Raw genomic sequence first — 115,343 nt, 5'->3', positions numbered from 1 at the left:
GAGCCGGCTCACGCTCGGCTGGGTGATGAGCACGTTGCGGTTCAGGTCGCGAAGTCGAAGCTGTCGGCCGGGCGCACGGGTGATGTTGAACAGCACGTCGTACTCGTTCAGCGAGATGCGGTCGGAGGGGAACTCCGCCGCCAGCGCACGCATCACGGTGACCTGTGCGCGGAAGAGCGACTCCCACGCGGTGACGGTGCGAGCGCGTTCGGACACGTGACCCCCTCGAAGACCTGCGGGCGGACGCCCGATCGGATGTCTCCCCAGAATAGGGCCGGACACGGTCGAGGGCCGGTCGTAGAGGCTGACGACCGGCCCTCTCCCTTGCACCAAGAGTGTCCTGCAATCACATTCCACATCGGCCGCCACAGCAAACAGCCGATGCACTACCGAATATATAACAGATCGGTAACAGGCGCTAGTGGATCGTGAGAGCGATTTCCGAGGAGTTCAGAAGACGTCGGGGCTGGGCGTCGAAGCCTGGCGGATCGAGACATCCGCGTGCCGGTCGAAACGGTACCCGACGCCGCGCACCGTGCGCACGATGTCCTGGTAGTGGGCGAGCTTCGACCGCAGCCGACGCACGTGCACGTCGATCGTACGCTCGCTCGGCGCCTCCTCGTCGTCGGCCCACAGACTCTCGATGAGCTCGTGGCGATCGATCGTGCGGCCCTCGCGAAGCACGAGGTACTGCAGCAGCTCGAACTCCTTGTAGGTGAGGCCGGCCGGCTCGCCGTCGAGCAGCACGCGCTTGCGCGAGATGTCGATGATCACGCCGTTGGGGTGGCGGTCGGTGTCGTCGCTGCCCGCCTGCTCGCGCTGCTTGGCGAGGGCAGCCGGATCCTGCAGGGCGAGCCGCACGACATCGACATCGCGACCGCCCGCGCCCTCGGGGGCGAGGGCGACCGCGGCGTACGTCTCAGCAGACGGGGCGACCTCGGCGGTGAGCTTGCGCAGCGCCTCGACGATGCGGTGCAGCGTGGTGCCGTCGGCGACGGCCTTGGCCTCGTCGATGCCGACGTAGAGCACGAAGCCGCGGGCCTCGGTGCCGTCGGGCACTGCGCGAACGCGCGGCGCCGCGGGCTGGGCGGGTGCGGCCGCAGCGGGCGCGGCCTGGGCGGTCGGAACGCCGGCGATGCGGCGCAGTGCGCCCGGCGCGACGGGGGCCGGGGTCGAGACGATCGGAGCGGTGCGGATCGGAGCGAGCGCGAGAGACATGACGGAAGTCCTAACGGAAGGTGCGTTGACCGACCTCGGTCAGCGAGGTCGAGAACGAATGGCCGACGTCGGCCTGGCGAACCTGTGTGGGTTCAGAACCGGAATGGTTCGACGGAGCCCGGCGACCGGGATGTGGTCGGCAGCGGGACTCGGCGGGAGGGGTCGCGGGTCAGCGGCACATTCGACAACACATCGACGCGCGCGCCGGCATCATCATGCCGGTCGTCCTGAGAGCCTCGCGGGCGATCAGGCTGCGTGCGTTGTCAGTCATGGGCGTCAGTAAAACCGAGTCGCGTGGGTGTGTCAATTCATGACACCCGGATGACGCCCGGTGACGTCGCACGCGGTGCGCGATCGGTTGCGGCATCCGGAAGGATCCGGTGGAAGGATGCCGCGCTTCGCAGCATCTTCGCTCATCCGCGAATTTGAAGAATCTTCTGGCTTCGTTTCGCGGCTCGGCGTGTCGTCGACTGAAGGATCTTCGCCAGCCGCGGCACGCGTCGAGTCTTATACCGTGCCGTAGAGCCGGTCGCCCGCGTCGCCGAGGCCCGGCACGATGTACCCGTGCTCGTTGAGCCGCTCATCGACGGCACCGACGACGATCGACACATCGAGCCCGTGCAGTGCCTGTTCGACCGCCGCGAGCCCCTCGGGCGCGGCGAGGATGCAGATGGCCGTGACATCCGTCGCCCCGCGGTCGAGGAGGAACTTGATCGCCGCGCTGAGCGACCCGCCCGTGGCCAGCATCGGGTCGAGCACGAAGCACTGCCGATCGCTCAGGTCGTCGGGCAGCCGCTCGGCGTACGTGGTCGGCTGCAGGGTCTCTTCGTTGCGCGCCATGCCGAGGAATCCCACCTCGGCGCTCGGCAGCAGCTTGACCATGCCCTCGAGCATGCCGAGGCCCGCGCGCAGGATCGGCACGATGAGCGGCTTCGGCTCGGCGATGCGCACCCCCGTGGTCGGCGCGACCGGGGTGACGATGTCGACCGGCTCGACCCGCACGTTGCGCGTGCCCTCGTAGGCGAGCAGCGTCATCAGCTCTTCGACGAGCGAGCGGAACACCGGCGACGGGGTCTTCACGTCGCGGAGCACCGTCAGCTTGTGGGTGATGAGCGGGTGGTCGGCAACGTGGACTCGCATAGGCTCGAGTCTAGTTCGCGGGGCTGTCGGAATGAGGGGGGCGGATGCATCGGAGCGAGCATCTCGAATGGATGCGCCTCGCCCTCGCCGAGGCCGCCGCCACGGTCGACTCGGCCGACGTGCCGGTCGGGGCGATCGTGCTCGACGTCGACGGCACCGTCATCGGCCGAGGGCACAACGAGCGCGAGCAGCGCCACGACCCGACCGCGCACGCCGAGGTGATCGCCATCCGCGAAGCGGCGGCGACGAAGCACGACTGGCAGCTTCCCGGCTGCACGCTGGTCGTCACGCTCGAGCCGTGCGTGATGTGCGCCGGCGCGATCCTCGCCGCGCGAATCCCGACCGTCGTGTTCGGCGCGTGGGACGAGAAGGCCGGCGCCGCCGGCAGCGTCTACGACGTGCTGCGCGACCGTCGCCTCAACCACCGCGCCGAGGTCTTCGGGGGAGTGGAGGCCGAGGCATCCGCCGCCCTGCTGCTCGACTTCTTCCAGGCCCGCCGCACCTGACCGAAGCAACCCCGCCGCCACCCGCACGGTACGCAATTCAGGTTCCGCCTCCCTGAATCGGGTTCTCGCCGGGGAGGGTGGAGGGGGTTGGGGAGGCGGCGGCGCTACTCGACCGGCGAGGACGCGCGGCGCGGCGCGATGCCGTCGAGGTACTCGCCCAGCAGCGCCGCCGACGCGGCGGCCGCACGCGGGCCCTCGGTCGCCTGGATCTCGAGCATGCGCTCGCGGGACCAGCCGTAGCCGGGCAATTCGTCGCCCCACGCGGCGAGCCAGTCGGCATGAATGCGCTCGTCGACCTCGGGATGGAACTGCACCGCGAGCAGCCAGTCGCCCCGGCGATACGCCTGGTTCGGGTACTGGGCGCTCGACGCCAGCAGTTCCACACCCTCGGGCAGGTCGTAGTGGTCGCCGTGCCACTGCACGGTCGGCACGCCCGCGAAGTGGCGCACCGGCGAGTCGGCGCCGGCGTCGGTCGGCGTGACCTCGAGCCATCCGACCTCTTTGCGCTCGCCGCGGTAGACCCGAGCGCCGAGCGTCGCCGCGATGAGCTGCGCACCGAGGCAGACCCCGAACACGGGCGCCTCGGCCGCGACGCGCGAACGCAGCAACTCGATCTCGTCGGCGAGGTAGGGGTGGCGGTCGGTGTCGTACGCGGCCTCCTCGCCGCCGAGCACGACGACCAGGTCGGGGGCGAGGGCGTCGAGCTGCGAGACATCCGTCTGCGGGGTGTCGACCACCCGCACGTCGAAGCCCCGCCCGCGCAGCACGGGCTCGAGGTTGCCGAGCCCGATCGCAGGGTCGTGTCGCAGCACGAGCGCGACCGGCGCACCCGCGCTAGCGCTCACTCGAGGCCCTTGATGACGATCGCGTCGGTCGGCGGCGCGACGTGGTTCGGGTCGACGTACACGTCGGGCTCGATGTAGATAACCCGCGCCGACGGCACCACCGCTCGGATGCGCTGCTCGATCACGTTGGTCGCGGCGGCGACTTCGAGCAGCGGCTGATCGGCGGCGAAGCCGAGCTTCGCGGCCACGAGCAGTTCGTCGGGCCCGAGGTACAGGGTCTTCATGTGGATGATGCGCTCGATCTCGTCGCCGTCCATGATCGCGCCTTCGATCGCGGCGACGTCGGCATCGTTCGCGCCCTCGCCCACGAGCAGGCTCTTGGTCTCGACGCCGAGGACGATCGCGACGAGCACGAGCAGCGTGCCGATCATGAGCGTGCCGATCGCGTCGAACACCGAGTTTCCGGTGATGACGGTGAGGCCGACGCCGAGCAGGGCGAACACGAGGCCGGTGAGGGCTGCGACGTCTTCGAGCAGCACGACGGGAAGCTCGGGGGCCTTCGCGCGGCGCACGAACTGCACCCAGTTCTGCTTGCCGCGCACGTGGTTCGACTCTTTCACGGCGGTGCGCAGCGAGAACGACTCGAGCACGATCGCGATGGCGAGCACCAGCAGCGGCAGCCACGCGTTCTCGAGCTCGTGCGGGTGGGTGAGCTTGTCGACGCCCTCGTAGATCGAGAACACGCCGCCGACCGAGAACAGGATGATCGCGACCACGAACGCGTACACGTACCGCTCGCGGCCGTAGCCGAACGGGTGCTCCTTGTCGGCGGCGCGACGCGCCTTGCGACCGCCGAGCATGAGCAGCAGCTGGTTGCCCGAGTCGGCGACCGAGTGGATGGCCTCGGCCAGCATCGATGCCGACCCCGAGAAGAACCACGCGATGAACTTCGTGATCGCGATGCCGAGGTTCGCGAGGAAGGCCGCGACGATCGCCTTGGTGCCGCCGGATGCGCTCATGAGCCCAATCCTAGGATGGCTGCATGAGTGCCGATGACCCTGTGACGCTGCCCCCGATCGCCTTCCTCGGAGCCGGGTCGATGGCCCGAGCCATCCTGTCGGGGCTGCTGCGTCCCGAGGTCGACGCGACCGACATCCGCGCCACGAATCGGTCGGCCGAGAAGGCCGCCTCGCTCGCCTCCGAGGGGGTGGTCGCGTACGCGACCGAGACGGATGCCGCGGCGAACCGCCGTGCGGTCGCCGGCGCGAAGCTCGTCGTCGTGGCGGTGAAGCCGCATATGGTGCCCGACCTGCTGCGCGAGATCGCCGACGCGCTCGAACCCGGCGCGATCGTGGTGTCCGTCGCCGCCGGCGTCACCGTCGCCACCTTCGAACAGCTGCTGCCCGAGCGCGTCTCGGTGGTGCGCACCATGCCGAACACGCCCGCGGTCGTCGGGCGGGCGGTCACGGGCGTCTCGGCGGGCACCCGGTCGACCGATGCCGACCTCGCCCTCGTGGTCAGCCTGTTCGAGACCGTGGGCGATGTGCTGGTCGTACCCGAGTCGCAGCTCGACGCGCTGTCGACGATCTCGGGATCGGGGCCCGCGTACGTCTTCTTCCTGATCGAGCAGCTCACGGCGACCGCGATCGACCTGGGGTTCACGCCCGAGCAGGCGGCGCTCATGGTGCAGGGCACCTTCCGCGGAGCATCCGAGCTGCTCGCCGACTCGGGCGACGAGCCGGCCGAGCTGCGTCGCCGGGTGACCAGCCCGAAGGGCACCACCGAGCGGGCGATCGCGGTACTCGACGCCGCCTCCCTCAAGCAGACCTTCGATCGGGCGACGCAGGCCGCACTCGCGCGGGCGCGCGAGTTGGCGGCCGGGTGATGACCCACCTCGCCGCCGCCCTGCGCTTCGACGGTGAGCCGGCGTACGCCTGGCGCGGCGTTCTGCTCGATGTGGCGCGCAGGTTCCGCCCGCTGCCCGAGCTGCGCCGGTTGGTCGACCTGCTCGCCGCGCACGGGCTGAACGTGCTGCAACTGCACCTCACCGACGACCAGGGGTGGCGCATCGAGGTGCGCGCGTTCCCGCGGCTCGCCGAGGTCGGCGGGCGGCGCTCGCAGACCCAGCTCGGGCACGGCCCCGACGCGACGCTCGACGGGGTGCCGCACACCGGGTGGTACACGCAGGGCGAGCTGCGCGAGCTCGTCGCCTACGCGGCGGCCCGGGGCATCCGGATCGTTCCCGAGGTCGACCTGCCCGGGCACGCGACCGCGATCCTGGCGGCGTATCCCGAGTTCGGCGTCGGCGGCGCCGAGGCGGTGCGGGCCCGCGTGGCCGAGCCGTGGACGCGGTTCGGCGTCTCCGACGAGGTGCTGAACGTCGAGGAGTCGACCGTGGCGTTCGCGTGCGCGGTGCTCGACGAGGTGTGCGACGTGTTCGATTCCGACGTGATCGGCATCGGCGGCGACGAGGTGCGCAAAGAGCGGTGGCACGACGACGCGCGCACGCAGCAGCTGATGCACGAGCGCGGCCTCGTCGACGAACGCGAGCTGCAGGCGTGGTTCCTCGGGCGGGTGGCCGCGCATCTCGCCGCGCGCGGACGCCGGGTGCTCGGATGGGACGAGATGCTCGAGGGCGCGGATGCCTCGCGCCTGCCCGGTGACGCGATCGTCGCCTCGTGGCGCGGGCCGGTGGGCGCCGAGCTCGGCGCCCGCCTCGGGCACGACGTCCTGCTCTGCCCCGACCTGTGGACCTACCTCGACTATCGGCAGTCGGATGATCCGTGCGAGCCGATCCCGGTCGGCACCGTGCTGGCGCTCGAGGACGTGGCGTCGTTCGACCCGCTCGCCGGGGCGTCGGCGGTGCTTCGTTCGCACGTCGTCGGGGTGCAGGCGAACGTGTGGTGCGAGCATCTCGACTCGCGCGAACGGTTCGACTACGCAGTGTTCCCCCGGCTCGGGGCGTTCGCCGAGGTCGCGTGGAACGGCGGCCCGCTCGACTGGGACTCGTTCACCGAGCGGCTGCCCGGCTACCTCGCGTGGCTCGAGTCGCGCGGGGTCGACTTCCGCCCGCTCGACGGCCCGCGCCCCGACCAGCAGCGCCCGGGAGTGCCCGGCATGCCGCGCGACCGTGCGTCGCGCCTCGCCGAACTCGCCCGCCTCACCGCCGACCTGCGCTGAACCATCGCACGCGGATGTCCCGCCGGTATCGATTTTCGGTCGGCGACTTCGTCACCATGGTGTGACGAACCTCGTCACGGCCCCGAGGGGTGCTGACCAAGGAGTTGCCATGACCGACACGTACGCCTTCCTCATCCACGAGCCCGACTGGGACTCGGACGCGTTCCTCGGCGGTGGCGGGGTTCCCGGCGGGAACCCCGAGATGAATTTCCCCGAGCACAAGGCGTTCCAGCAGGCGGTCGCGAAGCTCGGCGCCCGCATCGTCGGCGCCGCCGCACTGCAGAACGCGCGCTACGGCGGCCGCGTGACGCCGGGTTCGGGCGACCGCGCCGTCGACGACGCGGTCTACTCCGACGGGCCCTACCCCGACACGAGCGAGGTCGTCTCGGGGTTCTACCTCGTCGAGGTCGCCGACGAAGCCCAGGCTCGGCACATCGCCGCGCTCGTGCCGACCGGAGGCCACATCGAGTGGCGCAAGGTGTTCCCCACCCAGTGACCGACCCGATCGCCGACCTGGGCGAGGACTTCGTCGACGCCTGGCCGCGGATCGTGCGCTCGCTGGCCGCCTACACCGGCAGCCTCGACGACGCGCAGGAGTACGCGGCCGAGGCGATCGCGCGCGCCGTCGCCCGGGTCGGCCACGATGAACGGCCCCTCGGGTCGCTCGCGGCCTGGTGCACGGCCGTGGGCAAGCGGGCGTGGATCGACGACCGGCGGCGCACGGCCGTCGAGCAGCGCCACGCGGAACGTCTCGCGGGCGAGTTGCGCGACGAGGCCGGTCGAGCGGATGTTTCGCACGAGACATCCGCGCTGGATGCCCCGCTCGGCGACGCGCTCGACGACCGCGTGGCCCTGCTGTTCGTGGCCTGCGACCCCGCACTGACCGAGCAGGCCCGGCTCGTGCTCGCCCTGCGGGTGGTGTGCGGCCTCGACGTGGCGCGCATCGCCGCACATCTCGGCGTCCAGCCGTCGACCGCGGCGGCGCGCCTCACCCGGGCCAAGCGGGCGCTCGCCGAGGCGCGCGGTCGCTTCCGCGTGCCCGAGGCGCCCGAACGCCGGGTTCGGCTGCCGGTCGTGCTGGCGAGCGTGGCCGGCATGTTCACCGTCGCGCATCGCGACGTGCTCGATCCGCAGAGCGCGCTCGACGACCTGGGGCGGCAGGCGCTGTCGATCGCCGATGCGCTCGTCGCCGAGTTCCCCGACGACGCCGAGGTGCGCGGGCTCCGCGCCGTCATCCGGCTCGGGCTCGCGCGGCGGCCCGGCCGGCTCGACGAGCGGGGTGCGGCGATGCCCCTCGACGAGGTCGATCGGCGCCGGTGGGATCGCCGCCTCATCGAGGCCGGGCTCGACGATGCCGCGGCCGCGGCCGATCGCGGCGACGGACGGTTCGTGCTCGAGGCCGCGATCGCCGGGTTGCACACGTCGGCGCCGAGCTTCGCCGAGACCGACTGGGATCGGGTGGTCGCGTTCTACCTGGCGCTCGAACGGGTGTGGGGCTCGCCGTCGGTCACCGCGGGCCGGCTCGCCGCGGAACTGCACCGGAGCCTGCTCGCACCCGAGTCGGGCGAGCGCACGGCGTCGCTGCGCATGATCGAGCTCGAGCTGCATCGACTCGCCGATGGCTCCGCGCCCTACGCGGCACTCGACGCGAGCCTGGCCCTCGCCGACCTCGCGTGGCGTACCGGCCGCCGCGAGCAGGCCGCGACGGAGTACGCGCGCCTCGCGGCCCTCGTGCCGACCGAGCCGGTCCGTCGGTTCTGCCTGGCCCGCGCCGGCGCGGTCCCTCCGCCCGCCGGCTGACCCCCGTCGCGTTCTTCAGCCGCAACCCTGCCTTTTTCAGGCGTAATGGGTCGGCTTCGCGCTCCGCACGGCGTGTCCTCCTGAAAAGAGTGCGTTTCGGGGGTGCGGCTCCTGAAAAAAGTTCGGCGGGGGGGCGGGGCGGAGGTCAGGTGCGGGCGAGGAGGGTCATGACCTCGAAGTGGGTGGTCTGCGGGAACATGTCGAAGACGCGCGCCCGCACCGGCCGCAGCGACGGCATCGCGGCCAGGTCGCGGGCGAGCGAGGCCGCGTTGCAGCTCGAGTAGAGCACGTGCGACACGTCGGATGCCTCGAGCCAGTGCGCGAGCTCGGGGCCGATGCCGCGGCGGGGCGGGTTCACCACCACGAGGGCGGGCGCCTCGTGCGGCGCCGCCCCGAGCGCGAACGCGGTGGCGTCGCCGGCTTCGAACCGCACGCGCTCGAGCGCGGCATCCGATCGGCTCAGCTCGGCGCTCGCGACCGCTTCGACGCTCGTCTCGATGCCCGTCACCCGCGCGCCGCCCGCGGTCGCGAGGTGCAGCGCGAAGCCGCCGACCCCCGAGTACAGGTCCCAGGCGGAGTCGGGGGCGAGGTCGCGGATCCAGTCGCGCGCCTCGGCGTAGAGCGCCGCCGCGATCGCCGTGTTCGTCTGGAAGAAGCTCTGCGGGCGCAGGTGCATCGTCACGTCGTTGAGGCGCATCGGCAGCGTCTGCTGCTCGGTGAGCAGGATCTCGTGCTCGCCCTCGAGCACCGCCTTGTGCTCGGGCAGGATGTTCGCCGACACCACGCGGGCCTGCGGCAGCTCGGCCAGCAGCGCCGGCAGGTGTTTGCGGATGCGGGCGACCGGCTCCGTCGAACGCAGCACGAACCGGATCATCAGCTCGCCGTCGGGCGACTCGGTGACGATGAGGTGCTTCAGCTCGCCGCGACGCGACGCGACCTCGTACGGCGCGATGCGGGCGAGCGCGATGAACCGCGCCAGCACCGGGAACGCCGACCGATGCCCGGGCGAGCAGATGCCGCACGCCTGCAGGTCGATGCCGTGCCCGTCGGCGTCGAGGATGCCGATCGTCGGGGCGTCCACGGTGCCGCCGACGACCATCTTCGCCTTGTTGCGGTAGTCGCGCTCGCCGGATGCCACGGGCGGATGCCACGTGCCGACGCCGAACGGCGCGAGCAGCTGCTCGGCGTGCCGCTGCTTGCCCGCCAGCTGCGCGTCGTACGGGTCGCCCATGAGCGAGCACGACCGGCATACGCCGGCGTCGAAGTACGCGCAGTCCACCGTTCCAGGGTAGGCGCCGCCACGTTCTCGGAGATCTGCGCGACCTCGGATCCGACGAGGAGACCGGCCCCGATCCGACGCGGATCTCCGAAAGCACGGCGGGCGCGGGACCGGGCGTAGGCTCGGCGCATGCGTCCGAACGACCTGCACGCCGGCACTCCGGTGCGCGTGCGCGTCACGAAGTGGGACGACTCGCCGCACTGGGCGTTCGACGGCATCTGGCTCGGCGCCGACCGGCACGGCGACTGGCTCGGATTCCCGCCGGGCACGAGCTATGCCCGCCCCGGCAAGTCGTTCGTCGCCGACTGGCCGGCGGTGGGGATGTTCCCGCGTGCCGGCTGGGCCCCCGCGTTCAACGACGGCCACCCGCGCGGGCTCGGCATCTACGTCGATCTCGCGAGCGTGCCCGAATGGCGGTTCGACGGGCACGGCACCTGGACGATCTCGTACGTCGACCTCGACCTCGACGTGGTCGAGCGCGACGGCGCGCCCGCATACATCGACGACGAAGACGAGTTCGCCGAGCACGCGATCACGTTCGGGTACCCTGCCGATGTCGTTGCCCGCGTACGCGCCGACGCCGACGCGGTGCTCGAGGCCGTGCGCCGACACGAGCCGCCGTTCGACGGCGCCACCGCGGCACGCTGGCTCGCCCGGATGCGCGGGCTCGCCGCCACGCGGCTGCCCGAGTAGCCGCGCGCCGCCCGGTACGCTCGGCTCGTGCCCGCTCTCGACGTCATCGGCCTGCTGCTCGAGGTGCTGAGCTGGGTCGGGCTCGGCGCGGGTGCCGTGCTGGCGATCGCGTGGATCGCGGCGCGCAGCGCCGACGGCGGATGGCGCGAGGTCGAGGTGGTGGTCGTGCCCGGAGTCGACCAGGCCGCCCCGGTCGCCCGCTGGTTCGCGGGCGACGAACTGCACGAGCGACCCCTCGACGCCGACGAGCAGGCCAAGCTCGAGGGCGGCGTCGAGGACGCGATCGGTTGGGCGACCGCCGGCGGACGACTGCGGTTCGAGCGGCGCAGCCATGCGGCGCGGGTGCTCGGCCTGCTCGCGCTGATCCTGCTGGTGGTCGGCGTGGTGGCACTCGCCGCGGGCCTGATCCTGTCGCTCACCGCAGGCTGAGCCGCAACGCAGGCGCGCCGCGAGGCATCCGAACCATCCGAACCATCCGAACCATCCGAACCATCCGAACCATCCGATCACCCGCCCGTCGCGAGCTCGCGCCGCCGCATCGACCAGACCGCGAGCGCACTCGCGACCAAGCCGATGCCGAGAAGCCACCACCCGCCCGACCAGTCGGTGTCGTCGCCCGCGGGCACGGGTGAGTGCGCGAACGGCGAGAGGTCGACGAGCCATTCGGGCAACCCGAGGATCGGGCCGAACAATCCGAGGATCGCGCCGAGTCCGACGAACGCCCACCCGATCGGGACGGTCGCCTGCGGCAGGTAGGCGAAGACGAGCAGCGTGACGCCGAGGAACACCAGGCAGGCGGGCAACTGAGCGGTGGCGGCCTCGAGAACGTTCGGTACGAGGGCGGCGGCGTCGCTCGCGCCCACCGCGCCCACGAGGCCGGCGAGGGCCGACGCGGTCAGCACGACGACGATCACGATCACCCCGACGACCCAGTACTCGAGCAGCCACCGCACCCGCGGTACGGGTGCCGCCAGGACCAGCTCGGCGGTGCCGCGGACTTCCTCCTGCCGGGCGCGGACGCCGACCTGTACTGCGCAGCACGCGGCGAGGATGCCGACCAGCCCGTAGAACGTCGCGACGAACGCCTGCTCGAGGGTCGCGTCGTCGCCGATCATCGCTTTCAGCGTCTCGGCGACCTGGGGGGTGTCGCCCGCGACCTCGCCGATGATCGACGACAGCGATGTGGCGAGCAGGCCGGTCGCGATGCCGCCGACGGTCCACGCGGCGAGAATCGAGATGTTCAGCCGCCACGCCAGCCCGGACGAGCTCGACAGGCCGGCCCGCGCATCGGACCGGCCGACCCGGCCGGGCAGCAGGCTCGCCCCCTGGTCGCGCACCGACTGCAGCCGGAAGACGCCCGCGGTGACGAGCACGGCGAACCCGATCGGCACGAGCAGCGGCACGAGGTCGTTCTCGACGAACGCGCCGGTGAACTGCCCGTACCCGATCGGCGACAGCCAACTCGGCCATGCGGGCGTGACGTGCAGCAGGTCGTCGGCGGGCGTGCCGGCGGCGTCGCCGATGCCGCGCAGCAGGTAGGCGGCGAGCACGAACGCGACCGAGAGGCTGTTCGCCCCGCGCGAGGTGCGGAACAGCTGCGCGGCGAACAGCCCGAAGGCGAGGAATGCCAGCCCCGGCGCGGTCATGGCGGCTCCGGTCACGAGCGAGCCCGTGACATCCAACCCGTTCGAGATGAACGCGAGCGCGACCGCGGCGCCGAGCAGCACGTTGGCGAGTACGCCGTGCACGACGGTCGCCACGGTCGGCAGCACGCGCCCGGCGGGCGTGGCCGAGACCAGCTCGGTGCGGCCCTGCTCCTCCTCCATGCGGGTGTGGCGCACGGCGAGGAACGTGCTCATGAGCCCGCCCATGAGCGCCAGCCACGCGTAGATCAGGAAGAAGGCGAACGCACCGTCATCGACGCCGTTGGGCGTGCCGCGGAAGATCAGGATGGTGCGGGTCGCGATCGCGACGCTGAGGATGTCGCGGCGATCGTCCTCCGAGCCGTAGGTGTCGAAGACCGCGCCGACCGACGCATAGGCGAGCAGCGCCGTGCCGACGATCCAGAGCGCGAGCTGCAGGCGGTCGCGGCGGGCGCGCTGCCGAAGCAGCGGGAGCAAGGTGCTCACGCCTGCGCCCCGGGGCGGCCGGCCGCGATCTCGTCACCGTACTGCCGCAGGAACAGCTCCTCGAGTGAAGGCGGCGCGACGGTGAGCCCCGTGACCCCGAGCCGGCCGAGTTCGGGCAGCACGCCCGCGACCGCTGCGGAGTCGACGGTGAAGCTCACCCGCCCGTGGTCGACGCGCAGGTCGTGCGCCCCGGCGAGGCCCGCGGCCGCATCGGGCACGAGCCCGTCGGCGGCGAACGAGATCTCGGTGCGGGTCAGGCGGCGCAGGTCGGCCAGCGTGCCCGATTCGACCACACGGCCCGCGCGGATGATGCTCACCCGGTCGCAGAGCTCCTCGACCTCGCTCAGGATGTGGCTCGACAGCAGCACGGTCGCCCCGGCCTCGGCGACCCGGTCGACCTCGCGCGCGAACACCTGCGCCATGAGCGGGTCGAGTCCGCTGGTCGGCTCGTCGAGGATGTACAGGTCGGCGGGCGTCGCGAACGCGGCGACGAGCGCGACCTTCTGCCGGTTGCCCTTCGAGTAGGCGCGGCCCTTCTTGCGCGGATCGAACTCGAACGCCTCGGCGAGCGCCTGCTTGCGTTTCGCGTACGCGGCGCGATCGGCGGTGCCGCCGCGCAGTCGCGACAGCAGGTCGATGGCCTCGCCGCCCGTGAGGTTCGGCCACAGGGCGACGTCGCCGGGCACGTAGGCGATGCGGCGGTGCAGGGCGGCCGCATGGGTCCACGGCTCCCGGTCGAAGACGGATGCCTCGCCCGAGGTCGCCCGGGCGAGGCCGAGCAGGATCCGGATCGTGGTCGACTTGCCCGCGCCGTTGGGGCCGAGGAATCCGTGCACCGATCCCTGCGCGACTTCGAGGTCGAGGCCGTCGAGCGCGGTGGTGCGGCCGAAGCGCTTCACGAGCGCCGACGTGCGGATCACGGTGGTCATGCGCGTGACGGTACGCCGGTTTCGCGATGTTGGGAATGCTGCGAACGGAGGTCTCGCCACGGCGCGGATGTCTCGCCACGGCGCGGTGACGCGGCATCCGGTCGAGCCCTACTCGAGCGCCGCGAATTTCTCGATGTCGCCCTCGGTGCCCGAGACGATGATCAGGTCGTGGTTCGACACGACCGTCTGCTCGGTCGCGTACGTGAACGGCTTGCCCGGGCTCTTCACCCCGACCACCGTGACCCGGTGGCGCGAACGCACCCCCGACTCGGTGAGGTTCTTGCCCCGGATCGGCTTCGGCGGGTACATCTTCACGAGCGCGAAGTCGTCATCGAACTCGATGAAATCGAGCATCCGGCCGCTCACCAGGTGCGCGGTGCGCTCACCGGCCTCGCGCTCGGGGTAGATGACGTGGTTCGCGCCGATGCGCTCGAGGATCTTGCCGTGCGACGCCGAGATCGCCTTGGCCCAGATCTGCGGGATCTTCAGGTCGACGAGGTTCGCGGTGATGAGCACGGATGCCTCGACCGATGAGCCGACCGCGCACACCGCGATCGAGAAGTCCTGCGCGCCGATCTGCTTCAGCGCGTCGATCGACTTCGCGTCGGCGACCACCGCGTGCGTCACGCGGTCGGCCCACTTCCCCACGAGGTTCTCGTCGGTGTCGACGGCGAGTACCTCGCGGCCGAGGCGGTCGAGCTGACCGGCTGTGGCCGCGCCGAACCGCCCGAGTCCGATGACGAGCACCGGGGCGTCATGTCTGATGCGATCAACCAACGATGGGCCTCTCTTCCGGTCGTTTGTACAGCTGTCGACGGGTCGTCGCGGCGAGGGCGGCCGCGAGGGTCACCGTGCCGACGCGCCCGAAGAACATGGTGAAGGCCATGACGTACACGCCGGCGGGCGGCAGGTCGGCGGTGAGTCCCGTCGTCAGGCCGCAGGTGGCGAACGCCGAGATCACGTCGAACAGCACATAGTCGAAGGGCTGCTTCGAGATCTGCAGGATCGCGATCGACGCGGCGGCCACGATCGTCGACCCCCACAGCACGACCGCGACCGAGAGGCGCAGCATGTCGCGCGGGATGCGTCGCCCGAACGCCTCCATCGACGGCGTGCCGCGCGCCTCCGCGAATGCGGCGAGGAACAGCACCGCGAGGGTCGTGACCTTGATGCCGCCCGCGGTCGACGCCGAGCCGCCGCCGACGAACATGAGCATGTCGGTGACGAGCTGGCTCGAGCCGTACAGGTCGTGCATGTTCACGGTCGCGAATCCGCCCGAGCGCGCCATCACCGACATGAACATCGACTGGAAGATCGTCGGCCCGGCGTCGAGCCTGCCGTACGTGGCCGGGTTGCCGTGCTCGAGCAGGATGTACATGACGGCGCCGGCGATGAACAGGATGATCGTCGTGGTCAGCGTGAGCTTCACGTGCAGGCTCCACCGGCGCGGCTGCCGCCACCCGCGCGCGAGCGCGAAGATCACCGGGAAGCCGAGGCTGCCGAGGAACACCCCGACCATGAGCCACGACTGCATCCAGTAGTCGTGCATGAACGGTTCGAGGCCACCCGGGTTCGGGGTGAAGCCCGTGTTCGTGAACGCCATCGCCGAGTAGTAGAACGCGTACCAGATCGAGTGGAACGCGTCGTAGCCGGCCGCGAACATGCTCGGGATCATCGCCACGGCGACCGTCGTCTCGATGACCAGGGCGCTGACCGCGACCGTGACCAGCAGCCCGCCCACCTCGCCGAGTCGTACCGCCTGCCGCTCGGCCACCGGGCCCACGTGCAGCCGCGACGGGTTCGAGTCGCTCGCGGCGAGCAGCTTGGCCCGCAGACCGAGCCGGCGCGAGATGACCAGGCCGAGGGTGGTCGCGAGCGTGAGCACGCCGACACCGCCGATGTTCACGCCGACGAACACGAGCAGGTTGCCGAACGGCGACCAGTAGGTGGCCATGTCGACCGTCGACAGGCCGGTGACGCAGATCACCGAGACGGCGGTGAAGAACGCGTCGTGCAGCGGCACGGCCGTGCCGGGCCCCGAGCGGGCGACGGGCAGCGAGAACAGCAGTGTGAACAGCAGGATGAGCCCAGTGAACACGGTGATCGCGAAGCGCGACGGCGACGTGCGCACGAAGGCGTCGACGGCGTCGCGGGTCCGGCCGAGCCAGCTCCGTTGGGGAGCGCGAAGCGCCGCAGGTCCCCTCCGCCTCACGCGCTCCTCCAACCCGACGTCCGCTGAACGCGTGTGTCATGGTACTCCCCGGTGCGAATGACTACCCTTGACCCATGGCGGACATCTTCGACGTGGTGGCGGACTCGACCCGGCGCGACATCCTCGCCGTACTCCTCGATCGCGAGACCGACGCGCCGCAGTCGGGTGGCGAGATCAGCGTGTCCGAGATCGTCGCCGTGCTGGGTGCCAGCCAGCCGACCGTGTCGAAGCACCTCAAGGTGCTGCGCGAGACGGGCCTCGTCGCCGTGCGCGAGGAGGGCCAGCACCGCTACTACCGGCTCGATCGCGCCCCGCTCGAAGAGCTGGAAGACTGGCTCATCCCGTTCCTCGCGCAGGACGCCGCGGCGGATGCGGCCAAGCTCGCCTCGGCCGATGAGCACGACAGCGCCCTGAACGACGAGCAGCTCGCGTTCGCTGCGAAGCTCGGCAAGGCGTTCGCCGAGACCGCCCATTCGGTCAGCTCGGTCGTCGGGCCGCTGCGCAAGGGCTGACGCGGCCCGCCGTCAGGCGAGGCGCTTGATCATCTCGAGTTCGAGGCCGCCCGGCTCGAGCTCGTAGTCGCGGCTGCGGCCGGTGAACGAGAAGCCGAGCTTCTCGTAGAAGCGGATGGCCCGCGGGTTGTGCTCGTGCACCTCGAGGCGCAGCGTGTCGCCGTATCCGCGCGCCCACGTCTCGATCGCGTCCAACAGGGCGCGCGCGACCCCGGATGCCTCGCCGCGGCGGTCGGGCGCCACGTACACGCCGACCAGCAGCGGCACGGATTCGCCCTGAGGGAGCCATCCGCCCATCTGCCCGACCCAGCGCTCGCCCTCGATCGCGACCACCGAGGTCTGCCCGGGCGTCTCGCCGCGGCGCGCGCGCTGGCGCCACTCGGGTTCCTCGACCTGCAGCGCGTGGTCGAGGGTCTCGGCGTAGGCGAGCGGCGTGTCGCGCAGCATCTCGAGCCGCAGCGCGCGCACCGCCTGCCAGTCGTCTTCTCGGGTCGTACGGATGACGAGTTCATCGCGGAGCATCCTTCGAACCTAACCTGCCTGCGGATGCTTTTCTCAGGCGGAATGGGTCGGATTCGCTGCGGAATCGGCGTGTTCTCCTGAGAACGGTGCGGATTGCGACGGTTCTTCCTGAAAAGAGTTGGGGCGCCGGGAGGGGTGGGAGGAGTGGGAGCGGGGGTCCGGGAATGGGTGGGGAACGGGGCCGGTCGGGGGATCCGGTAGACTACCCTGAGGCTTTCCCGCCCACGGCAGCGGCACGCGCCGCCGGCTCGACTTTTTCAGTGAGGTTCTGATGGGTTCCGTCATCAAGAAGCGTCGCAAGCGCATGGCGAAGAAGAAGCACCGCAAGCTTCTTCGCAAGACGCGCCACCAGCGTCGCAACAAGAAGTAGGCTCGCGCCTGCTCCGCACTGAGCGCCGGATCCGTCCGGCGCTTTTTGCATGCCCGTTCTTCGGCGTCAGGATGCCTCGGGCCTGCGCCGTGCGCGGCCGCGTACGCTGAGACGGTGACCGCACGCACCATCCGCCTCACGCTCATCGGCAAGCCCGGCTGCCACCTCTGCGACGATGCGCGCGAGGTCGTCGGCGCCGTGCGCGACGAGGTGGCGGCGACGCCCGACGCGCCGACGATCGACTACGACGAACTGTCGATCCTCGACGACGCGGCGCTCGCCGACCGGTTCGCCGAGGAGATCCCCGTCGTGCTCATCGACGGCGAGATGCACACATACTGGCACGTCGACCCGGTGCGCCTGAAGTCGGCACTCCTCGGCTGACGCACGCGGGCACCGCACCGCACGCGGGCACCGTCACGCCCGTCGGCGTCAGCGCGCGCAGCGGAAGCCGATGTGGGTCGTCGCCGTGTCTTCGGACTGCGGCGAGCGGGCGGCCGGGCGGTAGCGCAGGCAGTACTCGGGCGAGCAGAGGTGCGACCCGCCCTTGAGCACCCGGCGCACCTCGGATGCCTCGCCGGATGTCTCGCCCGACGCCGAGCCGAGCAGGTTGCGTCGACCGCCGGCGTCGACGGCGGTATCGGCGAGCCCGGGCACCACGTGCCGCGGCGCGTACGCGTCGGTCGTCCACTCCCAGACGTTGCCCGTCATGTCGACCAAGCCGTAGCCGTTCGGGGGGAACGTGCCGACGGGTGAGGGCCCGACCCAGCCCGCCGCGCCGGTGTTCTCATACGGGAACCGCCCCTGCCACCGGTTCACCATCAGCCGGCCGCCCGGGAACTCCTCGTCGCCCCAGGCGAATCGGGCGCCCTCGAGCCCGCCGCGCGCGGCGTACTCGAACTCCGCCTCGGTCGGCAGGCGGCGGCCGGCCCACGCGGCATAGGTCGCGGCATCCTCGTAGGCGACCATGACGACCGGATGTCGCGGCCGCTCGTCGGCCGTCGGCCCGGGCCAGCCGGGCTCGCGCCACGTGGCACCCGCTCGCCAGCGCCACCACTGCGACCAGTCACCCAGGTCGACCGGCCCAGCGGTGGGAGTGAAGACGAGGCCGCCGGGCACGAGGACGGCGGGGTCGACGCCCGGGAAGTCGGCCGGGTCGAGGTCGCGCTCGGCGACCGTCACGTAGCCGGTATCGGCCACGAATGCGGCGAACTGCTCGTTCGTCACGGGGTGCTGCTCGAGTTCGAACGTCGCGACCTCGCGTACGTGCACGGGCGTCTCGTCGGCCGAGAACTCGGCCGAGCCCATGAGGAACCGCCCGGCGGGGATCGGCACCAACGGGGTCAGGTCGACCATGCTCCGAGCCTACGTCGGCGGGTGCGGATCGGCGCCGGTCGCGGCATCCGCCTCACCCCACCCGACCCGAGCGCGGGACGCGCTTACGGTGCGAGGCGCGTCGGCCCGCGGAACAGGAACGTCACCTCCCGGATCGACGCCTCACCGAGCATGAGCATGAGCACGCGTGCCAGGCCCATGCCGAAACCGCCGTGCGGCGGGATGCCGTAGCGGAAGAAGTCGAGGTAGTGCTCGAGGCCCTCGGGGTCGAGGCCCTTCGCCCTGGCCTGCTCCTCGAGCACCTCGACGCGGTGCTCGCGCTGCGCGCCGGTCGTGATCTCGGTGCCGTTGTAGATCAGGTCGTAGCTCTTGGTGAGCCCGGTCTCGGGATCGACCATGTGATAGAACGGCCGGATGCCGGTGGGGTAGTCGGTCACGAACACGAAGTCGTGGCCGTACGTCTCTTTCACGTGCGCGGCGATCTGGCGCTCGCCCTCGGGGTCGAGGTCGCCGTCGGTGCGAGGGATCTCGTACCCGCGGGCCTTCACGATGTCGCGTGCCTCGTGCAGCGGGATGCGCGGGAACGGCAGCGCGGGCACCGCGAGCTCGATGCCGAACTGCTCGCGGATCTCGTCGCCATGCTTCTCGACCACGGCCTCGAAACCGGCGGCGAGCAGTTGCTCCTGCATCGCCATGACGTCTTCGTGGGAGTCGATCCAGCTGATCTCGGCGTCGACCGAGATGAACTCGGTCGCGTGCCGCGAGGTGAACGACGGGTCGGCGCGGAACACCGGGCTGATCTCGAAGATCTTGCCGAAGCCGGCGGCCTGGGCCATCTGCTTGAAGTGCTGCGGGCTCTGCGCGAGGTACGCGGTGCCGAGCTCGAAGTAGTCGAGCTGGAAGAGTTCGGCGCGCGACTCGGAGGGGCTCGACATGAGCTTCGGGGTGTGGATCTCGATGAAGCCGTTGTCGACCCACCAGGTGCGCCACGCGTGCTCGAGCGTGGTCTGGATGCGGAAGATCAGGTTGTGCTTCGGCTGGCGCAGGTCGAGATAGCGCCAGTCGAGGCGCTTGTCGAGCGACGAGTCGGCGGCGATGGGCGGCTCGGCGGGTGCTGCCGAGACGACCTCGAGGGTCGCGATCTTGATCTCGATGCCGCCGAGCTTCACGCGCTCGTCGTGCTTCAGCTCACCGGTGACCGTGAGGAACGAGCCGTGCGAGAGGCCCGAGATGGCCTCGGTGAGGGCGAGGGCTGCGGATGCCTTGGGCCCGGCGTCGTCGGCGAGCTCGCGCGTGGCGGGGTTCACCAGCTGCACCGCACCCGACTCATCGCGCAGGATGACGAACTGCACCTTCTTCTGGTCGCGGACGGTCTCGACCCATCCCGAGACGGTGACGGCGCCGTCGGCGCGGGCGGCGAGGTGCTTGACGAGGGTGCGTGCGGTCACGGGCATCCATCCTACCCGGCCGGATTCGCCCCCTGACCGGGTCACCCACCCCCACCCGCGCCCCCCTGCTTTTCTCAGGCGTAATGGGTCGGTTCGGCGCATCCGTCGGCGTGTCTTCCTGAAAACGGTGCGAATCGGGCGGGTGTTCCTGAAAACGGTGGTCGGTGGGGCGGCGGGGCGGGCGGGGGCGGGCCGGGCGGGCGGGCGGGCGGGCGGGGCGGGTCCGGGCGGTCAGGGTGCGAGGGGCGGCGCGGCGTTCCAGCGCAGGCCAGGCGCGGAGGTCTCGAACTCCTCGAGCACCGCGGCCGGGTCGGATGCCACGGGGAAGGTCGTGACGATCCGGATGCCGCGCCCATCGTCGAGGCCGTAGGCGAGTGCCGCGGGCCGTCCCGGAACGTCGGTTGCGGGCGACACGGCGATCACGGTGTCCACGCCGTCGACGCGCCGCGTGCGGCGACGCGCGTCGGGGCGGGACAGCAGCTCCGAGGCATCCGCCGTGACCCGCTCGAGCAGCGTGCCCGGCCCCGCCCACGGATGGAACCGCTCGGGCGGCCCGCCGTAGGCGTTGGCGAGCTCGCCGCCGAGCCATCGCTCGCGCTTCAGACCCCAGGGCGTCGGCACCGTCGACAGCAGGTAGCCGTAGACGTGCAGCAGGCCGGCGTTGCCGATCGGCCAGGCGGCGTCCTCGCCGAGCCCCGCGATCGCGTGCAGGCCCTCGAACGTGCTGCGACGCAGTACCTCGCCGGCGTGCTCGTCGATCACGGTCGACCGACCCCACGCGTCGAACCCGCCCGAGGCCCGGTCGAGCGCGATCGACGACACGAGCCACGGCAGCAGTGCGAGCGCGCCGGGCAGATCATCGGCGACCGCGAGCTCGGCGGCGCGATCGAGGGCGATGAGGCGGTCGGCGGACATGCGGGGACGATACCGGATGCCCCGCCGCCGCTCGGCGAATTCGAAGGAATCGCCTCCGTAGACTGGAGCCCGTGCCGGCCGACCAGATCCATCTCGTGCGCCATGGCGAGGTGTTCAACCCGCAGGGCGTGCTGTACGGGCGACTCGAGGGGTACGGGCTGAGCGAGCTCGGGCACCGCATGGCGCAGTCCGCCGCCGACGACCTCGTCGCGCGCTCGCGGACGGTCGCGGCGCTGGTGAGCTCACCGCTGCAGCGCACGCGCCAGTCGGCGGAGCCGATCGCCGCGGCATTCGGGCTCGAGGCATCCATCGATGAGCGCCTCATCGAACCCGAGAATCGATTCGAGGGCAAGCGCATGACCGGCCGCGACTCCGCCCTTCGCGACGTGCGCAACTGGGCGTACCTCGTCAACCCGTGGGAGCCGAGCTGGGGCGAGCCGTTCCGCTCGATCGCGACGCGGATGCTGCACGCCGTCGAGGACGCGTGGTCGAGCGTCGACGGCGGCGACGCCGTGCTCGTCAGCCACCAGCTTCCGATCTGGATGGTCCACCGTCGCCTCGCGGGCAAGGGGCTCCCGCACGACCCCCGCCGCCGCCGCTGCGCGCTGTCGAGCATCACGACGCTCGAGCGACGCGGCGACCGCTTCGTCGAGGTCGGCTACACGGATCCTGCCGCCGGGCTGGGCGCGCAGGCCACCGATGTGGGGGCGGTGTGATGGGCCGGATGCCTCGGAGCGGGCCTCGATACGCTCGCTTCGCTCGCTACTCGGCCGGCGGCGTAGTGCTCGCGCTGCTGCTCACCGGCTGCACCTCCGACCCGCTCGCCGACCAGTACCGCGAGGGCAGTGGCAAGAACTACATCGCCGGCGACGGCACGATCGCCGAGTTCGCACCCGACTCGCGCGAGGATCCGGTCGTCTTCTCGGGTGAGACGGTCGACGGCGGCGCGTTCGACTCGGCCGACGCGGCCGGCGAGGTCATGGTCGTGAACTTCTGGTACGCGGGCTGCGCGCCCTGCCGGGTCGAGGCGCCGATCCTGCAGCAGGTGCACGACGACTACGGCGACGAGGTCGCCTTCGTCGGTGTCAACGTGCGCGACCAGGCCGGCACCGCGCGCCCCTTCGAGGACGACTTCGCCATCACCTACCCGTCGATTCTCGACGCCGACGAGGGCCGGGTGCAGCTCGCGTTCGCGGGCAAGGTGCCGCCGGCGGCGGTGCCGACCACGCTCGTGCTCGATCGCGAGGGTCGGGTCGCGGCGCGCATTCTCGGCCAGGTGAAGGATGCCTCGATCCTCACGACCATCGTCGACGGCGTGCTCGACGAGGGCGCCTGATGGGGCCGGGCGAGCTCGTCTTCAGCGGGCAGTTGCTGGTCGCGATCCCGATCGCGCTGGCCGCGGGACTGATCTCGTTCCTCTCGCCGTGCGTGCTGCCGCTGGTGCCGGGCTACCTCGGGTACCTGGGCGGTTTCACGGATGCCTCGGCCGACGCCGCGGTCGAACGGCGCAACCGCCGACGGCTGCTCGCCGGGGTGGCGCTGTTCGTCGCGGGGTTCACCGTGATCTTCTTGACGTACACGGTGCTCGCCGGCGTCGCCGGGGCGTGGCTGCGCACCTGGCAGGACCCGATCACGCGCGTGCTCGGCGTGGTGCTCATCGTGATGGGGCTCGTGTTCGTCGGACAGTTCACGTTCCTGCAGCGCCAGTTCAAGCCGTCGTGGCGGCCCGCGACGGGCCTGGCCGGTGCGCCGCTGCTCGGCGTGGTGTTCGGCCTCGGCTGGACGCCGTGCATCGGCCCGGCGCTGGCCGCCGTGCTGAGCCTCAGCCTCAACAGCGAGTCGGCGTGGCGTGGCGCGGTGCTCGGGCTCGCGTACTGCATCGGGCTCGGCATCCCGTTCCTGTTGGTCGCCCTGGGCTTCGGCTGGGTGACCGGCTCGATGGCATTCCTGCGGCGGCATATCCGAACCATCAACCTCATCGGCGGCGGGCTGCTGATCGTGATCGGACTGGTCATGGTCAGCGGTCTCTGGACGGCCTGGATGAGCGAACTCCAGGGGGTGATGCGTGGCATCGACCTCGTCCTCTGATCCCGCAGAGCAGACCGCCGAGCAGACTGCCGAGCAGGCCGCCCGGCAGGCCGCCGAGCGCGCCGTCGACGACGGCTCGCGCACGCACGACCCGCTGCGCCCCGCCGACCACGTCGACTCCGCGCCCGAACCCGACGCCGAGGCATCCGGTATCTCGCAACCGAAACTCGGCATCGTGGGTTGGTTGCGCTTCGCCTGGCGGCAGCTCACCAGCATGCGCACCGCGCTGCTGCTGCTGTTGCTGCTCGCGATCGCCGCGGTGCCGGGATCGCTCGTGCCGCAGCGTTCGAGCGACCCGAACGGCGTCACCCAGTACTTCCAGGACAATCCCGACCTGGCGCCGGTGCTCGACTCGTTCCAGATGTTCGACGTGTACACGTCGGCCTGGTTCTCGGCGGTCTACCTGCTGCTGTTCGTGTCCCTCATCGGCTGCATCATCCCGCGCACCAAGCACCACCTCGAGGCGCTGCGCGCACGACCGCCGCGCACGCCCGTGCGACTCTCGCGACTGGCGGGGTACACCGAGCGCGAGCTGCGCGCAGACGCCTCGAATGGGTCGGTCGAGTCGGGCGCGGCGGGCGCGGCGGATGTCGCGTCCGCGACGGTGTCGGACGCCGCCGTCGAGGCGTCGATCGCCGACGCCGCGGCGCGCCTCAAGCGTGCGGGCTACCGGGTCGAGCGGTACGACCTGCGCGGCGAGGCATCCGTGTCCGCCGAACGCGGCTACCTGCGCGAGACCGGCAACCTCGTCTTCCACACCGCGCTGCTCGGCGTGCTGGCGACGGTCGCGATCGGCGGCGGGTTCGGCTTCGCAGGGCAGCGCGTCGTGGTCGAGGGGCAGGCGTTCGTGAACACGCTCGGCGCCTTCGACTCGTTCAACCCCGGCCGGTTCTTCGACGACACCCAACTCGCTCCCTACCGGCTCGCGCTCGAGGGGCTCGACGCGGTGTACGAGACGCAGAACGCCGACGCGATCGGCCAGCCCATCGACTTCACCGCGCACGTCGTCGTCGAAGACCAGGGCGGCGAGTCGACCGATGCGACCGTGAAGGTCAACGAGCCGCTGCGCACGCACGCCACCGACGTCTACCTGCTCGGCAACGGCTACGCGCCGACCATCACCGTGCGCGACCCCGACGGCGAGGTCGTGTTCACCGACTCGGTGCCGTTCCTGCCGCAGGACGCGAACCTGACCTCGATCGGCGTCATCAAGGTTCCCGACGGGCTCGACGAGCAGCTGGGCATGGTGGGCTTCTTCTATCCCACGCAGGATGTGCTCTCGACGGGCGCGTACGCCTCGACCTACCCCGACCTCGTGTACCCGGTGCTGACGCTGAACGTCTACGAGGGCGACCTGGGCATCGACGACGGCACGCCCACGTCGGTGTACGCGCTCGACCCGAGCGGCATGACCCAGCTCACCGGCGGCACGACGGGCGTCGATTCGATCGAGCTGAAGCCCGGCGAGACGGCGGAGCTGCCCGGCGGCCGAGGCACGGTCACCCTCGAGGATGCATCGCCGGCGGGCACGGCGGACGGCGACCTGTCGCACAGCGTCAAGCGGTTCGCCTCGTTCGACATCCACCACGACCCGACCCAGGGCTGGGTGCTCGTGTTCGCGATCCTCATCATCGGCGGCCTGCTGGTGTCGCTGTTCGTGCCGCGTCGACGCATGTGGGTGAAGGCGGTGCGCCGGCGCGACGGCCGAGTGGTGCTCGAGTACGCGGGGCTCGCCCGCGGCGACGATCCCGGGCTCGACGACGCGGTGCGCGCGCTGGCCGACGCGCACGGCGGGGCGGCCCAGGCCGCCGAGGCATCCGGCGCTGACGATCCCTCGACTCCCGGAAGTAAGGTGGACGCGTGAGCTTCAGTCCCGACCAGATCTCGATCCTCTGCGTGTACTCGGCGCTCGCGGTCTACGCCATCGCGTTCATCGCGTACTCGATCGACCTCGCCAAGCGCGGGGTCGCGGCGGGCGCGGCGGCGAACGCGGCGGACGAGGTCGATGCGGATGCCACGGCGGCACCGGTCGCGGTGGGCATGCTGCAGGCCGCCGCATCCGCTCAGGTCGCGGCCGCTCGCGCCGGTGCGGCGTCGGCGAGCCCGTACGGGCCGACCGGCGAGGCATCCGATGCTGCCGCCCCGCGCCGTTCGCGCTGGCGCAGCGCGCTCGAGGCCGGCGCTTCGGTCGAATACGGCCGTTCGCCGGCGCTGCGCGTCGCCGTCGCGATGACCGTGCTCGCGTGGGCGCTGCACCTGACCGCCGACGTGCTGCGCGGCGTGGCCGCCGGCCGGGTGCCGTGGGCGAACATGTACGAGTTCGCCTTGACCGGCACTCTCGTGGTCACCACCGTCTACCTGGTCGTGCTGCTGTTCGCGAAGCAGGACCTGCGGTTCCTCGGCACCTTCGTGACCGGGCTCGTGCTCGTGCTGCTCGGCGTGGCCGCCGTGAACTTCTACGTCGAGGTCGCACCGCTTCCGCCCGCCTTGCAGTCGGTGTGGCTCGTCATCCACGTGTTCGTCGCGACCTCGTCGGTCGGGTTCTTCGCGCTCGGCTTCGCACTGTCGGCCGTGCAGCTCATGCAGGCCAGGCGCGAGTCGCTCGTCGCGAGCGCCGAGGCGATCACGAAGTCGTTCCTCGCGACGCTGCCGAACTCGGTGTCGCTCGAGAACCTCGCCTACCGGGTCAACATCATCGGCTTCATCCTCTGGACCTTCACGCTCATGGCGGGCGCGATCTGGGCCGAGAAGGCCTGGGGCCGCTACTGGGGCTGGGACACGAAGGAAGTCTGGACCTTCATCATCTGGGTGATCTACGCCGGGTACATCCACGCGCGGGCGACGCGCGGCTGGCGCGGCTCGCGGTCGGCGTGGCTGGCGATCATCGGGTTCAGCGCGGTGCTGTTCAACTTCACGATCGTCAACCTCTTCTTCAAGGGACTGCACGCCTACAGCGGCCTGTAGACCTCCTGCCCGGGCGCCGGCGCGCGCCGCGCGCGCGCGCTCGCGCGCGCTGGCTTCGCCGTTTGGACGCGTTTCGGCGGCGGTGCGGCGGATGGCCCGCCGAAACGCGTCCAAACGGTGCCGCGGGGGTCGCGGAAGTGGGGCTGTGCCTGGCTCGCTGGTCGCGGCCGTCTCTCCCCCCCCCCCCCGGCCCCCCGGCGCCCCGGCCCCGCGCCGTCGAGTGTTTCCGCTCGCGCCGAGCGTTTCCGTACGAGCGGAAACGGAGTGCGCGAGCGGAAACATTCGAGGGTGAGGGGTGAGGGGTGAGGGGTGAGGGGTGAGGGGTGAGGGGTGAGGGGTGAGGGGGTGGGGACACGCCTGCGCGAATACGGGGCTCACCCGGGGCCGAAAAGGGCGACGACCGCATCGACGCGATCGACGTCGAGTGCGGGGTCGAGACGCTGAGACGCCTCGAGCCGGCTGAGGCCGTGCAGCGTGCCCCAGAGCACCTCGGCCCGCACGGAACGCGCGCGGTCGTCGCGGCCAGAGACCGCGCCGTGCAGCAGGGCGAACGCCGCTCGCAGTTCGGCGGGCGTGTCGTCGGAGGCGAACGCGACGGTCGACGACATCGACGACATCGCCTCGGAGACGGCGGGATTCCGTCGGGCGAACTCGAGGTATGCCTCGACGAGCGAACGCAGCCGACCATCGGCCGGCGCGCGTTCGGCGGCCGCGGCGATCGCGGCGGTCAGCCGGCGCGACCCGTCGATGATCACGGCGCCGACGATCTCGTCGCGACCGCCGGGGAAGTCTGAGTAGAGCACTGGCTGGCTGTAGCCGATGGCCTCGGCGAGCCGCCGGATGGTGACCGCCGGCCACCCCTCCTCCTCGGCGATCGATCGCGCAGCCTCGACGACGCGGCGTGAGCGTTCGGAACGCAATTCCTGCATGCGGGGTGTGGAGGCCATGGCCTCATGCTAGCATTGCGAAAAATACTAGCAACGCTAGACATTCCGAGGAGTCATAGATGTTCTGGATCGACACCATCACCGCCACCATCGCGATCGTCGCGACCGCGGTGATCTTCGGCACCGATACGCTCACCGCCCTGGTGTCGCGAGCGGCGTTCGCCGAGATCGACGACCGTGCGCTCGTGCAGTTCACCGGGCGATCGCACCGCTATGGCGACCGACGGCTGTCGGTGGTCGGTGTGCTGAGCGTGGTGTTCAGCGTCGCGACGGTCGGGCTCGCGGTGCTCGCGCAATCGGTGCCCGCCGCCGTGGTCGCCTCGATCGTGGTCGTCTCGCTGGCGGTGTGGCTGATGCTCTTCGCGCGCATCTCGGCCCCGATCAACAAGCGGCTCACTGCGGCCGCGCTCGCCGACGAGGTGCCCGCCGACGCCCGTGCACTGCAGGAGCGCTGGGAGTCGATCATCGTCCTGCGCAGCGTGTTGCAGGGGGTCGCGGTCGTGGGGCTGTGCGTGGCGCTCGCGCTGATCGCGGCCGCCTGAGCGCTGCCCGCCCACTCCCACCCGCCCACTCCCACCCGCCCACTCCCACCCCGGCCCGGCCCGCCTGGCCCCCGCGCTCCGTACCCCGCGCATCCATCGAGTGTTTCCGTTCGCGCACTTTGTTTCCCCGAGAGTGGAAACAGAGTGCGCGAACGGAAACACTCGACGGTGGGGTGTGGGGTGTGGGGTGTGGGGTGTGGGGTGTGGGGTGTGGGGTGTGGGGTGTGGGGTGTGGGGTGTGGGGTGTGGGGTGTGGGGTGTGGGGTGTGGGGTGTGGGGTGTGGGGTGTGGGGTGTGGGGTGTGGGGTGTGGGGTGTGGGGTGTGGGGTGTGGGGTGTGGGGTGTGGGACGTGCGGCGTAGAGGTGCGGGTGCGGGCCGCGCGAGGGTGTAGGGCGTGAGGGGTGAGCGGGCAGGAGAACGTGAGAGCGTTTGCATGAGGGTGCGACGCGCGCCGTGGCATCCGTGTCGGTGAGCGGCAGCACCTATGTAAGCGCTTGCAATCGGGCGGCCTCGGCTGCTACCGTCGCCCCAGTCGGATGGCGCACGGGCGCGCCGTCGTCAGGGGCAGGAGTCGAGGATGACGCGAAGCACGAGGGTGCGCAGATGGTTGGCGACGATCGTGGCGGGTGCCCTCGGGGCATCCCTCATCGGCGCCGCGGTGATCGCGGGGCCCGGCGCGGCCGCAGCCGATGAGCCGCGCACCTTCGCCCTCGTCGGCAGCCTGCAGACCGAGCTCGGATGCCCCGGCGACTGGCAGCCTGAGTGCGCGGCGACCGAGCTCGCCCCGACGGCGACGCCGGGTGTCTACGCCGCCGACTTCACGATTCCGGCCGGCGACTGGGAGTACAAGGTCGCGGTGAACGACGCCTGGGATGAGGCGTACGGCCTGAACGGCGGCGGCGACAACATCCCGCTGACCGTGGCGGGCGACACCGAGATCCGCGTGGTCTTCGACGACACGCTGAAGAAGGTCGGTCTCGAGGCGACCGACGCGACGCTGCGCGGTGCGTACGACGAGGCATCCGACGCATCCTTGGTCGACGCCCCGGTGCGCCAGGCCGGCAGCGACGAGGTCTTCTACTTCGTGATGACCGACCGGTTCGAGAACGGCGACTCGTCGAACGACGAGGGCGGGCTCACCGGTGACGCGCTCACGACCGGGTACGACCCGACGCACAAGGGCTTCTACCAGGGCGGCGACCTGGCCGGCCTGCGCTCGCAGCTCGACTACATCGAGGGTCTCGGCACCACCGCGATCTGGCTCACCCCGAGCTTCAAGAACCAGCCCGTGCAGGGCGAGGGTGCGAACGCGAGCGCCGGCTACCACGGCTACTGGGTCACCGACTTCACGCAGATCGACCCGCACCTCGGCACGAACGACGAGCTGGGCGACCTGATCGCCGACGCGCACGACCGCGGCATCAAGGTCTACTTCGACATCATCACGAACCACACGGCCGACGTCATCGACTACGCCGAGGGCGAGTACTCGTACATCGAGCAGGCCACCGAGCCGTACCGCGACGCCGAGGGCAACCCGATCGACCTCGCCGACTACGCCGGAGCCGGCGCCCCGCCCTTCCCGGCGCTCGACGCGGCGACCAGCTTTCCGTACACGCCGGTGCTCGACCCGGGTGAGGAGACGCTGAAGGTCCCGGCCTGGCTGAACGACCCGACGCTGTATCACAACCGCGGTGACTCGACGTGGGAGGGGGAGTCGGTCACGTACGGCGACTTCGTCGGCCTCGACGACCTGATGACCGAGCACCCCACCGTGGTGAACGGGTTCGTCGACGTGTACGAAGAATGGATCGACCTCGGCATCGACGGGTTCCGCATCGACACCGCCAAGCACGTGAACTTCGAGTTCTGGCAGCAGTGGTCGGCCCAGGTGCTCGACTATGCGCGCACGGTCGCCGGCAAGCCCGATTTCTTCATGTTCGGCGAGGTCTACGACGCCGACCCGGTGAAGCTCAGCCCGTACGTTCGCGACACCGACATGAACTCGGTGCTCGACTTCACCTTCCAGTCGCAGGCGGTGAGCTTCGCGGCCGGCAACTCGGCGAAGAACCTGCAGTCGCTGTTCGCGGGCGACGACTACTACACGACCCCGCACTCGTCGGCGACGGCGCTGCCGACCTTCCTCGGCAACCACGACATGGGCCGCGTGGGGTACTTCCTGCAGAACACGGATGCCCCGCTCGCGCGCGACGAACTGGCGCACGACCTGCTGTTCCTCACGCGCGGCCAGCCGGTCGTCTACTACGGCGACGAGCAGGGCTTCGCGGGCACGGGCGGCGACCAGAGCGCCCGGCAGACGATGTTCGCCTCGCAGGTGGACGAGTACACGGGGCAGTCGCTCGTCACCGGTGAGCCGTTCGGCACCGGCGCGCACCAGTCGACGGATGCTCCGCTCTACGAGCACATCGCCGAACTCTCGGCGCTACGCCAGGCGCATCCGGCGCTCGCGACGGGCGCGCAGGTCGAGCGGTACGTCGACAGCGGCGCGGGCGTGTATGCGTTCAGCCGCGTCGACCGCGCCGACAGGGTCGAGTACCTGGTCGCGGTGAACAACGCGACCGAGACCCGCACGGTCGAGGTGCCGACGCTGACCGACGCGGGCGTGTTCTCGCCGCTGTACGTCGACGGCGACGGCGCGGCCGACGGGGCGATCACGGCCGACGCCGAGGGCGTGGCATCCGTCACCGTTCCCGCCCTGGGGGCAGTGGTCTACACGGCCGACCGCCCGGTGACCGCGCCCGACGCGGGGCTCGCGATCTCGGTCGCGACGCCGGCCGCCGGCGCCGGTGTGCGGGGCGTCACTCCGGTCGCGGCCGACGTCGACCTCGGCACCTGGCAGGAGACCAGCTTCGCCTGGCGCATCGCGGGCGACGAGTCGGATGCCGCGTGGCATGCCCTCGGCACCGCCGAGGACACCTCGCCCCGCGTCTTCCACGACACCGCGGGCCTCACGACGGGCACGCTGCTCGAGTACCGCGCGATCTCGACGGATGCCGCGGGCCACCGCTCGGCCGCGTCCACCTACGCGTCGGTCGGCAACGCGGTGAACCTCGTCGAGGTCGACGAGCCCGAACAGCCGATCGAACTGGTCACCGTGCCGGGCAACCACAACGCCGCGATGGGCTGCGCGGGCGACTGGGCACCCGGCTGCGAGGCGGCGAAACTGACGCTGCGCGCCGACGGCGTCTACGCCGGCACGTTCGACCTGCCCGCGGGCGATTACGAGTACAAGGTCGCGGTCAACGGCTCGTGGGACGTGAACTACGGCCAGGGCGGCGTGCCCGGCGGTGCGAACGTCGCCTACCACCACGACGGCGGGCCGATCACGTTCTATTGGAACCCGGTGACGCACCTGGCGACCTCCAGCGCGCAGGGGCCGATCCTCACCGTGCCCGGCTCGTTCCAGAGCGAAATCGGATGCCCCGGCGACTGGGCGCCCGACTGCCTGGCGTCGATGCTCTTCGACTCCGACGGCGACGGGGTGTACGAGTTCACGACCACGTCGATCCCGGCGGGCGCGTACGAGGCGAAGGTCGCGCACGGCATGAGCTGGGGCGAGAACTACGGCGTCGACGGGGTGCGCGACGGCGCGAATTACACGTTCACGACGAAGGACGGCGAGCAGGTGACGTTCCGGTACACGCTCGCCACGCATGTGCTCGAGATCGAGGTGGCGAACCCGCCGCTGCCCGGCGCCGGCGAGGCGCGCGCGCAGTGGATCGACGCCGACACCGTCGCCTGGCCGGCCGCGCTGCTCGGCGGCGCCTCGGCCGACGGGCTCTCGTGGACGCTCGAGCACTCGGCCGACGCAGGGCTCGCGATCGGCGACGAGGGTGCGGTGACCGGGGCGACCGGCGACGCCGTGCGGCTGACGCTCGACGCGGCCGGGCTCACCGATGCGCAGCTCGCGCGGTTCCCGCAGCTGGGCGGCGGAGCGTACCTGTCGCTGAAGGTCGACGGCGTCGATCGCGCCGCGGTGCAGCGGCTGCTCACCGAGCAGCTCGCGGTCGCGCAGCGCTCGGGCGAGGCGGATGCCACGGATGCTCCGCTGACCGCGTTCACCGGCGTGCAGGTGCCCGGCGTGCTCGACGACCTCTATGCGGAGGCCGTGGCATCCGTCGACCTCGGGGTCAGCGGGCGCGGCGACGACACGGTCGCGACCGTATGGGCGCCGACCGCGCAGTCGGTGGTGCTCGAGCGGTGGGACGTCGGCGCGACGGGCGACCCGGCGCTCGTCGAGGCATCCTTCGACCCGTCGACCGGCACCTGGGCGACCGCGCCGGGTGCGCTCGACGCAGGCGACGAGTACCGCTGGCGGCTCGAGGTCTACCAGCCTTCGACTGAGGCGATCGAGACCAACTCGGTCACCGACCCGTACTCGACCGCGCTCACCGTGAACTCGACGCGCACCGTCGTCGTCGACCTCGACGACCCGTCGATCTCGCCCGAGCTGTGGACCGACACGCCCACGCCGGTCGTCGAGCACGCGGTCGATCGCGCGATCTACGAACTGCACGTGCGCGACTTCTCGATCACCGACGAGACCGTGCCCGAGGCCGAACGCGGCACCTACCGCGCGTTCACGCGCGACTCGGCCGGCACCGCGCAGTTGCGCGAGCTCGCCGCCGCGGGCATCAACACGGTGCACCTGCTGCCGACGTTCGACATCGCCACGATCGAGGAGCGGCGCGACGCGCAGGCGACCGCCGACTGCGACCTCGCGTCGTTCGGGCCGGCGTCGACCGAGCAGCAGGCGTGCCTCGCGTCCATCCGCGACCTCGACGGCTTCAACTGGGGCTACGACCCGTACCACTACCAGGCGCCCGAGGGCTCGTATGCGGTCGACCCCGACGGCGGCGCGCGCGTCGGCGAGTTCCGCGAGATGGTCGGAGCGCTGCACAGCATGGGCCTGCAGGTCGTGCTCGACGAGGTGTACAACCACACCTCGGCGTCGGGGCAGGCCGAGACCAGCGTGCTCGACCGGGTCGTGCCGGGGTACTACCAGCGGCTGAACGCGGCCGGCGCCGTCGAGACCTCGACGTGCTGCCAGAACGTCGCGACCGAGCACTCGGTGGCGCAGAAGCTGATGGTCGACTCGGTGGTGCTCTGGGCGAAGGAGTACAAGGTCGACGGGTTCCGCTTCGACCTCATGGGTCACCACTCGAAGGAGAACCTGCTCGCGGTGCGGGCGGCGCTCGACGAGCTGACCCTCGAGCGCGACGGCGTCGACGGTTCGGCGATCTACCTCTACGGCGAAGGCTGGAACTTCGGCGAGGTGGCCGACAACGCGCTGTTCGAGCAGGCCACGCAGGGCCAGCTCGGCGGCACCGGCATCGGCACCTTCAACGACCGGCTGCGCGACGGCGTGCACGGCGGCAGCCCGGTCGACGGGTCGTCGACCTACGATCAGGGCTTCGGCACCGGGCTCGCTGGCGACCCGAACGGGCACCCCGCCCGCGAGGGCACGCGCACGCTCGGCCAGCAGACCGACCTGGTGAAGCTCGGCCTGGCCGGCAACCTGCGGGCGTTCGAGTTCGAGGCGTCCGACGGCACTCTCAAGCGCGGCGACGAGGTCGACTACAACGGGCAGGCCGCCGGCTACGCCGACCAGCCCGACGAGGTCATCACCTACGTCGATGCGCACGACAACGAGACGCTGTTCGACCACGGCATCTGGAAGCTGCCGACCGATACGTCGATGGCCGACCGCGTGCGCATGAACACGCTGTCGCTCGCGACCGTCGCGTTCGCGCAGACCCCGTCGTTCTGGCACGCCGGCACCGAGCTGCTGCGCTCGAAGTCGCTCGATCGCAACAGCTACAACTCGGGCGACTGGTTCAACCGAATCGACTGGACGGGCCAGGAGTCGACCTTCGGGTCGGGTCTGCCGCCCGAGGCCGACAACGGGGCGAAGTGGGCCGACATGGCGGCGCTGCTCGCCGACCCCGCGCTGAAGCCGAACGCGGCGGACATCGCGGCCGCCGAGGCATCCGCCCTCGACCTGCTGCGGGTGCGATCCAGCGTCGACCTGCTGCAGCTCGGCTCGGCCGAGCTCATCGAGCAGAAGGTGACGTTCCCGAACAGCGGGCCGGATGCCACGGCCGGTCTCATCACGATGCTCATCGACGATCGCATCGGCGGGGACGCCGACGCCGACCTCGACGGCGCCCTCGTCGTGTTCAACTCGTCGCCCGAGCCGATCACCGAGGCGATCGACGGGCTCGCCGGCCGCGAGTTCGCGCTCAACGCGGTGCAGGCCGAGGGCGCAGACGCGGTGACCGCATCGACGTCGTGGGATGCGGCGACCGGCACGGTGACCATCCCGGCGCGGACCGCGGCGGTGCTGGTCGAGGCGCAGGGCGGTGAGCCGGGTGAGCCGGGGGAGCCGGGCGAGCCTGGGGAGCCGGGGCAGCCGGGCGAGCCTGGGGAGCCGGGGCAGCCCGGGGAGCCGGGTGAGCCGGGTGCGGTGCCGACGCTGCAGCTCTCGACGGGCACGGTGCGCCCGGGCGACGTGATCGGCATCACCGGCGCCGGCTTCGAGCCGGGTGAGGCGGTGCAGGTGTGGCTGCACTCGACGCCGCGACTGCTCGTCGGTGCGACGGCCGATGCGCAGGGCGCGATCTCGGTGCAGGCGACGATTCCGCTCGACACCGAGCCCGGCGACCACGAGATCCGGGTGCTCGGAGTCGGCTCGGGCCTCGAGGCATCCGCCGCCCTCGTGGTGCTCGGGCCGCTCGGCCTCACGGGCACCGAGGCATGGCTCGCGCTGCTGCTCGCGCTCGCGTTGCTCGCGGCGGGCGCGATCGTGCTCGGACCGCGGCTGGTGCGGCGCGTTCGCTGATCACCCCTGGTCGGGGAGCGCCCAGACGCGTCGCCGCTTCGCGTCGGCGCTCCTCGACCGGTGGAGGGCGAGTCAGGCGCGCTCCGCAAGCAGCGCGTGGCAGCGCTCGAGACGCGCGAGCCACCACGCGGTGCGGTCGGCGTCGGCGGCCCACCGGTCGAGCAGCGCGGATGACACGTCGACCCGCCGCACGGGCACGGCTCCGTCGACCGGCGAGAGCGGAGCATCCGTGACATCCGCTGCCAGCAGCGACGCGGTGCCGAGCCCGCAGTCGAACTCGAGATCGGCGATCGCGGCCGCCAGGTGCGCGCCCATCGCGAGGCCGACGCTCGTGTCGAGCGCGCTCGACACGTTCACCGGCAGCCCCGCCTCGGCGACGATCGCGAGCGCGCGACGGATGCCGCCGAGCGGCTGCGCCTTGATCACGAGCAGATCGGCGGCGCCGGCCTCGGCGACCGCGAGCGGGTCGGCGGCGCGCCGCACGCTCTCATCGGCCGCGATCGGGATGCCCATGTAGCGGGTACGCTCACGGATCTCGGCAAGCTCGGGCACCGTCGCGCACGGCTGCTCGATGTATTCGAGGTCGAAGGCCGCCAGCGCGTGGATCGCGTGCTCGGCCTCGTCGACGTTCCATCCGCCGTTCGCGTCGAGCCGCACTCGGCCCTCGGGCCCGAGCGTCTCGCGCACCGCCCGCACCCGCGCGACGTCCTGTGCGAGCGTCTGGTCGGAACCCGCCACCTTGACCTTCGCGGTGCGACAACCGGGGAATCGGGCGAGCACGGCGGCGACGCTGTCGGGATCGACCGAGGGCACCGTCGCGTTCACGCGGATCGCGTCGCGCAGCGTGGGCGGCGGCGCGTTCCAGCCGAAGTCGATGGATGCCTCGAGCCACGTCGCGGCCTCGCCGTCGCCGTACTCGGCGAACGGGCTGAACTCGGTCCACCCCTCTGGCCCCTCGAACACGACCGCCTCGCGCACCTCGATGCCGCGGAACCGCGTGACGAGCGGAAGGGCCACGACGCGGGCCGACGCGAGCACGTCGGCGAGCGGGGGCGGCGGGGCGGGCGACGGTGCATTGGCGGGGCTCACCCCGTCATCGTGGCATGCGCCGCCCGCGCCGTCACGGCCCGGTCACGGCCCGGTCACGGCCCGGAGCTGTCGACGGGCGCGAAGATGCGGGTCACGCCCTGGGCCGGCGCGTCGATGTAGACGGCGACGGTGAGGGTGCGCGGCGGATTCTGCGCCTCGCCGACGACCACGTCGGGCCCGTGCGCGACGAGGAAGTCGTCGAACTCGGCGATGGTCGCCGGATACGTGGTGCGAACCGCGTTCGTCGACGACCCGATCGCGATGCCTTCGGCGGTGCGCACCTCGACGCCGCCGGTCGCCGGGCCCGACGCGAGCACGTCGAACGCGAGATCGGAGGTCTCGTGCGCCGTGCCGAGCCGGAACCCGCCCCAGCCGTACGTCGTGTACGGCGGGCGCTCGGCGTGGCCCGGATCATCGCCGACGACGGGCGCCTCGCCGAGCACGGCGGTGAGTCGTTCCACCACCGCGTCGAGCGAATCGTCGTACGCCGCTTCGAGCAGCGTGGTGTCGTCGTCGGCGATGACCGTGAAGCCGTCGGCGGCGACGATGATCGTCGCCGCGTCGGACTCGGGTGGCCGCACACTCGACTGCGTGTCCGGCGCTTGCGACGGCAGGGACACGGCGAAGGGTGCCGCGCAGCCCGCCAGGGCACTGGTGATGCCGGCGGCGACCAGAAGGGTGGTCGCCCGGCGGATGTGTCGGATCATGCGTGGGACGTAACCAGCCCCCCGGACGAGCCTGCTCAGGGTCAGCCCTGATCCAGGATCCCCCGACCGGTGGAAACTCACCCTCCCCCTCCTCCCCCGCGGGGACGCTTGTGGTCGCTTCGGGACGCGCGGGGCGACCACGAGCGTCCCCGCGGGAGGCGGAGGGTGACCACGAGCGTCCCCGGCGGGGTGCGGGCGCGGAAACTAGGCTGGAGGGCATGGCAGACCAGGTCTCCGAGCTGTTCGATCCGGCCGAGTGGGTGGATGCCCCGGCCGGCGCCGGGTTCACCGACATCACCTACCACCACTCGACCGACGGGCGCATCGCCCGGGTCGCGTTCGACCGCCCCGAGGTGCGCAACGCGTTCCGGCCGCACACGGTCGACGAGCTGTACCGTGCGCTCGAGGACGCGCGCACGAACCCGCGCATCGGTGTGGTGCTGCTCACCGGCAACGGGCCGAGCCCGAAGGACGACGGTTGGGCGTTCTGCTCGGGCGGCGACCAGCGCATCCGCGGCCGCGACGGGTACAAGTACTCCGACGCCGAGACGGCGATCGTCGACGGCGTCGGCGGTACGGCCGATCCGCACGGGCACGCCGCGGTCGGCCGCCTGCACATCCTCGAGGTGCAGCGGCTCATCCGCTTCATGCCGAAGGTCGTCATCGCCGTCGTGCCCGGCTGGGCCGCCGGTGGCGGCCATTCGCTGCACGTGGTCTGCGATCTCACGATCGCCAGCCGCGAGCACGGCCGCTTCAAGCAGACCGACGCCGACGTCGGCTCGTTCGACGCGGGCTACGGCAGCGCCTACTTCGCCCGGCAGATCGGACAGAAGTTCGCGCGCGAGGTGTTCTTCCTCGCCGAGGAGTACTCGGCCGACCGCGCGTACGAGATGGGCGCCGTGAACCGGGTGGTGCCGCACGCCGACCTCGAGCGCGAGGCCATCGCGATGGCGCGTGCCATCCTCACCAAATCGCCCACGGCGATCCGCATGCTGAAGTTCGCGTTCAACGCCGTCGACGACGGAATGGTCGGCCAGCAGGTGTTCGCCGGCGAGGCGACCCGTCTCGCGTACGGCACCGACGAGGCGGTCGAGGGGCGCGACGCGTTCCTCGAGAAGCGCGACCCCGACTGGGGCCCCTACCCGTGGCACTACTGATGTGGGTGACGGCTGACCGCCTGAGCCGGTTACGGGGTCGAGCGTGAAACCGCTCCTGCCGGTTTCGGCGTCGGAGGTCCCCGCGCTGACGCGCGCACTCGCCACGGCGCTCGAGGGCGGTGCAGCCGTGTTCCCCGTCGCCGGGGGTGACCTCGTCGCCCCGGCGGCCGAGGTCGACGACGGCATCGCGCTGGTCATCGAGACGAGCGGGTCGACGGATGCCCCGAAGCGCGTGCTGCTCACCGCCGACGCGCTGACCGCGAGCGCGGACGCCACGCACGACGTGCTCGGCGGCATCGGGCACTGGCTGCTCGCGCTTCCCGGTCACTACATCGCAGGTGCGCAGGTGATCGTGCGCAGCCTGCTCGCGGGGTCGGAGCCGGTGTTCCTCAGCGGCGGTGGGTTCGAGGTGCGAGCATTCGCCGAGGCATCCGCCGAATTCGACCCGACGATTCCGCACTACACCTCGCTGGTGCCCGTGCAGCTGGCCCGCCTCGTCGAGGCTGCCGAGCACGACCGGTTCATCGCCGCAGCCCTCGGGTCGTTCGACGCCGTACTGCTCGGCGGTCAGGCGGCGCCCGCCGGACTCGTCGCCCGCGCCGACGCACTCGGGGCGCGGGTCGTGCGCACCTACGGCTCGAGCGAGACGGCAGGCGGGTGCGTGTACGACGGCCTGCCGCTCCCGGGCGTGCGCGTCCGCATCGTCGACGACGAAGTGCAGCTCGCCGGCCCCACGCTCGCGTCGGGCTACCTCGACGACCCCGAGCGCACCGCGCGCGCATTCGAGACGGATGCCTCGGGCACCCGCTGGTACCGCACCGGCGACCTCGGCGCGTTCGACGCCGAGGGGCGCCTGCGCATCCGCGGTCGCGCCGACGACGTCATCATCTCGGGCGGCATCAAGGTGGCGCTCGGCGAGGTCGAGCGTGCGGTGCGCGGCCTGCCCGGGCTCGCGGGGGCGGTCGTGGTGCCGGTGGCCGATCCCGAATGGGGCGAGCGGGCGGCCGTCGTCAGCGGCGAAGCATCCGTCTCGCTCGATGCGCTCGCCGAGGCGACGGATGCCGCCGGGCTGCACCCGGCCGCTCGCCCCGTGCGCCTCGTGGTGCTCGACCCGCTGCCGATGCTCGCCTCGGGCAAGCCCGATCGCCGCGCGATCGCGGCCCACCTCTCATCGAGTGGGCGGAGAACGCGCGAGTAGAAGTTGGTCGGGGCGTTCTTCGCCCATTCGATCGGGGGTGGCTGGGGAGTGATCAGGGCATCCGAAGCCTCGCATCGTTAGCATGTGCGGGTGGCACGCCCGAAGACCCAGCGCAAGCAACCGCATCCCTCGTCTCGCTCGACGTCGCGAACCCACGGCCGTTCCGGCAATCCGGCCCGCGCCGCCGCGACCGGTCCGGTCGCCGCGGCGGGCCCCGTGACCTGGCGCGACTGGGTCGCCGGCGCGCGGCTGCGCACCCTGCCGCTCGCGATCTCGCCGGTCGCACTCGGCACGGGCGCCGGCGTCGTGGCGATCAGCGACGGCCCGTGGCATCCGACCCGCTTCGCCCTCGCGCTCGTGGTCGCCCTCGCGCTGCAGATCGGCGTGAACTACGCGAACGATTACTCCGACGGTATCCGCGGCACCGACGCGCACCGCGTCGGGCCCGCGCGCCTGACCGGATCGGGCCGGGTGAAGCCGCGGCACGTGCTCGTCGTCGCCCTCGTCTTCTTCGCCCTGGCCGCGGCCGCGGGCCTCGCGCTCACGATCACCACCCAGCAGTGGTGGCTGCTCGCGGTCGGCGCGGTCGCGATCGTCGCCGCGTGGTTCTACACGGGCGGCAAGCGGCCCTACGGGTATTACGGCCTCGGCGAGTTGTTCGTGTTCGTGTTCTTCGGGCTCGTCGCCACGGCGGGGTCGGCGTTCGTGCAGGCGCTCTGGGTGAATCTCGAGGCGTGGCTCGGCGGCGTCGGCGTCGGGCTCATCGCGTGCGCGGTGCTGATGGCCAACAACCTGCGGGATGTCACGCAGGATCGCGCTGCCCGCAAGCGCACGCTCGCCGTGCTGGTGGGGCCGGTCGCGGGGCGGGTGCTGTTCTGCCTGTTCCTGTTGCTGCCGTTCGGGCTCGTCGTGTTCTGGTCGCTGCTCTACCCGACCGCGGTGCTCGTGCTGTTCGCGCTGCTCGCGGCGATCCCGGCGTGTCTCATCGTGGCGATGGGCCGAACCCCCCGCGACCTGATCATCGCGCTGCAGCTCGCGAGCCTCACCTCGCTCGTCTACGGCATCGGGCTCGGGCTGGCGTTCGCGCTGTAACGCCGGGGTCCCCGATGGGCGGCCCTGACGCAGCTCGGGGCTACTCGGCTTCGGGCTCGCGCGGCGCGGGTCGGGGGGCAGGGTCGGATGACTCGGCCTGGGCCATGCCGTCGATCACAGCGTCCTCGATGTCGTCGTCGACGCGCTTGACCGGCTGCTCGCGGTGGCGCGCGGCGTACAGGTCGCTCGACATCGCGTCGCGCGCCCGGCGGAGGAACACGAGCGACGCCGCGAGGCCGAAGAGCGTCGCCACGGCCACTGAGATCCACGGGTCGACGCCGGCGATCATGAGCACGACGAGCGGCACGGCGAACAGGGCGACGCGCAGCACGGTGTACCAGATCCAGACGGGCACGGATTTCACTCGGACAGTCTAGGCAGGCCGTGCCTGAGCATCCGCCGGAGGCGCAGTACCGCGCAGCACAGCCGGGCCCGCTCGTCAACTCCCAGCCGACTGTGACCGCGGCGTGCCTATACTCAGGGCATGCTCCGAGTCTGGTTCGGACTTGCCGTCGCCGCAGCCGTGTTCATGATCTATTCGGTCGTCGACTGCGCGCTGTTCGACCGCACCCGGATCCGCGGCGTCGCCCGCGGTTGGTGGATCGTCATCATCCTGTTCGTGCCCGTGATCGGCGGCGTCCTCTGGTTCTGGATCGGCCGTGGCCCGTCCGCTCGGGTGGGTGGCCGTCGTGGCGGCCCGGTCGCGCCCGACGACGACCCCGATTTCCTGCGTCGCCTCGAGCGCGACGCGGCGCAGGAGGAGCGCATCCGCCGGCTCGAGCAGGAGCTCGCCGAACTCGACGACGACGCGCCCGATTCGCAGGGTGAGCCCGGCGGACGACCCGAGCCACGGCCGCATCGCGACCCCGGCCCCGACGGCGCGGCGGGCGAGGCCGGCCCGAGCGGTCGGCCGAATGCCTGAGGCGGGCGCCCCCGAGGGGCGACCCGCGCCCTACAGTCCCGCGAGCAGGTACGCGGCGGCGCTGCTCGCGGAGTTCGTGCGCGCCGGAGTGACCGACATCGTCGTCGCCCCGGGGTCGCGCTCGCAGGCCCTCGCACTCGCCGCGGCCGATCTCGAGGCCGAGGGCCGGGTGCGCCTGCACGTGCGGATCGACGAGCGGGGTGCGGGGTTCCTCGCGCTCGGGCTGGCGCTCGAGTCGGGTCGCCCCGCGCTCGTCGTCACCACGAGCGGCACCGCGGCGGCGAACCTGCACCCCGCCGTGCTCGAGGCCCACCACGCGGGCGTTCCGCTCATCGCGCTCACCGCCGACCGCCCCGACGAGGTGCGCCGCACCCGCTCGAACCAGACCACCGTGCAGCCGGGCATCTTCGGCGAGGCGGTGCGTCTCGACCGCGACGTCGGCGCGCCGACCGGCGGGGCCGACGAGCCCGAGGCCGCCGCGGCGCTGGCCCGCCGAGTGCTCGCCGCCGCGCACGGCACCGACGATCGCGGCGTTCCCATCGCGCACCCGGGGCCTGGCCCCGTGCACCTGAACCTGCAGCTGCGCGAGCCGCTGTCGGGTGCGGCGCACGATGCGGGGGATGTCTCGGCGCAGGCCGACCCCGACGCGCAGGCCGCGGCATCCGGTCGCACCGCCGCATCGCCCGGCGATCCGTATGCCGGCCCGAACGCTCGCTCGCATTCGGGGCCGAACGGCGGCCCGAACGCCGGCGCGCATTCCGGCGGAGCATCCGACGGTGCCGAACCGATCGGCAACCCCATCGAACCCGGCCCGCTCACGCTCGTGGTCGCCGGGGCCGGCGCCGGCGAGGGCGCCGAGGCGTTCGCGCGCGAAGGGGGCTGGCCGCTGCTGGCCGAGGTGTCGAGCGGTGCGCGATTCGGGCCGAACCTCGTCATCGCCGCCCGCGAACTGCTGCACGAGCCGGGCTTCGGCGATCGCGTCGAGCGGGTCGTCGTATTCGGCCACCCGACCCTGACCCGCGAGGTGCCCGCGCTGATCGGCCGCGACGGGGTCGAGGCCATCGTGGTCGCGCCGAGCGGCATCGAGTGGTTCAATCCGGGCCACCGGGTGCGGCGGTTCGAGCGGGCCGTGCACGCGGCATCCCACGAACCGACCGCCGAAGACCGCAGCTGGCTGCGCCGCTGGGTGCACGCGAGCCGGGCGCTGATCGACGCCCTCGACGAACCCGAGCCCGCCGACTCCCTCGAGAGCGGCGTCGACGAGACGGGGCACGTCACCGACTTCGCCGCGCAGCGCGCGTACCTGAAGGCGCAGCTCGATCGCATGCACGCGCCCGTGACGCGGCGCATGCTCGTCGAGGCGGTCTGGTCGGCGACCTGGCCGCACGACCGGCTGCTGTTCGGAGCATCCCGGCTGATCCGCGACGCCGACCGCACCGTGCCCGGCCGGCGCATCCGGGTCTACGCGAACCGCGGGCTCAGCGGCATCGACGGCACGGTCGCGACCGCGTTCGGCATCGCGGTCGCGAGTCAGCAGCCGGCGCCGGGCGAAGAACCGGATGCTCCGCCGCCCGCCGCGGCGGGCGTGACGCGCGCCGTGATCGGCGATCTCACCCTGCTGCACGACGTCGGCTCGCTGCTGCTCGCGCCGGGCGAGGCGCGACCGCGCCTGCAGCTCATCGTGGGCAACGACGGCGGCGGCACGATCTTCGACGCGCTCGAGGTCGCCGCGAGCGCCGCCCCCGATCGGTTCGACCGCGTGCAGTACACGCCGCAGTCGGTCGATCTGGCCGTACTCGCCGCCGCGTACGGCTGGGAGTACCGTCGCGCGGCGACCCGCAGCGAGCTCGCGGAGGCCCTCGGCACCGCGGTCACCGGCCCGAGCGTGCTCGAAGTTCCCCTCGAGCGCTGACCGGGCGCGCAGCCGCTGCGCTCGCGCTCCGCGCCGCTGCCGCGCCCGCGCTCCGGCCGCCCGCGGATCAGGAAGAATCGCGCGACACGCCGACGATCGGGTGTCGGCACTCGGCGTGCCGCGCGCTGCTTCCTGATCCGCGCAATCGCGCATCGCGCATTCCCCAATCGCGCGGCAGGCGACAGGATGGGAGGACGCGACGAGGGAGGGGCCGTGCGATGACGCGGGAGACCTACTGGAGAGAAGACCCCGCTGAACTGCTGCGGGCACGGCCGGGGATCCGACTGACCGAGGTCGACCCCGACTCGCATCCCGGCATCCGGGGCTCGAAGTCCGACGGCGAGGAGGAGCTCGTCGAAGGCGCGGGGATCCTCGCCGACCTGCAGGAGCTGCTGTTCGCGAACAGCCGGCTCGGCGATCGCCGGCGCATCCTGCTCGTGCTGCAGGCGATGGACAGCGCCGGCAAGGGCGGCATCGTCAAGCACGTCATGAGTGCCGTCGACCCGTCGGGCGTGCAGCTCACCTCGTTCAAGAAGCCCACCGAGGAGGAGCTCGGCCACGACTTCCTGTGGCGCATCAGCAAGGCTTCGCCGGGCCCCGGCATGATCGGCGTGTTCGACCGCTCGCACTACGAGGACGTGCTGATCGGGCGGGTGCGCGAGCTCGCCCCGCCCGAGGAGATCCAGCGGCGCTACGAGGCGATCAACGAATTCGAGCGCGGGCTCGTCGCGGGCGGCGCCACCATCATCAAGGTCATGCTGCACATCTCGCGCGATGAGCAGCGCAAGCGACTCGGCGCCCGGCTCGACCGACCCGACAAGCACTGGAAGTTCAACCCGGGCGACATCGACGAGCGCGAGCTGTGGGATGACTATCAGCGCGCGTACGAGGCCGTCTTCGAGCGCACCTCGACGCTCGAGGCGCCGTGGTACGTCGTGCCCGCCAATCGCAAGTGGTATGCGCGGCTGGCCGTACAGCACCTGCTCATCGAGGCGCTCGAAGGCATGGCGCTCGAGTGGCCGAAGGCCGACTACGACGTCGTCGAGCAGCAGGCGCGACTCGCGGTGAGCTGAATCCGGTGAGCTGGATCCGGTGAGCTGGATCAGCCGCCGAACGCCTCGACGATCGGCCGGAACTTCATCACGGTCTCGGCGAGTTCGTCGGCGGGCACCGAGTCGTGCACGATGCCGCAGCCCGCGTACGCGGTGACGGTGCCGTCGGGGTCGACCTGCGCGCACCGCAGCGCGATCGCCCACTCGCCGTCGCCGTCGCCGTCGACCCAGCCGACCGGGCCGGCGTACCGGCCGCGGTCGAACCCCTCGAGCTCGTCGATCACACGCAGCGCGATCTTGCGCGGCGTGCCCGCGACGGCCGCGGTCGGATGCATCGCCCGCACCAGGTCGAGCGAGCTCGACCCGTCGCCGAGCGTGCCCTTCAGGTCGGTTGCGAGGTGCCACAGGTTCGGCAGCTGCAGCGTGAACGGCTCGGGGCTCGCGTCGAGGCGCGCGGTGTGCGGTTCGAGGCGGTTCACCGCGCTGGCGACCGCGAGGGCGTGCTCGTCGAGGTCTTTCGCCGACGCGAGCAGCGTGGTTGCGCGTTCACGATCGGATGCCTCGCCGGCGCCCCGCGCGATCGTGCCCGCCAGCACCCGCGACGACACCTGCCCGTGATCGACCCGCACGAGCGTCTCGGGGCTCGCGCCGATCAGCCCGTCGACCGCGAACACCCACGTGTCGGGGTAGTCCTCTCCGAGCCGGTTGATCGTGGCGCGCAGGCCGTCGTCCTCGTGCAGTTCGCCGACGAGCTGGCGCGCCAGCACGACCTTCTGCAGGTCGCCGGCGTCGATGCGCCGCACGGCCTCGGCGACCGAGCGCTCGTATCGGGTCGGCGTCACGGAGCCCGGCGAGAACGCGACCCGCGGCACGCGTCGGCGGGGCGCGGGCTCGGGCAGCACCAGCGTCGCGGATGCCTCGTCGCCCGAGACATCCGCCTCGTCGATGTCGCCCGTGGCGAGCGAGATGCGCGTGACCCAGGCGCGCCCGTCGCGTCGGCCGAGCACGAGCTCGGGCACGATGAGCGCGCTCGGCGCGGCCGAGTCGTCGGCGAAGGCGAAGGCGCCGAACGCGACGAGGCCCGTGCCGGGCAGCCCCACCCGATCGTCGACGTCGGCCTCCTCGGCGAGCGCGCGCCACGCGGCGGCCGCGTCGTCGATGCGCTCGGCGCCCGACGACTCGATGCGCAGCACCTCGCCGAGCCCCACGATGCCCTCGCCCCGTCGCAACCAGACCAGGGGGTTGCGCGGGTCGGCGCGCGGAATCAGGGGTTCGGTCTCGTCGACCGCGATCGTGCGAACGGACAGCCGGGGGTGATGCACGGCGTCCAGCCTACGCCGGGCGATCCGAGTGGCCGGAGCCCGGGGCGGGGCGGGGCGGGGCGGAGTGACCCCCAACACGGGGGATGGCGGAGCGCGAGTCGAATGCGTAGGTTCAGTCAGAGTCGGCAGCACCCCCACCTACCCGAATCGCCGGCTCCCGGAGGACGTTGTGTACTCGAGAGTTCTCGCTGCCCTCATCGTCGTCGCCGCGGGCGTGCTCGCCGTTCCGGCGCCCGCGAGCGCGGAGGACTATGTTCCCGACCCGCCCGGGCGACTGACCCTGGCCGGTTCCACGGTGTCGCCGAGCTGCGAGGCCGACGTCCCGTGGATCGACTATCGGGTCGTGCTCACCGATCCCGACTCGCAGGCCACATCGCACGAAGCGACGCTCGTGCTGAGCGGCGGGGGCAACACGCACTCGATCCCGCTCGGCACCATCGGGTCCGATGGCGTGCTCACGGGTCGAGTGCTCTGGCCGGGCGCCTCGATCGGAGCCGACGGGCGTGGCGACGGCTGGCCCGGCTGGGCGTTCGTCGATGGGGAATGGGTCGAGACCGACGGCAACTTCGCGTGGACCCGACAGGAGATCCAGGCCGAGATCACGGTGAACCCCGAGATCCCGGTGGCCCTCAGCTACCCGCCCGCGACGCCGCTGTGCCTCGTCGCTCCTCCGGCCGAGGCGTCGCCGGCGGGCGGCGATGCCGCGTCGGCGACCGACCCCGGACTCGCCTCGACCGGTTTCGACGGTGCGGCGTGGATCGGCATCGGTGCCGGCGCACTCGGATTGATCGCGGTCGGCGGCATCGCGCTCGCGATCGCCCGTCGGCGACGCACCAGCGAGTAGTCCGGGGCGCATGACCCGGGCACCGCGCGCAGAGGCGCCTGCACCGCGCCGCCGCAGGCTGCGCGTGGTACTCGGCGTACTCGTGCTCGCCGCGGTCGCGGTCACGGCCGCAGCGGCGTGGATCGGCGTGCGCGCACTCACGGCGAAGCAGGAGCTCGAGGCCGCGGTTCCCGTCGTCGAACGGATCGTCGACGTCGCACAGGCGGATCCGACCGAGCTCGGGGACTCGATCGACGAGCTCACCGCGCACACGGCGCGCGCCGTCGAACTCACCGACGATCCCGTGTGGCGCACCGCCGAACACCTGCCCTGGATCGGCGACGACCTCGCCGCCGTTCGCACGCTCGCCGCGGTGGGCGACCGGCTCGCCCAGCACGTTGCGAAACCGCTGGTCGGCGTGGCGGGGCAGCTCTCCGGCGACGGCTTGCGCATCCGCGACGGCCGGTTCGATCCGGCGCCGCTCGCCGCGCTCGGCTCGGCGGCTTCCGGCGTGGGCGCCGAACTCGCCGACGCCGCGAACGCGGTGGCCGCGATCGATCGCGAGGGACTCGTCTCCCCGGTCGCGCACGCCAGGGATCGACTGTCGGACCTGCTCGAGCAGGCGCGCCCGTACGCCGAGGCGATCTCGACCGCGGGGCCGCTCATCGCGCCGATGCTCGGGCTCGACGGGCCACGCGACTACCTCGTGCTCATCCTCAACAACGCCGAGGTGCGCGCGACCGGAGGGATTCCGGGCGCACTCGCGGTCGTCCACGTCGAAGACGGCACGATGGATCTCGAACCGATCCGCTCGAACTCGGACATCCCCGCCTTCGACGCGCCCATCCTGCCGCTCGGCACGGCAACGGCCGACCTGTACGGCTCGCTGCCCGGCCGGTTCGTGCAGGACGTCACGATGACGCCCGACTTCGACGAGACCGCGCGGTTGGCGCGTGCGTTCTGGGCCGGTGCGACCGGAGTGCAGGTCGACGGGGTCATCGCGGTGGACCCCGGCGTGCTCGCCGCCTTTCTCCGCGCCATCGGAGCGGTCGAGGTCGACGGTCTCACGTTGACGGCCGACGACGTCGTGCGCCAGCTGCTCGTCGATTCGTATCTGCGTATCGACGACCAGGGGACGCTCGACGCCTTCTTCGCCGACGTCGGGCACGCGGTCTTCGCCGCGGTCACGTCGGGCGGTCACGATCCGCGCTCGCTCGTGGATGCGGCTGTCTCATCGGCGCAGGACGGACGCATCTCGATCTGGAGCGCGCACCCCGACGAGCAGGCGGTGCTCGCCGACACCGCCCTCGGCGGACCCCTCGCCGCGCTCGATGCCGCGGGCCCCGACTCGTACGGGGTCTACTTGAACGATGCCACCGGCGGAAAGTTCGACCCGTTCCTCGACCTTGCGGTCGACGCCGGCACTGTCGAATGCCGCGCCGACGGCCGGCAGGAGGTGGTCGTGCGCGTGACCGCGACGAGCACGGCGCCGAACGATGCGTGGCAGAGCCTGCCCCGGTACGTCACGGCCGGCCGGCCGCAGGGCTACGGGGTCGACGTCGGCGTAATGGCGGTCGACGTGGCGGTCTACGGGGCACCCGGCTCGTATCAGGGGTCGGTGCTGGTCGACGGCGAGCGGGTGCCCGCCGCCACGACGACCGATGACGGTCGGCCCGTCGCGTACACCCGAATCCAGATGCTGCCCGGGCGCACGTCGGTGCTCGAGGTGCGGTACGTGGCATCCGAGCCGGGCGCGGTGCGGCCCGTCGTGCGGCACACGCCGACCGTCGGCCCCGTCACGGTCGGCACGTGGGAACCCGCCTGCGAGGCGCAGTGAGACGCCCGGCAGGGCCCGCCGCCTAAGCTGGTCGCATGCGTGCAGACCTCGGCAAGGACCCGTCGCAGGTGTCGGCGATGTTCGACGGGGTCGCGGCCCGCTACGACCTGACGAACAACGTGCTGTCGGTCGGCAACGCCCCGCTGTGGCGGGTGGCGACGACCCGCGCCGTCGACCCGAAGGCGGGCGAGAAGATCCTCGACGTCGCCGCCGGCACCGGCACGTCCAGTGCCAGCCTCGCGCGCAGCGGGGCATCCGTCGTGGCCGCCGACTTCTCGCCCGGCATGATCGAGGTCGGCCGGCAGCGGCAGGCGCACGTGCCGAACCTCGTGTTCGTCGAGGCCGACGCGACCGACCTGCCGTTCGGCGACGACGAGTTCGACGCCGTGACCATCTCGTTCGGGCTGCGCAACGTCAACGACCCGCAGCAGGCGCTGCGCGAGTTCCTGCGCGTGACGAAGCCGGGCGGCCGGCTCGTGGTGTGCGAGTTCTCGCACCCCGCGAACCCGCTCATGCGCACCGGGTACGACGTCTACCAGCGCTGGATCATGCCCTCGCTCGTGCGGCTCACGAGCTCGAACGACACCGCCTACGAATACCTGAACGAGTCGATCGGCGCCTGGCCCGACCAGGCCGCGCTCGCCGCACGCATCCGCGCCGCCGGTTGGAGTGAGGTGGCGTACCGCAACCTCACCGGCGGCATCGTGGCGTTGCATCGCGGGCGCAAGCCCGGCACACCGCCGGTCGAGTAGCGGGAAGCGCGTATCGAGACCCCCCGACGGGACCTCACGAGGTCTCGGTACGCTCGCCGGCGCTCGCTCCTCGACCCGCGGGGCGACCCCCGCACACCCGCGGAGCATCCGTGCAGGAAACCTCCCGATAGGCTGATGGGGTGAAACCGAGCGTTCCCGCGCTGCGCCGCGGCTCCTCGCTCGCGGCCAACCTGGGCCTCAGCGAGCGGGTCTTCGCCTCGGCGGCAGACCGCGCGATGGCCAAGGCCATCGACGACGGACTCGACCGTGTCGAGGCCGGTCTCGTCGACGAGGTCGCGTTCGCCGACCCGATCGCCGGGGCATCCGCCCGGTACCTGCTCGAGGCGGGGGGCAAGCGCGTGCGCCCGATGCTCACCCTGCTGACGGCGCAGCTCGGTGACGGCGTCACCGACGCGGTCGTGACCGCCGCGCAGGCGATCGAGATCACGCACCTCGGCAGCCTCTACCACGACGACGTCATGGACGACTCCGAGCGCCGCCGCGGCGTGCCCAGCGCACAGACGGTGTGGGGCAACTCGGTCGCGATCCTCACCGGCGACCTGCTGTTCGCGCGTGCCAGCCAGTTGATGGCGCGGCTCGGCGAAGGCGCCATCCGGTTGCAGGCCGGCACGTTCGAACGGCTCGTGCTCGGCCAGCTGCACGAGACGGTCGGCCCGCAGCCCGGCGACGACCCGATCGAGCACTACCTCGCCGTGCTCGGCGACAAGACCGGTTCGCTGATCGCCGCCGCCGCGCAGGCCGGCATCATCTTCTCGGGCGCCGACCGCAGGTTCGAGCAGCCGATCGTCGACTTCGGCGAGCGCATCGGCGTCGCTTTCCAGCTCATCGACGACGTCATCGACCTTTCGTTGCAGCCCGAGCAGACGGGCAAGGTGCCCGGCACCGACCTGCGCGCCGGGGTCGTCACGCTTCCGCTGCTGCGGTTGCGCGAACTGGCCAAGACGGATGCCTCGTCGGCCGACCTGCTCGATCGCATCGAGCGCGACGTGCTGCCGGCCGACCCGCTCACGCTCGTCGACCCCCTCGACACCAACACGCAGGCCGCACGCGTCGTGCCCTCGAAAGAGACGATCGACGCCATCGTCGCCGAACTGGGCGACCACCACGCCACCCGCGCCACGCTCACCGAGGCGCACCGATGGGCCCGCGAGGCGGTCGACGCGCTCGCGCCGCTGCCCGACGGCCCCGTGAAGAAGGCGCTCACGCGCTTCGCCGACACCATCGTGGAGAGATCGAACTAGTGACGAGGAACAAGCTGCGCCTGGCCATCGTGGGCGCGGGCCCCGCCGGAATCTACGCCGCCGACATCCTGCTGAAGGCCGAGCGCAACTTCGACGTCTCGATCGACCTGTTCGATCACCTGCCGGCGCCGTACGGCCTGGTCCGATACGGCGTCGCACCCGACCATCCGCGCATCAAGGGCATCATCACGGCGTTGCGCGACGTGCTCGACCGCGGCGACATCCGCATCTTCGGCAACGTGCGGTTCGGCACCGACCTGACCCTCGACGACCTCAAACGCCATTACAACGCCGTGATCTTCGCGACCGGCGCAGTGAAGGACGCCGACCTGAACATCCCCGGCATCGAGCTCGAGGGCTCGTACGGCGCCGCCGAGTTCGTGAGCTGGTTCGACGGTCACCCCGACGTGCCCCGCACCTGGCCGCTCGAGGCGAAAGAGGTGGCGGTCATCGGCAACGGCAACGTCGCGCTCGACGTGTCGCGCATGCTCGCCAAGCACGCCGAAGACCTCATGGTCACCGAGATTCCCGACAACGTCGCCGAGATCCTGAAGGCCTCGCCCGTGACCGACGTGCACGTGTTCGGCCGTCGCGGCCCGACGTCGGTGAAGTTCACACCGCTCGAGCTGCGCGAACTCGGCGAGCTGCGCGACGTCGACATGATCGTCTCCGACGAGGACTTCGACTACGACGACGCCGCGCGCGCCGCGGTGTCGGGTAACAAGCAGGTCTTCGTCATCGACAAGGTGCTGCAGCAGTGGCGCCAGCGCGAGGTCGGCCAGGCGTCGCGGCGCCTGCACCTGCACTTCTTCGCGAAGCCGCTCGAGATCGTCGACGACGGCACCGGCCGGGTCGGCGCGATCCGATACGAGCGCACTGCGCCCGACGGCGAGGGCGGCGTGGTCGGCACCGGCGAGATCCGCGAGCTGCCGATCCAGGCGATCTACCGCGCCGTCGGGTACTTCGGGTCGCCGCTGCCCGGCGTGCCGTTCGACACGAAATTCGGCGTGATCCCGAACCACGAGGGCCAGGTCATGGTGCACGACGAAGAGACCGGCGACGCCCGCCAGGTCTACGGCGTCTACTGCACCGGGTGGATCAAGCGCGGCCCGGTGGGGCTCATCGGGCACACGAAGTCCGATGCGATGGAGACCGTGCGGCACCTCATCAACGACCTCGGCAACTGGTGGAACCCCGAGTCGCCCGACGAGGAGTCGATCGTCGAACTGCTCGACGAGCGCGGCATCCGCTGGACCGACCTCGACGGGTGGCACCGACTCGACGAGCACGAGCTCGCGCTCGGCTCCGCAGAGGGGCGCGCCCGCATCAAAGTCGTGCCGCGCGACGAGATGGTCGACATCTCGCGCGGCGAGGCGTAGGCGCAGCTCACCCCACCAGCTCGGCCACGACGGCGCGCAGCGTCTCGACGTGGGTCGAGACATCCGCCGCCGTGGTCACCGGGCTCATCAGCGCCATGTTGTGGAACGGGGTGAGCAGGATGCCCCGGTTCGCGAGCGCCAGGTGCAGATGGTCCTCGAGCTCGGCGTCGGCGGCCGCCGCGGCGGCCGTGCCGGTGGTGGGGGAGGGGTCGGCGAAGCGGAACTCGGCGCGCGCGCCGAGCCGGTTGATCGACCACGGCAGCGCGAACTCGTCGATGATCGCCTGCACACCCGCGGTGTACTCGATCGAGCGGGCGGACATGTGCTCGAACGCGGCATCCGTCAGCACCTGCTCGAGCGTCGCGCGCATCGCCGCGACCGAGAGCGGCGACCCCGCGAGCGTGCCGCCCACCCCGCCCATGTCGATGAGGTCGAGGTCGGTGCGGCCGAGCACCCGATCGGCGAGCTCCGACGAGAGCCCGTACGCGCCGCTCGGCACGCCGCCGCCGATCGCCTTGCCGATCACGACGACGTCGGGCTCGAGGCCCCAGGCGGTCGTCGCACCGCCCGGGCCAGCCGAGAACGTGTGGGTCTCGTCGATGATGAGCAACGCGCCGTACCGGCGGGTCAGTTCGCGCACGCCGGCGTGATAGCCGGGCTCGGGCAGCACGATGCCGATGTTCGTCAGCGCCGGTTCGATGAGCACCGCCGCGACGTCGCCGTGCGCGAGTTCGCGTTCGAGCCCGTCGAGGTCGTTGAACTCGGCCACCCGGCTGGTCTCGGCGACGGGCACCGGCGCCCCCACGTTGCCGGGGCGGTCGACGCCGCGCCCGTCGGGGCCGACCACGATGAGCGATTCGTCGACGCTGCCGTGATAGCAGTACGCGTGGAACAGGATCTTGGGCTTGCCCGTGATCGCGCGCACCAACCGGATCGCCCACCGATTCGCGTCGGTCGCGGTCAGCGAGAAGCTCCAGACATCCATGCCGAATCGGCGGGTCAGCTCGGCGCCGACCCACTCGGCGTCCTCCGTGGGCATCATCGCGGTGAGGCCGCCGAGCTCGCCGATGCGCCGCTGCACCGCCTCGACCACCGGCGCGGGCGAGTGGCCGCCCATCGCGCCGGTGTCGCCGAGTGCGAAGTCGAGGTATTCGTGCCCGTCGAGGTCGTGCACGCGGTTGCCGCGGGCGCGGTCGAGATACAGCGGGAACCCGCCGGCGGTCTTGTTCATCCAGGTCATCGGCACCCGGCCGAACAGATGCCGGGCGTCGCGGTAGGCGGCGGCCGACCGCGGGTTGCGCTCGGCGAAGCTGCGGCGCTCACGGCCGGCGAGCTCGGCGAGGCGGGTGCGGTCAATCGTGGTGCGATCGCTCACGGAGGCTCCTTCGGGTCGGTGCGGACGCTGCGAGCGTACCCGGTGTGGACCCCGCGCCTGCGTGGCGCGACGCAGGCGCTACAGTCTCGTCATGCCGGTCGCCACCTCTGCCATCGTGCTCATCGCGGGCGTGCTCGGCGGCGTCATCGGCTGGTGGCCGCTCGCGGCGTGGACCGAGCGGCAGCTGCGCGACGATCGGATGCAACGGCGCACCGTGCGGGTCGTCGCCAGCCTCACCACCGCCGTCGTGTGGGGCGTCGTGACGTGGCGGTTCGCCGACGCGGACGGGCTCGCGGTGCTGCCGGCGATCCTCGCGTTCACGGCGGCGTCGACCGTGCTGTCGATCGTCGACCTCGTCGAGCACCGGCTGCCGAACCCCGTCGTGCTCGCCACCCTCGTGATCGTCGGCGCGCTGCTCGTCGTCGCGTCGGCGGTGTCGGGCCGCTGGCTGTCGCTCGCGTGGGCGCTCGCCGGTCTCGCCGCGATGTTCGGGGTCTACCTGCTGCTCGGCCTGCTCGTGCCGAATGCGATGGGCATGGGCGACGTCAAGCTCGCCGCCCCGATCGGCATGCTGCTCGGATGGTTCGGGCTCACGACCTGGGTCGTCGGGCTGGTCGCGGCGTTCCTGGTCGGCGGGGTGATCGCGATCGCCGCGCTCGCGCTGCGCCGGGTGTCGTGGCGCGGGTCGATCCCGTTCGGGCCCGCGATGCTGGCCGGCGCGCTGATCAGCCTGCTCGTCACGGCGGGCTGACGAGGCATCCGGCCCGATCGCCCTAGGGTGGGAATCGGGGGAGGGGACGTGAGCGCACCGACTGGGCCGACGCGATGGGAGCCCGACGTGCTCGGAGCCGGGTTCGAGCGCCTCGAGCTGCCGCTCGGCGACGACGACGAGGGCCCCGTCGTCGCGACACTGGTGCGCTACCGGCCTGCGCCCTCGGCGCGCCGGGTGTTCGAGGCCGTCGGCATCGGCGGGCGCAGGCCCGCTGCCGGCGCGGACGTGCTGTACGTGCACGGCTGGAGCGACTACTTCTTCAACCCCGAGATCGCGCGCTACTGGGCCGGTGCCGGGGCGCGGTTCTACGCGCTCGACCTGCGCAAGTACGGGCGGAGCCTGCGCGAGTGGCAGACGCCCGGATACGTCACCGACCTCGCCGCGTACGACGCCGACCTCGCGGCCGCGCTCGCGGCGATGGGGCGGGCGACGGATGCCTCGGGGCCCGGCTCGGCTTCAGGCGGAGCATCCGCCCGACCGCTCGTGCTGATGGGGCACTCGACCGGCGGCCTCGTGCTCTCGCTGTGGGCCGCCCGCAACCCGGGCCGCGCGTCGGCGCTGGTGCTGAACAGCCCGTGGCTGGAGTTCCAGCTCAGCCGCCTCGGGCGCGAGGCGATCGCGCCCGCCATCGTGTTCGGCGCGCGCATCAACCCGATGGGGCCCATGCCCAACGTCGACCTCGGGTTCTACACTCGCTCGGTCGACCGGGCGCAGGGCGGCGAGTGGGAGTTCGACCACGCCTGGCGGCCCGACCGCGGGTTCAAGGTGCACCCCGCCTGGCTCACCGCGATCCTCGCGGGCCACGCGACCGTCGCCGCCGGCATCGATGTCGGCGCGCCCGTGCTCACGCTGCTGTCGGCACGGTCGATGATCCAGCCCCGGTGGGACGAGGGGATGCGCGCGAGCGATATCGTGCTCGTGGTCGACGAGATCGCCGAGCGCGCCACCCGCCTCGGGCCATCCGTGAGCATCGCCCGCATCGACGGCGCCCTGCACGACGTGCTGCTCTCACGCGAGCCCGCGCGCGCCGCGGCGTACGCCGCCATCACCCGCTGGCTGCGCGGTTACGCCCCGCGCTAGCTGTGATTCGCCGGGCCTGTCCCGCCGCGCCGTGTCGGCCCACCGATAGAGGCCGATTCCCCCGATAGAGGCCGATTTGCGTGGTGGAGCACCCATCGGGATGTGCTCCATCACGCGAACGTGGCTCCGACGGACCTGAAGGCGAGTCGGCGAGTCGGCGAGTGCTCCTCCACATCGGGACCGTGTCGCGCATGCGTGCACCCAAAGGCCCAGTGCGGCTTCAGGTCGCCAACGACGGGGTGAGCATGAGGGCGTGCATGCATCGCTTCCCGAAGGTCCGCATGGGTTCGTGCTCGCGAGAGTGGCGCGCGAGCGCGGGCTCGACGCCGCACTTCGGGCGCAGGTGGCCGATGGCTCGCTCGAACGCGTGCGGGTCGGCGTGTACCGACGGGCGGAACGACGCCCCGCCTACGCGCGGCAACGGTACGCCGAGATCGTGCGCGCCGCCGCGTTGAGCCTCGCCGCGCCGGTCTTCACCGCATACTCCGCTGCCGCGGTGCTCGGGCTGCCGATCCTCGCGCAGACCTGGCCTCGCGAGGTGTTCCTCTTATCGTCCGCCCGCACCGGTCGGCGTCGCACCGGCGTGATCGAGGTCGGCAACCTCGGCTGCAGCGAGTGCGTCGAAGTCGGGGGCATCGTGATCACGAGCGTGGAACTGACGCTCATCCAGCTCGCGAGGATCGCGCCGCTCGCCGATGCGCTGACCGCCATGGACGCGGCTCTGCGGCGGCCCCGTCGCACGAAGGATCGACCCGCGCTGACGACCATCGATCGTGTGCGTGCGCTGCACGAGCGGCTGCTGCCGTATCGCGGCAGCAGCAAAGTCGAGGCGGTCCTCGGTCGCGCGACGGACTCGAGCGACAGCCCGCTCGAAACGGGCAGCCGCCTACTCTTCGAAGAGCAGGGGTTCGAGGCGCCCGCCTTGCAGCACCCGATCCCGCTTCCCGAACTCGGGTTCACCGCGTTGCTCGATTTCCACTGGCGCTCGGTCGACGCGGGGGCCGAGGCCGACGGTCGCGGCAAGTACCTGTCGGCATCGACGGAAGCCTCAGCGGCCACGGTGATCAGGGAGAAGGATCGCGAGAACGCCGTACGCCGGCGCCTGCGTGCATTCGACCGGTGGGACTGGAACGAGTTCCGCGCCGTGCGGCCGGTGGTCGAACGGCTCATCGCGCTCGGCGTCCCTCGGCGCAGAGGCTACGGCCGGTGACGGCCGCTGCGGGACTGAACCGGATCTGTGCGACCGAACCTCGAATGAATCATGTTCATTCGCGCAAACCTGGTTCCATGGCGGAGTCAGCGGAAGTTGGTGAACTGCAGGTCGACGTCGAGGTCGGCGGCCTTCAGGAGGCGGATCGTCTCTTGCAGGTCGTCACGGCTCTTCGACGAGACGCGCAGCTCGTCGCCCTGGATCTGGCTCTTGACCGTCTTGGGCGCCTCGTCGCGGATGATCTTGCCGATCTTCTTCGCGTGCTCCTGGTCGATGCCGTTCTTGAGCCCCACCTCGATGCGGAACTCCTTGCCCGACGGGTACGGCTCGCCCGAGTCGAGGCTCTTCAACGAGATGCCGCGCTTGATGAACTTCGACTGCACCACGTCGAGTACCGCCTTCACGCGCTCTTCGCTCGAGGCCTTCAGCAGGATCTTCTCGCCGCTCCACTCGACCGAGGCGCCGACGCCCTTGAAGTCGTAGCGCTGCTCGATCTCTTTGCGGGCCTGATTGACCGCGTTGTCGGCCTCCATCTTGTCGACCTTGCTCACGATGTCGAACGTCGAATCTGCCATGCGCGTCAGTCTAGCGAGGGGCGCGAGGGGCGCGAGGGTCGCGAGGGGCGCCCGGGGCGCCACCGGCGCGAGAGGCGCCCGGGGCGCCACCGGCGCCACGGATGCCTCGGAGCTCGCGCCGCGGCGCTACTCGGCGGGTCGGGCGGTCGACGCGCGGACCCGCAACTCGAACGGAAGCGGCGTCGCCGACGGCTCGGCGCGGGACTTGCCGGGCTCGAGCTCGTCCATCAGCAGTTCGACGGCGTGCTCGCCCTGCCCGCGGGGGAACTGCGCGACGGTCGTGAGGCCGAAGAAGTTGGCGAGGTCGTGGTCGTCGACGCCGATGACCGACACGTCACGAGGCACGACCATGCCGAGGTCGCGCGCCGCGAGGATCGAGCCGATCGCCATCTCGTCGCTGGCGGCGAAGATCGCGGTGGGGCGCTCGTGCGGAACCCCGAGCAGCTGCTTGGCGGCGTGGTAGGCGCCGCGAATCGTGAAGTCGGCGGGTGCGAACCACCGCGGGTCGGGATCGATCCCCGCGTCACGCAGCGCGGCCTCGTAGCCGAGGCGCCGGTTCGTCGGCAGGTGGAAGTCGACGTCGAACTCCAGGTCGCCGCCGATGTGTGCGATGCGCCGGTGCCCGAGGCCGAGCAGATGCTCGGTGGCGAGCCGGGCGACCGCGACATCGTCGATGGTGAGCGTGCGCACGCCGGGGATCGGCCCGCCGACCCCGACCAACGGCTTGCCGAGCTCGTGCAGCCGGCGCACCTCGGCCTCGGTCAGCTCGAGCGAGATCGCGATGACGGCGTCGACCCGTCGGCGCAGCAGGAACTGCTCGAACACGGTCGCCCGTTCGTCGCCGTCGCCCGAGAGGTTGTACAGCGTGAGGTCGTACCCGGCGCGCAGCAGGGCCTGCTGCACGCCCTCGAGCACCGACGAGAAGAACCACCGGTTGAGGAACGGCACCACGACACCGACGTTGCGAGTGCGACCCGATGCCAGGCTCGACGCGCTCGATGACACCACGTACCCGAGTCGGGCCGCAGCTTCTTCGACCTTCGCTTTCGACGCGGCCGACACGTGCCCGCGTCCGCTGAGCGCGCGAGAGACCGTCGCCGTGGACACGCCCGCGAGCCGGGCGACGTCATCGATGCCGGCCATGCCGCTCCTCAGTTCGGGGACGTGTGTCGGGACGCGTGGTGAATCCGAATCCGCGGCGGATCGGGACATCCGCATCCTATCCGCCACCCCGATGCGCGACGCGCCCGCGCGCTGGTCGCGGGCTCGCCCGGGGTGCGATAGAAAAGCCGATGTCGCGCGCGTTCTGGGGGGATCGTGCCTGCCAACGTCTCGAAGGGAACCCCCACGCCGTGAAGCTCGTCAAGCGCATCCTCCTCGGGCTCGTCATCGCCTTCGCCGTCTTCTACCTCGTGACCCGCCCACAGGACGCCGCGACCGCGGTGCAGGTCGCGTTCGGCGCGGTCTGGGGCGCCGGCGTCGCGGTCACCGAGTTCTTCGTCACGCTCGCTTCGAGCTGAGGTTCGGGAGATGGGCCTGTTCGATCCGCGCATCCGCCGACATCTCATCGCCGACCAGGGCGAGGTCGTGATCGATGAGGTGCGCAAGCACTGGACGTCGCTCGTGGGGTCGACGCTCGAGATGTTCGGCGGGCTCATCGTGCTGCTGCTCGCGTTCGTGGTGCCCCCGCAGGCGTGGTGGGTGCCGGCCGCGGTCGGTGGCGCGATCGTGCTGCACGGCTGGTGGCGCATGCTCGGGCGCCACATGGATCGCTTCGTCATCACGAACATGCGGGTGTTCCGCGTGCACGGCATCCTGTCGCAGCGCATCGCGACGATGCCGCTGTCGCGCATCCTCGACATCTCGGTGCACAAGCCGATCATCGGCCGCATCTTCGGCTACGGGCACTTCGTGTTCGAATCCGCTGCGCAGGAGCAGGGACTGCGTGAGATCCGGTTCGTCGGGGATCCCGACGAACGCGGGCTCACGATCCAGCGGGTCATCCAGCAGTCCGGCCTCCGCGGGCGACCGCAGCAACCGGATGCTCCGCTGCCGATGCCGCAGGCGGCGCCTTGGCCCGGTTTCGTCGAGCGCGGCCCGCGTGACGACGAGCGCCGCGACGACGAGCGACGTCAGCAGGCGACGCAGCCGATCGACCCCGTCGACCCCGACCGCGCGAGCACGGCGCCGATCGATCTTCCGCGCTGACGCGCGTCGCGAGAACGCGGCGCACGAATGAGGGGCGGTGCCGGCCTCAACTCCGGCACCGCCCCTGCTGCACCCCGCGCGGTTCAGCCCGCGAGGATCTGTTGCGCCTGCTGCTCCGCGTCGGCGAGGAGCTCGGCGATGTCGGCGTTCTGGTCGGTCAGCACGGCCTGGATCACCGGGTCGAGGATGGCGTAGACCTCCTGTGTGTGATGGCCGGGCTCGGGCAGCAGCGGCTGCTCGAAGATGTGGTCGGTGAACGACGTCATCTGAGCGAGCGGCACGTTGACGTAGTCGGCGATCCAGCGCTGCGACTCGGCGTAGGTGGCTTCGTCGAAGATCGGCATCTCGGGGGCTCCGACGGGGGCGCCCGACTCGGCGGTGGTCTTCGCGGCGGTGACCGCGGCGTCCTCGTCGGCGAGCTTCTGCATGTAGTAGAAGTCGATCCACTTCACGCCGGCGGCCTGCTCGGCCTCGGTCGCGTTGGCCGAGACGACGGCGAGGGTGCCGCCGCCGAGCACGCCCGCGTCGGCCGAGTCGGCGAGCGGCAGCACGGTGAGCCCGTAGTCGTCGGGGTTCATCTGGTTCTGCGTGAACAGGTTGCCGTAGTTGCCGCCGCCCGACACGTACATGCCGATCTGGCCCGAGGCGAACGCCTGGTTGATGCTGCCCCAGTCGTAGAGGAAGTTGGCGCCCATCGAGTTGTCCTCCCAGCGCATGGTCTTGACCATCTCGAGCACCTTCGTCATCTCGGGGGTGTCGATGGTCGAGGTGACCTCGTCGCCGTCGACCTGCTCGAGCCGGCCGCCGAGCGCGTAGTCGAGCGTGGTCAGGATCCACCCGCCGGTGTTCGACGACGTCATCTGCGCGTACCCGGCTACCCCCGTGGCATCCGCGATCTGCTTGGCGTCGGCCCGTACCTCGTCCCAGGTCGTGGGCGGCTGGTCGGGGTCGAGGCCCGCCTGCTCGAACAGGGTGCGGTTGTAGTGCAGCCCCTGGCCGTAGGCGGCGATCGGCACGGCCCACTGGCTGCCGTCGGCGGCCTGGCCGGCGACCGCGACGTTCTGGTTGAAGTCGCCGGCGTAGGGCAGCTCGGCGACGAGCTTCGAGATGTCGGCGAGCTGCTCGTTCGCGATGAGGCCCCGGCCATCGGTGAACGGAATGGTGAACACGTCGGGCAGGGTGCCGCCGGCGAGGGCCGCGGCGAAGGTCGTGCCATCCCAGGTGTACTCGACCGACTCGATGGTGATGTCGGGGTTCTGCTTCTCGAACTGCGCGGCGCGCTCCTCGAACGCGGCGATCGCGCCGTCGTCGAGGCCGGCGTCGATGGCGACCTGCAGCGTGACCCTGCCGTCGTCGGCGGGTTCTGCGGTCGCGCAGCCGGCGAGCGGCACGGCGAGGGCGAGCGCGGTGATCGCGCCGGCGATCTTGAATGATGACGTCATCGTCTTCCTCTTCGTCTGTGAGTGCTGTTTGTGTCTGTGGGTGCTGTGCGAGTGTCGCAGCCGGCGGCTGCGTGGATGGTGAACGGCTCGGATGGTGAACGGCTCGTCAGGTGCGGAGCCAGACCGAGGTGTCGGCGGGCAGCTCCTTCCTCTCGAGGTGGTTCCGGGCGTCGGGCGCACTCGCGAGCAGCAGGTCGCGGTGCGGCGGCAGCGCGGCGGGCCGGCTGCCGAGGTTGGTGAGGTGCAGGATGTCTCCGCGCCGCAGCGCGATGACGTCGGGGTCGGGATGCTCCGCCCAGGCGAAGCCGGTCGGGCTCGCGCCGTTGCGCCCTTCGCGGACGAGGTCGCGGCGCAGCCGGAGCATCCGTCGATAGAGCGACAGCGTGGATGCCTCGTCGCGCGCCTGCGCCTCGACCGAGAGCCCGGCCCACTCGGCCGGCTGCGGCAGCCAGGCGGCGCCTGTCGGCGAGAAGCCGAGCGAGGCGCCGGCGCGGGTCCACGGCAGCGGCACGCGGCATCCGTCTCGCCCGGGGTCGACGCCGCCGCTGCGCGCGAACATCGGGTCTTGGCGCAGCTCGTCGGGCAGGTCCTCGACCTCGGGCAGGCCGAGCTCGTCGCCCTGATAGATGTAGAGCGAGCCGGGCAGGAATGCGGCCAGCATGGCGGCCGCGCGAGCGCGCGCGAGGCCGCGGGCGTGGTCGGTCGGCGTGCCGAAGCGCTTCTGCTCGAACGAGAACGACGAGTCGGCGCGGCCGTAGCGGGTGGCCGGGCGGGTGAGGTCGTGGTTCGACAGCGCCCAGGTCGGCGTCGCGCTCAGCCCCTCGTGCCAGTCGAGCGTCTCGGCGATGGTCGCGCGCAGCGCGGAGGCATCCCACGGCTTGGTCATGAACTCGAAGTTGAACGCACCGTGCAGCTCGTCGTCGCGCAGGTAGCGCGCGAAGCGCGCGGGGTCGGCGAGCCACACCTCGCCGACGAGCAGGCGCGGGTCGTCGTACTCGTCGGCGACGGCGCGCCAGGCGCGGTAGATCTCGTGCACCCCGTCGCGGTCGAGGTGCGGGTGGTCGGGGTCGCCGGCGGCCGCGGGAGCGACCGGCAGCGAGGCATCCTTCACCAGCATCGCCGCGGAGTCCACCCGGATGCCTGCCGCTCCGCGGTCGAACCAGAACCGCAGCACGTCCTCGTGCTCGGCGCGCACGGCGGGGTGATCCCAGTTCAGGTCGGGCTGGGCGGGGCTGAACACGTGCAGGTACCACTCGCCGGGTCGGCCGTCGGGGTCGGTGGTGCGCGTCCAGGTCGGGCCGCCGAAGCTCGAGATCCACTCGGTGGGCGGCAGTTCGCCGCAGGCGCCGCGGCCGGGGCGGAACCAGAACCGAGCGCGCTCGTCGCTGCCCGGCTCGGCCGCGAGCGCGGCCCGGAACCAGGGATGCCGGTCGCTCACGTGGTTCGGCACGATGTCGACGATGGTGCGGATGCCACGGGCGGATGCCTCGGCGATGAGCCGCTCGGCGGTGGCGAGGTCGCCGAAGGCGGGGTCGATCGCGCGGTAGTCGGCGACGTCGTAGCCGCCGTCGGCCATCGGGGATGCGTACCACGGGGTGAACCAGATCGCGTCGACGCCGAGGGACTCGAGGTGGTCGAGGTGGGCGAGCACGCCCTCGAGGTCACCCGTGCCGTCGCCGTTCGCGTCGGCGAAGCTGCGCACGTACACCTGGTACACGACGGCATCGGCCCACCACGGGGCATCCGCCATGGTCGCGGTGGCGAGCGCGTCGGCGACGCGCGTCGCGGGGCTCGGCAGCGAGCTCACGTGGTCCTCTCCGGTTGCACTAGGTTTAGCGCTATACCAATCTGGCTGGGAGCGTACGTGGACGATCGCCACGATGTCAAGCGCGGCCCATACACTGATCCGACGAGAGGGGAGCGGGCATGGCCGTCACGCTGAAGGACATCGCCGAGGAGGCGGGCGTCAGCGTCATGACCGTGTCGAACGTCGTCAACGGCAAGACCGCGCGCGTCTCGCAGGCCACCATCGAGCGCGTGCGGGATATCGTCGTCGCCCGCGGCTACGTCGCGAACGCGTCGGCGCGCAGCCTCGCCGCCAGCCGTTCGCACACGATCGGGGTGCTCGTACCGGTCGCCGAGGGCGACATGCTCACGATGAGCCCGCACCATGTGGCCGTCATCGGCGGCATCGAACGGCAGCTGCGCCAAGCCGGCTACCACGTGCTGCTGCGCGGCATCACCGAACCCGCCGAGGTCGGCGAGGCTGTGCAGGAGTGGGGGCTCGACGGCGCGGTGCTCCTCGGGTTCCTCGATGCCGAGATCGACGCGCTGCCCGCGCACGGCGTGCCCCTGCTGGCCGTCGACAGCTACTCGCTCAACCCCCGCGCCACCGGCGTGCGCAGCGACGACTTCGGCGGCGGACTGATCGCCGCGCAGCACCTCCTCGAGCACGGGCACCGCGGGCTGCTGTTCGCCGGCCCGGCCTTCGGTGCGAGCGGCGTCGTGCGTCGCCGCCACGACGGCTTCGTCGCCGCCGTCGCCGAGGTGCCGGATGCCACGGCTGAGACTGTCGCCGTCAACACGACGTACGAGGACGGCTTGGAACTCGGGCGGGCGCTGCGCTCGCGGTTCCCCGACGTCACAGGGGTGTTCGCGACCGCCGATGTGCTCGCGGTCGGCATCATGGCCGGATTGCGCGACGGCGGGGCATCCGTGCCCGAGGATGTCTCGGTCGTCGGCTTCGACAACCTCGACCTGGGGCTCTACGTGCGGCCGCGCCTCACCACCGTCGCGCAGGACCTGGGCGAGAAGGTCGCGGTCGCGGCGCGCATGCTGCTCGGCGAGATCGACGGCGAGGATGCCCCCGACGAGGTCGAACTGCCGGTGCGGCTCGAGGTGCGCGAGTCGGTCGCCGCAGCACCGACGCCGCCGCCCCGAGGCTGAGCATCGGCCGGGGGCTGGCTGGGATCGGGCTGATTTCGCCCTGCACGAGTCGGCGGGTATTCTTGTCTGGCCCCCGGTTGTGTGAGAAACGCGGTCGGGTGCGAATGGCGAGTTACCCAAGCGGCCAAAGGGATCTGACTGTAAATCAGCTGTCATCGACTTCGGGGGTTCGAATCCCTCACTCGCCACCATGGGCCCGGTCTTCGACCGGGCCTTCGTCGTTTCCGGCGGCTACCGTGGAGGAATGACCAGCCCTGGAGCATCCGATCGCCCCACGCCCGCCGACCTGCTCGATCTGGCGCGCGACATCGCCGTGCGGGCCGCCGGCTTCGCGCTCGAGTCGCGGCGCGGCGGCGTGAGCGTCGAGGCGACGAAGTCGACCCCGACCGACATCGTCACCGCCGTCGACCGGGCGACCGAGGCGATGATCCGCACGCTCATCCTCGAGGTGCGTCCCGACGACGGAGTGCTCGGCGAAGAGGACGCGACGCGCGAGGGCACCACCGGCCTGAACTGGGTCGTCGACCCGATCGACGGCACGGTGAACTTCCTCTACGGAATCCCAGCGTGGGCGATCAGCGTGGCGGTCGTCGACGGGCCGCCCGACCCCGCCGAGTGGACGGCGCTCGCCGGGATCGTCGTCAACCCCGTCACCGGCGAGGCGTTCGAAGCGAGCCTCGGCGGCGGCGCACGGCTCGCGGGCGAGTCGCTCGCGGTGAACACGGGCGTTCCGCTCGCCCAGGCGCTCGTCGGCACCGGGTTCGGGTACGACTCGGAATGGCGCCGCGAACAGGCCCGCATCGCGTCGGGGCTGCTGCCGCAGATCCGAGACATCCGACGCATCGGCTCGGCCGCACTCGACCTGTGCGCGCTCGCGGCGGGTCGGCTCGACGCGTTCTACGAGCGCGGACTCAACCCGTGGGACCACGCGGCGGGGGCGCTCATCGCGCGCGAAGCCGGCGCGCTCGTGGGTGGGCTCGGCGGCGCGCCCGAGAGCGCCGACCTGCTGGTCGCGGCCGGGCCCGGGCTGTTCGACGACCTCACCGCTGCGCTCGCCGAGATCGGCTGAGACGGCGCGCGGTCTCCGCATGGCGTGAGGAAGGGGTTCGGGGTACTCTTTATCGATCCGTTATCTCGGCGCAGTGTCCGGGATGCTCACCTCCCGCTTCCGACCGCCCCCTACGCCGAAGGTTCCACCTCGTGCCCGAGTCCCCCCTCGTGCCTGAGCACCACACGCACGGCTTCATGCCATCCGGTGCAGGCGCAAGCGGCGCGCTGACGGGGCCGGGTCGGCCGCTCACGCGGCGAGAGATTCGCGAGCGCGAGGCCGCCGAGGCCGGTGCCGCCGCGATGGTGGCGGCCGGGATGCTTCGCCCGACGCCCGCGGCGCCGACGCCGCCGACCGCATCGACGGTTCAGGATTGGTCGCCGACGGTTGCGCCTGGTGCGCCGGTTGCGCCCGCCGCGCCGGTGTCGCGGCGGGCGGCTCGGCTGGCGGCAGAGCGAGCGATGGGCCAGGCAGCCGGCGCGACGCCGACCGCGGCGCCGGCGCCCGCACCGACCGCGCACCCCGTTCCGCCGACGCCGATCGCCGGCGATGGCGCGTCGGCCAACCCGCGGCCCGCCGAGCAGCGGCGCCCCGAAGCGCCGATGACCGCCCGTCGGGCGCCTGAGCAGCACTCACCGCACCTCGCGACGCCGCACGAAGCGTCGCCCGCTCCGGCCATGCGGCGGCGGGCGCAGGCAGCGGCGCTCCAGTCGGAGGCTCAAGCATCGGCATCGGCATCGGCGCAGTTGTCGGCGCCCGCGCCGGCTGCCGCGCAGCCCCCCGCACCATCGCCTCGGCCGATTGTCGCGCAGCCGGCGCAGTGGCCCGTGAAGCCGCAGGGGCAGCCGCCGACGGCAGGGCGTCAGGCCGGGACATCCGCCACGCAGCCGCCGGTCGGTCCGCGTCCGCCGGTTGCCGACACGCCCGCCGCGCCGCCGGCCCCGAGTGCGCCGGTCGCCGGCGAGGTCCGGCCCGTTCAGCCCGCGCAGTCGCAGCCGGTGCAGTCGCAGCCGGCTCAGCCGCAGCCCCTCGTCCAGTCACCGCCCGCGCAGTCGCAGTCGGCGCAGTCACAGCCCGCGCAGCCGCAGCCCCTTGCTCCGGCGCAGCCCGCGCAGCCGCAGTCACAGCCGGTACAGTCGCAGCCCCTCGCTCCGGCGCAGCCCTCGGTCGCGCGCGAGACGAACCCCATGCCCTCGTTCGACACCCTGTTCGGGCTCGACGGCGGCTCCCGACCATCCGCACCCTCACCAGAGCGCCGCCGCCGTCGCGAGCCCGAGGCATCCGATGTCGTGCGCGAGATCGATCTCGCGATTTCGGCCGCCGCATCGACCGACTCCCCGGTGGCATCGGGCCTCGACGCGCTGTTCGCCGAGGTGGGTCGCCCCGATGCGGGCCGCCCTGTTGCCGGCCGCCCTGAGCCAGGCCGCCTCGAGGCGCCGGTGCGGCCGCGGCGAGCCGAGGCATCCGAACCTGAAGAGCCCAACCGGTCGGAGCGCGCACGCGCCGCCCGCGCGGCCGCACCCGCGCCGCGCCCTGCCGCGGCCGCCGGCCGACGACGTGCCCGCGCGGTGCGCGCGATCGCCTCGATGGGCCTGGCCGCCGGGCTCGCTCTCGCCACGTCGGTGCCCGCGATGTCGCTGCTGACGCCCGAAGACGTGCAGGCGCTCGCCCTCAGCTCGACCACCTCCGGATACGGGCGCCAGAGCCTGGCGCTCGGCGACGACGAACTGGCCACGCCGACGATCGATCGCGACGGCTACCAGCACCAGTCGATCGAGGAATACGCGGCGGCGGCCGGCATCCGACCCGAGGCGACGTTCACGAACAACCCGCTGGGAACCATCCAGTGGCCGTTCAAGGTGGGCGTGCACATCGGCGACCGCTTCGGGTACCGCGACTGCGCCGGCTGCTCGGAAGACCACCACGGTCAGGACTTCAACCCCGGCTACGGCGCCGAGATCCAGGCGATCGCCGATGGCGTCGTGTCGGAGTCGACCGACTCGGGCGGTTCGCTCGGCGTCGTCACCATGATCGACCACGTCATCGACGGCCAGATCATCACGAGCGTCTACGCGCACATGCAGTACGGGTCGCGGCGGTTCGAGATCGGCGACACCGTGAAGGTCGGCGACGTGCTCGGCAACACCGGCTCGACCGGCATGTCGACCGGCCCGCACCTGCACTTCGAGATTCGCATCGGCGGTATCGACGGCGAGTGGGTCGATCCGCTCGACTGGCTGTACGAGAACACGAACTAGCGGCGCGGCCTCACCGCACGTCGGGCCCGCGGGGGCCGTGCGTGCTGCGTTCCGCATGCCACATCGATACCTCGGGCGCGAAAGCAGGATGAGCTGGGTTGTGGGGGCTGTGCGGGTGGGATGACGCGGCTGGTCCTGTTTTCGTCGTGAGGCCCGCGTGTGGTGAAAGGGCTGCGGGGTGCACGGGATCGCCCAGAGCCGCGCGGGCGGGGTTCTCCACAACGCCGAAACCAGTGCGCAGCGATCAGGCGAGACTGCTGGCATGCCGCTGTCACCGAACGTCGTCGCCGCCCGCATCCGTGCGAACAGCGGCGCCCTGCCCTACCGCAGCCTCGACGCGCTCGGCGTCGAACGTCGCGACGTCGCCCGGGCGCGGGACGCCGGTGCCATCATGCAGGTGCGTCCACGGTGGTTCGCGGTGCCGGATGCCCCGCTCGACGTCGTGCGCGCGGTTCGGGTCGGCGGGGCGTTGACCGCCGCGTCGGAACTCCGGATCCTCGGCATCTGGACCCGGCCCGATCCGCACGCCACATTGCATGTCCGCGTGCCCCGCACCGCGAGTCGATTGCGAACCCTCGACGGCAGCGGCGCACGGCTCGACCGCGAGCACCCGGGCGTCTGCGTGCACTACCGATCCGTCGCCGGCGAACCGCGCGCGTGGGACCCGCTCCCGCTCGCGCTCGCGGAAGCTGCCGCGTGCGGCGACCGGCTCGATGCGCAGATCGCCCTGGACTCGGCGCTCTCGACTCGGCAGCTCGACCGTGACGGGCTCGCTGAGCTGCGTGAGCTGCTTCCGGCGTCGAAGCAGGGCATCGTCGACCTCGCCGATGCGGGCTGCCAGTCGGGCACCGAGACGATCGTGCGACTGCTGCTGCACGGGCGCAGAATACGCCATCGCACTCAGGTCTGGATCGAGGGCGTCGGGCGGATCGACCAGCTCGTCGGCGATCGGCTCGTGGTCGAGATCGACGGCGAGGGATTCCACACCGGCGTCGAGTTCGAACGCGATCGGCGGCGCGATTTCGAACTCGTGATGCGCGGATATCTGGTGTTCCGGCTGAGCTACGACATGGTCATGACGGAGTGGGCGGCGGTGCGCGCCGGGCTCCTGGCACTCATCGAGCGCGGCGAGCACCGATGGGGAGCACGGGCTCGGCTGCACGAGCGCGACGCGCGGCGCTCGGTCGCGCGGCGCCACCTGCACGAACCGGTGTGAAAACAGGATGAGGCGAGCCATCCGCCGTGAAGAAGCGGCATGACTTGGCTCATCCTGTTTTCTCGGGTTCGGAGCGGGGGCGTGCGGGTTGAGAAAACAGGATGACGCGGCGTATGGCGTCGTGGACGACCGGATGACTCGGCTCATCCTGTTTTCGAGGGGTGGCAGGGGTGGCAGGGGTGGCAGGGGTGGCAGGGGTGGCACGGGCGCGGGGTGGCTGAACGGTGTACCCACGGCGCGTGCCGGCGGGGCGCGTGCCGGCGGGCCGGCGCCGGGCACCGGCCTACGCGCGGAGCCAGGCGGTGGTGTCGGCCGGGAGCTCGGTGCCGGGGAGTGGCTCCGACGCGAGCAGGACCTCGCCGGCCGGCAGGGCGACGGGGGCCGTGCCCGTGTTCGCCACCACGAGCACGCCGGCGTTGCGGAACGCCACGACGTCGGCAGGCAGGCCGAGGTCGGTCACCCACTCCAGCGTGCCCGAGCCGAGGTCGTGCGTGCGACGCAGCCGAAGGGCGTCGCGGTACAGCGAGAGCGTCGAGGTCGGGTCGCCGGCCTGCTGGTCGCGCGCGAGCTCGGCCCACTGGGCGGGCTGCGGCAGCCACGCGGCATCCGTCGGGCCGAAGCCGTAGGACGGCGCGTCGGCCTCCCACGGCAGCGGCACGCGGCATCCGTCGCGTCCATAGCGTTCGCCGTTGGTGCGGAACCACGTCGGGTCCTGCCGGGCGTCGTCAGGCAGGTCGATGACCTCGGGCAGGCCGAGCTCTTCGCCCTGGTAGAGGTAGGCCGAGCCGGGCAGCGCGAGCATGAGCGCGGTCGCGGCGCGGGCCCGGCGCAAGCCGGGAGCGTACTCGGGGATTCCCTGCGATCGCGGCCCGAGGCCGTGGCCCTGCGGGTTGTCGGCGGTCACCGAGAGCCGGGTCGCGTGCCGCACCACGTCGTGGTTCGAGAGCACCCAGGTCGAGGGTGCGCCAACCGAGCCGAACGCGGCGAGCGACTCGTCGATGACCTTCCGCAGCGCGGCGGCCTTCCACGGCGTCTCGAGGTAGGCGAAGTTGAACGACTGGTGCATCTCGTCGGGCCGTACCCACTTCGCGACCTTCGCGAGCGGGTCGACCCAGGCCTCGGCGGCGAGGATGCGTTCGCCGGGGTACTCGTCGAGCAACTTCCGCCAGTCGCGGTAGACCTCGTGCACGCCGTCTTGCGCCCAGTAGGGTGCGCCGTCGCCTTCTTCTTCGCTGATCTCGGGCTCGAGGGCGACACCGGATGCCTCGTCGCCGAGCGTGTCCGAGACGCCGCCCGCGCCGCCCATCGAGCCGGCGCCCTCGGCCGGGGTCCAGTCGGGCAGGCCGTCGGCCTTGATGAGCCCGTGGGCGACGTCGACGCGGAATCCGTCGACACCGCGGTCGAGCCAGAAGCGCAGGATGCGGCGGAACTCCTCGCGCACCTGCTCGTTCTGCCAGTCGAAATCGGGCTGCGAGGAGTCGAACAGGTGCAGGTACCACTGGCCGGGGGTGCCGTCAGGCTCGGTGACGCGGGTCCAGGCGCGGCCCCCGAAGACCGACTCCCAGTTGTTGGGCGGCAGTTCGCCGTCGGCGCCGCGGCCGTCGCGGAAGAGGTAGCGGGCGCGTTCGGCGCTGCCGGGCGCGGCGGCGAGCGCGGCCTGGAACCATTCGTGGCGATCGGAGGAGTGGTTCGGTACGAGGTCGACGATGACCCGGATGCCTCGGGCGTGCGCCTCGGCGAGCATCGCGTCGAAGTCGGCGAGCGTGCCGAACAGCGGGTCGATGTCGCAGTAGTCGGCGACGTCGTAGCCGGCGTCCTTCTGGGGGGACGTGTAGAACGGCGAGAGCCAGATCGCGTCGATGCCGAGGTCGGCCAGTGCCCCGAGTCGCGACGTGATGCCCGCCAGGTCGCCCATGCCGTCGCCGTTCGCATCGGCGAAGGAGCGGGGGTAGATCTGGTAGATCGCGGCGGTACGCCACCAGTCGGAAGTCATGCCGAAAACTGTACGGCACCATCCGGTCTACTGGAAACGCTTACAGCAGCATGACGTCGTGTATACGTTACAAACCGGTATCGATGGGGGTGGACGGGTTTGGATCCGTGCACGCGGCAGGCTATACCTGTAATCGCTTGCACCACGCTTGCACCCACGAACGAAGGGCACACCAATGAGGGTGAACACGAAGAGCCTGCTCGCTGCCGGGGCTGTCGCGGTCGTCGCGACGCTCGGTCTCGCGGGTTGCGCCAGCGGCGACAGCGGTTCGTCGAACGACAGCGAGACCGCATCGAGCACGCTGACCGTCTGGGTCGACGCCGAGCGGGTCGACGCACTGAAGGGCGCAGCCGAGGCCTACACCGAGAAGACCGGTGTCAAGGTCGACCTGGTCGGCAAGGACAACGCCGACATCAAGGACGACTTCATCCAGCAGGTGCCGACGGGCAAGGGCCCCGACATCACCATGGGCGCGCACGACTGGCTCGGCGAGCTCTCGACGAACGGCGTCGTCGCCCCGATCGAGCTCGGTGACTCGGCCGCCGACTACCTGCCGGTCGCGATCGACGCGGCCACCTACGAGGGCACGACCTACATGCTTCCGTACGCGGTCGAGAACATCGCCGTGCTGCGCAACGTCGACCTCGTCCCCGAGGCCGCGACGAGCTTCGACGACATGATCGCCAAGGGTCAGGCCGCCGGCCTCACCCAGCCGTTCGTGGTCGAGCAGGGCGCCGAGGGCAACCCGTACCACCTCTACCCGTTCCAGACCGCGTTCGGCGCTCCGGTGTTCGGCACCGACGAGAACGGCTACAACCCCGAGGACCTGCAGATCGGCAACGCGGGCGGCGAGCAGTTCGCCACGTGGCTCGGCAGCCAGGGCAAGAACGGCACCGGCGTGTTCAACACCGACATCGACGGCGACATCGCGAAGGACTCCTTCGTCACCGGCAAGTCGGCGTTCTGGCTCACCGGCCCGTGGAACGTCGGCGCCGCGATCGACGCCGGCATCAACGTCGCGATCGACACCGTGCCCAGCCCGACGGGTGAGCCCGCCTCGCCGTTCGCCGGCGTGAAGGGCTTCTTCGTCTCGGCCGAGTCGAAGAACAAGGTCGCCGCGAACGACTTCCTCGTGAACTTCATCGGCACCGAGGACGTGCAGCTCGAGCTGTTCGAGGCCGGCAACGTCCTCCCGGCTCTCTCCGCCGCGGCCGAGACCGCGTCGAGCGACCCGATCATCGAGGGCTTCGCCGCCGTCGGCGCCGAGGCCGTGCCGATGCCGGCCATCCCCGCCATGGGTGCCGTGTGGCAGTACTGGGGCATCGCCCAGGCCGAGATCATCAACGGCGCCGACCCCGTGCCGACCTGGCAGAAGCTGACCGCCGACGTGCAGGCGGCCATCGCAGGGTAGTCCGAACCGCTGGTCGAGGGGCGACCGACGAAGGAGGCCGCGTATCGAGACCTCGTGACGGGGTCTCGATACGCTCCTTCGTCGCTCCTCGACCAGCGTCTGGCTGTGAGGAACACAGGATGTCGATGATCACCGAGAACGATCCAGCGGTCGAGTCCGCCGCTCCACCGCCCACGAAACGGCAGCGGCGGGCGGCCGCCATCGCCGACGCGGCATCCGGCGGCTGGAAGGTGCTCGCGCTCAAGCTGCTGCTGCTCGCCGTCGTCGACGCCATCGCGCTGTTCGCCCTGCTGGTGCTCGCGGGCGCCGGGCAGTGGATCGTCGCCGGCATCGTCGTCGCGGTCACCGCGGTCGTCAACTGGATCTACTTCTCGCGGCGCAGGCTGGCGGCGAAGTACCTCACGCCCGGGGTGATCTTCCTTGTGGTGTTCCAGGTGTTCGTGCTCGGCTACACGGGCTACGTCGCCTTCACCAACTACGGCACCGGGCATAACGGCAACCGCGACCAGGCGGTGTCGTCGCTCATGGCCTCGTCGCTCGAGCGCGTCGAGGACTCGCCGACCTACCCGATCACCGTCGTCGACCGGCTCGGCACGCTCGGGCTGCTGGTCACCGACCCCGACTCGGGCGAGGCCTTCGTCGGCACCAACGACGAGCCCCTCACCGAGGTCGACGCGCAGTTCGACGCCGGCAAGGCGGTCGCAGCCGACGGCTGGACCACGCTGCAGTTCGCCGATGTGCTCGCCCGCACCGACGAGGTCACCGCGCTCGCCGTGCCGTACTCGGACGATCCGAATGACGGCGCGATCCGCACGCCCGACGGCACGAGCGGATACCGGTACATCTCGACGCTCGAGTACGACGAGGCATCCGGCACCATGACCGACCTCGAAACCGGCACCGTCTACTCCGACACGGGTGTGGGCGCCTTCACCGCCGAGGACGGCACGCAACTGCTGCCGGGCTGGCAGATCACGGTCGGCTTCGACAACTTCGTGCGCGCCGTCACCGATACCCGGCTCGCCGGCCCGCTCGTCTACGTCACGATCTGGACGTTCGTGTTCGCGCTCGTGAGCGTGGCATCCACCTTCTTCCTCGGCCTGTTCCTCGCCATCGTCTTCAACGACATGCGGATGCGCGGGCGCAAGTTCTACCGAGTGCTGATGATCATCCCGTATGCGATCCCGTCGTTCCTGTCGGCGCTGATCTGGGCGGGCATGATGAACCAGAGCTTCGGCTTCATCAACCAGGTGCTGTTCGGCGGGGCGTCCATCCCGTGGCTCACCGATCCGACGCTCGCGAAGTTCTCGATCCTGCTCGTGAACCTGTGGCTCGGCTTCCCGTACATGTTCCTGGTCTGCACGGGAGCGTTGCAGTCGATCCCCGACGAGCTGCAGGAGGCGGCCACCGTCGACGGCGCCAAGCCGTGGGCGATCTTCCGGCTCATCAAGCTGCCGCTGTTGCTGGTGAGCGTCGCGCCGCTCTTGATCGCGTCGTTCGCGTTCAACTTCAACAACTTCAACGTGATCTACATGTTGACCGACGGCGGGCCGCGCGACTCGAACGCGCCGATCCCCGTCGGGTTCACCGACATCCTCATCACGATGGTCTACAAGGTGGCGTTCACCGGGCAGATGCGCGACTACGGGCTCGCGAGTGCGTACTCGATCATCATCTTCATCATCGTCGCGGTGATCTCGATCATCGCCTTCCGCCGCACGAAGAGCCTCGAGGAGCTGAACTGATGGCCGACGCATCCGTCTCGATCGCCCGGCGCCCGTTCAACGTCGGCCGCTGGTTCCGCGCCACCGGCTGGCGGCACATCGTCGGCGTCGTGATGGTCGTGTTCTCGCTGTTCCCGGTGATGTTCGTGCTGTCCTCGTCGCTCAACCCCCAGGGCACGCTGACGGGGTCGAACGCGCTGTTCTCGAAGATCGGGCTGGACAGCTACGTGCGGATCCTCACCGACCCGCAGGTGCCGTTCGCGCAGTGGTTCGGCAACACGCTGATGGTCGCGGGCATCACGGCGGTGCTGACGACGTTCCTCGGTGCGCTCGCCGCGTACTCGTTCTCGCGCATGCGGTTCGCCGGGCGCCGGGTCGGACTGATCTCGATCGTGGTGGTGCAGATGTTCCCGCAGCTGCTGGCCGTCGTCGCGATCTTCCTGCTGATGAGCGCGATCGGCGACCTGTTCCCCGTGATCGGGCTGAACACGCACATCGGGCTCATCATGGTGTACCTCGGCGGCGCGCTCGGCGTGAACACGTACCTCATGTACGGGTTCTTCAACACGGTGCCGTCGTCGATCGACGAGGCCGCGAAGATCGACGGTGCGGGCCACGCCCGCATCTTCTTCACGATCATCCTGCGGCTGGTCGCGCCGATTCTCGCGGTGGTCGCGCTGCTGTCGTTCATCACGTCGGTGAACGAGTTCGTCGTGGCATCCGTGCTGCTCATCGACACCGACAAGCAGACCCTGGCCGTCGGGCTCACGAAGCTCGTGTCGAACCCGCGCTACGCCGACTGGAGCGCGTTCTCGGCGGGTGCGGTCATGTCGGCGCTGCCCGTGGTCGCGCTGTTCCTGTTCCTGCAGAAGTACATCGTGGGCGGGCTCACGGCGGGTGCGGTGAAATAGACCCCATGCTGACGCCGCACCACGATGGATCGCCGCTGCACGTGTCGAATGCGGCGCCCGCGCTCGGCGAGGTCGTGCGGGTGCGGCTGCGCGTGCCGCGCTCGGCGATCGCGACCGACGGCACGCCGATCGGCGTGCTCGCGTGGGTGGGCACGCGATCGAACCCGAACCGCGAGCCGCGGTTCGATCAGGCCCGCCTCGTCGCGGCCGATGTCGACGGCTGGGACTGGTACGAGGCATCCGTCGAGGTCGAGAACCCCGAGCACGGGTACCGGTGGCTGCTGGTCGGGGCCGACGGCCGCCAGCACTGGCTGAGCCAGGCGGGACTGAGCGATGTCGAGACCCGCGACCACGACGACTTCCGGTTGGTCGCCCACGCGCCCGCGCCCGCATGGGCGGCCGGGAGCGTCATGTACCAGGTGTTCCCCGACCGGTTCGCGAAGTCGGATGCCTCGCCCTACGACGCGCGTCGCGCCGCCGGCGACCTGCCCGAGTGGCTCATCCCGGCCGACTGGGACGACGCCGTCGACCCCGAGCCGCCGGGCCGTTCGCACCAGGTGTTCGGCGGCGACCTCGATGGCGTGCGCGAGCGGCTGGACCACCTCGCCTCGCTCGGGGTGGACCTGCTGTACCTGACGCCGGTGTTCCCCGCGCGGTCGAACCACCGCTACGACGCGTCGACCTTCGGCCGCGTCGACGACCTGCTCGGCGGCGACGACGCGCTGGTTCGGCTCGTCGAGGCGGCGCATGCCCGGGGCATCCGGGTCATCGGCGACCTGACGAGCAATCACTCGGGCGACGCGCACGAGTGGTTCCGTCTGGCGCAGGACGCGGTGCGTTCGGGCGCCGACGCGGCGGAGCGCGGGTTCTACTTCTTCCGGCCCGACGGCTCGTACGAGTCGTGGCTGGGGGTGCCGAGCCTGCCGAAGTTCGACTGGTCGTCGACCGAGCTGCGGCGTCGGTTCGTCGAGGGCCCCGACTCGGTGGTCGCGAAGTATCTGCGCGCGCCCTTCTCGCTCGACGGCTGGCGCATCGACGTCGCGAACATGACCGGACGGCTCGGCGACGTCGACCTGAACGCCGAGGTGCGCCGAGCCATCCGCCGCACCATGCTCGAAGCGAACCCCGACACCATCCTGCTCGCCGAGTCGACGAACGATGCGGCCGCCGACTTCCAGGGCGACGCGTGGCACGGTGCGATGACGTACGCGCCCTTCACCCGTCCGCTCTGGAGCTGGCTGCAGCGGCCGGGCAGCCCGGCCGGGGGCGGCATCGGGTTCGCGCTCGGGCGGGTGCCGTCGTTCACGGCTCGGCAGTTCGTCGACGCGCACCTGCGGTTCGCGGCCGGGTTCCCGTGGCGGGTGCGGCTCGCGACCATGAACGCGCTCGACACGCACGACACCCCGCGGTTCGCGACGAACGCGCGGCCCGGCACGCAGCCGGTCGCGTTCGGTCTCGCGGTGACGCTGCCCGGCATTCCCGTGATCTGGGCGGGCGACGAGCTGGGGCTCACCGGCGTCGACGGCGAGGCGAGCCGCACCCCGATGCCGTGGGCGGCGATCGACGAGGGCGACGATCCCGGTCTCGCGTCGACGCTCGGCACCTACCGCGCGCTCGCCCGGCTGCGCCGCGAATACCCGGTGCTCGCGACGGGCGGCATCCGGTGGGTCGCGGTCGGCGACGAGGCGGTCGCGTTCGTGCGCGAAGCAGCGGATGCCTCGGTGCTCGTGTTCGCGGCGCGCGACGCGGCACGGCTCGAGGCGCCGGCGGGCGTGCTGCCGCAGTTGGGCGGGTCAGCCGAGCCGGATGCCTCGCCGGCGAGCACGCTCGTCGCGTTCGGGTCGGCGCGCCTCGCGGCATCCGGCGAAGCATCCGACTGCCTGGCGCTGGAAGCCGACGGCCCCGCCTTCGCAGCGTGGCTGATGCCGGGCGTGGCCGCACCCGCGCGCTGAGCGCGAGCCTGCCCCGTCCTGCCCTGCCCTGCCCGGCCCGTCCGTCCGTCCGTCCGATTCCTTTTTCAGGAGTTTCTGCGCGATTCCGCGCCGAACCGCCCCCATCCTCCTGAGAAACGCGCGATTCGCAGGTTCTCTCCTGAAAAAGGCACACGGGGGAGGGTCAGCCGCCGATGATCACGGTGGGGGCGCCCGGGCCGGGGGCGATCGGGGTGCCGTGCATCGTGAGGTCGCCGACGCGCGCGGCGGGGAACTTGCCGATCATCACGGTCGCGCTGCCCTGCGCGATGCCGTTCGGTGCAGGCGACACGCAGACGATGCCGCCCGGCATACCGTTCGCGACCGCGGCGGGCATGCCCGCGATGAGCACGGTCGGCACCGCTGCGACCGGGGTGATCGGGCCGCCGACGTGCGGCTTGGGTCCGTCGCTCAGGCTGCAGAGCGCGGTGTCGCCCGCGCGAAGCGCTGGTCCCTTGGGCATGGCGGGCTCGGCTCGGTCAGCCGGTCGTGGTGACGAGTTCGGCGGTGATGAGGATCGACACGCCGCACGCGGTGGGCACCGGCTGCCCGCCGACGGGCGGTGCGAGCTGGGTGCACGTGAGCGTCGAGAACAGCTGGTCGCCGGTGGCGAGCCGCACCGGGGTGACGAAGTGGAAGTCGATGTCACGGAAGTTCTCGAGCCCCGACGTGAAGATCGGGGCGAGCACATCGGCGTTCTCGATCGTCAGCGAGCCGAAGTCGCCGCGGGGGTTGCTGATCAGCACGTCGGTGACGCGCAGCACCGCGTTCGGCGGCACGACCCAGCGGTCGCTCTCGGCCGTCGGGCCGCCGGGTGCGTCGGTGAGCTCGAAGCGGATGTCGACGTCATCGGTGCGCGTCGTCGAGACCGGCTGCACCGGCTCGGGAGTCTTGCCGACCGCCTCGAGCGCCTCGTTCGCCTTCTCAGCGGCCTGGTCGGCCTGTTGCGCCGCCGACTCGGCCTGTTCGCTCGCCTGCGCGAGCGGCTCGGCGACCGCGTCGCGGGCTGCCGACTCGATCGCGGGCTTCAGCACGGTGAACCAGAGCAGCAGAAGCAGCAATGCGAGCAGCAGCAGTGCGAGCAGCAGCTTCCACAGCCACTTCGGGAACACGCGCTCCTGCAGGTAGGTGCCAGGCAGCACGATCGGCACCTGCTCGGCGGGCGGCGTCGCCGGTGCGGGGACGCCGGGCAGCGGGCCGCGCGGCGGCTCGGGCGCGACCGACACGGTGTACTGGTGGCTGACGGCTTCGCCCCGCCAGACCCGGCCGCGCGGGCGCAGGTCGACGTCGACGAACTCGGTGTGCCCCGGGTCGACCTGGATGTCGGGCGTCGGCGTCGAAAGACCGAGCCGGTCGTCGGCGGTTCCGGTGATCGCGGCGACGAGCGGCTGGTTGCCGCGGTTGTCGACGGCGATGCGCACGCGCTTGCGCCCACGGCCGTGCGCGATGCGCGGCAGCAATTCGGCGTCGGTCTCGGAGAACGGCAGGATGCTGAGCAGCGTCTCGCCCGCAGCCTCGATGTCGGGCTGCTCCACCGCTCGCGCGCGGACGCCGATGGCGACCTCGCCGACCACCGATTCGGGGGCCCGCGGTGCGAGCACCGTGACCGTGGCCGTCTCGCTCCGGCCGGGGTAGATGGTGAGCGTCGCCGGCTCGATGCGGGCCCAGCCGGCCACGGGGCCGACCGGCGTCAGCTCGAACGACTCGACGAGCAGCGTGTCGTTGAGCACGGTGAGGGTGAGGGTCGTCGGCGTGCCCGGCGTGACTGACGCGGTCGCCGGCGCCATCGTCGCGGTGGTCGCCATGGCGCCAAGCTACGGGGGCGGATGTCACGGGGCCGAGTGCGCCCGGTCAACCGGCCGTGCAGCGAATCTGCCCGTTGAGCGGATGTTGAGTGCGCGAAGAGGACGCCGGTGCAGCCTCTTCGGTGAGCCGATCGACGCACCGTCCCCCAAGGGCGTCCCGTTCCCGGAGGACATCATGACCACGATCACCGGCACCATCACCAGGACCACGGTGCGCGTGTACGCGCACGACCCGATCTCGGAGGCAGGCGTCGTCAGCGCCCTGCGACCGCGCCCCGAGGTGCGGGTCGTCGGGCCCGACGACGAACTCGCGGCCGTCGTGGTCGTCGTCGTCGACGACGTCGACGACGAGACGCTGAACCGGCTGCGCTTCCTGCGGCGCAACGGGGAGGCACGGGTCATCCTCGTCGCCTCGCACCTCGACGACCAGGTGCTCGTCGACGCGGTCGAATGCGGCGTGGTCGGCCTGCTGCGCCGCTCGGAGGCGACCACCGACCGGCTGCTGTCGTCGATCGCGTCGGCCGCGGCCGGCGAGGGCACCGTGCCGCCCGATCTGCTCGGGCGCCTGCTCGAGCAGGTCGGCCGGCTGCAGCGCACCGTGCTGGATCCGCGCGGCATCACGTTCCGCGGGCTCGCGGCGCGCGAGGTCGACGTGCTGCGGCTCGTCGCCGAGGGCTGGGACACGGCGCAGATCGCGAAGGAGCTCTGCTACTCGGAGCGCACGGTGAAGAACGTGCTGCACGACGTGACCACCCGGTTGCAGCTGCGCAACCGCTCGCACGCGGTCGCGTACGCGGTGCGTGAGGGCCTCATCTGACGGATGCCTCGGGCGATGCGCCGGGCGGATGCCTCGAAGCGCTGCCCGAGCGGGCAGCCGCACCTGCCCTGCCTGATGCACCGGGCCGAGCGCGACGCCCACCGGGGTTCGTCATCGTTGGTGCAGGAGGAGACGCCGTGAGCCGAGTTCGCTTCGCGTCGACGGTCGCCGTTGCGGTCGTCGCCCTCCTCGCTGCGCCCGCGGTCGTTGTATCGGCGGTCGGCGGGGCGCCGTCGGCGGAGGCGCGCGTGGTGCCGTTCGACCACCAGGCCGATCCGCTGTTCGACGTCCACGTCGAGCTGCAGGACCAGTACGACAACATTCGGACGCACAACTTCCCGGCGAACCTCGAGCGCGGCGACGACGACCTCGAGTTCCGGGTGTCGATCTCACGCACGCCGCGTGCCGACAGCCTGCCGGACGGCACGATCGTGGGGGTCGTGCTGACGTGGAACGGGCCGGTGCGGGGGCCGACGTTCGGCCAGATGGCGGGACAGTGCGACGGGTGGGTGTACCCCGAATCGAACTTCCCGGCGCCGTCGCCCGACCCCGCCGACCAGCTCACGCCCGGATGGGAGTGCCTGCTGGACTCGCTGCGTGAGAACGGCGCGGACGACGAGGTGGAGATGCCGTTCACGCTGCCGTCGGAGGTGCCCGCGTGCTGCAGCTCGTCGCCGCTCGACGGATCGATCTCGGCGGTCGTCGTGATCCGCCCGCCGGACGAGGGGGGCGGCGAGCTCGTGCTGCCGGAGGGGTACTCGGACTGGGGCGGCACGAGCGACGGAGGCGGCCCGCCGCCGAGCCACCCGTACGGTGAGATCGGCTACGACTCGGTGGGCTACTACGTCCTCGACAGCTTCTTCAGGGTGCGCGTCCAACTCGAGGAGTGGTGGCACCGCACGAACGGGCCCGACGAGACGGCGACCTTCACCATCACGAACTGGACGGATGCCACGACCGAGACCCGGGGCACGATCGAGGCCGCGAGCATCGAGTTCATCATCAGCTGGCCGCCGGGGTTCACCGCGGCGCCGCCGGTCGGGTGCGACTCGACCACGCCGGATCCCGGCGGCGGCATCAGGTGTCGAGTCGGCGGCATGGAGGAGCCGGGCAGCGAACGCGTCGTCACGATGGGGCTCGCGATGCCGTCGGAGGAAGCCGAGGGAGTGGTCGCGGCGACGCCGGGCGACAGCGAGGTGGGGTGGGAGACCCCCTACGGACTCGAGATGTACCCGATGCCCGACGCGTGGATGTTCGCGAGCGACGTCGACATCGAGGCGATCGCGTCCATCGTCTCGGTCGACGTCACCGTCACACCGAAGTTCGCCTGGACGGGGGGCCCGACCGTCGAGGTGCGGATTCGGCTCGAGGCATCCCATCGCCTCGATGGCTATTTCGACTGGTACCGGGTCGGCCTCCAGCTCGACTGGCCCTCGTCGCTCTCGCTGCGAACGTCGGTCGGGTGCGATTCCGATCCGCCCGAGTGCATCGTCGAACCGCTGGTCAGCGGCGCCGAGAACGCCGAGGAGGTCGTCCTCGAGTTCGACGCGGTGTCCGGCTCCGCGGGCCCCGTCACCGTCAGTGCCACCGGGACTTCGCTCATCGGCGTGTTCGCCAGCGAGGGATACGACGAGGACGAACTCTTCCCCGAGTGGGTCGGCTCGGATTCCGACTGGCTCGTCGTGGAGGACGATCCGTTCCCCATGTCGCTCGAGCTGCAGCCCGAGGTGTCGACCACCGGCACCAGCCGGATCGTCGGCACCATCCAACTCGCGCACGCCGCAGGCTCGATGACGATGCCGAACCTTTCGATCGACCTCGAGATCACCGCGCACGATGACCTCGTGCCCATCGGGGAACCGGTCGGGTGCGCGTCGTACGCCGCCGGAATCTGCACCGTGACCGGCCTCGACGCGCCCGGATCCAGCACTGAGATCACGGTCGAGTTCGAGCCGCCGCGCGAGCGCGGGTGGCACTCGGCCTACGTCGCCCAGCTCGCTGCGATCTTCGACTTCGACGGCGAGCGGTTCCAGGCCCCCGATGGGTGGCTGAACTACGCCTACGACTCGGTGCTCATCGACGACGAACTGGTGACGCTCGACGTCATCCTCTCGCACGACTACGTGTGGACCGACGGCCCGTACCTCGGGGCGCAGATCGTGGTGAACCGTGCCGCGCGGGGCTACGACGGCGACCTTTACTACGAGTTGCGGGCCGGCGTGGCGCTCACCTGGCCGGCCTACCTCACCCCAGTGGCCGACCCGATCGGCTGCGAGACGTGGGATGGCACGATCTGCGTCGTCAGCCTGCCGGAGCCCGACGTCCCCGTGACGATCTGGGTGACCTTCGCGGTCGGCGCCGGCGTGACCGAGGGCGTCGTGCGTGCCGAGGGCGCGACGCTCACCGAGCTCGACTACTACGGTCAGGCCGAGCGCGAGCTGCCGCCCGAGTGGATCGTGCCCGACCAGGAGACCGTGCGCGGCATCCCTCCGTTCATCGCGATCGATGTGGCACTCGAGCGCGAGCTGGTCTGGCCGCTGGGGCCCGACCTCGAGTCCCGCATCATCGTCGACCGCGAGGCGATCGCCCTCGACCTCCGGCGCGAGCCGTTCGGCGAACTCTACGTCGGGATCGAGATCACGTGGCCCGACTTCCTCGAGCCGACCGGGCCACCCACGGGATGCGAGAGCTGGGATGGCGCGATCTGCGAGATCCGGCTCGAGGGGCCCGGCTCATCGGCGGTGATCGACCTCGAGTTCGAGGTCGTCGGCGCCGGTGAACCCATCGCGACCGGGGTGGTGCGTGCCGAGGCGGCGTACCTCGAGGTGCGCGACGGCGACAGCGCCCGATCCCTGCCCACCGACTGGGTCGCACCCGACGAGGAGCCGGTCACGTGCATCGAGGCGGAGATCGGCGTCGACATCGCCCTCGACCACTCGCCCGGGTACACGGGCGGCAAGCAGCTCATCGCCATCGTGACGGTCAATCGCGAGGCCGGCGGTGCGGTGCTGCCGGGCCTCGAGGTCGACCTGCAGGTGACCTGGCCGGGATTCCTCACCAAGACCGCCGACTCGGGCTGCGCGTCCTGGGATGCCGCGACCGCGACGTGCACCGTGACGGGACTCGCGCAGCCCGGGGCATCCGTGCAGTTCGCGCTGGCCCTCTCGATGCCGCCGCCGAGCTTCCCCGCACCGTCCCCGGTGCCGCCTCGCGACGGTGACGTGGCCGTGTCGGGGGCGCGCCTCGAGTTCGACGCGCCGCCGTCGACCCCGCTGCCCGAACCGGATCCGGCTCCCGAGCCCGAACCCGAACCCGGCGACGGCACCCTGCCGGTCGGTTGGATCGACGCCGACCGCGCGCCCTTCCGGCTGCTGCAGCCGTCGATCGTCGTCACGCCGAGTGTCGCGACCACGGGTGAGGCGGTCGGCGCCTACGCCGTCGACCTGCCGCCGGGCGCGCGCATCGAACTGCGGTGGGGCAACGGCGCCCCAGCCGACCTGCCGGGCGTGGTGCGCGCGGCACTCGAGGGGCAGACCAGCGCGCGGCTCGCCGTCTTCGTGCGGCGCTGGGAGATCCTGGGCCAGCGAGAGCTCGTCATGCACAACCCCGACGGACTCTTCGGAGACATCCGATCGGCGAACACGCTGCTGCTCGTGCCGCGCTCGGCGATGGCGCCCAACCTGGTCGGCCGCGGCGGATAGGAACAGGGGACGCGCATGATCGGCGAGATCGACGAGGCGCTGCGCAAGCTCGTCAAGGAATCCGACGGCATCGCCGCCGACATCGACGTCGCGCTCGACGCCCCGACGAAGGAGTGGGCGGCGCGGCGCAACGCACCGACCGTCGACCTGTTCCTCTACGACATCCGCGAGGACGTGCGCCGGCGCGAGTACGGCTGGATGGAGCGCCGCGACGAACGCGGCATCGTCACGTCGCGTGTGCCCGCGCCGCGCTTCTACAAGCTCTCGTACCTCGTCACCGCGTGGACGCAGCGGCCCGACGACGAACACCGGCTGCTCGACGCGCTGCTGCGCTGCTTCCTCAGGTACGACGCGATCCCCGACTCGTTCGTGGTCGACACCATCGCCGAGACCGGGCAGCCCTGCTCGCTCGCGCTCGCCATGCCGCCGCCCGAGGACCGCGCGTTCGCCGACGTATGGTCGTCGCTCGGCGGCGAGCTCAAGCCGTCACTCGACGTGGTCGTCACCGCACCGCTCGCCCGGGCGATCAGCTACCCGGTCGGCCCGCCTGTCACGGGCGGGGTCGGTGCGCAGTTCGACGCGATCGGATTCGGCAGCCAGGATGACACGTTCCGCCCCGCACCCACGGGAGGCTGAAGTGGTCGACGACCCGAGCGTCGTGCACCTGCTCGGGCGGCTCGGCGCGATCGAGGATCGCATCCGCCGCCTCGTCGCCGCGCGCCGCGCCGCCGACCCGCAGCCCGACGACCCGTTCCGGGGCCTGTACCTCAGCGACGAGCTGATCGACCGGCTGCTGGCCGGTGGGCCGCGCATCCCCGACTGGTCGGACTCGTCGGAACGGCTCGAGGTGTGCGAGCAAGCCGCCGACCTGGCCGAGGCCGCCGGACACCCCGTGCGACTGCGGCGGCTCGCCGAGGCGTTCCGCCTCACTCCGCTCGATGTCGACCTGCTCGTGATCGCGCTCGCCGCCGACCTCGACCCGCGGTTCGAGCGGTTCTTCGGTTACCTCAACGACGATGTCGGCCGGCGCAGGCCCTCGGTGTCGGTCGCCCTCGAGCTCTGCGGCGCACCGCTCACGCACGCCGACGACCGGGCCAGGCTGCTCTCGGGTCCGCTCGTGACGGCCGGACTCGTGACCCTCGACGACGAGGACAGACCCTTGCCCGGCCGGGCGATCCGGGTGGCCGACCGGGTCGTCGGGCACCTGCTCGGCGACGACACGCCCGACCGCGCCCTCGACGGGGTGCTGCGCCGATCGGTCGAGCTCGTGTGGGGCGACGACGCGCGCGTCCGCCGTGCCCTCGAGGCCGGCATCCGCCTGCTGCACCTGCGCGAGCCGGCGACCGGATCGGGCGAGGCGGTGGCGCTGCGCGCAGTGCGGGCCCTCGGCCTCGACGCGGTGCAGGTCGACCTGGCGCGACTGGCGCGCGAACCCGATCGGCTCGCGCTGGCGCGCCTCGCGGTGCGCGAGGCGCGCCTGCGCGGTGCGGTGCTGGTCGCCGCGCCCATCACCACCGACATCGATGCCGACCTGATCGGGGTGCTCGCCGACTCGCCGCAGCCCACCGTGTTCGTGGGGGAGTCCTCGTGGGACCCGGCGTGGTTCCGCGACGTGCCGGCGGCCGCCGACGTCGAGGCGACCACCACGCAGGAGCGCTCGGCGATCTGGCGCTCGGCGCTCGGGCCCGCCGCCGACGGACTCGACGTGGCATCCGCGACCGCGCAGTTCCGGCTGCGGCCCGAGCAGGTGCATCGTGCCGCGGCGACCGCGCGCACCCAGGCCGCCCTCTCGCCGACCGGCACGATCACGCCCGCCGACCTGGCCGCGGGGGCGCGCGCCGAGAACGGGTCGGCGCTCGATCGGCTCGCCCGCCGAGTCGTGCCGAACGTCGGATGGGGCGACCTCGTGCTGCCCGCCGCTCCGCTCACCGCGCTGCGCGAGATCGAGTTGCGCGCCCGGCACCGCGAACGCGTGCTCGGAGACTGGGAGATGCGGCCGGGCGGCGGGCGCGGGCACGGCGTGGTCGCGCTGTTCGCCGGCGACTCGGGCACCGGCAAGACGATGTCGGCCGAGGTGGTCGCCGGCGGGCTCGGCCTCGACCTGTACGTCATCGACCTGTCGACGGTGGTCGACAAGTACATCGGCGAGACCGAGAAGAACCTCGAGCGCATCTTCCGTGCGGCGGCCGGCACGAACGCGGTGCTGCTGTTCGACGAGGCGGACGCGGTGTTCGGCAAGCGCAGCGAGGTGAAGGATGCGCACGACCGGTACGCGAACGTCGAGAGCGCCTACCTGCTGCAGCGCATGGAGACGTTCGACGGCCTCGCGATCCTCGCGACGAACCTGCGCGCCAACATCGACGAGGCGTTCACGCGCCGCCTCGATGTGATCGTCGACTTCCCGATGCCCGACGCCGAGCATCGCAGCCGGCTGTGGGACCGCAGCCTCGGCACGCGCGTGCAGCGCGACGACGACATCGACCTGGTGTTCCTCGGCGAGGCGTTCGAGTTGGCGGGCGGCGCGATCAGGTCGGCCGCCGTGACCGCCGCCTACCTGGCCGCCGCCGATCACGGCGTGGTGCGCATGAAGCACCTCGTCACCGCCGTGCACGGCGAGTACCGCAAGCTCGGGCGGCTCGTCGTCGAGCGCGAGTTCGGCCGGTACTGGGCCGAGGTCACGGGGGCGTGAGGATGCCACGCCGCATCGGGTGCCCGATCGGGCAGCGTCCACGGACGTTCGGGACGAACCCGCCCGCGGCACCCGCGCGCGGGCGTGCAATGGAGGCAACGACCGCGGAGGTGCACCATGCGGATCCACGACGATGAGCACGGGTTCGACCCGGCGCTCCAGCCGAAGCCGGCGCGCGAGACCTCGCCGTCGTATGCCGGGCTCGCCGACCGCCGGCCCGAGGTGCTCGGGCGCGACGCGATGCTGCGCCTGCAGCGCGACGCCGGCAACGGTGCCGTGAGCGACCTCGTCGAGGAGCAGCGCTCGCCCGTGCACGACGTGATCGGTTCGGGCGGGTCATCGCTCGAACCCGGGGTGCGCGCCGACATGGAGCAGCGGATCGGAGCCGACTTCGGCGACGTCCGCGTCCACACGGATGCCGCGGCGCACGAGTCGGCGAAGTCGGTCAACGCGCACGCCTACACGGTCGGGCCGCACATCGTCTTCCAGCGCGACGCGTACGACCCGTCGTCGACCGCGGGCCGTACGACCATCGCCCACGAACTCACCCACGTGGTGCAGCAGCGGTCGGGCCCGGTCGAGGGCACGTCGGCCGGCGGCGGCATCAGCGTGAGCGATCCCGGCGACCGGTTCGAGCGCGCCGCGGCAGAGAACGCCACACGCGTCGTGGGCGATGCGCCTCCGGTGCAACGGGCAGCGGATGACGCGGGCTCGGCGCCGACCGTGCAGCGCGAGGAGGCCGGCGAGGAGGAGGAGCCGGTGCAGGGCCTGTTCGTGCAGCGCGAGGAGGCGCCCGAGGAGGAAGAGGAAGCCGCCGGCTGAGCGCGGTCGCGCCGCGCGCGCCGACGCACGTGGTCGGCTCCGACTGGTTCAGCTGTCGGACAGGAACGCTTCGAGCTGCGAGCCCGAGAACGCCTGGCGGAACGTCGGCCGTTCGACCCCCGCGGCCTCGGCCTGTTCGGCGGTGAGGGGGTCGACCGTCCCGTCGAGCGTCTCCGCGGCGCCGTGCGGCCCTGCGGCCGCGCCAGGCGCGTGCAGCATCGGCGGGTCGGCGGGGAATCGGTCGGCGAGCGTCGCGTCGCGGCCGAGCGGCGACCAATCGCCGTCGTCCCAGGCGCCCTCCCGCAGGTACACCGGGTAGGGGAGCGGCGCCGCGTCGGGGACTTCGGGCGCGTGCCTCCCGGCGAACAGGCCCAGCGCGGTGCCGAACGTGTTCGTGCCGAGCACCACGCCGATCGCGTATCGGCCTCGGTCGACCGGTATCGCGAACACGTCGCCGCGCTGCGGCTCGCGGCGCTCGCGCGTGCTCGCCGTCACGCTCGCCCAGGTCGCCTCGTCGATCCCGTCGATGAGGCCCGGTTCGATCTCCGCCAGCCCGGCGCCGAGCGCGGTGAGCACGTCGTCGAGCGAGACGTCGGCACCGCGCCTCGGGACGAGGGCGTCGAACGCGTCCTCGACGTCGACGACGACCGCGTCGTCGACGTCTCCCAGCCGTCTGGGGCGGTCGACCGCGGCCGACCCGCGGACGGTCTGGCCCGACGAGGGGCGGACCTCGATTCGCAGACCTGCCAGGAAACCGGGTTCGGGCCGGAGCCGCCGCGCGAGTGGCGTGAGGCCCCAGAGGAGCAGCCCGGCCAGGTCGTCGAGGCCGGGCGGGTCGCCGGTCGCGTCCGCCCAGGAGCGCGCGACCGCCGCCAGCGCGTTCGCCGCGTCATCCGCCGAGATCATGGCCGCCTCCTATCCGCAGCCGCGCTTGAACTGCTCGTACTCAAGGTATTCGGGCAGCTTGTCCGCGGCGAGCGGCTCCTGCCGGTTGCCGCGGTAGTTCTCGCCGTCGCGGCCGATGATCGTGTCGTGCTGCTCAGCCAGGCGCTGCTCCATGAGCCGGGACTCGCCGTACTCGCGGGTACCCGGCTCGAACACGAGCTCGTCGGCCGGGGGTCGGAAGCGGTTGCGGTTGCGGCTGTGGCGACCCTCGAGGTCGGCGCGCGTGGTGTTCGGCCCGGCCATGCCCGAGTAGTAGACGACGCCGTTGCGGCGCAGCGTGTAGTTCCGGTAGCCGGGCCGGCTGAGGTAGGCCAGCCGCGACTCGGTGAGGTTGTGCACGAGCACACGCGCGGTGCCGACGAGATAGTTCTCGTCGGCCTCGACCGTGAGGTTGTGGGTCGCCTCCTCGGCATCGAGCTCGACGAACTCGACACGCTCGACGTGCACCTCGCCCGACGCCGTGACGAGCACGGCGCCGGGTTCGAGCTGCGCTGCATCCACCCAGGCATCCACCCAGGCGTCCGCCCACCCGTCGCGTGACCGGGTGCGGAACGGGTGACGCGGCGTGGCGTGCAGCATGGTCGTCCCGGCCACGATGCGGACCCAGCGGCGGGTCGTGCGCCGGTGGATCTGGAGGACGCGCCGGGGACCGACGAGCCCCGTCGCGAGCTCCACCGCGAGCACGACGTCGCCGGGCCGGAGCGACTCGATCGTCGCGTCGCCCGACGGCGTGGCGACGACGGTGCCGGCTCGGAAGCAGACACCAGGGTTGACCTCGGGGTCGTTGGGGTCGCGAGCCGGCCGGAACTCGTCCTCGATGTGGACATCCTCGTCGGTCACGCCTTCCGGAATACGCTCGGGCTCGTCCTTCGGGCGCCGTGGCCGCCTGGGGTCCTCTTCGTCAGGGGTGACCGGGCGATCAGGCTCGTCGGGCGTCGGCCGACGGGGTGCGACCGGCTCCTCCGGGCCGGGGCTGCGCGGCACCACCGGATCCTCGGGGCGGATTGGCACCTCGGGCTCGGGGCGGCCCTTGGGCGTGAACCGTCCGGCGATCAACTCGATCAGGGGTGCGAGCAGCATCGCCGTCAGGAGGTTCTCGTCCCACGGGCGACCGGCGGCGACGTTCGCGACCGTGTTCGAGATGATCGCCGCGGCCTCGAGGGTGATGATGCCGCCGGCGATCGCCCATCCACCCGTCAGCCCCGCGCCGGCCACGACCCCCGCACCGAACAGGTAGACGCCCGCGCCCACGCCGCCGGCGAGCCCGCCGATGAGCGAGTTGCGCAGCACATCGTCGAAGAGCGCCGTGCCCGACTTGCCCTCGCGCGCGTTGTGGGTGATCGTGCCGGCCGCGGCTCCGGCGGCCCCCGCCGCGATTCCGGCCGCCATGATGACGAACGGCGTCGCGGTGCCCGCCGTGCCGATGATGATCACGGCCACCAGCAGGCCGACGACGAGGCCCGCGAGGAACTCCCAGGTGAACACCGAGCTCACGAGGTCGTCGACCTGGTTCTCGAGCCAACTCTTGGAGGCTCGCTCCGCGGCCCGTGCCTGTGCGCTCTCGACGCGAGAGTCCAGCGACGACACCGGTTCTCCGGTGCGTGCGGTGACCTCCGAACGGGTCTGGTCGAGTCGGCCCTCGTGCTGCGCGAGCAGGTCCCCGAGCGCCGACTCGCCCTGCGCGAGGGTCGCATCGCCGGCCGAGTTCAGCCTGGCGACGGTGTCGGATGCCGCGCCGCGATGCTGCTGGCCGACCTGGGCGAGCCCGGCGCCGACGGACGCCGCCGTGCCGGCCAGCCCCTGCGCGGTCGTCGCGCCGCCGCGCTCGAGGGCGCTGCCGACCCGATCGGATGCCGCGTCGAGCTCGCCGGCCGCGGCGGCGCCGGCCTCGCCGAGCGCGCCGATGACGTCGGTCGTCATCGTGCCGAGGGAAGCCTCGACCGCGCCGAACCCGTCGGAGACGTGCTGTGCCACCGCGGCTGCGGCGGTGGCCGTGCCCTCGGTGCCCAGCGGCGCGGCGACGAGCTGCGATCCGGCCGAGGCCAGGTCGGCCGCGGCCTCGGCCTGCGCGGACTCCGCGGCCGAACGCACGGACGCCTTCGCGTCCTCGGCTGCGCGCTGCAGCGCGGCCTGCTGCCGGGCTGCCTCCCCGCGGATGCGTGCGACGGCGCCGTCGGCCGTGCGGCCGGCGTTCGCGAGCGCGGCGTCCCGCGCCGACGCCACCGACCCGGAGCCAGACTTCGCCGCCGAGGCGACGGCCGACGCCGCCTGCGTGGCCTGGCCGTCCAGCTGGTTCGACACGGCCGTGCCCTGCTCGGCGAGCGAGGTGCCGAGCTGATCGGCGATCCCTCTGGCGCCGCCGGCGACTTCCTGCGCCTGCGCATGCATCTGCGTCGCGGCGGACTCGGCAGCCTCGCCGACCCGGGCTCCGGTGTCGTCGATGAGCTCGGCCCCGGCATGCTGCTGTGCGCGGCGCACCTCGGGATCGGCGGCCGTGCCCCCGCTGCTCCGGGCGCGCGCTTCGCCGATCCGGCTCGCGGCGTCGGCCCGAGTCGCCTCGGCGCCGGTGTCGGCGGCAGCGACCGACCGCTCTGCGGCTTCGTCGCCGCGAGCCCTGGCGGTGTCGGACCGATCGGTGACCGCGTCGCGCGCGGCCTGCCCCTGTGCGGCGCGGTCGGCGTCGATCGCCGCGGATTGCGCGGCGGCGGCGGCGGCCACCGTTCCCGCCGCAGCATTCGCATCGGCCGTGATGGTCGCCCGGGATGCCGAGGCCTGATCTGTCACCCGGGCCAGCGCCGCCCGTTCGGCGGCCGCGACCACCGCGGACTGGTCGTCGCGTGCGGCGTCGATGTCGGCCAGCCGCGCGCCCACGCTCGTCGCGAGACGCCCGGATGCGCCGGCGTGCTCGGTGCGCAGATGATCGAGGAGTGCGCGCTGTCCGTCGGTCGGCGCGTCGACCGGCAATACGAGCGGCGGCGGGTCGGACGGCGGAGCCGTCGGCGGGGGTGGCGGCGCTGGCGGTGCGGCGGGCTCGGTGGCCGGCGCGACCGACGAGACCTCGGGGGCCGGCAAGGGACCGGCCGCCGCGGACTCCTCGAGTCGCGCCGCGACGGCCGCCGCCGGGACGGATGGCGGCGGACTCGCCGTGCGCAGCCCGGTGTCCGCGCGGGCGTGGGCCATGAGCCGCGCCACCGCCGCGTTGCCGGCGGTCGCCTGCATGCGCAGGAGTCCCGACCGCTGGGGCGCCCCGGCGGCCGGTTCGCGCTCGGGCGCAACCGCCGGAGTCGGCGCCTCCCGCGACGCACGGTTCGGTGCCGGGCCTTCGGCGGCGCCCGGCTGAGGAGCGACTCGGGCCACATTCCACGGTGGGCGCGGTTCGGTCGCTGCGGCAAGCACCCGGCGCCGGGTCTGCCCGAAGGCTCGCGAAGCGTGCCTTCCGGGCCCGCTTGCCCCGAGCGTTCCCGTTCCATGCCGAGTGTTCCCGCAGGAACGGCAACACGCCCGCCGAACGGAAACCCTCGCGGAGCGGGGGCCTGCCCGATCGCGCACCGACGGGTACCCGCACGCACGTCCCCGCGGACCACGCCGCGCCGCGGCATCCGTTCGATGCTTGCCGCAAGCCTGCGTACCGCAGCGATCCGCGAAGGAGCATCCGATGCCCACCTACCTCTCTCCCGGCGTCTACGTGAACGAGATCGAAGCCGCCACCCGGCCGATCGAGGGCGTGGGCACCGCGGTGGCCGCCTTCGTCGGCATGGCGCCGAAGGGCCCCGAGAACACCCCGACCCTGGTCAGCAACTGGACCCAGTTCGTCGACACGTTCGGCGGCCTGTACCCCGGGGCGTATCTCGCGTACTCGGTCTACGGGTACTTCCTCAACGGCGGCGGCAACTGCTACGTCGTGCGCGTTGCGACCGACGGCGCGAGCGGCGGTGGCGGCGGCAAGAGCAGCGGCAAGCGCGCCGAGCCCAAGCAGCTCGCCGCGGGGCCGCAGACCGCCACGATCGGCAACTACGTCTTCACCGCGAAGAACGCCTCGCCCAACGCGAAGCCGATCTCGGTCGAGATCGCCGACCCGGGCGGCGAAGAGGTCGAGGAGGGCGCGTTCAAACTCGTCGTCACGGCCGAGGGCCGCTCGCCCGAGGTGTACGAGCAGGTCTCGCCCAAGCCCGACAGCGCCGCGTACGTGGTGTCGAAGGTGACCGCCGAGTCGAAGCTCGTGACCGTCGAAGAGCTCGACCCCGCATCGGCCGGCGTCACGCCGCGCACCGGCACGTTCGACCTCGCGATCCCCGAGCCCGATGAGCAGCCGATCGTGCTCGACGGCGTCTCCGCCGCGAACTACATCGGCAGCCCCGCCGATCGCACCGGCTTCGGCGGCCTCGAGGAGATCGAGGAGGTCACCATGGTGGCCGTGCCCGACCTGATGGCCGCCTACGAGCAGAAGGCGATCACCCTCGAGACGGTCAAGGCCGTGCAGCTCGCGATCATCGCGCACTGCGAGCTGATGGGCGACCGGATGGCGATCCTCGACCCGCCGCCCGACCTCTCGGCGCAGGAGGTGCGCGAGTGGCGCCGCACGGGAGCCGGATACGACTCGAAGTTCGCGACCCTGTACTACCCGTGGATCAAGGTGCTCGACCCGGTCAGCGGTTCGAACCGGTTCATGCCGCCGTCGGGACACATGGCGGGCGTGTGGGCGCGCAACGACTCCGAGCGCGGCGTGCACAAGGCGCCCGCGAACGAGGTCGTGCGCGGTGCCGTCGAACTCGCGACCCAGCTCACCCGCACCGAGCAGGAGCTGCTCAACCCGATCGGCGTGAACGCGCTGCGGGCGTTCCCGGGCCGGGGCATCCGGGTCTGGGGTGCGCGCACCCTGTCGAGCGACCCGGCCTGGCGGTACGTCAACATCCGGCGCCTGTTCAACTACCTCGAGAAGTCCATCCTCGGGGCGACCCAGTTCGCCGTCTTCGAGCCGAACGATCAGGCGCTCTGGGGCAAGCTGCGCCGGTCGATCTCGGCGTTCCTCGTGAACGAGTGGCGCAAGGGCGCGCTCTTCGGCGCGACCGCCGACCAGGCGTTCTTCGTCAAGTGCGATGAGGAGACCAACCCGGCGGAGGTCATCGACGCCGGCCAGGTCGTCTGCCAGATCGGCGTCGCGCCCGTGAAGCCCGCGGAGTTCGTGATCTTCGAGCTGTCGCAGTTCTCGGGCGGCACCAGCCTCGTCAACGAATGACCACGACCGACCAACGACCATCTCAGCGAAATCGGATAGGAGCACACCATGGCACTCGCAGATGCGATGGACTCGTCACCGGCCTACGCCTTCAAGGTCACCATCGACGGCATCGAGGTGCCGAAGGTGACCGAGGTGTCGGGCCTGAAGAACGAGGTCGACAAGATCGAGCTGAAGCAGCAGCTCGCCGACGGCAAGTACGTCGTGATCCAGCTCATGGGCCGCCCGAAGGCGGGTGAGTTCACGGTGACCCGCGGGCTCACCGATTCGAAGACGATCTCCGACTGGCTGGGCGTGGTGATGAAGGGCGACGTCGCCGGCGCGCGCAAGACCGCGGCGGTCGAACTGCTCGACTACGAGGGGTCGCCGCTCAAGAAGTACGAGTTCGCGAACTGCTGGGTGCGCAGCGTCGAGGTCAACTCGCTGAAGGCGGGCGCGACCGAGCAGGCGACCGAGAAGTTCGTGGTCTGCTACGACGAGTCGAAGGTGGTGTGACGTGCAACGCGTCATCGCGACCAGGCCGAATCTCGAGGGGAGGCCGAGTCTCGAGGGGTCGGATGCCGCGGACGCGCCTTCCTCGACCTCCTCGGCCGACGACGGGGTGATGCGCACCGAGTTCGCGTTCGAGCTGCCGCGCGGGTACGTCGGCGCCGACGGCACCGTGCACCGGCGGGGCGTCATGCGCCTCGCGACGGCGCGCGACGAGCTGTTGCCGCTGTACGACGCGCGAGTGCAAGAGAATCCGGCGTACACGACGGTCGTGCTGCTGGGTCGGGTGATCACCTCGCTCGGCTCGCTCGGCTCGGTCGACGCGTCGGTGATCGAGAACATGTTCGCCAGCGACGTGGCGTTCCTGCAGGACTTCTACCGGCGGGTGAACGCCGAAGGGCACACCCGCATCGCGGTGACGTGCCCCGAGTGCTCGCACCGGTTCACCGCCGACCTCGCGGGTGGGCGCCTGGGGGAATCATGACGTACCCGGCCGACCGCATCCATGAGGAGGTCGCGTACGTCGCCTACCACTTCCACTGGTCGCTCGGCGACATCCTCGACATGGAGCACGCGCAGCGTCTGCGGTACGTGCACGAGATCGCCGCGATCAACACCAGGCTCTCCGAGGAGCGCTGATGCGCTGGCCCTGGGAGCGTCGGGCGTCGACGGCCGATTCGCCGTCGACGCCCGCTTCGGCTGCGCCGGGCGACGGGGCGACCGGGTCTGCCGGGGCGGGCGGGTCTGACGGCCCCGCCGGGGCTGCTGCGCCGCCCGCGTACTCACCGGCGGGCTGGGCGTTCCTGCCGCCGCTGCAGCGTCAGGTATCGGATGCTCCGCCGGCGACGCTGCGCACCGGATGGGTCGACCGGCTGCCCACCCGGTCGCTGTCGGGTTCGGTCGGCGAGCTCACCCACCTGGTGGATGCCTCGGCGCCCGCCGGAACCGTCGCCGAGACACCGGCCGGGCTCGGCGCGCCCGTGCCGCGCGCGACCGCCGCCGACCTGACGCTGCGCGCGCCGTATCAGCGTGCGGCGACGTCGGTGCCCGTGCAGCGGCGGGTCGTGGATGCCTCGGCGCCGGCGCCGGCTCCGGTACTCGCGGTTGCTCCGACGATCGCGGATGAGGAGCCCGCGGCGGCGGATGCTCCGACGCTCGGAGATGTCGCCGGGGCCGACGAGGGTCGGGCTGCGGCGGATGCCGCGGGTCCGGTTGCTGCGGCGGGTGCTCCGGTCGCGCCGGTGCAGCGCGAGGCCGTCGAGGCGCCGACCGCGCGTGACGCGCAGGCGGCGTCGGTGCCGCCCGTCGAGATGCCGGTGGTCGCAGGCGCACGCGCGGGGTCGGTCGCCGCGACGGACCCCGAGCCGGCCGTCGAGGGCGCCGCCTCGACCGGGGCGCTGGAGCCGGATGCGTCGTCGACGGAGGCGTCGGGGCCCGACACGCCGTCGGTCGACGTCCCGACGCTCGGCGCCTCCGTGCCTGCCGCGGCCTCCGGCGCGCTCGCCGCCGCGACGCCGGTGCAGCGATCGGCGGCGCCGGTCGAGCCACGCCGGTTCGGACTCGGAGCACCGCTCCCGCCGGGCACGCGCTGGCCGCAGCCCGACGGGCCGGTGCAGCGGACCCCCGTCGCGGCGACACCGGCGAATGAATCGGCGGCTCGCGCCGACCGCGGCACGCCGACAGCTCCCCGCTCGGAACCGGCCGCCTCCGCGTCGCCGACGACACCCGCGGTGTCCGCCGACCACGATGTCGCCGCGGACCCGCGGGCCGCGTCGGAATTCGGCGTGGACACGCCGGCGCACGGGGCGTTGCCGCTCGTGCAGCGATCCGTCGAGTCCGTCGTCGCGCAGGACGCGGTCGAGAAGGCCGGCACCGAGCCAGAGGTCGTCGAAACCGACGTCGCAGAGGTCGCACCGCCCGCGACCGCCTCGGCACCGCTCCTCTCGCAGCGACGGATCGAGCCGGCGCTCGTCGCCGGCCCCCGCCCTGCCGCCGTGCAACGAGTGGTTCCCGCGGTCGTGCTCGCCCCCGGCGCGAGCGCACCCCTTTCGTCGGGGTCGCTCGTTGCCGCTCGCCCCGGCGGTGAGCGGCAACACGCGTCCCCGACGGGTTCTCGAGACGCCTCGGCCGGACCCGGCGCCGCTGCGGTCCCGATCCAGCGGACGCCCCTCGGCGCCACGCCGACCGGCCACGCACCCCTTTCGTCGGGGTCGCTCGTTGCCGCTCGCCCCGGCGGTGAGCGGCAACACGCGTCCCCGGCCGAGGGCGGGCGCGGTGAGTCCGGCGCGGGGCGCGGGTCGGAGCGGCTCGGCGGGTTCTCCGCATGGGTGCAGCGGGTGTTCCGACCGGATGTCTCGGAGCGCGCCGCGGATCCGGCCGAGGTCGGATCCGCGGCTCAGGCCGAACCCGATTCGCCCGCCGAAGCCGACCCGGTGGCCGCCGCGGCGGGTGACGGGGCGAACGGCGTCACGGCCTCACCGGAGCTCGCCGCATCGGTGCCGCTCCCGACACCGTCGTATTCGACGGCACCGGGCGCGACACCCTCCGTCCAGCGGGTGTCGGCAGCGTCTGCCGCGCCCGTCGCCCCGCGTTCCCCCGCGACCGGCGCGCCGGTCGCCGCCACGATCGCACCCGCGCTCCGCACCGACGTGCTCGCAATGCCGCCGCGATCGAGCACGACGTCGTCCGCCGGCATCGCGCAGGGCCCGTCCATCGCCACCGTCTCGCCCGCGGCCGTGCAACGCCTCGTGATCGCAGCGCCGCAGCGGCCACCGTCGCCCGCCCTGCCGGTCGCCGCGTCGCCGGCGACCGCGGCGGGGGCCGCCGCCACGGCGGCGTACGAGGCATCCCGTGCCGGCGCCGCCGCACCTGCCGCCGTGCTCGACGGACCCGAGGCATCCGCTTCGCAGCCCGTCGTGCAGCGAGCGGAGGCGACCGCGCCGATCACCGAGGCATCCGACGACAGCGACCTGGGGGCCGCGTCCGCTGCGACCGGCGCGACCGCCGCGCCGGCCGCGCCCGCGGCCGATGACCCGGCCGCCATCGAGACCCTCGCCGGGCGGCTGTACGGCCCGCTCGTGCGACGCCTGAAGGCCGAGCTGCTGCTCGATCGGGAACGACGCGGCATCCGCATCGACGGAATCTAGGAGGGGAGGCGCGATGATCGAGGACACCAAGATCGCCGTCGGCGTCAGCTACGTCGTGAAGATCGACGGCGAGCAGCTCGGCGAGTTCTCGAGCTGCGACGGGCTCGGCGTCGAGGTCGTCATGGAATCGCGCGAAGAGGGCGGCAACAACAGCTTCGTATGGCAGCTGCCGACCCGGCTGAAGTTCCCGAACGTGAAGCTGTCGCGCCCCGTCGGGTCGGGCACCTCGCAGCCCATCCTCGCCTGGATCTCGAAGGCCCCGAACATCACGCCCAGCACGGCCGTCATCGAGGCGCAGAACGCGATCGGCGAGAAGATCGCCGGCTGGCAGCTCTCGCAGGTGGTGCCCGTGCGGTGGAGCGGCCCGTCGCTCACGCCCGACCAGCCGAAGGTGCTCACCGAGACCCTCGAACTCGCCCACCACGGCATCAGCGGAGAGTAGGGGAGGAGGGATCGCCATGCCCGTCACCAAGACCGACACCTCGAGCGCGAGCCTCACGCACGCGTCGATCGAACTGCTCGAACCCGGCAAGACCCCGGGCGTGCCCGGGCCGAAGATCGGCTCCATCGAGTTCCAGATGAACCCGAAGGAGATCACGATGTCGAAGTCGGCGGGGTGGAAGGTCGAGAAGCAGAAGAAGGCGTCCTCGGCGCCGCCCGCGACCTACCAGGGGCCGGACCCGCAGAAGCTGTCGGTCGAGCTGTTCCTCGACGACACCCGCGGCGGCGGGGGCGACACCGTCGTCGCCCGGGTCGAGAAGCTGTTCCAGGCGTGCGCGCCCACGAAGGACTCGCAGCGCGGCGACACCCCGTCGCCGCCGTGGGTGCGGTTCACCTGGGGCGTGCTGGCCGGATTCGTCGGCTACATCAAGTCGGTGTCGGCGAAGTACACGCTGTTCTCGCCGACCGGCACCCCGCTGCGCGCCGTCTGCACGGTCGCGCTCGAGGAGATCGCCGACGCCCCCGCCAAGCAGAACCCGACCTCGGGCGGGTTGAAGCCCCGGCGCGTGCATGTCGTGCACGAGGGCGACACGCTCGCCGGCATCGCGTATCGCGAGTACGGCAACGCCGCGCTGTGGCGGCAGGTCGCCGAGGTGAACGGCATCGACGACCCGATCCGGCTCCTGCCCGGCCGCAGCGTGTTCCTGCCGTCGGGGGACGAGCTTGCCGGCCCGAGCGGGCGCGAGGCTGCGCGAGCGGAGGTGGCCCGTGTCGTCGGTTGACACCTACACCAGCCTGCTGCTCGTCTCGATCGACGGGCGGCCGCTGGCGTCGACGGTCGCGACCCGCCTGATCATGAGCCGCATCACCGACGCCGCGAACCTGCCCGACTCGTTCGAGCTCGAGTTCACCGACCCGGCGGGCACCGTGCTCGACGACGCCGGCGTGAAGATCGGGTCATCCGTCGTGCTCACCGTGTCCGAGAACGGGCCGCAACCGCCGGCGAAGCTGCTCGACGGCGAAGTGACCGCGCTCGACCGCGAAGACCTCGCCGGTGTGCTGCGCACCCGCGTGCGCGGACTCGACCGGTCGCACCGGCTGTTCCGGGGGCGCCGCGTCGCGGCCTACGTCGACAAGACGGCGGCCGACATCGTGCGCGAGGTCGCCCAGCGCGCGGGCGTGAAGGTCGCGCGCATCGAGGCCCCCGCGACGGTGCTCGCGCACGTCACGCAGGACAACCTGAGCGACTGGGTGTTCCTGCGTCGCATCGCGGATGCCACGGGCTGCACGTTCTCGGTCGGCGAGCAGGGGCTCGTGTTCGCGCCGCCCACCCCGGCCGGCGACGCACCCGAGGGGGCCGAGTCGGCGCGCGACGACCCCGTCGTCATCGAGCACGGCATGAACACGCTGGCACTTCGCGCCACCGTGACCTCGGCGAGCCAGGTGCCCCAGGTCGAGGTGCGCGGCTGGGACCCGGTGCAGAAGCAGGCGGTGGTCTCGACGGCGCCCGCGAAGACCACGGTCGTCGAGCTGCCCACCGTCACACCCGAGAAGGTCGCCGGCACCTTCAACGGGCCGACCTACGTCGCCCCCGACGGCGACGGGCAGACACCCACCCAGGACCGCCTCGCGAAGGCCGTCGCCGACCGCATCGCGGGCGGGTTCGCCGAGATCGAGGCGACGGTGCGCGGCAGCGCGAAGCTGCGCAGCGGCACCGCGGTCGCACTGAAGGGATTCGGTGCGCCGTTCGACGGGCGGTACACGACCACCGAGGCGGTGCACGAGTTCTCGCCCGAAGTCGGATACACGACCACACTCATCGTGAGCAACGCCAGCGACCGCTCGCTCTTCGGCGTCGCGAACGGCGGCTGGGCCGCCGGCGAGAGCGCCCGCATGCCGGGTGTCGTCTCGGCGCTCGTGAGCGACATCGACGATCCCGACGCGCAGGGGCGGGTCAAGCTGACTTTTCCGTACCTGTCGGCCGACTACGTGAGCGGGTGGGCGCGCACCGTGCAGGCCGGCGCCGCACGCGACCGCGGCGCGATCGTGCTGCCCGAGGTCGGCGACGAGGTGCTCGTCGCGTTCGAGGGCGGCCGCTTCGACCGGCCGTACGTGATCGGCGGTCTGTTCAACGGCAAGGACACTCCGATCGACGGCTGGGGCGCGGTGCAGAAGAACGGCGAGGTCATTCGGCGCTCGTTCACCTCGCGCACCGGCATGGAGGTCGTGTTCACCGAGGAGTCGGGCACCGAGAAGCTCGAGATCTCGACGAACGAACGCGCCCAGCGGGTGACCCTCACGCAGACTTCGCAGAAGGGCATCGAGATCATCTCCGAGGGGCCGGTGATGGTCACGGCCAAGCAGGATGCCACGGTGAAAGCCGACCAGGGGGCGCTGAAGCTGTCGGCCTCGTCGATCGAGGTGAAGGCGACCGGCGGCGTGACCATCGAAGGCGCGACGCTCTCGATGAAGAGCCAGGGCACCGCCGAACTGCAGGGCACCAGCGTCGCCGTGAAGGGGCAGGCGTCGGCTGAGCTCTCGGCGTCGGGCCCGACGACGGTGCGCGGCGCGGTCGTCAACATCAACTGAGGCGGCGCTGCCGGGTTCGGGACGGGAAGGAGCGACGGATGGCACGGGAGTTCGTGGGACAGGGCTGGGCGTTCCCGGTGCACGCCGACGCGACCGGGCGCATCGCCCTCGCCTCCGACGAGCGCGAGATCGAGGAGAGCATCCGGCTCATTCTCGCCACCGCGCCGGGGGAACGGCCGATGCGGCCCGAGTTCGGCTGCGCGGTGCACGACTTCGTGTTCGCCCCGGCCGACGCGTCGACCGCCGGCGCGATCGGCGCCGCGGTGCGGGCCGCGCTGCGGTTCTGGGAGCCGCGCATCGACGTCGACCGGGTTGCCGTCTCGCTCGAGGCCGCCGACGACGGGGTGCTGCTCATCGACGTGGGGTACACCATCCTCGGCACGAACGACCCCCGCAACCTCGTCTTCCCGTTCTACGTGATCCCGCGGGAAGCGGAGGCCGCGACATCCGGCTCGTCATCGTCCTCGTCGCCCTCGGCCGGTGCGTCGTCCGCATCGTCCGCGTCGTCTGCACCATCCGCATCGTCTGCGTCGTCGGAATTCGGCCGATCGCCTGGAGGCTTCTCATGACCCTGCCCGCACCCAACCTCGACGACCGCCGCTTCCAAGACCTCGTCGACGACGCGAAGCGCATGATCGCCCTGCGCTGCCCCGAGTGGAGCGACCACAACGTGTCCGACCCGGGCGTGACCCTCATCGAAGCGTTCGCGTTCATGACCGACGAACTGCTGTACCGGCTCAACCGGGTGCCCGACCGGCTCTACCTCGCATTCCTCGACCTGCTCGGGGTGTCGCTGTTCCCGCCGACGGATGCCTCGGTCGACCTCGTGTTCTGGCTGGCCGCGCCGCGCGATGAGCCGGTCACAGTGCCGGCCCGGGCCGAGGTCGGCACGCCCCGCACCGAGCGCGTCGAGCCGATCGTGTTCACCACGGTCGAGGACCTCGAGATCCCGCCGCGCTCGCTCGAGCTGATCGGCACCCACCCCGACGGCGGCGAGCCGTGGGTGCGCGACACGCGCCTCGGCGGCGAGACGATCGACGCCTTCCAGAAGACGCCGATGATCGGCGACGCGCTGCTGTTCGGCCTCGACCAGCCCGCGCCCGGGCTCGCGATCTCGCTGCGACTCGACTGCGCCGTGCGCGGCGTCGGCGTCGACCCGCTCGACCCGCCGATCGAGTGGGAGGCCTGGACCGGCGACGGCTGGAGCGCGTGCGACGTCGTGAGCGATGAGACCGGGGGGCTCAACAAGGCGGGCGACGTGGTGGTCATCGTGCCGCGCGGGCACGTGGCATCCAGCCTGGCCGGCGAGCGCGCCGGATGGCTGCGCACTCGGCTCGTCGAGCGCGAGGCCGACGTGCCGACCTACAGCGCGTCGCCGCTCGTGCGCTCGGCCGAGGGGGCGACGGTCGGCGGGGTGACGACGGCGATCCACGCGTCGACCGTCGACGACGAGATCCTCGGGCTCTCGGAAGGGGTGCCCGGGCAGGAGTTCGCGCTCTCCGTACGGCCCATCGTCGACGACGGCTCGCCGTTCACCGTCGAGGTCGGCGCCGGCCCCGGCTGGGAGGAGTGGATCGAGGTCGACGACTTCGCCGACCAGGCGCCCGACGCCCGTGTCGTGCGGCTCGACCGCACCCGGGGCGTGGTGACGTTCCCGCCCGCGGTGCGCGAGGCCGACGGCTCGCTGCGCGGGTTCGGGGCGGTGCCCGCGAAGGGCGCCCCGCTGCGCGTTCGGCAGTACCGGGTCGGCGGCGGATCCCGCGGCAATGTGGCGCCCGGCGCCCTGTCGGTGCTGCGCACCACGGTGCCGTTCGTGCGCGGCGCCGAGAACCGGGTCGCCGCGCACGACGGCGTGGATGGCGAGACGGTCGAGGAGGCGAAGGCCCGCGGCCCCCTGTCGCTGCGCACGCTCGATCGCGCGGTGACGATCGAGGACTACGAGCAGCTCGCCAAGCGCGCCGCTCCGGGCGTCGCGCGGGTGCGCGCGGTCGCCGCGTCGGGTTCCGGTTCCGATCAGGGCGTACGCGTGCTCGTCGTGCCGTCGGCCGCCGTCGGCGACGACGGGCGGGTCGAGTTCTCCGACCTGATCCCGTCGGAGGAGGTGCTGCAGCTCATCTCCGACGACCTCGAGACCCGCCGCACCGTCGGCGCGCGCGTCGCGATCGAGCCGCCGCTGTATCAGGGCATCACGATCGTGGCGAAACTCGTCGCCCGCCCGCGCGTCGCCGTCGAGCCGCTGCGACAGCAGGCGGTGCAGGCGCTGTACCGCTACTTCGACGCTGCGCACGGCGGAGCCGACGGCACCGGGTGGCCGTTCGGTCGGCCGGTTCTCGCCGGCGAGGTGTACTCGGTACTGCAGTCGCTGCCCGGCACCGAACTCGTCGACGAGGTGCTGCTGTTCGCCGCCGACCCGGTCACGGGCAAGCGCGGCGAACCCGTGCAGCGCATCGACCTCGAACCCGACGCCCTGGTGTTCGGGTTCGAGCACCGGGTGCGCGTGACGGCGGGGGTATGACGTGCGCGGCACCGTGCGAGGCCTCGCGAACCCGGCGCCGTACGGGTCGCGGCTGCCGGCCGTGCTGCAGGAGGACGAGTTCTTGCAGCGGTTCCTGCTCGGGTTCGACGACGCGATCGCGCCGGTGTTCACGACGCTCGACAACCTCGAATGGTACGTGCGGCCCGGCACGACCCCGGCCGACTTCCTCGACTGGCTCGGATCGTGGGTCGACGTCGAACTCGACGAGGACTGGTCGGTCGAGCACCGTCGACGCGTCGTCGCCGAGGTCGCGAGCCTGCACCGCATGGCCGGCACCCCGCGCGGCGTGCTCGAGACCATGCAGCTCGTCGCCGGACCCGACGCGACGGTCGAGCTCACCGAATCGGGTGGCACGTCGTGGTCGCCGACCGCGCGCGGAAAGCTGCCCGGCGAGCCCGGCGCGCAGGTGCGCGTGCGCGTACGCATGGGGAAGGGCGGCGCGAAGCCGGTCGAGTCGCCCGGAAGCGCGAAGCGCGACCCCGTCGAGGAGCTGCGCCAGAAGCTCGAGCGTGCCGCGCGCCGCGTGATGCCCGCGCACGTGCACTGCGAGATCGAGGTCACGAAGGCGGGGGCGGCATGAGCGCGGCGAAGCTGATCTGCGACGAGTGCGGCGCCGAGAACGAGCCCGGCGACGACTTCTGCGGCCAGTGCGGCGCGTACCTCGCCTGGGATCGCGGCGCGGCCGGCGTCGACGAGCCGGATGTCGCGGACGAGCCCGAACCGGATGTCGCGGGCCCGGCGTCGATCGTCGAGCCCGTGCCGGAGCCTGAACCCGAACCCGACCCTGTGCTGGAGCCTGAACCCGACCCTGTGCCGGAGCCTGAACCCGAACCTGTGCTGGAGCCCGAGCCCGTGCCCGAGCCGGAGCCTGTGGCGGAGTCCGACCCTGTGCCGGAGCCCGAACCCGAGCCTGTGGCGGAGTCCGACCCTGTGCCGGAGCCCGAACCCGAGCCTGTGGCGGAGTCCGACCCTGTGCCGGAGCCCGAGCCCGAGCCCGAGCCCGTGCTCGTGCCGGAGCCTGTGGCGGAGTCCGACCCTGTGCCGGAGCCGGAGCCGGAGCCCGAGCCCGAGCCCGAGCCCGAGCCCGAGCCTGTGGCGGAGTCCGAACCTGTGCCCGAGCCCGAGCCCGAGCCCGTGCTCGTGCCGGAGCCTGTGGCGGAGTCCGACCCTGTGCCGGAGCCGGAGCCGGAGCCGGAGCCGGAGCCCGAGCCCGAGCCTGAGCCTGAGCCCGTGCCGGTGGCGGCCCCCGAGCTCACCTCTGCGCCGACGGTCTCGCCGGCGCCGATCGAGCACGACGAGCACGACCGGGAAACCGCCCCGGCGTCCGACACTCGGCACCCCCGCCGAGCCGCACGTGCCGCCGCGGCCACCGCAGCCGCAGCCGCCGCTGCGACGACGATCGCCGGCGCCACCGCGTCGGCCGCGACATCCGAAGTCCCGAAGCCGGTCGCGCCGACGGCCATCAAACCGGTCGCGCCGACGGCCATCAAGCCCGTCGCGCCGCAGAAGCCGACGTCCGCGAAGCCGGCCGGGCCCGGGCCGGTTGCGCCCGCGGCGCGCAAGCCGATGGCGACGCCGAGTCGTGCGAAGACGCGCCCCACGACGCACCGGCCGGCCGATGCGCCCAAGCCCGGCGATCTCGTCTGCCCCCGGTGCGGAACCGGCAACGCGCCCACCCGCCACTTCTGCCGCCGCTGCGCGGCGCCGCTCGCGCCCGAGGCCGACCGGTCGCTGCCGGCGTCGAAGCAGGCCGCCGCGGGCACCAGGCCGCGGCAGCGGCGACGCATGCGCGTCGGCTGGATCGTGACGATCCTGATCATCGTCGCGATCGGGCTCTGCGCCTGGTTCGCGCGGGGAACCATCGCGGGGATCGTGCAGACGGTCGCCGACCGCATCGTCGAGTCGACCGCGCGCAACCCGGTCGAGCTCATCGCGTCGAGCGAGGCCGACGGGCGACCGGCGACACAGGCCCACGACGGGTTCAGCGACGTCGCGTGGGCACCGGCACCCACCGGGCCGGCCGTCGGAGAGTTCCTCGACGCCCGGTTCGCCGAGCCGTTCCGGCTGGTCGCGGTGCAGGTGTTCCCGGGCGCATCGGGGGAGCAGGCGGCGTTCCTCGCCGAGGCGCGGCCGGCGACGCTGCGGCTGACGGCGACCGACTCGGCCGGGCAGGTGCACGAGCAGGTGCTCGCGGTCGCCGACGAGCCGGGAGCACAGCGCTTCGAGGTCGGCATCGACGACGTGGTTGCGGTGCGCCTCACGATCGAGGGTGCGCACGGCGCCACGGATGCCACGCACGTGGCTCTCGCCGAGGTCGAGTTCTACGGCCGCTGACCGCCTCGCGGCGCTCGCCCCGCCCCCGATCGAGGCAGATTTGCGGGATGGAACCACCTCCGAACGGCGCTCCATAGCGCAAATGTGGTTCTCTCGCTGCCGGCGGGGCGGCGGGGCGGCGGGGCGGCGGCGCGGGGCGCGCCGCTCACTCGACGCCGAGCTCGGCGCGCATCCGGCGGTAGCCGTCCTCGGCGCGGCGGGCGGCGATGACGTCGCCGGCCCGGTGGTGCATCGCGACGAGCGTGCGCCACGACTCGTCCATCCAGGGGTCGATCTCGACCGCGCGTCGGGCGACCGCCACGGCGGCGCGTCCATTGCCGAGCCGGGCGTGCAGGTGTGCAAGCGACGCCGCTGCCTCGGCCGCCCGCAACCGGTACCGTTCGCGTGCTCCGAGCGCCCACTCGGCGGGTCCGTCCTCGGGAAGCACTTCGCCGCGGTAGAGGTCGAGTGCGCCGACCAGTCCGTCGCGAGCGGCGGCGAGATCCCCTCGGCGCTTCGCGGCGGCCGCTCGGGTGAGGTGGTCGTCGAAGCTCGACAGGTCGCACGCCCCGCGGTCGGCGAGCCCGAGCCGGTACGCCTCGCCCTCGCGCTCGACGACGCCGGCCGGTGCGCCCGGATCGCCCGACAGCAGCCGGCGCAGACTCGACACGCTCACGTGCAGGGCGTGCAGTGCCGAGTCGCGCCCGAGGTCGGCCCAGAGCAGATCGGCGATGAGTTCGCGGTGCAGCGGGGTGCCGGCGTTCAGCGCGAGCATCCGCAGCACCGTGCGCGCCTGTGGACGCACCGTCCGCAGGTCGGCGTCGGCGCCGTCGATGCGCAGCCGGAACCCGCCGAAGCACGCGACGGTCACCCGGCGCAGCGGCAGAGCGGTCGGCGGCTCGGGCGCCGCGTCGCGCTCTCGGGTGTGCAGCGGTGGGGCCGGTGCGACTCGGTCGGGCGACGGCAGGTCGGCCGGGAGCGGCAGGCGCGGCAGGCCCGCCTCGAGTGCGAGGCGACGAGCGGATGCCGCGTGCACGGCGCCGCCCGCCGACCCCGAGAGCGCGACCGCTGCCTCGAGGAATGCCCGTGGCCCGGCGATACCGGCACCGATCGCCGCCGACTCGGCGGCGTGCAGGAGCCGCCCGAGATCGCCGGCGCCGCGTGCCGCGCCGACCATCGCCCCGGCGGCCCGCGCCCACGCGGCGAGCTCCGGTTGCCCGAGCTCGTCGCACCGATCGGCGAACGCGAGCACCTGCCCCACGTCGGCCCGTCGTGCCCGCAGCGCGGCGAGCACGTCGAGCCCTTCGACGACGGCGGCGCCGACGGGATCGCCGTGCTGCGCGAACCGGTCGACCACGTCGCGCGCGGCGGAGCGCCCCTGCCCGAGCGGAAGGCACACGGTCGCGATCGCACCGCGAGCGAGCCGGGCGACGCCACCGAGTCCTTCGGCGAGGGCGTCGCGTTCGAGTGCGCAGCACGCGTCGAGGGTGAACTGACGCGGCACGAGCGGTGCGCGGATGACGAGCAGCGCCAGATGGGCGGTGAGGCGCTCACGGGCGGTCGCGCCGGTGCGCACCGCCCGCCGCAGCGACGGCACGGCGCCGGTGACTTCGCCGCGCCGCAGGCGTCGCAGTGCGGTCGCGAGCAGTCCGCCGTCGGAGGCGCGCGACACGGGGATCGCCCGGGCGTCGGCGCGCGCTGCCTCGGCGGCATCGGCGAACGACGGTGTCGCCCGCACGATCTGCGGCGGCACGGCGGCGATCCACCGGGCGGGGCGGGTGCGCGACTCCGGCAGCGTGGCGAGCAGGTCGGCGAGTTCGTGCCAGCTGCCGCCCGCCGCCAGCGCGTATGCCGCGTCGTCCGCCGCGCCCTCGGCGACGAGTCGGCGGGCGGCCGCGCGGGCGGCGTCCTCACGTTCGGGAACGCTCATCCGGTGCAGCAGGTGGCGCCGCAGCATGGGGGCGATCGTCGTGCGGCCGCCGGTCGTCTGCCGGTGCGGGATCTGGTCGAGTGCCGACCCGAGGGCCGAGGCATCCGACCAGCCCGCGAGCGCGGTGGCGAGCCCGATGTCGACCGCAGGCAGCGCCGCCACACGGCCGAGCGCGCGCACCGCGCCGCCGTCGAGCCGCGCGAGCATCTGCTCGAACCAGGGTGCGGCGACGTCGCCGGTGAGGGCTGCCGGGAGTTCGGCGTCGACCGACTCGTCATCCACCGCGTCGACCGCCGTCGCGATCACCCGAACGAGCTCGGGCCAGCCCGCCGTCTCCTCGGCCACGAGCGACGCCGACTCGAGGTCGATGCGCCGGCCGCGCAGCATCCGGAACTCCGTCGCCACCTCGGTGAGGCGCAGCGGCCGGGCCGCCGGCGGGGCATCCGATTCGACGACGGATGCGGCATCCACCCGCCGCTCGCCGCTTCGGGCCGCACTCGACGCCCCGTCGGACTTCGGTCGTCCGGCATGCTCGAGAACTGATGCGGCGCTCACGCGTCATCCCCCAATGACCGCGCGAATGGACTGGAACTCGGGCCACGTTACGCCGCGCATGCACCCCCCACCTGAGGGGCCCCCCGGATTGGGGGTGTCAGTGCCGGCACTGAGGGACGAGTGGCACGCCTCGCGGTGCAGTTCGAGAACGCCGCCGACGACTCCCGACCTCGATTCGGAGCACGCCCGCTGAGGTGATATTCTCGTGTGGTTGCCGAGTTCGGCAGCGCGCCCCGATAGCTCAGTGGTAGAGCACTTCCATGGTAAGGAAGGGGTCGTCAGTTCAATCCTGACTCGGGGCTCTGGTTCGCCCGGTTCGCCGGGGGATCATGCGGCGGGGTAGCTCAGGTGGTTAGAGCACACGGCTCATAATCGTGGTGTCGCGGGTTCGAGTCCCGCCCTCGCTACCGCAGAATCTCGGTTCGACCACGGTCGCTGCCTTCGTCGAAGGCCAAGGCTTGGCAGGGCGCCCGCACCACTGACAGGGTGAACGGGTGACGATCCGGTACGGCGGCGATTACAACCCCGAGCAGTGGCCGCGTGAGGTCTGGGACGACGATGTGCGCCTCATGCAGCGCGGCGGGGTGAACCTTGCGACGGTGGCGGTGTTCTCGTGGGCGCGGCTCGAGCCGCGGCCGGGGGAGTACGACTTCGGATGGCTCGACGACGTGCTCGACACCCTGCACGCGGGCGGTATCCGCGTCGACCTCGCGACCGCAACGGCTTCGCCGCCGCCGTGGCTCGCGAAGCTCCACCCCGAGACGTTGCCCGTGACGCAGGACGGCGTGCGGCTGAGCGTTGGGAGCAGGCAGCAGTACTGCCCGAGTTCGCCGGTCTACCGCGACTACGCGAGGCGGTTGGTCGAGCGCCTGGTCGAGCGGTACGCCGGGCATCCCGCGCTCGAGCTCTGGCATGTCAACAACGAGTACGGATGCCACGTCAGCCGTTGCTACTGCGACGTGTCGGCGACGGCGTTCCGTGCCTGGCTCGAGGCCCAGTACGGCTCGATCGACGAACTGAATCGCGCCTGGGGCACCGCGTTCTGGTCGCAGCATTACGATTCGTTCGACGAAGTCGAGCCGCCGCGTACCGCGCCGACCCTCGGCAATCCGACGCAACTGCTCGACTTCGACCGGTTCTCGAGCGACGAACTGCTCGCATGCTACCTGGCCGAGGTCGAGGTCATCCGCGCCGGCTCCGACGTGCCGATCACGACGAACTTCATGGGCTTCTTCAAGCCCGTCGACTACTGGAAGTGGGCGCCGCACGTCGACGTCGTCTCGGACGACACGTATCCCGACCCGGCTGACCCGGATTCGCCCGCGTACGGGGCGATGGTGCACGATCTCATGCGATCGCTCGGCGGCGGTGCGCCGTGGATCCTCATGGAGCAGTCGCCGAGCGCCGTGAACTGGCGCGCGCGCAACGCGCCGAAGGCGCCCGGCCAGATGCGGGCGTGGTCGTACCAGTCGGTCGCGCGCGGCGCCGACGGCATCCTGTTCTTCCAATGGCGACAGTCGGCGGCCGGCTCCGAGAAGTTCCATTCGGGGATGGTTCCGCACGGCGGCACCGAGACGCGCGTGTGGCGCGAGATCGAGCAGCTGGGCGGCGAGCTTCGCCGGCTTTCGGGGCCCGACACCGGCATCGAGGGCAGCCGGGTACCCGCCGACGTCGCCATCACGCTCGACTGGGACAGCTGGTGGGCGATCGAGCAACCGGCGTCCCCGACGACCGTCTCGTATCTCGAGGTGCTGTTCGCCTGGCATCGCGCGTTCACCTCGCTCGGGTTCGCCGTCGACTTCGTGCGCGCCGACGGCGACCTGACGCCGTACCGCGTCGTCGTCGCGCCCGCGCATTTCGTCGCGACCGATGCCGAGGTGTCGAACCTCGCGGCGTTCGCAGAAGCGGGCGGAACGCTCGTCGTCGGCTTCGGCACAGCGGTGCTCGACGAGCACCTGCACGTGCGACTCGGCGGCTACCTCGGGGAGCCGCTTCGCCGCGCCCTCGGCCTGTGGATCGAGGAGTTCGCGCCGCCCGCAGGACCCGACCTCCGCGCCGGCGGCGGCGGTACGACGCCCCGGGTTCCCATCGACGGCGACGTGCTCGGCGGCGCTGCGATGGGCTCGGTGTGGGCCGAGTTCGTGCGCACCGGCGACGCCGAGACGCTCGCGAGCTTCACCGACGGCGCGCTCGCCGGATGGCCGGCGGTCACCAGACGGGCGGTCGGCGGGGGCGGCGGATGGTACGTCGCCACGTTGCCCGAGCAGCCGGCCCTCACGCGGCTCGCCGAGCGAGTGGCCGCCGAGGCGGGCCTGGAGCGCCCCGAGGCGGTGGCTGACGGGTCCGATGTCGAAGCCGTTCGTCGCGGAGAACTCGTCTTCGTCATCAACCATGGGCCCGACGACGCGCGGCTGCTGATCGACGGCACCGACGTGCTCACCGGCGCCGAGGCATCCGGTTCGATCCTCGCCCCGCACGGTGTTGCGATCGTCGCGGACGCTCAGTTGTCATGATCGCGCGACCCGGAACATCCGGGCGACGCCGCGCCGCGCCGCGACCGCTCGTTCGGCGGCGGGCGTAGCATCCCGAGCATGGATCGTGCCGCGCTCGCCCCGCTCGGGCTGGGCCTCGCCGCGCTCGGCCGACCGGCCTACATCACGGCGCACCGCTCGGCCGACCTCGGGGCCGACCGCAGCATCGCGACGATGCGCGACCGCGCCCACGCGATGCTCGAAGCGGCGTGGGAGCGGGGCATCCGGTTCATCGACGCCGCGCGGTCGTACGGCCTGGCCGAGGAGTTCCTCGGGTCGTGGCTGGCCGCGCACCCCGAGCGGCGCGCATCGCTCACGATCGAGTCGAAGTGGGGCTACGAGTACGTCGGCGAGTGGCGCATGGACGCCGCCGTGCACGAGCGCAAGGAGCACTCACTGCCCATGTTCGAACGGCAGTGGCCGGCGACGCTCGCCGCGCTCGGGGGAGCGCCCGACGTGTACCTCATCCACTCGCTCACGCCCGACAGTCCGGCCCTCGCCGACGCGGCGCTGCTCGACCGGCTGCGCACGCTCGCGGCATCCGGGGTGCGCGTGGGGATCTCGACGAGCGGTCCGCGACAGGGCGACGCGCTCGACGCGGCGCGCGAACTCGCCGACTCGCCGTTCAGCGCAGTGCAGGCGACGTGGAACCTGCTCGAGCGCTCGGTCGCCCCCGCACTCGCGCGAGCGCACGACGCGGGCTGGCTGGTCGTCGTGAAAGAGGCGGTCGCGAACGGGCGGCTCGCGGCGATCGCCGCGCCGGGTGCGTCGGGCGCAAGCGACGCGGAGGATGCCTCGGCGCTCGCGGTCCTCGCAACCGCCGACGGGCAGTCGGTCGATGGGTTCGCGATCGGCGCGGCGCGGGCGCAGCCCTGGGCCGACGTCGTCCTGAGCGGCGCGGTCACTGCGGCACAGCTCGATTCGAACCTCGCGTCGCGGGGGCCCAGCGCGGCGGTGTGGTCGGCGGCGGCGGCGCTCGCCGAGGATCCCGGCGCCTACTGGTCGGCGCGCGGCACCCGTGCCTGGACCTGACGCGGACCCGCCCTTCCGCTGCGAGACACCGGTGGGGGCGTAGCATCCCAGGGTGGAGGCATCAGGAGGCGGGGTCGGGCGCGCGATCGCGCTCGGCGTCTCGTGGGCGCTCCTCGCGTTCGTGACCCTGGTCGCCGCGCTCGTGATCGTCGTGCCCGCGGTGACGGGCTCGGCGGCGTACACGATCCTCACCAGTTCGATGGCGCCGAGCCTGCCGCCCGGCACCCTCGTGATCGTCAAACCCGTCGACCCCGATGAACTGCGCATCGGCGATGTCATCACCTACCAGCTCGAGTCGGGCGCATCCACCGTGGTGACGCACCGCATCGAGCAGATCCGCTCGCCGAATCTGCCCGGGGGCGAACGCAGCTTCATCACGAGGGGCGACGCGAACGGAGTGGCCGATGCCGAACCGGTGCGCGCGGTGCAGGTGCGCGGCACCGTGTGGTACGCGGTGCCGTGGGTCGGTTGGGTGAACAACGTGATCTCCGGCGAGCGTCGCGCGATCCTCATCCCCATCGCAGCGGTGGCGCTGTTCGGCTACGGCGCCTGGATGCTCATCTCGCACGTGCGCGATCGACGTCGTTCAGCGATCGCCGAGCGCGGCGACACGTAGGCGTCGCCGCTCGCCGAGGCGCGCGACGATGGCGTACCCGCTGGCGAAGAACAGCATTCCCGCCAGCATCGGGGCCACGAATGCCCGCAGCAGGTCGCCGTTGACGAAGTTGTTGATCGCGCCCACCCATGGTACCGCGTACCACACCCGCCCTGACACCTGCGTGGGCGCGACCGGTTGCGGGTCGGAGGCGCCACTCGCGTCGGCCTCGGTGACGAAGCTCGGGGCGGTCTCGTCGGGGCCGGGCTGCACGATCTCGACGACCCGGTGCGTGACCAGACGGTATCCGCCCGATGCGGGGCGGTAGGTGATGACATCCCCGATGCGCACGGCATGCGGGTCGGTGGGGGTGACGACGAGCAGCGTGCCGGCCGGATACCGCGGCTCCATCGAGCCGGTCACGATCGTGTACGGCGTTGATCCGGTGACCGCGGGCAGCACGACCACCAGCGTGGTGAAGACCGAGACGAACGCCAACGCCACCCACGCCAGCGCGAGACCGGCGAGCGCCCACCCACTGCCCCGCCGACGCGATGCGTCGAGCGTGGCCCGCGGAGCCGCGGTGCCCTCGCTCATGACCCGTCCGCTCGGCGCCGACGCGCCCACCACCAGGCGCATGCACCGCCGATGACGAGCGCGATGGGCCAGGTGAGCACGAAGTACTCCTGGAAGAACCGGTCGGTGTCGCCCTCGAGCGCACGCACGTCACCGTCGGGTTCGGGGGCCGCGGTGGCGTCGGTCGCCGGCGAGCCGGCCGTGAGGCCCGACGTCGGTGCGAGCACGCCCGGAATGTCGGGGCCTTCGGGTTGGGGAGGGATCGGCGGCGTGCAGCCGTCGGGAGCGGGCACGTCGTCGCTCGTCAGATTCACCCTGACATTGAACGAGGCGGTCGAGCCCTGCGCGACGGTGCCCCCGACGTTCGCCATCGCCAACTCGATGTCGACCTGCGTGCTCTGGCCCGGCTCCAGGTGCACGCCCCGAAGCAGCGATGCGCAGGCGCCGACCTCGTCGAGGACGACGACGGCCCCACCCTGCGCGCCCGACACCGCCGAGATGCCGAGCGCCGCCAAGAACTCGGGATCGGCGGACTGGACGTCTCGAACGGCGATCGCCAGGTTCGCCCCGGTCGGCCCGGTGTTCTGCACCCAGAACGGCCGCACGGCCGACCCGGTGGGCACGATCAGAACCCCCTCGAACAGCTGCCCCGGGTACTGCGCGGCGTACACGACGCCGTCGGGGGAGATCGCGATCGGCGGGTTCGCGGCCTGCGCGGGAGCCGCGGAGCCGACGCCGAGGAGTGCGGCGGCGAACGCGGCGAAGAGGACCGAGGCCGCCCACCTCGGTGTCCGCGCGACCGACGGCGGGGTCACGGTGCTGCACCGCCCATGCCCGTCAGGGAGCAGGACTGGGGCGTCACATTGGAGAGGGATCCCCGGGCGATGAGGGTGCCCGGGTCCACATTGCCCGCGTTCGGATTATCGACATCTTCGTAGATCTCGAGGGTTCCGGTTCCGGCCAGACCGTTGGTAGTGGTGGCGTTCGACCAGGTAGCCATGCCGTTCGCACCGACGCTCACGCCGCCGGGCCAGACTAGCTGGCCGGCGCTGTTGATGAAATGCACGTCATACCGCATACCGGGCGTCCCGGCGGTGACGCGATAGACGAAGCGGGGCACGGGCTGGGTACCTGAAGGTTCGTCAGGTGCGGGAGGTCCGGTTACAAAGCTGCAGAAGATCGTGTCGGTATCGGGATCGGCGTTAATGCCCGAGAACATCGTGCGCACCACGAAGAAGATCTGCGTGTCGAGTCTTTCGCAGGGGGCCAATGAGATGCCGTTGGTGCCGGGCAACAGACCGGTCGTCATGCAGAGACCGGTGCCGTCGTTGACGATCTGGTAACGCCACCGTTCCCACATGGCGTTCGTGAAGCCCACATCGGTCTTCTGCAGCGTCCAGTGCTGTTGCACGTTCGCTGGACTCGACGTCGCCGTGTGGAGCGCGGTGCCCGTGGGCTCCGCGGCGATGGCCAAGGTGTTCGAGAGATTGCTGATGATCTGGTAGTAGCCGGGCTTGCCGTCGATCGGGACGAAGCGCCATGCCTGATTCGCCACGTCCGCGTTCTTGCACACGATACCCAGCACCGTCGCGCCGGGGGCCGAATTGCCCCCGCTCACATCCAGGCATCTGCGCTCCGGCCCGGTCGCCAGGGTGTGGATGAAGAACCAGGCCGTGTCCGCAGTCGGGGGGCCGTAGACCGGGAAGATGTACTGGCTCGACTGGGTCGTGCTGGCCGAGGCGGCACCGCTGTAGTTGCCGCGCACGATCTCGGCGCTGATCTGCGGCGTGAACGACATCGCGCCGTTCGGCGGCCAGTTCGTCGTCGCGCGGGTCGCGGTGGTGCGCACGCAGTAGATGCGAGACTCGTCCGGTAGGAATCCCTCGTCGGGCGGCGTGGTGTAGGTGTCGCCGTCGCCCCACGTGCCAGACGCGAGCGCGGGGCCGGGCGTCGCTTCGGCCGTGCAGGGGTTGTCCCCGGTCTGCAGCCACACCGTGAATGCGAAGTTGCTTCGGTACGCATCCCCGCCCGTGCCGCTGAAGGTCAGCTCCACCTGGCTGCCCTGCGTGCTCGACGAGACGGTGGTGTTCGTGACGGTGACGCTGCCGGTGTGCGCCAGGGACTCGTTCAAGAACACGTGCTCCAGCGAGGGGAAGTTGTCGGTCGTGATCGTGAGGTCGGCCGAGCTCGCCGTGAGGTTCACCGTCGCCTGCGAGGTCCAGTACGCCCAGCCCGCCGACGACGCGGTCACGAGGCTGAGCGCGACGATGCCCGTGATCGCCGCGATGCGCCCGTTGCGCCCGATCGGTGCCATCATTCCCCCGTCTGCCTCGAGTCGAAGACCACGGTGAAGCTGGCCGACGTGTTCTCGGTCGAGGCCGGCGTGGTGAGCGGCAGCAGCAGCTGCAGGCACACCGTCACCGTCGCTTCGGCGGCCACGTCCGAGACGAGCACGACCGGCGTCGGGCCGAGCGCGGCTCCGGGCAGCACCGTCGCCGGACACGCGCCCGTCGCCACACGGGTCTCCCACGCGCTCACCGAGCTCAGGCTCATCGAGATCTCGACCTCCACGTCACCGGTGTTGTGCAGGATCAGCTGATGCCCGATGAAATCGCCCGGCAGCATGCCCTGGTACACCCCCGCCGGGATCGTCACCGACTGCGCCGGCGCATTGGCGCCCTCTCCGATGAGCAGGTTCGAGGTGCCCGCCATGAGCGTGCCCGATGTGCCCACCGGGGTCGTCGCGGTGAGGAAGGCGGTGCTCCCGCCCGCCATGAGCACCGCCGCGAGCACGCCGACGAGCATCGCCCCCGCTCCGCTGAGCACCGCGCGCACGCCGGGCGCGCGCAGACGAGCGCGCGTCGGCCGCGTCGGCGACGCGCGACCACGTCGTCGGCGCTCCGGTGCTTGCGGGTTCATGGATCCACCCCGTGTCGTCTCGACGGACAGGACTCGACCTGCCGGCCGCGGGACCGGTTCGCGCGGCCCCGCGCCCTGCCGCTAGGGGGTGGTCGGGGCCACGACTTGGGTGACGGTGATGGCGCCCGCCGAGAGCGTGACCACGCCGCCCATCGCGGGGTTGTCGGTTGCGGGGCTTCCGTCGGCACCGAACGGCCAGACGATCGTCAAGGTGACCTCGATGATCGCGGGCGTTTCATCGTTCGCCGTGACTTGGTAAACGCCCTCTGTCCCGGTCTCTTCGATGCTGCCGCCGGGCTCGAGCTCGCTGACCTCTATTTCGGCGCGCTCGAGGGCCGTCTCGAGCGCGGGATCAACGGTGATCAAGGGATCGTTCTGCTCGATCGTGAAATACAGATCGTCGCCCGACGCGATGATCTCGACGGTCTGCGTGAACTCGAGCGTGTTGCCGGGAACGATGCGCGTGTCCGAGCCGGGCGGCACCTCGATCTTGCTCTCTCCGCCGTCGAAGGTCGCCGTCCAGGTGCCGTCGTCTACCGGCTCCACGGTGAGCGTGCCTGCGGTGATGGTCTGATCGACGCCGAAATCGGCTTCATCGGTCCAATAGGCCAACGTGCCGGCTCCCCCCAGGAGCAGCACCACGCCGGCCCCGATCGCGATCGTCGCCTTGGTCGTCTTCTTCATGTCGTTTCCCCCTGAGTGAGAGCGGCGCCCGAGCGTCGCCAGGGTCGTACACCCTTTGGCGCCACCATACAACGCGAGGGTGCCTCGATCGCTACCCCCCAGAGGACATCGTCGCGCGACCGTCTCGGGGTGCCCGACCGCGCGCGTTCACCCGTGTCGCGGCGGCGCCGTCGACTCGCGAACGACGAGCCTGGGACTGATCGTCAGCCGGTGCACGGCGCGATCGGGCTCGAGGATCCGCTGGGCGAGCAGATCGATCGCCGCACGGCCGACGTCGAGGCGTGGCGGTTGCACCGCGGTGAGCGCGGGGGTGAAGAGCTCGGCGATCTCGTCGTCGTACGCGATGATCGACAGGTCGCCGGGCACCGAGATGCCGCGATTCAGGGCGAGGTCGACGAACGCCATCGCCTCGGGGTCGGAGTGCACGAGCAGCGCCGTGACGCCCGCGCCGGTGGCGACATCGAGCGCAGCATTGATGGTGTCCGAGAACTCGGGCGTGCTGCGGTCGGGCACCACCGTCTCGAAGTGCTCGGCAGCGTCGAGACCGAGGTCGTCGCAGGCCGCCTGCCATCCGGCGGCGATCTTGCGCGACGTGGGCGATTCGCGCGACAGCACCAGCCCGACCTTGCGGTGGCCGAGGGCGGCGAGGTGCCGTGCGGCGAGGACTGCGCCGAGTGCGTGGTCGGTCGTCGCCGACTCGACGGGCTCGTGCTCGGGCAGGCGGGTCGCGTCTCGCTCGGCGAGCACGCTCGGGATGCCGCAGTCGGCCAGCCACTGCACGACATCCTGCGCGTGGGGCGTGTCGGTGTTCGGAGCGACGATCAGTCCGCGCACCTCGTCGCTCTGGACGAGGCGCTCGAGCACCGGGCGTTCGTCCTGCAGTTCGTAGGACGCACCGCGCAGCAGCACCTTGAGCCCGAGCGCGCGTGCCCGTTCCTCGATGCCGCGCACGACGGTCGGCCAGTAGAAGTTGAGCGACGGCACGAGCACCGCGATGGTGCCGGTGAGCTTCGGCGCCGCCTCCTCGGCTCCGGTCGCCCCGGTCGCGCCGACCGCATCGTTCGCGGCAGTCCCGGGTGCCGTCGGCAGCCCGCCCTCGGGCGGCACGGCGCCGCCGTGCACGCGGACGAGGAGCCCGGCCTGCTCCATCAGCGCGAGATCGCGGCGGAGGGTGACGGGTGTGACGCCGAGCTCGTCGGTGAGCTGCGAGATCCGCACGACGCCGTCGCGTGCGAGCACGGACTGCACGTAGGCGTGGCGGGCGGGTGCGAGCAGCCCCGGCGCGGTGTCATCGGTCATCGCGGTCATCCTTCGCGTTCACTAGGTCCAGTTCTACCGTCACCGAGAACGCATCCCGGTGCGTCACGTCGAACTCGATGCGGGTGAGTCGGTGGCCCCAGACCTCGACGAGCAGCGGATCGTCGAGGTCGCGGGTCTCGGTGACCACCGGAACGCCGGCCGGCCAGGTCAGCACGACGGGTGTCGCGCCCTCGAGCGGCACGATGCGGGCGTGGCCGTCATCGAGATCGAGGTCGCCGGCCACGAGCAGGCGCACGGCGGTGCGCGGCTCGTCGCCGCTGGTCGAGGGCGCCAGCTCCCAGCGATCCTCGATGCGCACCGCGACGGGTGCGCGTTCGAGCCGCACCTCGCGGCGCCACGAACGCAGGTCGGCGACGAGGTAGGCGCTCGCGAGGTCGAGGGCGAGCGAGGTGGATGCCTCGCCGACCCGCGCCGAGACATCCGCGGCCCTGAATTCGGGGCCGGTGCCCTGTCCGCTGCCGCGCACCCACGGCACGTTGTGCCACGCGCTCTGCATGGTCCAGATCTCGGCGCGGCCGGGGCCGAACGTGGCCGCGGTGTAGGTGGGCCGGCCGGCGTCGACGAGCACGGGCACGCCGTCGGAGGCGACCACGAACGATCCGACGTCGTCGTGGTTGTGGTGCTCGCCGTTGCCGCCGCCCTTCACCGCGAC

General features: G+C 71.9%; 98 protein-coding genes and 3 tRNA genes (2 of these 101 running past the window's edge). 64 read left to right on the top strand and 37 right to left on the bottom strand.

Features of this window, described 5'->3' with window-relative positions; genetic code table 11:
* The 3 genes from FLP10_RS06820 to upp all read right to left on the bottom strand — a co-directional run.
* On the bottom strand, positions 1-216 hold the 5' end (the start) of the coding sequence (locus FLP10_RS06820) for a MarR family winged helix-turn-helix transcriptional regulator (RefSeq protein WP_425457633.1). The gene continues 234 nt to the left of window position 1, outside the view; 216 of the gene's 450 nt are visible here — the first part of the coding sequence; it begins with the start codon at positions 214-216; the stop codon falls past the left edge of the window.
* A 234-nt stretch (positions 217-450) separates the two neighbouring features.
* Positions 451-1,218: a winged helix-turn-helix domain-containing protein gene (locus FLP10_RS06815; RefSeq protein WP_149160182.1), complete on the bottom strand. Its 768-nt coding sequence runs from the start codon at positions 1,216-1,218 to the stop codon at positions 451-453.
* Positions 1,219-1,725: 507 nt separating this feature from the next.
* Positions 1,726-2,358 carry a uracil phosphoribosyltransferase gene (gene upp, locus FLP10_RS06810; RefSeq protein WP_149160181.1) on the bottom strand — a complete coding sequence of 211 codons (633 nt, stop codon included), beginning with the start codon at positions 2,356-2,358 and terminating at the stop codon, positions 1,726-1,728.
* 44 nt (positions 2,359-2,402) lie between these two features.
* On the opposite strand from upp, the gene tadA reads away from it, so the two are divergent.
* Entirely contained in the window at positions 2,403-2,864 is a 462-nt protein-coding gene (gene tadA, locus FLP10_RS06805; protein ID WP_210418492.1) for a tRNA adenosine(34) deaminase TadA, read from the top strand.
* A gap of 104 nt (positions 2,865-2,968) precedes the next feature.
* On the opposite strand, the gene FLP10_RS06800 is transcribed toward tadA, so the two are convergent.
* Together FLP10_RS06800 and FLP10_RS06795 are read right to left on the bottom strand one after the other, a co-directional pair.
* On the bottom strand, positions 2,969-3,709 hold the full coding sequence (locus tag FLP10_RS06800) for a glutamine amidotransferase-related protein (RefSeq protein ID WP_149160180.1): 741 nt from the start codon (positions 3,707-3,709) through the stop codon (positions 2,969-2,971).
* Entirely contained in the window at positions 3,706-4,668 is a 963-nt protein-coding gene (locus FLP10_RS06795; RefSeq protein WP_149160179.1) for a cation diffusion facilitator family transporter, read from the bottom strand. Before FLP10_RS06795 ends, FLP10_RS06800 begins: the two co-directional genes overlap by 4 nt.
* Before the next feature lie 23 nt (positions 4,669-4,691).
* On the opposite strand from FLP10_RS06795, the gene proC reads away from it, so the two are divergent.
* The 4 genes from proC (at position 4,692) to FLP10_RS06775 (ending at position 8,629) form a co-directional block, all read left to right on the top strand.
* Entirely contained in the window at positions 4,692-5,534 is an 843-nt protein-coding gene (gene proC, locus FLP10_RS06790; protein ID WP_149160178.1) for a pyrroline-5-carboxylate reductase, read from the top strand.
* Positions 5,534-6,829: a beta-N-acetylhexosaminidase gene (locus tag FLP10_RS06785; protein WP_149160177.1), complete on the top strand. Its 1,296-nt coding sequence runs from the start codon at positions 5,534-5,536 to the stop codon at positions 6,827-6,829. The genes proC and FLP10_RS06785 overlap by 1 nt, the downstream gene beginning before the upstream one ends.
* A 109-nt stretch (positions 6,830-6,938) precedes the next feature.
* Positions 6,939-7,325, top strand: a complete 387-nt coding sequence (locus tag FLP10_RS06780) for a YciI family protein (protein ID WP_149160176.1) — start codon at positions 6,939-6,941, stop codon at positions 7,323-7,325.
* Entirely contained in the window at positions 7,322-8,629 is a 1,308-nt protein-coding gene (locus FLP10_RS06775; protein WP_246150243.1) for a DUF6596 domain-containing protein, read from the top strand. Before FLP10_RS06780 ends, FLP10_RS06775 begins: the two co-directional genes overlap by 4 nt.
* 145 nt (positions 8,630-8,774) lie before the next feature.
* Here FLP10_RS06775 and rlmC read toward each other — a convergent pair whose 3' ends face one another.
* The gene (rlmC, locus tag FLP10_RS06770; RefSeq protein ID WP_149160175.1) at positions 8,775-9,908 is read right to left on the bottom strand and encodes a 23S rRNA (uracil(747)-C(5))-methyltransferase RlmC; all 1,134 of its coding nucleotides are present in this window, start codon (positions 9,906-9,908) and stop codon (positions 8,775-8,777) included.
* A gap of 129 nt (positions 9,909-10,037) precedes the next feature.
* On the opposite strand from rlmC, the gene FLP10_RS06765 reads away from it, so the two are divergent.
* Positions 10,038-10,601 (top strand): DUF402 domain-containing protein, encoded by a 564-nt coding sequence (locus FLP10_RS06765; RefSeq protein WP_149160174.1) that lies wholly within the window; start codon positions 10,038-10,040, stop codon positions 10,599-10,601.
* Between the two features lie 27 nt (positions 10,602-10,628).
* Entirely contained in the window at positions 10,629-11,030 is a 402-nt protein-coding gene (locus FLP10_RS06760; protein ID WP_149160173.1) for a hypothetical protein, read from the top strand.
* 77 nt (positions 11,031-11,107) lie between these two features.
* On the opposite strand, the gene FLP10_RS06755 is transcribed toward FLP10_RS06760, so the two are convergent.
* From FLP10_RS06755 to FLP10_RS06740, 4 genes are all read right to left on the bottom strand, one after another.
* Positions 11,108-12,730 (bottom strand): ABC transporter permease, encoded by a 1,623-nt coding sequence (locus FLP10_RS06755; RefSeq protein WP_149160172.1) that lies wholly within the window; start codon positions 12,728-12,730, stop codon positions 11,108-11,110.
* Positions 12,727-13,659, bottom strand: a complete 933-nt coding sequence (locus tag FLP10_RS06750; protein WP_210418491.1) for an ABC transporter ATP-binding protein — start codon at positions 13,657-13,659, stop codon at positions 12,727-12,729. The genes FLP10_RS06755 and FLP10_RS06750 overlap by 4 nt, the downstream gene beginning before the upstream one ends.
* A gap of 108 nt (positions 13,660-13,767) precedes the next feature.
* On the bottom strand, positions 13,768-14,436 hold the full coding sequence (locus FLP10_RS06745) for a potassium channel family protein (RefSeq protein ID WP_149160171.1): 669 nt from the start codon (positions 14,434-14,436) through the stop codon (positions 13,768-13,770).
* Positions 14,429-15,871 (bottom strand): TrkH family potassium uptake protein, encoded by a 1,443-nt coding sequence (locus FLP10_RS06740; protein WP_149160170.1) that lies wholly within the window; start codon positions 15,869-15,871, stop codon positions 14,429-14,431. Before FLP10_RS06740 ends, FLP10_RS06745 begins: the two co-directional genes overlap by 8 nt.
* Positions 15,872-15,945: 74 nt before the next feature.
* On the opposite strand from FLP10_RS06740, the gene FLP10_RS06735 reads away from it, so the two are divergent.
* Entirely contained in the window at positions 15,946-16,383 is a 438-nt protein-coding gene (locus tag FLP10_RS06735) for an ArsR/SmtB family transcription factor (protein ID WP_149160169.1), read from the top strand.
* Positions 16,384-16,395: 12 nt separating this feature from the next.
* Here the strand turns inward: FLP10_RS06735 and FLP10_RS06730 are convergent, their stop codons facing one another.
* Entirely contained in the window at positions 16,396-16,905 is a 510-nt protein-coding gene (locus FLP10_RS06730; protein ID WP_149160168.1) for a GNAT family N-acetyltransferase, read from the bottom strand.
* 271 nt (positions 16,906-17,176) lie between these two features.
* On the opposite strand from FLP10_RS06730, the gene FLP10_RS06725 reads away from it, so the two are divergent.
* Both FLP10_RS06725 and FLP10_RS06720 read left to right on the top strand, forming a co-directional pair.
* Positions 17,177-17,275: a 30S ribosomal protein bS22 gene (locus FLP10_RS06725; RefSeq protein WP_003792170.1), complete on the top strand. Its 99-nt coding sequence runs from the start codon at positions 17,177-17,179 to the stop codon at positions 17,273-17,275.
* A gap of 114 nt (positions 17,276-17,389) precedes the next feature.
* Positions 17,390-17,659, top strand: a complete 270-nt coding sequence (locus FLP10_RS06720) for a glutaredoxin family protein (RefSeq protein ID WP_149160167.1) — start codon at positions 17,390-17,392, stop codon at positions 17,657-17,659.
* A gap of 48 nt (positions 17,660-17,707) precedes the next feature.
* On the opposite strand, the gene FLP10_RS06715 is transcribed toward FLP10_RS06720, so the two are convergent.
* The 3 genes from FLP10_RS06715 to FLP10_RS06705 form a co-directional block, all read right to left on the bottom strand.
* Complete coding sequence (locus tag FLP10_RS06715; RefSeq protein WP_210418490.1) at positions 17,708-18,631, bottom strand: formylglycine-generating enzyme family protein; 924 nt, start codon at positions 18,629-18,631, stop codon at positions 17,708-17,710.
* 83 nt (positions 18,632-18,714) lie between these two features.
* Complete coding sequence (gene aspS / locus FLP10_RS06710) at positions 18,715-20,064, bottom strand: aspartate--tRNA(Asn) ligase (RefSeq protein ID WP_210418489.1); 1,350 nt, start codon at positions 20,062-20,064, stop codon at positions 18,715-18,717.
* Between the two features lie 225 nt (positions 20,065-20,289).
* Positions 20,290-20,973 carry an amino acid deaminase gene (locus FLP10_RS06705; RefSeq protein ID WP_149160165.1) on the bottom strand — a complete coding sequence of 228 codons (684 nt, stop codon included), beginning with the start codon at positions 20,971-20,973 and terminating at the stop codon, positions 20,290-20,292.
* A gap of 71 nt (positions 20,974-21,044) precedes the next feature.
* Between FLP10_RS06705 and FLP10_RS06700 the strand changes: the two genes are divergently transcribed.
* The 5 genes from FLP10_RS06700 to ccsB all read left to right on the top strand — a co-directional run bounded on the left by FLP10_RS06700 (position 21,045) and on the right by ccsB (position 26,025).
* The gene (locus FLP10_RS06700; RefSeq protein ID WP_149160164.1) at positions 21,045-21,689 is read left to right on the top strand and encodes a histidine phosphatase family protein; all 645 of its coding nucleotides are present in this window, start codon (positions 21,045-21,047) and stop codon (positions 21,687-21,689) included.
* 8 nt (positions 21,690-21,697) lie between these two features.
* Positions 21,698-22,309 carry a TlpA family protein disulfide reductase gene (locus tag FLP10_RS06695; protein ID WP_149160163.1) on the top strand — a complete coding sequence of 204 codons (612 nt, stop codon included), beginning with the start codon at positions 21,698-21,700 and terminating at the stop codon, positions 22,307-22,309.
* Positions 22,309-23,061, top strand: coding sequence for a cytochrome c biogenesis CcdA family protein (locus tag FLP10_RS06690; protein ID WP_149160162.1), 753 nt, complete (start codon positions 22,309-22,311; stop codon positions 23,059-23,061). The genes FLP10_RS06695 and FLP10_RS06690 overlap by 1 nt, the downstream gene beginning before the upstream one ends.
* Positions 23,062-23,155: 94 nt before the next feature.
* Positions 23,156-24,925 carry a cytochrome c biogenesis protein ResB gene (gene resB / locus FLP10_RS06685; RefSeq protein WP_149162127.1) on the top strand — a complete coding sequence of 590 codons (1,770 nt, stop codon included), beginning with the start codon at positions 23,156-23,158 and terminating at the stop codon, positions 24,923-24,925.
* Positions 24,922-26,025, top strand: coding sequence for a c-type cytochrome biogenesis protein CcsB (gene ccsB, locus FLP10_RS06680; RefSeq protein ID WP_149160161.1), 1,104 nt, complete (start codon positions 24,922-24,924; stop codon positions 26,023-26,025). The genes resB and ccsB overlap by 4 nt, the downstream gene beginning before the upstream one ends.
* 374 nt (positions 26,026-26,399) lie before the next feature.
* Here ccsB and FLP10_RS06675 read toward each other — a convergent pair whose 3' ends face one another.
* Positions 26,400-26,972, bottom strand: coding sequence for a TetR/AcrR family transcriptional regulator (locus FLP10_RS06675; protein WP_246150239.1), 573 nt, complete (start codon positions 26,970-26,972; stop codon positions 26,400-26,402).
* Between the two features lie 59 nt (positions 26,973-27,031).
* Between FLP10_RS06675 and FLP10_RS06670 the strand changes: the two genes are divergently transcribed.
* A complete protein-coding gene (locus FLP10_RS06670; protein WP_149160160.1) occupies positions 27,032-27,514 on the top strand; it encodes a DUF1772 domain-containing protein in 483 nt (160 codons plus the stop codon).
* A gap of 578 nt (positions 27,515-28,092) precedes the next feature.
* On the top strand, positions 28,093-34,377 hold the full coding sequence (gene pulA, locus FLP10_RS06665; protein ID WP_149160159.1) for a pullulanase-type alpha-1,6-glucosidase: 6,285 nt from the start codon (positions 28,093-28,095) through the stop codon (positions 34,375-34,377).
* A gap of 72 nt (positions 34,378-34,449) precedes the next feature.
* Here the strand turns inward: pulA and FLP10_RS06660 are convergent, their stop codons facing one another.
* Together FLP10_RS06660 and FLP10_RS06655 are read right to left on the bottom strand one after the other, a co-directional pair.
* Complete coding sequence (locus FLP10_RS06660) at positions 34,450-35,466, bottom strand: o-succinylbenzoate synthase (RefSeq protein ID WP_149160158.1); 1,017 nt, start codon at positions 35,464-35,466, stop codon at positions 34,450-34,452.
* Positions 35,467-35,519: 53 nt separating this feature from the next.
* Positions 35,520-36,173: a hypothetical protein gene (locus FLP10_RS06655; protein WP_149160157.1), complete on the bottom strand. Its 654-nt coding sequence runs from the start codon at positions 36,171-36,173 to the stop codon at positions 35,520-35,522.
* Between the two features lie 218 nt (positions 36,174-36,391).
* Here FLP10_RS06655 and FLP10_RS06650 point away from each other — a divergent pair, with 218 nt between their 5' ends.
* The 3 genes from FLP10_RS06650 (at position 36,392) to FLP10_RS06640 (ending at position 39,620) form a co-directional block, all read left to right on the top strand.
* Entirely contained in the window at positions 36,392-37,330 is a 939-nt protein-coding gene (locus FLP10_RS06650; protein ID WP_149160156.1) for a 1,4-dihydroxy-2-naphthoyl-CoA synthase, read from the top strand.
* A 43-nt stretch (positions 37,331-37,373) separates the two neighbouring features.
* The gene (locus tag FLP10_RS06645; protein ID WP_168209120.1) at positions 37,374-38,528 is read left to right on the top strand and encodes an AMP-binding protein; all 1,155 of its coding nucleotides are present in this window, start codon (positions 37,374-37,376) and stop codon (positions 38,526-38,528) included.
* A gap of 90 nt (positions 38,529-38,618) precedes the next feature.
* A complete protein-coding gene (locus tag FLP10_RS06640) occupies positions 38,619-39,620 on the top strand; it encodes a 1,4-dihydroxy-2-naphthoate polyprenyltransferase (protein WP_149160155.1) in 1,002 nt (333 codons plus the stop codon).
* A 40-nt stretch (positions 39,621-39,660) separates the two neighbouring features.
* Here the strand turns inward: FLP10_RS06640 and FLP10_RS06635 are convergent, their stop codons facing one another.
* On the bottom strand, positions 39,661-39,984 hold the full coding sequence (locus FLP10_RS06635) for a DUF4229 domain-containing protein (protein WP_149160154.1): 324 nt from the start codon (positions 39,982-39,984) through the stop codon (positions 39,661-39,663).
* Between the two features lie 120 nt (positions 39,985-40,104).
* Here FLP10_RS06635 and FLP10_RS06630 point away from each other — a divergent pair, with 120 nt between their 5' ends.
* The 3 genes from FLP10_RS06630 (at position 40,105) to FLP10_RS06620 (ending at position 43,527) form a co-directional block, all read left to right on the top strand.
* The gene (locus FLP10_RS06630; RefSeq protein ID WP_149160153.1) at positions 40,105-40,542 is read left to right on the top strand and encodes a PLD nuclease N-terminal domain-containing protein; all 438 of its coding nucleotides are present in this window, start codon (positions 40,105-40,107) and stop codon (positions 40,540-40,542) included.
* A complete protein-coding gene (gene menD / locus FLP10_RS06625; protein WP_149160152.1) occupies positions 40,535-42,454 on the top strand; it encodes a 2-succinyl-5-enolpyruvyl-6-hydroxy-3-cyclohexene-1-carboxylic-acid synthase in 1,920 nt (639 codons plus the stop codon). Before FLP10_RS06630 ends, menD begins: the two co-directional genes overlap by 8 nt.
* Positions 42,455-42,672: 218 nt before the next feature.
* Positions 42,673-43,527 carry a polyphosphate kinase 2 family protein gene (locus tag FLP10_RS06620; RefSeq protein WP_149160151.1) on the top strand — a complete coding sequence of 285 codons (855 nt, stop codon included), beginning with the start codon at positions 42,673-42,675 and terminating at the stop codon, positions 43,525-43,527.
* 29 nt (positions 43,528-43,556) lie between these two features.
* Here the strand turns inward: FLP10_RS06620 and FLP10_RS06615 are convergent, their stop codons facing one another.
* The gene (locus FLP10_RS06615) at positions 43,557-44,828 is read right to left on the bottom strand and encodes an isochorismate synthase (protein ID WP_246150238.1); all 1,272 of its coding nucleotides are present in this window, start codon (positions 44,826-44,828) and stop codon (positions 43,557-43,559) included.
* Positions 44,829-44,997: 169 nt separating this feature from the next.
* Here FLP10_RS06615 and FLP10_RS06610 point away from each other — a divergent pair, with 169 nt between their 5' ends.
* The 5 genes from FLP10_RS06610 to FLP10_RS06590 all read left to right on the top strand — a co-directional run bounded on the left by FLP10_RS06610 (position 44,998) and on the right by FLP10_RS06590 (position 50,881).
* Complete coding sequence (locus FLP10_RS06610; RefSeq protein ID WP_246150237.1) at positions 44,998-45,672, top strand: cell wall protein; 675 nt, start codon at positions 44,998-45,000, stop codon at positions 45,670-45,672.
* A 10-nt stretch (positions 45,673-45,682) separates the two neighbouring features.
* A complete protein-coding gene (locus FLP10_RS06605) occupies positions 45,683-47,488 on the top strand; it encodes a DUF4012 domain-containing protein (RefSeq protein WP_149160150.1) in 1,806 nt (601 codons plus the stop codon).
* Positions 47,489-47,523: 35 nt separating this feature from the next.
* The gene (locus tag FLP10_RS06600) at positions 47,524-48,240 is read left to right on the top strand and encodes a demethylmenaquinone methyltransferase (protein WP_149160149.1); all 717 of its coding nucleotides are present in this window, start codon (positions 47,524-47,526) and stop codon (positions 48,238-48,240) included.
* Between the two features lie 140 nt (positions 48,241-48,380).
* A complete protein-coding gene (locus FLP10_RS06595) occupies positions 48,381-49,502 on the top strand; it encodes a polyprenyl synthetase family protein (RefSeq protein WP_149160148.1) in 1,122 nt (373 codons plus the stop codon).
* Entirely contained in the window at positions 49,502-50,881 is a 1,380-nt protein-coding gene (locus FLP10_RS06590; protein WP_246150235.1) for an FAD-dependent oxidoreductase, read from the top strand. Before FLP10_RS06595 ends, FLP10_RS06590 begins: the two co-directional genes overlap by 1 nt.
* Positions 50,882-50,888: 7 nt before the next feature.
* Here FLP10_RS06590 and FLP10_RS06585 read toward each other — a convergent pair whose 3' ends face one another.
* Positions 50,889-52,256: a transaminase gene (locus FLP10_RS06585; protein WP_149160146.1), complete on the bottom strand. Its 1,368-nt coding sequence runs from the start codon at positions 52,254-52,256 to the stop codon at positions 50,889-50,891.
* A 91-nt stretch (positions 52,257-52,347) separates the two neighbouring features.
* Here FLP10_RS06585 and FLP10_RS06580 point away from each other — a divergent pair, with 91 nt between their 5' ends.
* The 3 genes from FLP10_RS06580 to FLP10_RS06570 all read left to right on the top strand — a co-directional run bounded on the left by FLP10_RS06580 (position 52,348) and on the right by FLP10_RS06570 (position 55,318).
* Positions 52,348-53,007 (top strand): prepilin peptidase, encoded by a 660-nt coding sequence (locus FLP10_RS06580; RefSeq protein ID WP_149160145.1) that lies wholly within the window; start codon positions 52,348-52,350, stop codon positions 53,005-53,007.
* Between the two features lie 48 nt (positions 53,008-53,055).
* Complete coding sequence (locus FLP10_RS06575) at positions 53,056-54,108, top strand: alpha/beta hydrolase (RefSeq protein WP_149160144.1); 1,053 nt, start codon at positions 53,056-53,058, stop codon at positions 54,106-54,108.
* A 253-nt stretch (positions 54,109-54,361) separates the two neighbouring features.
* Complete coding sequence (locus FLP10_RS06570) at positions 54,362-55,318, top strand: hypothetical protein (protein ID WP_149160143.1); 957 nt, start codon at positions 54,362-54,364, stop codon at positions 55,316-55,318.
* A gap of 86 nt (positions 55,319-55,404) precedes the next feature.
* Here FLP10_RS06570 and FLP10_RS06565 read toward each other — a convergent pair whose 3' ends face one another.
* Both FLP10_RS06565 and FLP10_RS06560 read right to left on the bottom strand, forming a co-directional pair.
* Positions 55,405-55,893 (bottom strand): YajQ family cyclic di-GMP-binding protein, encoded by a 489-nt coding sequence (locus FLP10_RS06565; RefSeq protein ID WP_149160142.1) that lies wholly within the window; start codon positions 55,891-55,893, stop codon positions 55,405-55,407.
* Between the two features lie 126 nt (positions 55,894-56,019).
* Entirely contained in the window at positions 56,020-57,036 is a 1,017-nt protein-coding gene (locus FLP10_RS06560) for a LacI family DNA-binding transcriptional regulator (RefSeq protein ID WP_149160141.1), read from the bottom strand.
* A 209-nt stretch (positions 57,037-57,245) separates the two neighbouring features.
* On the opposite strand from FLP10_RS06560, the gene FLP10_RS17380 reads away from it, so the two are divergent.
* Positions 57,246-57,413, top strand: coding sequence for a hypothetical protein (locus tag FLP10_RS17380; protein WP_168209119.1), 168 nt, complete (start codon positions 57,246-57,248; stop codon positions 57,411-57,413).
* Positions 57,414-57,423: 10 nt separating this feature from the next.
* Positions 57,424-58,101, top strand: coding sequence for a PH domain-containing protein (locus FLP10_RS06555; protein ID WP_149160140.1), 678 nt, complete (start codon positions 57,424-57,426; stop codon positions 58,099-58,101).
* An 83-nt stretch (positions 58,102-58,184) separates the two neighbouring features.
* Here FLP10_RS06555 and FLP10_RS06550 read toward each other — a convergent pair whose 3' ends face one another.
* Both FLP10_RS06550 and FLP10_RS06545 read right to left on the bottom strand, forming a co-directional pair.
* Positions 58,185-59,543 carry an ABC transporter substrate-binding protein gene (locus tag FLP10_RS06550; protein ID WP_149160139.1) on the bottom strand — a complete coding sequence of 453 codons (1,359 nt, stop codon included), beginning with the start codon at positions 59,541-59,543 and terminating at the stop codon, positions 58,185-58,187.
* Positions 59,544-59,649: 106 nt separating this feature from the next.
* Positions 59,650-61,293, bottom strand: coding sequence for a glycoside hydrolase family 13 protein (locus FLP10_RS06545; RefSeq protein WP_149162122.1), 1,644 nt, complete (start codon positions 61,291-61,293; stop codon positions 59,650-59,652).
* A gap of 176 nt (positions 61,294-61,469) precedes the next feature.
* Between FLP10_RS06545 and FLP10_RS06540 the strand changes: the two genes are divergently transcribed.
* The 5 genes from FLP10_RS06540 to FLP10_RS06520 all read left to right on the top strand — a co-directional run bounded on the left by FLP10_RS06540 (position 61,470) and on the right by FLP10_RS06520 (position 67,011).
* Entirely contained in the window at positions 61,470-62,489 is a 1,020-nt protein-coding gene (locus FLP10_RS06540) for a LacI family DNA-binding transcriptional regulator (protein ID WP_149160138.1), read from the top strand.
* A gap of 106 nt (positions 62,490-62,595) precedes the next feature.
* Positions 62,596-62,680, top strand: a tRNA-Tyr gene (locus FLP10_RS06535).
* A 53-nt stretch (positions 62,681-62,733) separates the two neighbouring features.
* On the top strand, positions 62,734-63,558 hold the full coding sequence (locus FLP10_RS06530) for an inositol monophosphatase family protein (RefSeq protein WP_149160137.1): 825 nt from the start codon (positions 62,734-62,736) through the stop codon (positions 63,556-63,558).
* A 1,166-nt stretch (positions 63,559-64,724) separates the two neighbouring features.
* Positions 64,725-65,795, top strand: a complete 1,071-nt coding sequence (locus FLP10_RS06525; RefSeq protein WP_149160136.1) for a M23 family metallopeptidase — start codon at positions 64,725-64,727, stop codon at positions 65,793-65,795.
* A 262-nt stretch (positions 65,796-66,057) separates the two neighbouring features.
* Positions 66,058-67,011: an endonuclease domain-containing protein gene (locus FLP10_RS06520; RefSeq protein ID WP_149160135.1), complete on the top strand. Its 954-nt coding sequence runs from the start codon at positions 66,058-66,060 to the stop codon at positions 67,009-67,011.
* Between the two features lie 283 nt (positions 67,012-67,294).
* Here FLP10_RS06520 and FLP10_RS06515 read toward each other — a convergent pair whose 3' ends face one another.
* Positions 67,295-69,004, bottom strand: coding sequence for a glycoside hydrolase family 13 protein (locus FLP10_RS06515; RefSeq protein ID WP_149160134.1), 1,710 nt, complete (start codon positions 69,002-69,004; stop codon positions 67,295-67,297).
* Positions 69,005-69,179: 175 nt separating this feature from the next.
* Between FLP10_RS06515 and FLP10_RS06510 the strand changes: the two genes are divergently transcribed.
* From FLP10_RS06510 to FLP10_RS06495, 4 genes are all read left to right on the top strand, one after another.
* The gene (locus FLP10_RS06510; protein WP_149160133.1) at positions 69,180-70,415 is read left to right on the top strand and encodes a sugar ABC transporter substrate-binding protein; all 1,236 of its coding nucleotides are present in this window, start codon (positions 69,180-69,182) and stop codon (positions 70,413-70,415) included.
* A 119-nt stretch (positions 70,416-70,534) separates the two neighbouring features.
* Positions 70,535-72,160, top strand: coding sequence for an ABC transporter permease subunit (locus tag FLP10_RS06505; RefSeq protein ID WP_246150233.1), 1,626 nt, complete (start codon positions 70,535-70,537; stop codon positions 72,158-72,160).
* A complete protein-coding gene (locus tag FLP10_RS06500; RefSeq protein ID WP_149160132.1) occupies positions 72,160-73,050 on the top strand; it encodes a sugar ABC transporter permease in 891 nt (296 codons plus the stop codon). Before FLP10_RS06505 ends, FLP10_RS06500 begins: the two co-directional genes overlap by 1 nt.
* Before the next feature lie 5 nt (positions 73,051-73,055).
* Positions 73,056-75,002, top strand: coding sequence for a glycoside hydrolase family 13 protein (locus tag FLP10_RS06495; protein ID WP_149160131.1), 1,947 nt, complete (start codon positions 73,056-73,058; stop codon positions 75,000-75,002).
* A gap of 163 nt (positions 75,003-75,165) precedes the next feature.
* On the opposite strand, the gene FLP10_RS06490 is transcribed toward FLP10_RS06495, so the two are convergent.
* Positions 75,166-75,483 carry a PAAR domain-containing protein gene (locus tag FLP10_RS06490; protein WP_149160130.1) on the bottom strand — a complete coding sequence of 106 codons (318 nt, stop codon included), beginning with the start codon at positions 75,481-75,483 and terminating at the stop codon, positions 75,166-75,168.
* 16 nt (positions 75,484-75,499) lie between these two features.
* Entirely contained in the window at positions 75,500-76,825 is a 1,326-nt protein-coding gene (locus FLP10_RS06485) for a hypothetical protein (protein WP_149160129.1), read from the bottom strand.
* A gap of 175 nt (positions 76,826-77,000) precedes the next feature.
* On the opposite strand from FLP10_RS06485, the gene FLP10_RS06480 reads away from it, so the two are divergent.
* The 5 genes from FLP10_RS06480 (at position 77,001) to FLP10_RS06460 (ending at position 84,854) form a co-directional block, all read left to right on the top strand.
* On the top strand, positions 77,001-77,642 hold the full coding sequence (locus tag FLP10_RS06480) for a response regulator transcription factor (protein WP_246150231.1): 642 nt from the start codon (positions 77,001-77,003) through the stop codon (positions 77,640-77,642).
* Between the two features lie 137 nt (positions 77,643-77,779).
* A complete protein-coding gene (locus FLP10_RS06475; RefSeq protein WP_149160128.1) occupies positions 77,780-81,343 on the top strand; it encodes a hypothetical protein in 3,564 nt (1,187 codons plus the stop codon).
* Positions 81,344-81,358: 15 nt separating this feature from the next.
* On the top strand, positions 81,359-81,979 hold the full coding sequence (locus FLP10_RS06470; protein ID WP_149160127.1) for a Pvc16 family protein: 621 nt from the start codon (positions 81,359-81,361) through the stop codon (positions 81,977-81,979).
* Position 81,980: 1 nt separating this feature from the next.
* On the top strand, positions 81,981-84,032 hold the full coding sequence (locus FLP10_RS06465; protein ID WP_246150229.1) for an ATP-binding protein: 2,052 nt from the start codon (positions 81,981-81,983) through the stop codon (positions 84,030-84,032).
* A 117-nt stretch (positions 84,033-84,149) separates the two neighbouring features.
* On the top strand, positions 84,150-84,854 hold the full coding sequence (locus tag FLP10_RS06460) for an eCIS core domain-containing protein (protein WP_149160125.1): 705 nt from the start codon (positions 84,150-84,152) through the stop codon (positions 84,852-84,854).
* Positions 84,855-84,902: 48 nt separating this feature from the next.
* On the opposite strand, the gene FLP10_RS06455 is transcribed toward FLP10_RS06460, so the two are convergent.
* Together FLP10_RS06455 and FLP10_RS06450 are read right to left on the bottom strand one after the other, a co-directional pair.
* Positions 84,903-85,760, bottom strand: coding sequence for an Imm26 family immunity protein (locus tag FLP10_RS06455; protein WP_149160124.1), 858 nt, complete (start codon positions 85,758-85,760; stop codon positions 84,903-84,905).
* A 9-nt stretch (positions 85,761-85,769) separates the two neighbouring features.
* Complete coding sequence (locus tag FLP10_RS06450; RefSeq protein WP_149160123.1) at positions 85,770-89,018, bottom strand: Hint domain-containing protein; 3,249 nt, start codon at positions 89,016-89,018, stop codon at positions 85,770-85,772.
* Positions 89,019-89,454: 436 nt separating this feature from the next.
* On the opposite strand from FLP10_RS06450, the gene FLP10_RS06445 reads away from it, so the two are divergent.
* The 12 genes from FLP10_RS06445 to FLP10_RS17550 are packed head-to-tail and all read left to right on the top strand — an operon-like array spanning position 89,455 to position 102,570.
* Positions 89,455-91,035: a phage tail sheath family protein gene (locus FLP10_RS06445; protein ID WP_149160122.1), complete on the top strand. Its 1,581-nt coding sequence runs from the start codon at positions 89,455-89,457 to the stop codon at positions 91,033-91,035.
* Positions 91,036-91,083: 48 nt separating this feature from the next.
* On the top strand, positions 91,084-91,530 hold the full coding sequence (locus FLP10_RS06440; protein WP_149160121.1) for a phage tail protein: 447 nt from the start codon (positions 91,084-91,086) through the stop codon (positions 91,528-91,530).
* A 1-nt stretch (position 91,531) separates the two neighbouring features.
* Positions 91,532-92,008 (top strand): hypothetical protein, encoded by a 477-nt coding sequence (locus FLP10_RS06435; protein ID WP_149160120.1) that lies wholly within the window; start codon positions 91,532-91,534, stop codon positions 92,006-92,008.
* A complete protein-coding gene (locus FLP10_RS06430; protein WP_149160119.1) occupies positions 92,005-92,163 on the top strand; it encodes a DUF6760 family protein in 159 nt (52 codons plus the stop codon). The genes FLP10_RS06435 and FLP10_RS06430 overlap by 4 nt, the downstream gene beginning before the upstream one ends.
* Positions 92,163-94,670, top strand: a complete 2,508-nt coding sequence (locus FLP10_RS06425) for a hypothetical protein (RefSeq protein WP_149160118.1) — start codon at positions 92,163-92,165, stop codon at positions 94,668-94,670. The genes FLP10_RS06430 and FLP10_RS06425 overlap by 1 nt, the downstream gene beginning before the upstream one ends.
* A 13-nt stretch (positions 94,671-94,683) precedes the next feature.
* Positions 94,684-95,112 carry a phage tail protein gene (locus tag FLP10_RS06420; RefSeq protein WP_210418488.1) on the top strand — a complete coding sequence of 143 codons (429 nt, stop codon included), beginning with the start codon at positions 94,684-94,686 and terminating at the stop codon, positions 95,110-95,112.
* A gap of 16 nt (positions 95,113-95,128) precedes the next feature.
* Positions 95,129-95,893, top strand: a complete 765-nt coding sequence (locus FLP10_RS06415) for a CIS tube protein (protein ID WP_149160117.1) — start codon at positions 95,129-95,131, stop codon at positions 95,891-95,893.
* Positions 95,880-97,700, top strand: a complete 1,821-nt coding sequence (locus FLP10_RS06410; protein ID WP_168209118.1) for a VgrG-related protein — start codon at positions 95,880-95,882, stop codon at positions 97,698-97,700. The genes FLP10_RS06415 and FLP10_RS06410 overlap by 14 nt, the downstream gene beginning before the upstream one ends.
* Before the next feature lie 38 nt (positions 97,701-97,738).
* Positions 97,739-98,269: a GPW/gp25 family protein gene (locus FLP10_RS06405; RefSeq protein WP_149160115.1), complete on the top strand. Its 531-nt coding sequence runs from the start codon at positions 97,739-97,741 to the stop codon at positions 98,267-98,269.
* The gene (locus FLP10_RS06400) at positions 98,266-100,215 is read left to right on the top strand and encodes a putative baseplate assembly protein (protein ID WP_149160114.1); all 1,950 of its coding nucleotides are present in this window, start codon (positions 98,266-98,268) and stop codon (positions 100,213-100,215) included. The genes FLP10_RS06405 and FLP10_RS06400 overlap by 4 nt, the downstream gene beginning before the upstream one ends.
* Position 100,216: 1 nt before the next feature.
* The gene (locus FLP10_RS06395) at positions 100,217-100,816 is read left to right on the top strand and encodes a phage tail protein (RefSeq protein ID WP_149160113.1); all 600 of its coding nucleotides are present in this window, start codon (positions 100,217-100,219) and stop codon (positions 100,814-100,816) included.
* The gene (locus FLP10_RS17550) at positions 100,813-102,570 is read left to right on the top strand and encodes a zinc ribbon domain-containing protein (RefSeq protein ID WP_210418487.1); all 1,758 of its coding nucleotides are present in this window, start codon (positions 100,813-100,815) and stop codon (positions 102,568-102,570) included. The genes FLP10_RS06395 and FLP10_RS17550 overlap by 4 nt, the downstream gene beginning before the upstream one ends.
* A 145-nt stretch (positions 102,571-102,715) precedes the next feature.
* On the opposite strand, the gene FLP10_RS06385 is transcribed toward FLP10_RS17550, so the two are convergent.
* Positions 102,716-105,034: an AfsR/SARP family transcriptional regulator gene (locus FLP10_RS06385; protein WP_149160112.1), complete on the bottom strand. Its 2,319-nt coding sequence runs from the start codon at positions 105,032-105,034 to the stop codon at positions 102,716-102,718.
* Positions 105,035-105,264: 230 nt separating this feature from the next.
* Here FLP10_RS06385 and FLP10_RS06380 point away from each other — a divergent pair.
* The 5 genes from FLP10_RS06380 to FLP10_RS06360 all read left to right on the top strand — a co-directional run bounded on the left by FLP10_RS06380 (position 105,265) and on the right by FLP10_RS06360 (position 109,213).
* Positions 105,265-105,336: transfer RNA gene (locus tag FLP10_RS06380), tRNA-Thr, on the top strand.
* 31 nt (positions 105,337-105,367) lie between these two features.
* Positions 105,368-105,441 (top strand) — tRNA-Met (locus FLP10_RS06375).
* A gap of 87 nt (positions 105,442-105,528) precedes the next feature.
* A complete protein-coding gene (locus tag FLP10_RS06370; protein ID WP_246150227.1) occupies positions 105,529-107,547 on the top strand; it encodes a beta-galactosidase in 2,019 nt (672 codons plus the stop codon).
* 78 nt (positions 107,548-107,625) lie between these two features.
* Positions 107,626-108,597 (top strand): aldo/keto reductase, encoded by a 972-nt coding sequence (locus FLP10_RS06365; RefSeq protein ID WP_149160111.1) that lies wholly within the window; start codon positions 107,626-107,628, stop codon positions 108,595-108,597.
* A gap of 52 nt (positions 108,598-108,649) precedes the next feature.
* Positions 108,650-109,213 (top strand): signal peptidase I, encoded by a 564-nt coding sequence (locus FLP10_RS06360; protein ID WP_149160110.1) that lies wholly within the window; start codon positions 108,650-108,652, stop codon positions 109,211-109,213.
* Here the strand turns inward: FLP10_RS06360 and FLP10_RS06355 are convergent.
* The 7 genes from FLP10_RS06355 to FLP10_RS06325 all read right to left on the bottom strand — a co-directional run.
* Positions 109,184-109,789, bottom strand: a complete 606-nt coding sequence (locus FLP10_RS06355) for a signal peptidase I (protein WP_168209117.1) — start codon at positions 109,787-109,789, stop codon at positions 109,184-109,186. The genes FLP10_RS06360 and FLP10_RS06355 overlap by 30 nt on opposite strands.
* Complete coding sequence (locus FLP10_RS06350; RefSeq protein WP_149160108.1) at positions 109,786-110,583, bottom strand: hypothetical protein; 798 nt, start codon at positions 110,581-110,583, stop codon at positions 109,786-109,788. The genes FLP10_RS06355 and FLP10_RS06350 overlap by 4 nt, the downstream gene beginning before the upstream one ends.
* Positions 110,580-112,085 carry an RICIN domain-containing protein gene (locus FLP10_RS06345; RefSeq protein ID WP_149160107.1) on the bottom strand — a complete coding sequence of 502 codons (1,506 nt, stop codon included), beginning with the start codon at positions 112,083-112,085 and terminating at the stop codon, positions 110,580-110,582. The genes FLP10_RS06350 and FLP10_RS06345 overlap by 4 nt, the downstream gene beginning before the upstream one ends.
* The gene (locus FLP10_RS06340) at positions 112,082-112,687 is read right to left on the bottom strand and encodes a hypothetical protein (protein ID WP_149160106.1); all 606 of its coding nucleotides are present in this window, start codon (positions 112,685-112,687) and stop codon (positions 112,082-112,084) included. The genes FLP10_RS06345 and FLP10_RS06340 overlap by 4 nt, the downstream gene beginning before the upstream one ends.
* A gap of 81 nt (positions 112,688-112,768) precedes the next feature.
* Complete coding sequence (locus FLP10_RS06335) at positions 112,769-113,371, bottom strand: alternate-type signal peptide domain-containing protein (RefSeq protein ID WP_149160105.1); 603 nt, start codon at positions 113,369-113,371, stop codon at positions 112,769-112,771.
* Positions 113,372-113,518: 147 nt separating this feature from the next.
* The gene (locus tag FLP10_RS06330; protein ID WP_149160104.1) at positions 113,519-114,670 is read right to left on the bottom strand and encodes a substrate-binding domain-containing protein; all 1,152 of its coding nucleotides are present in this window, start codon (positions 114,668-114,670) and stop codon (positions 113,519-113,521) included.
* Positions 114,660-115,343, bottom strand: partial view of a heparinase II/III domain-containing protein gene (locus FLP10_RS06325; protein ID WP_149160103.1) — the 3' portion only. 1,308 nt of this gene lie beyond the right edge of the window; the window shows 684 of its 1,992 coding nt (coding positions 1,309-1,992); its start codon lies off the right edge, out of view; its stop codon occupies positions 114,660-114,662. The genes FLP10_RS06330 and FLP10_RS06325 overlap by 11 nt, the downstream gene beginning before the upstream one ends.

Source organism: Agromyces intestinalis, assembly GCF_008365295.1.
Classification (GTDB): domain Bacteria; phylum Actinomycetota; class Actinomycetes; order Actinomycetales; family Microbacteriaceae; genus Agromyces; species Agromyces intestinalis.
The sequence above is the reverse complement of the archived record's forward strand: the minus strand, read 5'-3'. Positions and strand labels throughout refer to the sequence as shown.

Coding starts and splice junctions, on each gene's coding strand:
- FLP10_RS06815 (WP_149160182.1), bottom strand. CDS start 1,218: ATGTCTCTCGCGCTCGCTCCGATCCGCACCGCTCCGATCGTCTCGACC.
- upp (WP_149160181.1), bottom strand. CDS start 2,358: ATGCGAGTCCACGTTGCCGACCACCCGCTCATCACCCACAAGCTGACG.
- tadA (WP_210418492.1), top strand. CDS start 2,403: ATGCATCGGAGCGAGCATCTCGAATGGATGCGCCTCGCCCTCGCCGAG.
- FLP10_RS06795 (WP_149160179.1), bottom strand. CDS start 4,668: ATGAGCGCATCCGGCGGCACCAAGGCGATCGTCGCGGCCTTCCTCGCG.
- proC (WP_149160178.1), top strand. CDS start 4,692: ATGAGTGCCGATGACCCTGTGACGCTGCCCCCGATCGCCTTCCTCGGA.
- FLP10_RS06785 (WP_149160177.1), top strand. CDS start 5,534: ATGACCCACCTCGCCGCCGCCCTGCGCTTCGACGGTGAGCCGGCGTAC.
- FLP10_RS06780 (WP_149160176.1), top strand. CDS start 6,939: ATGACCGACACGTACGCCTTCCTCATCCACGAGCCCGACTGGGACTCG.
- FLP10_RS06765 (WP_149160174.1), top strand. CDS start 10,038: ATGCGTCCGAACGACCTGCACGCCGGCACTCCGGTGCGCGTGCGCGTC.
- FLP10_RS06750 (WP_210418491.1), bottom strand. CDS start 13,659: ATGACCACCGTGATCCGCACGTCGGCGCTCGTGAAGCGCTTCGGCCGC.
- FLP10_RS06735 (WP_149160169.1), top strand. CDS start 15,946: ATGGCGGACATCTTCGACGTGGTGGCGGACTCGACCCGGCGCGACATC.
- FLP10_RS06730 (WP_149160168.1), bottom strand. CDS start 16,905: ATGCTCCGCGATGAACTCGTCATCCGTACGACCCGAGAAGACGACTGG.
- FLP10_RS06725 (WP_003792170.1), top strand. CDS start 17,177: ATGGGTTCCGTCATCAAGAAGCGTCGCAAGCGCATGGCGAAGAAGAAG.
- FLP10_RS06715 (WP_210418490.1), bottom strand. CDS start 18,631: ATGGTCGACCTGACCCCGTTGGTGCCGATCCCCGCCGGGCGGTTCCTC.
- aspS (WP_210418489.1), bottom strand. CDS start 20,064: ATGCCCGTGACCGCACGCACCCTCGTCAAGCACCTCGCCGCCCGCGCC.
- FLP10_RS06705 (WP_149160165.1), bottom strand. CDS start 20,973: ATGTCCGCCGACCGCCTCATCGCCCTCGATCGCGCCGCCGAGCTCGCG.
- FLP10_RS06695 (WP_149160163.1), top strand. CDS start 21,698: ATGCCTCGGAGCGGGCCTCGATACGCTCGCTTCGCTCGCTACTCGGCC.
- FLP10_RS06690 (WP_149160162.1), top strand. CDS start 22,309: ATGGGGCCGGGCGAGCTCGTCTTCAGCGGGCAGTTGCTGGTCGCGATC.
- FLP10_RS06675 (WP_246150239.1), bottom strand. CDS start 26,972: ATGGCCTCCACACCCCGCATGCAGGAATTGCGTTCCGAACGCTCACGC.
- FLP10_RS06670 (WP_149160160.1), top strand. CDS start 27,032: ATGTTCTGGATCGACACCATCACCGCCACCATCGCGATCGTCGCGACC.
- pulA (WP_149160159.1), top strand. CDS start 28,093: ATGACGCGAAGCACGAGGGTGCGCAGATGGTTGGCGACGATCGTGGCG.
- FLP10_RS06655 (WP_149160157.1), bottom strand. CDS start 36,173: ATGATCCGACACATCCGCCGGGCGACCACCCTTCTGGTCGCCGCCGGC.
- FLP10_RS06650 (WP_149160156.1), top strand. CDS start 36,392: ATGGCAGACCAGGTCTCCGAGCTGTTCGATCCGGCCGAGTGGGTGGAT.
- FLP10_RS06630 (WP_149160153.1), top strand. CDS start 40,105: ATGCTCCGAGTCTGGTTCGGACTTGCCGTCGCCGCAGCCGTGTTCATG.
- menD (WP_149160152.1), top strand. CDS start 40,535: ATGCCTGAGGCGGGCGCCCCCGAGGGGCGACCCGCGCCCTACAGTCCC.
- FLP10_RS06620 (WP_149160151.1), top strand. CDS start 42,673: ATGACGCGGGAGACCTACTGGAGAGAAGACCCCGCTGAACTGCTGCGG.
- FLP10_RS06605 (WP_149160150.1), top strand. CDS start 45,683: ATGACCCGGGCACCGCGCGCAGAGGCGCCTGCACCGCGCCGCCGCAGG.
- FLP10_RS06600 (WP_149160149.1), top strand. CDS start 47,524: ATGCGTGCAGACCTCGGCAAGGACCCGTCGCAGGTGTCGGCGATGTTC.
- FLP10_RS06580 (WP_149160145.1), top strand. CDS start 52,348: ATGCCGGTCGCCACCTCTGCCATCGTGCTCATCGCGGGCGTGCTCGGC.
- FLP10_RS06565 (WP_149160142.1), bottom strand. CDS start 55,893: ATGGCAGATTCGACGTTCGACATCGTGAGCAAGGTCGACAAGATGGAG.
- FLP10_RS06560 (WP_149160141.1), bottom strand. CDS start 57,036: ATGGCCGGCATCGATGACGTCGCCCGGCTCGCGGGCGTGTCCACGGCG.
- FLP10_RS06555 (WP_149160140.1), top strand. CDS start 57,424: ATGGGCCTGTTCGATCCGCGCATCCGCCGACATCTCATCGCCGACCAG.
- FLP10_RS06550 (WP_149160139.1), bottom strand. CDS start 59,543: ATGACGTCATCATTCAAGATCGCCGGCGCGATCACCGCGCTCGCCCTC.
- FLP10_RS06545 (WP_149162122.1), bottom strand. CDS start 61,293: ATGGCGGATGCCCCGTGGTGGGCCGATGCCGTCGTGTACCAGGTGTAC.
- FLP10_RS06540 (WP_149160138.1), top strand. CDS start 61,470: ATGGCCGTCACGCTGAAGGACATCGCCGAGGAGGCGGGCGTCAGCGTC.
- FLP10_RS06530 (WP_149160137.1), top strand. CDS start 62,734: ATGACCAGCCCTGGAGCATCCGATCGCCCCACGCCCGCCGACCTGCTC.
- FLP10_RS06525 (WP_149160136.1), top strand. CDS start 64,725: ATGCCCTCGTTCGACACCCTGTTCGGGCTCGACGGCGGCTCCCGACCA.
- FLP10_RS06520 (WP_149160135.1), top strand. CDS start 66,058: ATGCCGCTGTCACCGAACGTCGTCGCCGCCCGCATCCGTGCGAACAGC.
- FLP10_RS06515 (WP_149160134.1), bottom strand. CDS start 69,004: ATGACTTCCGACTGGTGGCGTACCGCCGCGATCTACCAGATCTACCCC.
- FLP10_RS06510 (WP_149160133.1), top strand. CDS start 69,180: ATGAGGGTGAACACGAAGAGCCTGCTCGCTGCCGGGGCTGTCGCGGTC.
- FLP10_RS06505 (WP_246150233.1), top strand. CDS start 70,535: ATGTCGATGATCACCGAGAACGATCCAGCGGTCGAGTCCGCCGCTCCA.
- FLP10_RS06500 (WP_149160132.1), top strand. CDS start 72,160: ATGGCCGACGCATCCGTCTCGATCGCCCGGCGCCCGTTCAACGTCGGC.
- FLP10_RS06495 (WP_149160131.1), top strand. CDS start 73,056: ATGCTGACGCCGCACCACGATGGATCGCCGCTGCACGTGTCGAATGCG.
- FLP10_RS06490 (WP_149160130.1), bottom strand. CDS start 75,483: ATGCCCAAGGGACCAGCGCTTCGCGCGGGCGACACCGCGCTCTGCAGC.
- FLP10_RS06485 (WP_149160129.1), bottom strand. CDS start 76,825: ATGGCGACCACCGCGACGATGGCGCCGGCGACCGCGTCAGTCACGCCG.
- FLP10_RS06480 (WP_246150231.1), top strand. CDS start 77,001: ATGACCACGATCACCGGCACCATCACCAGGACCACGGTGCGCGTGTAC.
- FLP10_RS06470 (WP_149160127.1), top strand. CDS start 81,359: ATGATCGGCGAGATCGACGAGGCGCTGCGCAAGCTCGTCAAGGAATCC.
- FLP10_RS06460 (WP_149160125.1), top strand. CDS start 84,150: ATGCGGATCCACGACGATGAGCACGGGTTCGACCCGGCGCTCCAGCCG.
- FLP10_RS06455 (WP_149160124.1), bottom strand. CDS start 85,760: ATGATCTCGGCGGATGACGCGGCGAACGCGCTGGCGGCGGTCGCGCGC.
- FLP10_RS06450 (WP_149160123.1), bottom strand. CDS start 89,018: ATGCAGGCGACCGCCGGCAACGCGGCGGTGGCGCGGCTCATGGCCCAC.
- FLP10_RS06445 (WP_149160122.1), top strand. CDS start 89,455: ATGCCCACCTACCTCTCTCCCGGCGTCTACGTGAACGAGATCGAAGCC.
- FLP10_RS06440 (WP_149160121.1), top strand. CDS start 91,084: ATGGCACTCGCAGATGCGATGGACTCGTCACCGGCCTACGCCTTCAAG.
- FLP10_RS06430 (WP_149160119.1), top strand. CDS start 92,005: ATGACGTACCCGGCCGACCGCATCCATGAGGAGGTCGCGTACGTCGCC.
- FLP10_RS06425 (WP_149160118.1), top strand. CDS start 92,163: ATGCGCTGGCCCTGGGAGCGTCGGGCGTCGACGGCCGATTCGCCGTCG.
- FLP10_RS06420 (WP_210418488.1), top strand. CDS start 94,684: ATGATCGAGGACACCAAGATCGCCGTCGGCGTCAGCTACGTCGTGAAG.
- FLP10_RS06415 (WP_149160117.1), top strand. CDS start 95,129: ATGCCCGTCACCAAGACCGACACCTCGAGCGCGAGCCTCACGCACGCG.
- FLP10_RS06405 (WP_149160115.1), top strand. CDS start 97,739: ATGGCACGGGAGTTCGTGGGACAGGGCTGGGCGTTCCCGGTGCACGCC.
- FLP10_RS06400 (WP_149160114.1), top strand. CDS start 98,266: ATGACCCTGCCCGCACCCAACCTCGACGACCGCCGCTTCCAAGACCTC.
- FLP10_RS17550 (WP_210418487.1), top strand. CDS start 100,813: ATGAGCGCGGCGAAGCTGATCTGCGACGAGTGCGGCGCCGAGAACGAG.
- FLP10_RS06365 (WP_149160111.1), top strand. CDS start 107,626: ATGGATCGTGCCGCGCTCGCCCCGCTCGGGCTGGGCCTCGCCGCGCTC.
- FLP10_RS06355 (WP_168209117.1), bottom strand. CDS start 109,789: ATGAGCGAGGGCACCGCGGCTCCGCGGGCCACGCTCGACGCATCGCGT.
- FLP10_RS06345 (WP_149160107.1), bottom strand. CDS start 112,085: ATGATGGCACCGATCGGGCGCAACGGGCGCATCGCGGCGATCACGGGC.
- FLP10_RS06340 (WP_149160106.1), bottom strand. CDS start 112,687: ATGAACCCGCAAGCACCGGAGCGCCGACGACGTGGTCGCGCGTCGCCG.
- FLP10_RS06335 (WP_149160105.1), bottom strand. CDS start 113,371: ATGAAGAAGACGACCAAGGCGACGATCGCGATCGGGGCCGGCGTGGTG.
- FLP10_RS06330 (WP_149160104.1), bottom strand. CDS start 114,670: ATGACCGATGACACCGCGCCGGGGCTGCTCGCACCCGCCCGCCACGCC.